This is a genomic window from Sporosarcina sp. P26b (assembly GCF_002743245.1).
GTDB classification, from domain to species: Bacteria; Bacillota; Bacilli; order Bacillales_A; family Planococcaceae; genus Sporosarcina; species Sporosarcina ureae_C.
This window is the reverse complement of the sequence record NZ_PDYW01000001.1, coordinates 1-115,343: the sequence shown is the minus strand read 5'-3', so window position 1 is coordinate 115,343 and position 115,343 is coordinate 1. Positions and strand designations below refer to the sequence as shown.

At 40.7% G+C, this 115,343-nt stretch carries 122 protein-coding genes, 7 tRNA genes and 4 riboswitches (1 of these 133 running past the window's edge); of the genes, 41 read left to right on the top strand and 88 right to left on the bottom strand.

Translation table 11 applies throughout. The annotated features are described in order from the left end of the window. Positions 1 to 393 carry the 5' portion of a hypothetical protein gene (locus CSV69_RS00620; protein WP_099692502.1) on the bottom strand. Its footprint begins 27 nt before the window's first position, so only the first 393 of its 420 coding nucleotides appear in the window; its start codon is at positions 391 to 393; its stop codon lies beyond the left edge, outside the window. Positions 394 to 647: 254 nt separating this feature from the next. Between CSV69_RS00620 and CSV69_RS00615 the strand changes: the two genes are divergently transcribed. Both CSV69_RS00615 and yfkAB read left to right on the top strand, forming a co-directional pair. Continuing rightward, on the top strand, positions 648 to 1,622 hold the full coding sequence (locus tag CSV69_RS00615; protein WP_099692501.1) for a YecA family protein: 975 nt from the start codon (positions 648 to 650) through the stop codon (positions 1,620 to 1,622). 21 nt (positions 1,623 to 1,643) lie between these two features. Then, positions 1,644 to 2,747 carry a radical SAM/CxCxxxxC motif protein YfkAB gene (yfkAB, locus tag CSV69_RS00610; protein ID WP_099692500.1) on the top strand — a complete coding sequence of 368 codons (1,104 nt, stop codon included), beginning with the start codon at positions 1,644 to 1,646 and terminating at the stop codon, positions 2,745 to 2,747. A gap of 50 nt (positions 2,748 to 2,797) precedes the next feature. Here yfkAB and CSV69_RS00605 read toward each other — a convergent pair whose 3' ends face one another. The 4 genes from CSV69_RS00605 to CSV69_RS00590 form a co-directional block, all read right to left on the bottom strand. Beyond that, the gene (locus CSV69_RS00605; RefSeq protein ID WP_099692499.1) at positions 2,798 to 3,583 is read right to left on the bottom strand and encodes a MetQ/NlpA family ABC transporter substrate-binding protein; all 786 of its coding nucleotides are present in this window, start codon (positions 3,581 to 3,583) and stop codon (positions 2,798 to 2,800) included. Between the two features lie 125 nt (positions 3,584 to 3,708). Further along, positions 3,709 to 4,149 carry a DUF2269 family protein gene (locus tag CSV69_RS00600; protein WP_085426665.1) on the bottom strand — a complete coding sequence of 147 codons (441 nt, stop codon included), beginning with the start codon at positions 4,147 to 4,149 and terminating at the stop codon, positions 3,709 to 3,711. A gap of 8 nt (positions 4,150 to 4,157) precedes the next feature. Further along, entirely contained in the window at positions 4,158 to 4,490 is a 333-nt protein-coding gene (locus CSV69_RS00595) for an ASCH domain-containing protein (protein ID WP_085426666.1), read from the bottom strand. A gap of 122 nt (positions 4,491 to 4,612) precedes the next feature. Further along, the gene (locus tag CSV69_RS00590; protein ID WP_099692498.1) at positions 4,613 to 5,362 is read right to left on the bottom strand and encodes a FixH family protein; all 750 of its coding nucleotides are present in this window, start codon (positions 5,360 to 5,362) and stop codon (positions 4,613 to 4,615) included. A 142-nt stretch (positions 5,363 to 5,504) separates the two neighbouring features. Between CSV69_RS00590 and CSV69_RS00585 the strand changes: the two genes are divergently transcribed. From CSV69_RS00585 to CSV69_RS00570, 4 genes are all read left to right on the top strand, one after another. Continuing rightward, the gene (locus CSV69_RS00585; RefSeq protein WP_085426668.1) at positions 5,505 to 6,197 is read left to right on the top strand and encodes a response regulator transcription factor; all 693 of its coding nucleotides are present in this window, start codon (positions 5,505 to 5,507) and stop codon (positions 6,195 to 6,197) included. After that, the gene (locus CSV69_RS00580) at positions 6,194 to 7,597 is read left to right on the top strand and encodes a sensor histidine kinase (RefSeq protein ID WP_099692497.1); all 1,404 of its coding nucleotides are present in this window, start codon (positions 6,194 to 6,196) and stop codon (positions 7,595 to 7,597) included. The genes CSV69_RS00585 and CSV69_RS00580 overlap by 4 nt, the downstream gene beginning before the upstream one ends. Then, a complete protein-coding gene (locus tag CSV69_RS00575) occupies positions 7,594 to 8,154 on the top strand; it encodes an SCO family protein (RefSeq protein WP_233192303.1) in 561 nt (186 codons plus the stop codon). The genes CSV69_RS00580 and CSV69_RS00575 overlap by 4 nt, the downstream gene beginning before the upstream one ends. Positions 8,155 to 8,219: 65 nt before the next feature. Beyond that, positions 8,220 to 8,585, top strand: coding sequence for a hypothetical protein (locus tag CSV69_RS00570; RefSeq protein WP_099692496.1), 366 nt, complete (start codon positions 8,220 to 8,222; stop codon positions 8,583 to 8,585). A gap of 15 nt (positions 8,586 to 8,600) precedes the next feature. On the opposite strand, the gene rlmN is transcribed toward CSV69_RS00570, so the two are convergent. From rlmN to hisZ, 11 genes are all read right to left on the bottom strand, one after another. Then, entirely contained in the window at positions 8,601 to 9,677 is a 1,077-nt protein-coding gene (gene rlmN / locus CSV69_RS00565) for a dual-specificity RNA methyltransferase RlmN (protein ID WP_085426671.1), read from the bottom strand. An 80-nt stretch (positions 9,678 to 9,757) separates the two neighbouring features. Beyond that, a complete protein-coding gene (locus tag CSV69_RS00560; protein WP_085426672.1) occupies positions 9,758 to 9,940 on the bottom strand; it encodes a hypothetical protein in 183 nt (60 codons plus the stop codon). Positions 9,941 to 10,036: 96 nt separating this feature from the next. Further along, entirely contained in the window at positions 10,037 to 11,389 is a 1,353-nt protein-coding gene (locus tag CSV69_RS00555; RefSeq protein ID WP_099624737.1) for a cyclic 2,3-diphosphoglycerate synthase, read from the bottom strand. 219 nt (positions 11,390 to 11,608) lie between these two features. Beyond that, the gene (gene hisC, locus CSV69_RS00550; protein ID WP_099692495.1) at positions 11,609 to 12,670 is read right to left on the bottom strand and encodes a histidinol-phosphate transaminase; all 1,062 of its coding nucleotides are present in this window, start codon (positions 12,668 to 12,670) and stop codon (positions 11,609 to 11,611) included. Then, positions 12,663 to 13,313 (bottom strand): bifunctional phosphoribosyl-AMP cyclohydrolase/phosphoribosyl-ATP diphosphatase HisIE, encoded by a 651-nt coding sequence (gene hisIE, locus CSV69_RS00545; RefSeq protein ID WP_099692494.1) that lies wholly within the window; start codon positions 13,311 to 13,313, stop codon positions 12,663 to 12,665. The genes hisC and hisIE overlap by 8 nt, the downstream gene beginning before the upstream one ends. Continuing rightward, positions 13,306 to 14,070: an imidazole glycerol phosphate synthase subunit HisF gene (hisF, locus tag CSV69_RS00540; protein ID WP_085426676.1), complete on the bottom strand. Its 765-nt coding sequence runs from the start codon at positions 14,068 to 14,070 to the stop codon at positions 13,306 to 13,308. Before hisF ends, hisIE begins: the two co-directional genes overlap by 8 nt. Then, positions 14,057 to 14,782 (bottom strand): 1-(5-phosphoribosyl)-5-[(5-phosphoribosylamino)methylideneamino]imidazole-4-carboxamide isomerase, encoded by a 726-nt coding sequence (hisA, locus tag CSV69_RS00535; protein ID WP_099624740.1) that lies wholly within the window; start codon positions 14,780 to 14,782, stop codon positions 14,057 to 14,059. Before hisA ends, hisF begins: the two co-directional genes overlap by 14 nt. Positions 14,783 to 14,997: 215 nt before the next feature. After that, positions 14,998 to 15,582 (bottom strand): imidazoleglycerol-phosphate dehydratase HisB, encoded by a 585-nt coding sequence (hisB, locus tag CSV69_RS00530; RefSeq protein ID WP_099692493.1) that lies wholly within the window; start codon positions 15,580 to 15,582, stop codon positions 14,998 to 15,000. Next, a complete protein-coding gene (gene hisD / locus CSV69_RS00525; protein ID WP_099692492.1) occupies positions 15,582 to 16,862 on the bottom strand; it encodes a histidinol dehydrogenase in 1,281 nt (426 codons plus the stop codon). Before hisD ends, hisB begins: the two co-directional genes overlap by 1 nt. Continuing rightward, positions 16,859 to 17,494 (bottom strand): ATP phosphoribosyltransferase, encoded by a 636-nt coding sequence (gene hisG / locus CSV69_RS00520; RefSeq protein ID WP_099624743.1) that lies wholly within the window; start codon positions 17,492 to 17,494, stop codon positions 16,859 to 16,861. The genes hisD and hisG overlap by 4 nt, the downstream gene beginning before the upstream one ends. Continuing rightward, the gene (gene hisZ, locus CSV69_RS00515) at positions 17,482 to 18,753 is read right to left on the bottom strand and encodes an ATP phosphoribosyltransferase regulatory subunit (RefSeq protein WP_099692491.1); all 1,272 of its coding nucleotides are present in this window, start codon (positions 18,751 to 18,753) and stop codon (positions 17,482 to 17,484) included. The genes hisG and hisZ overlap by 13 nt, the downstream gene beginning before the upstream one ends. Positions 18,754 to 18,868: 115 nt before the next feature. Between hisZ and CSV69_RS00510 the strand changes: the two genes are divergently transcribed. After that, entirely contained in the window at positions 18,869 to 19,663 is a 795-nt protein-coding gene (locus CSV69_RS00510; protein ID WP_085426682.1) for a histidinol-phosphatase HisJ family protein, read from the top strand. A gap of 62 nt (positions 19,664 to 19,725) precedes the next feature. Here CSV69_RS00510 and CSV69_RS00505 read toward each other — a convergent pair whose 3' ends face one another. From CSV69_RS00505 to gdhA, 3 genes are all read right to left on the bottom strand, one after another. After that, a complete protein-coding gene (locus CSV69_RS00505; protein WP_232319578.1) occupies positions 19,726 to 20,301 on the bottom strand; it encodes a YdcF family protein in 576 nt (191 codons plus the stop codon). A 99-nt stretch (positions 20,302 to 20,400) separates the two neighbouring features. Next, entirely contained in the window at positions 20,401 to 21,612 is a 1,212-nt protein-coding gene (locus tag CSV69_RS00500; RefSeq protein WP_085426683.1) for an argininosuccinate synthase, read from the bottom strand. 142 nt (positions 21,613 to 21,754) lie between these two features. Then, positions 21,755 to 23,137, bottom strand: a complete 1,383-nt coding sequence (gene gdhA / locus CSV69_RS00495; protein ID WP_085426684.1) for an NADP-specific glutamate dehydrogenase — start codon at positions 23,135 to 23,137, stop codon at positions 21,755 to 21,757. A 378-nt stretch (positions 23,138 to 23,515) separates the two neighbouring features. Between gdhA and CSV69_RS16985 the strand changes: the two genes are divergently transcribed. Beyond that, a complete protein-coding gene (locus CSV69_RS16985; protein ID WP_199170377.1) occupies positions 23,516 to 23,659 on the top strand; it encodes a hypothetical protein in 144 nt (47 codons plus the stop codon). Between the two features lie 237 nt (positions 23,660 to 23,896). On the opposite strand, the gene CSV69_RS00490 is transcribed toward CSV69_RS16985, so the two are convergent. Further along, positions 23,897 to 25,180, bottom strand: coding sequence for a LysM peptidoglycan-binding domain-containing protein (locus tag CSV69_RS00490; RefSeq protein WP_099624748.1), 1,284 nt, complete (start codon positions 25,178 to 25,180; stop codon positions 23,897 to 23,899). A gap of 147 nt (positions 25,181 to 25,327) precedes the next feature. On the opposite strand from CSV69_RS00490, the gene CSV69_RS00485 reads away from it, so the two are divergent. Then, on the top strand, positions 25,328 to 25,963 hold the full coding sequence (locus CSV69_RS00485) for a spore coat protein (RefSeq protein WP_369823281.1): 636 nt from the start codon (positions 25,328 to 25,330) through the stop codon (positions 25,961 to 25,963). Positions 25,964 to 26,067: 104 nt separating this feature from the next. Continuing rightward, on the top strand, positions 26,068 to 26,727 hold the full coding sequence (locus tag CSV69_RS00480) for an HAD family hydrolase (protein ID WP_099624750.1): 660 nt from the start codon (positions 26,068 to 26,070) through the stop codon (positions 26,725 to 26,727). 46 nt (positions 26,728 to 26,773) lie between these two features. On the opposite strand, the gene CSV69_RS00475 is transcribed toward CSV69_RS00480, so the two are convergent. After that, on the bottom strand, positions 26,774 to 27,478 hold the full coding sequence (locus CSV69_RS00475) for a YetF domain-containing protein (RefSeq protein ID WP_369823924.1): 705 nt from the start codon (positions 27,476 to 27,478) through the stop codon (positions 26,774 to 26,776). Positions 27,479 to 27,544: 66 nt separating this feature from the next. Continuing rightward, a complete protein-coding gene (gene metA / locus CSV69_RS00470) occupies positions 27,545 to 28,453 on the bottom strand; it encodes a homoserine O-acetyltransferase MetA (protein WP_085426688.1) in 909 nt (302 codons plus the stop codon). A gap of 92 nt (positions 28,454 to 28,545) precedes the next feature. Further along, positions 28,546 to 28,652: riboswitch (SAM riboswitch) on the bottom strand. 150 nt (positions 28,653 to 28,802) lie between these two features. Here metA and CSV69_RS00465 point away from each other — a divergent pair. Next, the gene (locus tag CSV69_RS00465) at positions 28,803 to 29,075 is read left to right on the top strand and encodes an AbrB/MazE/SpoVT family DNA-binding domain-containing protein (protein ID WP_085426689.1); all 273 of its coding nucleotides are present in this window, start codon (positions 28,803 to 28,805) and stop codon (positions 29,073 to 29,075) included. A 118-nt stretch (positions 29,076 to 29,193) separates the two neighbouring features. On the opposite strand, the gene CSV69_RS00460 is transcribed toward CSV69_RS00465, so the two are convergent. Then, positions 29,194 to 29,508, bottom strand: a complete 315-nt coding sequence (locus CSV69_RS00460; RefSeq protein WP_085426690.1) for a thioredoxin family protein — start codon at positions 29,506 to 29,508, stop codon at positions 29,194 to 29,196. A gap of 616 nt (positions 29,509 to 30,124) precedes the next feature. Between CSV69_RS00460 and serA the strand changes: the two genes are divergently transcribed. After that, positions 30,125 to 31,711 carry a phosphoglycerate dehydrogenase gene (gene serA / locus CSV69_RS00455; RefSeq protein ID WP_085426691.1) on the top strand — a complete coding sequence of 529 codons (1,587 nt, stop codon included), beginning with the start codon at positions 30,125 to 30,127 and terminating at the stop codon, positions 31,709 to 31,711. Between the two features lie 42 nt (positions 31,712 to 31,753). Here the strand turns inward: serA and CSV69_RS00450 are convergent, their stop codons facing one another. After that, a complete protein-coding gene (locus tag CSV69_RS00450) occupies positions 31,754 to 32,200 on the bottom strand; it encodes a small multi-drug export protein (protein ID WP_099692490.1) in 447 nt (148 codons plus the stop codon). A 67-nt stretch (positions 32,201 to 32,267) separates the two neighbouring features. Next, entirely contained in the window at positions 32,268 to 33,062 is a 795-nt protein-coding gene (locus CSV69_RS00445; RefSeq protein WP_099692489.1) for an HAD family hydrolase, read from the bottom strand. A gap of 176 nt (positions 33,063 to 33,238) precedes the next feature. Here CSV69_RS00445 and thpR point away from each other — a divergent pair, with 176 nt between their 5' ends. Beyond that, positions 33,239 to 33,787, top strand: a complete 549-nt coding sequence (thpR, locus tag CSV69_RS00440; protein WP_158232578.1) for an RNA 2',3'-cyclic phosphodiesterase — start codon at positions 33,239 to 33,241, stop codon at positions 33,785 to 33,787. A gap of 33 nt (positions 33,788 to 33,820) precedes the next feature. On the opposite strand, the gene CSV69_RS00435 is transcribed toward thpR, so the two are convergent. Further along, positions 33,821 to 35,509 carry a methyl-accepting chemotaxis protein gene (locus CSV69_RS00435; RefSeq protein WP_158232577.1) on the bottom strand — a complete coding sequence of 563 codons (1,689 nt, stop codon included), beginning with the start codon at positions 35,507 to 35,509 and terminating at the stop codon, positions 33,821 to 33,823. 491 nt (positions 35,510 to 36,000) lie between these two features. Between CSV69_RS00435 and CSV69_RS00430 the strand changes: the two genes are divergently transcribed. Further along, positions 36,001 to 37,158: an acyl-CoA dehydrogenase family protein gene (locus CSV69_RS00430; RefSeq protein WP_099692486.1), complete on the top strand. Its 1,158-nt coding sequence runs from the start codon at positions 36,001 to 36,003 to the stop codon at positions 37,156 to 37,158. Next, on the top strand, positions 37,155 to 37,712 hold the full coding sequence (locus CSV69_RS00425; protein ID WP_085426697.1) for an SLOG family protein: 558 nt from the start codon (positions 37,155 to 37,157) through the stop codon (positions 37,710 to 37,712). Before CSV69_RS00430 ends, CSV69_RS00425 begins: the two co-directional genes overlap by 4 nt. Before the next feature lie 48 nt (positions 37,713 to 37,760). On the opposite strand, the gene CSV69_RS00420 is transcribed toward CSV69_RS00425, so the two are convergent. Beyond that, positions 37,761 to 38,300, bottom strand: a complete 540-nt coding sequence (locus CSV69_RS00420) for a hydrolase (RefSeq protein WP_085426698.1) — start codon at positions 38,298 to 38,300, stop codon at positions 37,761 to 37,763. A gap of 137 nt (positions 38,301 to 38,437) precedes the next feature. Then, the gene (locus CSV69_RS00415) at positions 38,438 to 40,627 is read right to left on the bottom strand and encodes a malate synthase G (RefSeq protein ID WP_085426699.1); all 2,190 of its coding nucleotides are present in this window, start codon (positions 40,625 to 40,627) and stop codon (positions 38,438 to 38,440) included. A gap of 404 nt (positions 40,628 to 41,031) precedes the next feature. Beyond that, a riboswitch (cobalamin riboswitch) is annotated at positions 41,032 to 41,162 on the top strand. 145 nt (positions 41,163 to 41,307) lie between these two features. Between CSV69_RS00415 and metE the strand changes: the two genes are divergently transcribed. Then, positions 41,308 to 43,602 carry a 5-methyltetrahydropteroyltriglutamate--homocysteine S-methyltransferase gene (gene metE, locus CSV69_RS00410; protein ID WP_085426700.1) on the top strand — a complete coding sequence of 765 codons (2,295 nt, stop codon included), beginning with the start codon at positions 41,308 to 41,310 and terminating at the stop codon, positions 43,600 to 43,602. Between the two features lie 612 nt (positions 43,603 to 44,214). Here metE and ribH read toward each other — a convergent pair. The 8 genes from ribH to cyoE all read right to left on the bottom strand — a co-directional run bounded on the left by ribH (position 44,215) and on the right by cyoE (position 52,116). Continuing rightward, positions 44,215 to 44,682, bottom strand: a complete 468-nt coding sequence (ribH, locus tag CSV69_RS00405; RefSeq protein WP_085426701.1) for a 6,7-dimethyl-8-ribityllumazine synthase — start codon at positions 44,680 to 44,682, stop codon at positions 44,215 to 44,217. A gap of 12 nt (positions 44,683 to 44,694) precedes the next feature. Beyond that, on the bottom strand, positions 44,695 to 45,888 hold the full coding sequence (locus CSV69_RS00400) for a bifunctional 3,4-dihydroxy-2-butanone-4-phosphate synthase/GTP cyclohydrolase II (RefSeq protein ID WP_099692485.1): 1,194 nt from the start codon (positions 45,886 to 45,888) through the stop codon (positions 44,695 to 44,697). A 14-nt stretch (positions 45,889 to 45,902) separates the two neighbouring features. After that, the gene (gene ribE / locus CSV69_RS00395; protein ID WP_099692484.1) at positions 45,903 to 46,547 is read right to left on the bottom strand and encodes a riboflavin synthase; all 645 of its coding nucleotides are present in this window, start codon (positions 46,545 to 46,547) and stop codon (positions 45,903 to 45,905) included. A gap of 3 nt (positions 46,548 to 46,550) precedes the next feature. After that, a complete protein-coding gene (gene ribD, locus CSV69_RS00390; protein ID WP_233192302.1) occupies positions 46,551 to 47,618 on the bottom strand; it encodes a bifunctional diaminohydroxyphosphoribosylaminopyrimidine deaminase/5-amino-6-(5-phosphoribosylamino)uracil reductase RibD in 1,068 nt (355 codons plus the stop codon). Positions 47,619 to 47,784: 166 nt separating this feature from the next. Then, positions 47,785 to 47,934, bottom strand: a riboswitch (FMN riboswitch). 56 nt (positions 47,935 to 47,990) lie between these two features. Continuing rightward, positions 47,991 to 49,103 carry an o-succinylbenzoate synthase gene (menC, locus tag CSV69_RS00385; RefSeq protein ID WP_099692482.1) on the bottom strand — a complete coding sequence of 371 codons (1,113 nt, stop codon included), beginning with the start codon at positions 49,101 to 49,103 and terminating at the stop codon, positions 47,991 to 47,993. After that, complete coding sequence (locus CSV69_RS00380; RefSeq protein ID WP_099692481.1) at positions 49,093 to 49,935, bottom strand: GNAT family N-acetyltransferase; 843 nt, start codon at positions 49,933 to 49,935, stop codon at positions 49,093 to 49,095. Before CSV69_RS00380 ends, menC begins: the two co-directional genes overlap by 11 nt. Before the next feature lie 11 nt (positions 49,936 to 49,946). Continuing rightward, positions 49,947 to 51,074, bottom strand: a complete 1,128-nt coding sequence (locus CSV69_RS00375; protein WP_099692480.1) for a M20 peptidase aminoacylase family protein — start codon at positions 51,072 to 51,074, stop codon at positions 49,947 to 49,949. A gap of 130 nt (positions 51,075 to 51,204) precedes the next feature. Further along, positions 51,205 to 52,116, bottom strand: a complete 912-nt coding sequence (cyoE, locus tag CSV69_RS00370; protein WP_085426707.1) for a heme o synthase — start codon at positions 52,114 to 52,116, stop codon at positions 51,205 to 51,207. A gap of 547 nt (positions 52,117 to 52,663) precedes the next feature. On the opposite strand from cyoE, the gene CSV69_RS00365 reads away from it, so the two are divergent. The 3 genes from CSV69_RS00365 to CSV69_RS00355 all read left to right on the top strand — a co-directional run bounded on the left by CSV69_RS00365 (position 52,664) and on the right by CSV69_RS00355 (position 55,869). Next, positions 52,664 to 53,656 (top strand): ABC transporter substrate-binding protein, encoded by a 993-nt coding sequence (locus tag CSV69_RS00365; RefSeq protein ID WP_099692479.1) that lies wholly within the window; start codon positions 52,664 to 52,666, stop codon positions 53,654 to 53,656. 111 nt (positions 53,657 to 53,767) lie between these two features. Continuing rightward, positions 53,768 to 54,631, top strand: coding sequence for an ABC transporter permease (locus tag CSV69_RS00360; RefSeq protein ID WP_335696121.1), 864 nt, complete (start codon positions 53,768 to 53,770; stop codon positions 54,629 to 54,631). Then, entirely contained in the window at positions 54,628 to 55,869 is a 1,242-nt protein-coding gene (locus CSV69_RS00355) for a quaternary amine ABC transporter ATP-binding protein (RefSeq protein WP_085426709.1), read from the top strand. The genes CSV69_RS00360 and CSV69_RS00355 overlap by 4 nt, the downstream gene beginning before the upstream one ends. A 43-nt stretch (positions 55,870 to 55,912) precedes the next feature. On the opposite strand, the gene cobT is transcribed toward CSV69_RS00355, so the two are convergent. Further along, positions 55,913 to 56,974, bottom strand: a complete 1,062-nt coding sequence (gene cobT / locus CSV69_RS00350) for a nicotinate-nucleotide--dimethylbenzimidazole phosphoribosyltransferase (RefSeq protein WP_199170376.1) — start codon at positions 56,972 to 56,974, stop codon at positions 55,913 to 55,915. Positions 56,975 to 57,135: 161 nt separating this feature from the next. Between cobT and CSV69_RS00345 the strand changes: the two genes are divergently transcribed. Continuing rightward, complete coding sequence (locus CSV69_RS00345) at positions 57,136 to 57,636, top strand: ferritin (protein ID WP_085426711.1); 501 nt, start codon at positions 57,136 to 57,138, stop codon at positions 57,634 to 57,636. Positions 57,637 to 57,649: 13 nt separating this feature from the next. Here CSV69_RS00345 and CSV69_RS00340 read toward each other — a convergent pair whose 3' ends face one another. The 5 genes from CSV69_RS00340 to CSV69_RS00325 all read right to left on the bottom strand — a co-directional run bounded on the left by CSV69_RS00340 (position 57,650) and on the right by CSV69_RS00325 (position 60,666). Further along, positions 57,650 to 57,862 carry a cysteine-rich CWC family protein gene (locus tag CSV69_RS00340; RefSeq protein ID WP_099692478.1) on the bottom strand — a complete coding sequence of 71 codons (213 nt, stop codon included), beginning with the start codon at positions 57,860 to 57,862 and terminating at the stop codon, positions 57,650 to 57,652. A gap of 13 nt (positions 57,863 to 57,875) precedes the next feature. Beyond that, on the bottom strand, positions 57,876 to 58,025 hold the full coding sequence (locus tag CSV69_RS16745; protein ID WP_157129920.1) for a hypothetical protein: 150 nt from the start codon (positions 58,023 to 58,025) through the stop codon (positions 57,876 to 57,878). A 15-nt stretch (positions 58,026 to 58,040) separates the two neighbouring features. Continuing rightward, positions 58,041 to 59,039: an Era-like GTP-binding protein gene (locus CSV69_RS00335; protein WP_232319580.1), complete on the bottom strand. Its 999-nt coding sequence runs from the start codon at positions 59,037 to 59,039 to the stop codon at positions 58,041 to 58,043. Positions 59,040 to 59,149: 110 nt separating this feature from the next. Then, positions 59,150 to 59,707, bottom strand: coding sequence for a DUF420 domain-containing protein (locus CSV69_RS00330; protein WP_099692477.1), 558 nt, complete (start codon positions 59,705 to 59,707; stop codon positions 59,150 to 59,152). Positions 59,708 to 59,775: 68 nt separating this feature from the next. Then, positions 59,776 to 60,666 (bottom strand): LysR family transcriptional regulator, encoded by an 891-nt coding sequence (locus CSV69_RS00325; protein ID WP_085426715.1) that lies wholly within the window; start codon positions 60,664 to 60,666, stop codon positions 59,776 to 59,778. Positions 60,667 to 60,795: 129 nt separating this feature from the next. On the opposite strand from CSV69_RS00325, the gene CSV69_RS00320 reads away from it, so the two are divergent. Further along, positions 60,796 to 61,770, top strand: a complete 975-nt coding sequence (locus CSV69_RS00320) for a DMT family transporter (RefSeq protein ID WP_198166218.1) — start codon at positions 60,796 to 60,798, stop codon at positions 61,768 to 61,770. A 71-nt stretch (positions 61,771 to 61,841) separates the two neighbouring features. Here the strand turns inward: CSV69_RS00320 and CSV69_RS00315 are convergent, their stop codons facing one another. Both CSV69_RS00315 and CSV69_RS00310 read right to left on the bottom strand, forming a co-directional pair. Beyond that, positions 61,842 to 63,458 (bottom strand): methyl-accepting chemotaxis protein, encoded by a 1,617-nt coding sequence (locus tag CSV69_RS00315; RefSeq protein ID WP_199170375.1) that lies wholly within the window; start codon positions 63,456 to 63,458, stop codon positions 61,842 to 61,844. An 89-nt stretch (positions 63,459 to 63,547) separates the two neighbouring features. Next, on the bottom strand, positions 63,548 to 63,916 hold the full coding sequence (locus CSV69_RS00310) for a universal stress protein (RefSeq protein WP_085426718.1): 369 nt from the start codon (positions 63,914 to 63,916) through the stop codon (positions 63,548 to 63,550). Between the two features lie 185 nt (positions 63,917 to 64,101). Here CSV69_RS00310 and CSV69_RS00305 point away from each other — a divergent pair, with 185 nt between their 5' ends. Further along, positions 64,102 to 64,557: a hypothetical protein gene (locus CSV69_RS00305; protein WP_099692476.1), complete on the top strand. Its 456-nt coding sequence runs from the start codon at positions 64,102 to 64,104 to the stop codon at positions 64,555 to 64,557. Between the two features lie 41 nt (positions 64,558 to 64,598). On the opposite strand, the gene CSV69_RS00300 is transcribed toward CSV69_RS00305, so the two are convergent. The 5 genes from CSV69_RS00300 to argC form a co-directional block, all read right to left on the bottom strand. Further along, positions 64,599 to 66,140 (bottom strand): S-layer homology domain-containing protein, encoded by a 1,542-nt coding sequence (locus CSV69_RS00300; RefSeq protein ID WP_099692475.1) that lies wholly within the window; start codon positions 66,138 to 66,140, stop codon positions 64,599 to 64,601. A gap of 597 nt (positions 66,141 to 66,737) precedes the next feature. After that, on the bottom strand, positions 66,738 to 67,868 hold the full coding sequence (locus tag CSV69_RS00295) for an acetylornithine transaminase (RefSeq protein ID WP_099692474.1): 1,131 nt from the start codon (positions 67,866 to 67,868) through the stop codon (positions 66,738 to 66,740). Beyond that, complete coding sequence (gene argB, locus CSV69_RS00290) at positions 67,865 to 68,644, bottom strand: acetylglutamate kinase (protein ID WP_099692473.1); 780 nt, start codon at positions 68,642 to 68,644, stop codon at positions 67,865 to 67,867. Before argB ends, CSV69_RS00295 begins: the two co-directional genes overlap by 4 nt. Continuing rightward, positions 68,607 to 69,830, bottom strand: a complete 1,224-nt coding sequence (argJ, locus tag CSV69_RS00285; protein WP_099692472.1) for a bifunctional glutamate N-acetyltransferase/amino-acid acetyltransferase ArgJ — start codon at positions 69,828 to 69,830, stop codon at positions 68,607 to 68,609. Before argJ ends, argB begins: the two co-directional genes overlap by 38 nt. 40 nt (positions 69,831 to 69,870) lie before the next feature. Next, positions 69,871 to 70,905 carry an N-acetyl-gamma-glutamyl-phosphate reductase gene (argC, locus tag CSV69_RS00280; RefSeq protein ID WP_099692471.1) on the bottom strand — a complete coding sequence of 345 codons (1,035 nt, stop codon included), beginning with the start codon at positions 70,903 to 70,905 and terminating at the stop codon, positions 69,871 to 69,873. Positions 70,906 to 71,105: 200 nt separating this feature from the next. On the opposite strand from argC, the gene CSV69_RS00275 reads away from it, so the two are divergent. Together CSV69_RS00275 and brnQ are read left to right on the top strand one after the other, a co-directional pair. Beyond that, positions 71,106 to 71,885, top strand: coding sequence for an enoyl-ACP reductase FabI (locus CSV69_RS00275; RefSeq protein ID WP_085426726.1), 780 nt, complete (start codon positions 71,106 to 71,108; stop codon positions 71,883 to 71,885). Positions 71,886 to 71,995: 110 nt separating this feature from the next. Further along, positions 71,996 to 73,315, top strand: a complete 1,320-nt coding sequence (gene brnQ / locus CSV69_RS00270; RefSeq protein ID WP_099692470.1) for a branched-chain amino acid transport system II carrier protein — start codon at positions 71,996 to 71,998, stop codon at positions 73,313 to 73,315. 41 nt (positions 73,316 to 73,356) lie between these two features. On the opposite strand, the gene argH is transcribed toward brnQ, so the two are convergent. Beyond that, positions 73,357 to 74,679 carry an argininosuccinate lyase gene (gene argH / locus CSV69_RS00265; protein WP_099692469.1) on the bottom strand — a complete coding sequence of 441 codons (1,323 nt, stop codon included), beginning with the start codon at positions 74,677 to 74,679 and terminating at the stop codon, positions 73,357 to 73,359. 309 nt (positions 74,680 to 74,988) lie between these two features. Here argH and CSV69_RS00260 point away from each other — a divergent pair, with 309 nt between their 5' ends. From CSV69_RS00260 to CSV69_RS00240, 5 genes are all read left to right on the top strand, one after another. Further along, positions 74,989 to 75,921 (top strand): cation diffusion facilitator family transporter, encoded by a 933-nt coding sequence (locus CSV69_RS00260; protein WP_099692468.1) that lies wholly within the window; start codon positions 74,989 to 74,991, stop codon positions 75,919 to 75,921. 5 nt (positions 75,922 to 75,926) lie between these two features. Next, positions 75,927 to 76,379 carry a protoporphyrinogen oxidase gene (locus CSV69_RS00255; RefSeq protein WP_099634996.1) on the top strand — a complete coding sequence of 151 codons (453 nt, stop codon included), beginning with the start codon at positions 75,927 to 75,929 and terminating at the stop codon, positions 76,377 to 76,379. Further along, entirely contained in the window at positions 76,379 to 77,314 is a 936-nt protein-coding gene (locus tag CSV69_RS00250) for a TRM11 family SAM-dependent methyltransferase (RefSeq protein ID WP_099624772.1), read from the top strand. The genes CSV69_RS00255 and CSV69_RS00250 overlap by 1 nt, the downstream gene beginning before the upstream one ends. Positions 77,315 to 77,405: 91 nt before the next feature. Further along, positions 77,406 to 77,828 carry a hypothetical protein gene (locus CSV69_RS00245; protein ID WP_099692467.1) on the top strand — a complete coding sequence of 141 codons (423 nt, stop codon included), beginning with the start codon at positions 77,406 to 77,408 and terminating at the stop codon, positions 77,826 to 77,828. A gap of 194 nt (positions 77,829 to 78,022) precedes the next feature. Beyond that, positions 78,023 to 78,226, top strand: coding sequence for a hypothetical protein (locus CSV69_RS00240; protein ID WP_085426733.1), 204 nt, complete (start codon positions 78,023 to 78,025; stop codon positions 78,224 to 78,226). A gap of 190 nt (positions 78,227 to 78,416) precedes the next feature. On the opposite strand, the gene CSV69_RS00235 is transcribed toward CSV69_RS00240, so the two are convergent. The 3 genes from CSV69_RS00235 to CSV69_RS00230 all read right to left on the bottom strand — a co-directional run bounded on the left by CSV69_RS00235 (position 78,417) and on the right by CSV69_RS00230 (position 80,347). After that, positions 78,417 to 79,784: a leucyl aminopeptidase family protein gene (locus CSV69_RS00235; protein WP_099692466.1), complete on the bottom strand. Its 1,368-nt coding sequence runs from the start codon at positions 79,782 to 79,784 to the stop codon at positions 78,417 to 78,419. A 45-nt stretch (positions 79,785 to 79,829) separates the two neighbouring features. Beyond that, positions 79,830 to 79,985: a hypothetical protein gene (locus CSV69_RS16980; RefSeq protein WP_169535198.1), complete on the bottom strand. Its 156-nt coding sequence runs from the start codon at positions 79,983 to 79,985 to the stop codon at positions 79,830 to 79,832. A gap of 125 nt (positions 79,986 to 80,110) precedes the next feature. Beyond that, positions 80,111 to 80,347 carry a hypothetical protein gene (locus CSV69_RS00230; protein WP_085426734.1) on the bottom strand — a complete coding sequence of 79 codons (237 nt, stop codon included), beginning with the start codon at positions 80,345 to 80,347 and terminating at the stop codon, positions 80,111 to 80,113. Between the two features lie 88 nt (positions 80,348 to 80,435). Here CSV69_RS00230 and CSV69_RS00225 point away from each other — a divergent pair, with 88 nt between their 5' ends. Further along, positions 80,436 to 80,879, top strand: a complete 444-nt coding sequence (locus tag CSV69_RS00225) for a YaiI/YqxD family protein (RefSeq protein ID WP_085426735.1) — start codon at positions 80,436 to 80,438, stop codon at positions 80,877 to 80,879. Between the two features lie 63 nt (positions 80,880 to 80,942). On the opposite strand, the gene CSV69_RS00220 is transcribed toward CSV69_RS00225, so the two are convergent. After that, the gene (locus CSV69_RS00220) at positions 80,943 to 81,242 is read right to left on the bottom strand and encodes a cupin domain-containing protein (RefSeq protein WP_099692465.1); all 300 of its coding nucleotides are present in this window, start codon (positions 81,240 to 81,242) and stop codon (positions 80,943 to 80,945) included. Beyond that, positions 81,229 to 82,257 (bottom strand): LLM class flavin-dependent oxidoreductase, encoded by a 1,029-nt coding sequence (locus CSV69_RS00215; protein WP_099692464.1) that lies wholly within the window; start codon positions 82,255 to 82,257, stop codon positions 81,229 to 81,231. The genes CSV69_RS00220 and CSV69_RS00215 overlap by 14 nt, the downstream gene beginning before the upstream one ends. 94 nt (positions 82,258 to 82,351) lie before the next feature. Here CSV69_RS00215 and CSV69_RS00210 point away from each other — a divergent pair, with 94 nt between their 5' ends. Together CSV69_RS00210 and CSV69_RS00205 are read left to right on the top strand one after the other, a co-directional pair. Next, the gene (locus tag CSV69_RS00210; RefSeq protein ID WP_099692463.1) at positions 82,352 to 83,431 is read left to right on the top strand and encodes a type III polyketide synthase; all 1,080 of its coding nucleotides are present in this window, start codon (positions 82,352 to 82,354) and stop codon (positions 83,429 to 83,431) included. A gap of 1 nt (position 83,432) precedes the next feature. After that, positions 83,433 to 83,960, top strand: a complete 528-nt coding sequence (locus CSV69_RS00205; protein ID WP_099692462.1) for an isoprenylcysteine carboxyl methyltransferase family protein — start codon at positions 83,433 to 83,435, stop codon at positions 83,958 to 83,960. A gap of 152 nt (positions 83,961 to 84,112) precedes the next feature. Here the strand turns inward: CSV69_RS00205 and CSV69_RS00200 are convergent, their stop codons facing one another. The 4 genes from CSV69_RS00200 to CSV69_RS00185 are packed head-to-tail and all read right to left on the bottom strand — an operon-like array spanning position 84,113 to position 86,385. Further along, entirely contained in the window at positions 84,113 to 84,856 is a 744-nt protein-coding gene (locus CSV69_RS00200; RefSeq protein WP_099624779.1) for a thermonuclease family protein, read from the bottom strand. Between the two features lie 13 nt (positions 84,857 to 84,869). Further along, positions 84,870 to 85,196, bottom strand: coding sequence for a fluoride efflux transporter FluC (locus tag CSV69_RS00195; protein WP_255396838.1), 327 nt, complete (start codon positions 85,194 to 85,196; stop codon positions 84,870 to 84,872). Positions 85,197 to 85,207: 11 nt separating this feature from the next. Beyond that, a complete protein-coding gene (locus tag CSV69_RS00190; RefSeq protein WP_099692460.1) occupies positions 85,208 to 85,591 on the bottom strand; it encodes a fluoride efflux transporter FluC in 384 nt (127 codons plus the stop codon). After that, a complete protein-coding gene (locus tag CSV69_RS00185; RefSeq protein WP_232319581.1) occupies positions 85,588 to 86,385 on the bottom strand; it encodes an alpha/beta hydrolase in 798 nt (265 codons plus the stop codon). Before CSV69_RS00185 ends, CSV69_RS00190 begins: the two co-directional genes overlap by 4 nt. Positions 86,386 to 86,492: 107 nt before the next feature. Between CSV69_RS00185 and CSV69_RS00180 the strand changes: the two genes are divergently transcribed. Continuing rightward, positions 86,493 to 87,011, top strand: a complete 519-nt coding sequence (locus CSV69_RS00180) for a gamma carbonic anhydrase (protein ID WP_085426744.1) — start codon at positions 86,493 to 86,495, stop codon at positions 87,009 to 87,011. A gap of 271 nt (positions 87,012 to 87,282) precedes the next feature. On the opposite strand, the gene CSV69_RS00175 is transcribed toward CSV69_RS00180, so the two are convergent. The 4 genes from CSV69_RS00175 to CSV69_RS00160 all read right to left on the bottom strand — a co-directional run bounded on the left by CSV69_RS00175 (position 87,283) and on the right by CSV69_RS00160 (position 92,044). Further along, on the bottom strand, positions 87,283 to 88,422 hold the full coding sequence (locus tag CSV69_RS00175; RefSeq protein ID WP_369823913.1) for a Fe(3+) ABC transporter substrate-binding protein: 1,140 nt from the start codon (positions 88,420 to 88,422) through the stop codon (positions 87,283 to 87,285). Positions 88,423 to 88,572: 150 nt separating this feature from the next. Further along, positions 88,573 to 89,250 carry an ABC transporter ATP-binding protein gene (locus CSV69_RS00170; RefSeq protein ID WP_085426745.1) on the bottom strand — a complete coding sequence of 226 codons (678 nt, stop codon included), beginning with the start codon at positions 89,248 to 89,250 and terminating at the stop codon, positions 88,573 to 88,575. A gap of 5 nt (positions 89,251 to 89,255) precedes the next feature. Continuing rightward, entirely contained in the window at positions 89,256 to 90,902 is a 1,647-nt protein-coding gene (locus CSV69_RS00165) for an ABC transporter permease (RefSeq protein ID WP_099692459.1), read from the bottom strand. A gap of 284 nt (positions 90,903 to 91,186) precedes the next feature. Then, positions 91,187 to 92,044, bottom strand: a complete 858-nt coding sequence (locus tag CSV69_RS00160) for a YitT family protein (RefSeq protein ID WP_085426747.1) — start codon at positions 92,042 to 92,044, stop codon at positions 91,187 to 91,189. Between the two features lie 492 nt (positions 92,045 to 92,536). On the opposite strand from CSV69_RS00160, the gene CSV69_RS00155 reads away from it, so the two are divergent. Then, positions 92,537 to 92,701, top strand: a complete 165-nt coding sequence (locus tag CSV69_RS00155) for a Fur-regulated basic protein FbpA (protein WP_085426748.1) — start codon at positions 92,537 to 92,539, stop codon at positions 92,699 to 92,701. A gap of 42 nt (positions 92,702 to 92,743) precedes the next feature. Here CSV69_RS00155 and CSV69_RS00150 read toward each other — a convergent pair whose 3' ends face one another. The 3 genes from CSV69_RS00150 to CSV69_RS00140 form a co-directional block, all read right to left on the bottom strand. Then, positions 92,744 to 93,907 (bottom strand): MFS transporter, encoded by a 1,164-nt coding sequence (locus CSV69_RS00150; protein ID WP_233192300.1) that lies wholly within the window; start codon positions 93,905 to 93,907, stop codon positions 92,744 to 92,746. A gap of 11 nt (positions 93,908 to 93,918) precedes the next feature. After that, complete coding sequence (locus tag CSV69_RS00145; protein WP_099692458.1) at positions 93,919 to 94,524, bottom strand: TetR/AcrR family transcriptional regulator; 606 nt, start codon at positions 94,522 to 94,524, stop codon at positions 93,919 to 93,921. Positions 94,525 to 94,887: 363 nt separating this feature from the next. Next, entirely contained in the window at positions 94,888 to 95,121 is a 234-nt protein-coding gene (locus tag CSV69_RS00140; RefSeq protein WP_085426750.1) for a YkuS family protein, read from the bottom strand. A 197-nt stretch (positions 95,122 to 95,318) separates the two neighbouring features. Here CSV69_RS00140 and CSV69_RS00135 point away from each other — a divergent pair, with 197 nt between their 5' ends. After that, positions 95,319 to 95,936 carry a hypothetical protein gene (locus CSV69_RS00135; protein ID WP_099692457.1) on the top strand — a complete coding sequence of 206 codons (618 nt, stop codon included), beginning with the start codon at positions 95,319 to 95,321 and terminating at the stop codon, positions 95,934 to 95,936. Then, positions 95,905 to 96,714: a DUF3891 family protein gene (locus CSV69_RS00130; protein WP_085426752.1), complete on the top strand. Its 810-nt coding sequence runs from the start codon at positions 95,905 to 95,907 to the stop codon at positions 96,712 to 96,714. The genes CSV69_RS00135 and CSV69_RS00130 overlap by 32 nt, the downstream gene beginning before the upstream one ends. A gap of 42 nt (positions 96,715 to 96,756) precedes the next feature. Here CSV69_RS00130 and metK read toward each other — a convergent pair whose 3' ends face one another. Beyond that, positions 96,757 to 97,968 carry a methionine adenosyltransferase gene (metK, locus tag CSV69_RS00125; RefSeq protein WP_085426753.1) on the bottom strand — a complete coding sequence of 404 codons (1,212 nt, stop codon included), beginning with the start codon at positions 97,966 to 97,968 and terminating at the stop codon, positions 96,757 to 96,759. A gap of 176 nt (positions 97,969 to 98,144) precedes the next feature. After that, positions 98,145 to 98,264: riboswitch (SAM riboswitch) on the bottom strand. Between the two features lie 175 nt (positions 98,265 to 98,439). Between metK and pckA the strand changes: the two genes are divergently transcribed. Further along, positions 98,440 to 100,032, top strand: coding sequence for a phosphoenolpyruvate carboxykinase (ATP) (pckA, locus tag CSV69_RS00120; protein WP_085426754.1), 1,593 nt, complete (start codon positions 98,440 to 98,442; stop codon positions 100,030 to 100,032). 184 nt (positions 100,033 to 100,216) lie between these two features. Here the strand turns inward: pckA and CSV69_RS16740 are convergent, their stop codons facing one another. From CSV69_RS16740 to CSV69_RS00085, 9 genes are all read right to left on the bottom strand, one after another. Next, positions 100,217 to 100,387, bottom strand: a complete 171-nt coding sequence (locus CSV69_RS16740) for a hypothetical protein (protein ID WP_158232575.1) — start codon at positions 100,385 to 100,387, stop codon at positions 100,217 to 100,219. Then, entirely contained in the window at positions 100,381 to 100,551 is a 171-nt protein-coding gene (locus CSV69_RS16735) for a hypothetical protein (RefSeq protein WP_158232574.1), read from the bottom strand. Before CSV69_RS16735 ends, CSV69_RS16740 begins: the two co-directional genes overlap by 7 nt. A gap of 83 nt (positions 100,552 to 100,634) precedes the next feature. Next, positions 100,635 to 100,895, bottom strand: a complete 261-nt coding sequence (locus CSV69_RS00115; RefSeq protein WP_085426756.1) for a hypothetical protein — start codon at positions 100,893 to 100,895, stop codon at positions 100,635 to 100,637. A gap of 14 nt (positions 100,896 to 100,909) precedes the next feature. Continuing rightward, positions 100,910 to 101,710, bottom strand: a complete 801-nt coding sequence (locus CSV69_RS00110) for an alpha/beta hydrolase family protein (RefSeq protein ID WP_099692456.1) — start codon at positions 101,708 to 101,710, stop codon at positions 100,910 to 100,912. Beyond that, entirely contained in the window at positions 101,694 to 102,161 is a 468-nt protein-coding gene (locus CSV69_RS00105; protein WP_085426758.1) for an NUDIX domain-containing protein, read from the bottom strand. The genes CSV69_RS00110 and CSV69_RS00105 overlap by 17 nt, the downstream gene beginning before the upstream one ends. Positions 102,162 to 102,209: 48 nt before the next feature. Further along, complete coding sequence (locus tag CSV69_RS00100; protein ID WP_232319584.1) at positions 102,210 to 102,524, bottom strand: transposase; 315 nt, start codon at positions 102,522 to 102,524, stop codon at positions 102,210 to 102,212. A 101-nt stretch (positions 102,525 to 102,625) separates the two neighbouring features. After that, positions 102,626 to 103,954: an NAD-dependent malic enzyme gene (locus tag CSV69_RS00095; protein ID WP_099692455.1), complete on the bottom strand. Its 1,329-nt coding sequence runs from the start codon at positions 103,952 to 103,954 to the stop codon at positions 102,626 to 102,628. Between the two features lie 111 nt (positions 103,955 to 104,065). After that, on the bottom strand, positions 104,066 to 104,245 hold the full coding sequence (locus tag CSV69_RS00090; protein ID WP_029055127.1) for a putative motility protein: 180 nt from the start codon (positions 104,243 to 104,245) through the stop codon (positions 104,066 to 104,068). A gap of 65 nt (positions 104,246 to 104,310) precedes the next feature. Next, positions 104,311 to 104,760 carry a Dps family protein gene (locus CSV69_RS00085; RefSeq protein ID WP_085426760.1) on the bottom strand — a complete coding sequence of 150 codons (450 nt, stop codon included), beginning with the start codon at positions 104,758 to 104,760 and terminating at the stop codon, positions 104,311 to 104,313. A 98-nt stretch (positions 104,761 to 104,858) separates the two neighbouring features. On the opposite strand from CSV69_RS00085, the gene yidD reads away from it, so the two are divergent. Together yidD and CSV69_RS00075 are read left to right on the top strand one after the other, a co-directional pair. After that, positions 104,859 to 105,101, top strand: coding sequence for a membrane protein insertion efficiency factor YidD (gene yidD, locus CSV69_RS00080; RefSeq protein WP_085426761.1), 243 nt, complete (start codon positions 104,859 to 104,861; stop codon positions 105,099 to 105,101). A gap of 83 nt (positions 105,102 to 105,184) precedes the next feature. After that, positions 105,185 to 106,141 (top strand): metal ABC transporter solute-binding protein, Zn/Mn family, encoded by a 957-nt coding sequence (locus tag CSV69_RS00075; RefSeq protein WP_099692454.1) that lies wholly within the window; start codon positions 105,185 to 105,187, stop codon positions 106,139 to 106,141. A gap of 26 nt (positions 106,142 to 106,167) precedes the next feature. On the opposite strand, the gene CSV69_RS00070 is transcribed toward CSV69_RS00075, so the two are convergent. The 5 genes from CSV69_RS00070 to CSV69_RS00050 form a co-directional block, all read right to left on the bottom strand. Beyond that, the gene (locus tag CSV69_RS00070) at positions 106,168 to 107,601 is read right to left on the bottom strand and encodes an o-succinylbenzoate--CoA ligase (protein WP_099692453.1); all 1,434 of its coding nucleotides are present in this window, start codon (positions 107,599 to 107,601) and stop codon (positions 106,168 to 106,170) included. Positions 107,602 to 107,670: 69 nt separating this feature from the next. Next, complete coding sequence (gene menB / locus CSV69_RS00065) at positions 107,671 to 108,489, bottom strand: 1,4-dihydroxy-2-naphthoyl-CoA synthase (RefSeq protein ID WP_085426764.1); 819 nt, start codon at positions 108,487 to 108,489, stop codon at positions 107,671 to 107,673. A 20-nt stretch (positions 108,490 to 108,509) separates the two neighbouring features. Beyond that, positions 108,510 to 109,334: a 2-succinyl-6-hydroxy-2,4-cyclohexadiene-1-carboxylate synthase gene (menH, locus tag CSV69_RS00060; RefSeq protein ID WP_233192299.1), complete on the bottom strand. Its 825-nt coding sequence runs from the start codon at positions 109,332 to 109,334 to the stop codon at positions 108,510 to 108,512. Next, positions 109,324 to 111,045, bottom strand: a complete 1,722-nt coding sequence (gene menD / locus CSV69_RS00055) for a 2-succinyl-5-enolpyruvyl-6-hydroxy-3-cyclohexene-1-carboxylic-acid synthase (RefSeq protein WP_099692452.1) — start codon at positions 111,043 to 111,045, stop codon at positions 109,324 to 109,326. Before menD ends, menH begins: the two co-directional genes overlap by 11 nt. Beyond that, positions 111,038 to 112,414, bottom strand: coding sequence for an isochorismate synthase (locus CSV69_RS00050; RefSeq protein WP_099692451.1), 1,377 nt, complete (start codon positions 112,412 to 112,414; stop codon positions 111,038 to 111,040). Before CSV69_RS00050 ends, menD begins: the two co-directional genes overlap by 8 nt. A 237-nt stretch (positions 112,415 to 112,651) precedes the next feature. Here CSV69_RS00050 and CSV69_RS00045 point away from each other — a divergent pair, with 237 nt between their 5' ends. Next, positions 112,652 to 113,563: a 1,4-dihydroxy-2-naphthoate polyprenyltransferase gene (locus CSV69_RS00045; protein WP_085426767.1), complete on the top strand. Its 912-nt coding sequence runs from the start codon at positions 112,652 to 112,654 to the stop codon at positions 113,561 to 113,563. A 148-nt stretch (positions 113,564 to 113,711) separates the two neighbouring features. Continuing rightward, positions 113,712 to 114,461: a TraR/DksA C4-type zinc finger protein gene (locus CSV69_RS00040; protein ID WP_233192298.1), complete on the top strand. Its 750-nt coding sequence runs from the start codon at positions 113,712 to 113,714 to the stop codon at positions 114,459 to 114,461. Positions 114,462 to 114,716: 255 nt separating this feature from the next. Here the strand turns inward: CSV69_RS00040 and CSV69_RS00035 are convergent. The 7 genes from CSV69_RS00035 to CSV69_RS00005 form a co-directional block, all read right to left on the bottom strand. Beyond that, a tRNA-Glu gene (locus CSV69_RS00035) sits at positions 114,717 to 114,788 on the bottom strand. Between the two features lie 8 nt (positions 114,789 to 114,796). Then, positions 114,797 to 114,887 (bottom strand) — tRNA-Ser (locus CSV69_RS00030). A gap of 7 nt (positions 114,888 to 114,894) precedes the next feature. After that, a tRNA-Asn gene (locus CSV69_RS00025) sits at positions 114,895 to 114,969 on the bottom strand. A 1-nt stretch (position 114,970) separates the two neighbouring features. Then, positions 114,971 to 115,047, bottom strand: a tRNA-Ile gene (locus tag CSV69_RS00020). Between the two features lie 4 nt (positions 115,048 to 115,051). After that, positions 115,052 to 115,125 (bottom strand) — tRNA-Gly (locus CSV69_RS00015). A 5-nt stretch (positions 115,126 to 115,130) separates the two neighbouring features. Further along, a tRNA-Phe gene (locus CSV69_RS00010) sits at positions 115,131 to 115,206 on the bottom strand. Positions 115,207 to 115,230: 24 nt separating this feature from the next. Further along, positions 115,231 to 115,306 (bottom strand) — tRNA-Asp (locus CSV69_RS00005). Between the last annotated feature and the right edge of the window lie 37 nt (positions 115,307 to 115,343).

Below are 115,343 nucleotides of genomic sequence, written 5' to 3'. Positions count from 1 at the left end.
AGTAACTAAACTACCAATGAAGAATGCATGTAGAAACCAAATAAACAACATTTGCATTTCTATAACCGTGCCAATCATTGGTGCCATTAGCCCGACAATCAGACCATTCGTCAAACCAGTCACAAATGTCTGATAATCAATTAGCATGCCAAAGCAAGCCCCTACTGCCCCTCCGATACTCGCTGAGAATAATGTAATATACGTAAAATGAAACGGCATATGAGTAATGAGTATGATTCCAAACAACAATGCAACCATCCCGCCCATTACCATGCTCATATTCATACCTAAATGGAAACCTATTAATTTCCTCATTTTTCGGATGTACATATAAAAGCCAATGATTAAACAGATGTCTACATACAATAAATACAGCAAGTTAGACTGCTCCATAGGTCACCTCGAAATAGCATATGGATAAACAAACAAAATGGTAACCTGTTTACCTAATTTTTTCCGGGAACATATGAGAGGATCTAACTGCATACTTTGCTTTCTTCCATTTTCTTGATTACTACTACCACTATTATTTAGTACAAATAAGCGAATACTTCACTGCAGTTTATTCATCACACATATATCATGCGAACTCGCCTCTCGTTTGGTACACTTAGAGATGTAGTAATTTTAAAAAGGGAAGTGTTTTAATGGTTGGACGTAATGATCCGTGCCCTTGTGGCAGTGGAAAGAAATATAAAAAGTGCTGTGAACGAAAAGAAGCTGTGACAGTTGAAGATTTACTGACAGATGAAATGGAGAATATACTACAGACGTTTTATGACATTCATCCAGAGCGACCAGATGTACCGGCGTTCGTGGAATTTGCAAATACATGGAAATCTTCATTGAATAGTTATTTACCACAAGAAATGATTGAAACGATTGCGCTTGATGAATTCTTCTTCCATCAACGGAGAGATATTTGGGACGACTATTTGGCCAAGCAGAAGAAAAAACATATTCGCCCATCGATTCTAGAATTACTTGATAGATGGTCAGAGCCGAGGGTATTTGTCGGTGAAGTAACTGCTGTCGGAGATACATATTTAACGGCTACAAGTATTCTAGGTGATGAAACGATTGAATTGTGGAAAGAAAGCGATAAGCCTGTTCCCGTAGGTGTCCACTTCTATTGCTTCATTCTTTCCGATGGTACGTCTGAAAGTAACTATCTAGCAGTCTCAAGTTTAATCTTCTTCCCGACTGATCATTCGGAAGCGATCAAACAATTTGCTGAAACTCTTGCGGACACGCAAAATCCTTCACTCAAAGACTCCATCATGAAATTCTGGATTGCGCTCGGTGAAAGTGGCTATACAGGAGATGAGTTTACCGAATTTGAAGCAGGAGTTATAGAGGCGGCTGCTGAATTTTTAAAGCAACATAACCGAGAATCCCAAGCTTTGTTAGAAGTGCTTGAAGATTTCTTAGTAGATAAGCAACCAAAAGCGCGAAAGAAACTAGCAATTGCTGCGGGTGCAATCCGTTATGGTTTAGACAATAAACATTTCGAACCGCTTGATATGACATTAAAAGAGATCGCAGAAGCATTCGATGTTTCTACCTCTTCGATGAGTAAATATGCGAAAGACCTAGCAGAATATGCTAGTGATAAAAATTAATTGATATAAGGAGTTACGAACATGGTACTATCACATTCCCGTTTATCAGATGCATGGGAAGCATATCAAGATGTAGATTTGCATGGGAAGCAAGTTCTATCCAGCGTAGAATTCACGACGACCTATTTATGCAATATGCGTTGTGAACATTGCGCGGTTGGATATATGCTACAACCAAAAGACCCACAAGCATTACCAATCGAGTTGCTATTACAGCGGTTGGATGAAATCCCCCACTTGCGAACGATTAGCTTAACAGGTGGCGAGCCGATGTTTTCGAAGAAATCTGTCGAGCAGTATGTCGTACCGTTATTGCAGTATGCACATGCGCGCGGAGTTCAGACGCAGATGAATTCGAATCTAACTATGCCTATTGAACGTTATGAATTAATTGCACCGTATTTGAATGTCCTGCATATTTCACATAACTGGGGTACAGTGGATGATTTCATCGATGGTGGATTCGCCCGGATGGAACGCAAGCCACCACGTGAGCGTCGTGCCGCACAATTCGAACGAATGATTGAAAACAGCCGAGCGTTGTCTGAAATGGGTGTTATGGTGTCAGCGGAAACGATGTTAAATCGCCGAACATTACCTCATCTACAGACCATTCATGAACAAATTATCCATGAAATGAAATGTGGTCGCCATGAAATTCACCCTATGTATCCTAGCGATTTCGCTTCTTCATTGGATGTACTAACTTTGGATGAAACACGTACAGCAATGTTCGATCTGCTGTCATACCGTGATCCACAAACATGGATGCTATTTGGGACTTTACCGTTTTATAATTGTAGTAACGATGCAAGAGATCAAGAATTATTTGAGAAACTTGCAGCAAGTGAAAATGTCACTGTGCGAAATGATCCAGACGGTCGTTCTCGGTTGAATGTCAATATGTTTACCGGAGACGTGATCGTGACAGATTTCGGAGATGTTCCTCCACTAGGGAATATTCAAACCGACCAGTTGACGAATTTATATACTAAATGGCAACAACATCCCTTAGCAAAAAGCGTAAGCTGTCATTGTCCTGCAGTGCGTTGTCTTGGACCGAATTTACTCGTAAAAGATGCCTATTATCCAAATGTAGACTTTTTGAAGCGACAGCAAAGATAAGGTAGATGAAAAAACCACGTATGGCTCATAGTTGAGTCCATACGTGGTTTTTATTTTCCGAAGCCTTGGAAATGTTCATCAATAGCTTCTTGGAACGTCTCTGATGCTACTGCTTCTTTAATCGCTAAAGCAAAATCCTTCTCACGATCTTCTTCTCTGACCGCAATGATATATTGCAACTCTTCACCAAGCTCTTCATGTGCTAGTGCGTCTTCCAATTCCATTTCATTGACCATAATATAATTGTCTGGAATGATGGCTAAATCACCACTTGCCATAGATGGTATCAGCTGTGCAATCAAGATAGGCTGGATGTTCAAGTTTTTCGGATTACTATCAATATGTTTTTCTGTAACTGCATAAGTGGCTGCACTTGGATCCAATGAAATTAATCCCTGTTGTTCAAGGAAACGTAGGGCTCTCGCTGTGCCTAGTTCATCATTCGGAATAGTAATCCATGAACCGTTAGGAATATCATCCATCGACGTCAACGAGTTAGAATATAAGCCTAGTCCCACACTTGGAACTTCCGTCAAAGCAACTATAGGCAAGTCATATTCTTCGTTAAACTGTTGAAGATTAATTTGTTGTTGGTTGATGTTGGCATCTATTTCACCATCTGCCAACTCTTTATTCGGTTCAATTAAATCTACGTATGATTCCACTTCGACTTTGTACCCTTGTTCTTCAAGTGCCGGTTTTAATGCCTGATCGATGACTTTCGCATAAATCCCTGCCGTTGTACCAATTTTTATCGTTTCATTACTGCCTGTAGGATTGCATGCGGTTAACAGCATTCCAAGGATCGTCAGCAGACCGACTAGTTTCATTTTCATCTTAAATCGTTCCTTTCAAAAAACACTATCTTCATCATATTCGCTGTAATTTTGACTGTCAAACCAAATCCTGCAATTAAAAAGATGTGCAACTATGTACACATCTTTTTACTCGCTATGTAATTTTACCAGACTGCCGGTTTTTGTACCATAAGCCAAAGCATCACCATAAGCAATCCAATATAAATCCAGGCAGTACGTTGTAACTTGTTGAGTACCGCTTCCCTGTCTTTGCTTGGATCATGGAATCTTTTCAATACAGAAGAGAAACCAGTTGCCAGGAAGAACCCGGACAGCAACATGACGCCTATTGTGAGAATAATCCACGACGTGTTCCATGGCCACGGACCAAATAAAATTAATAATATACCAGTCACAACAAGCACATGGCCTGAATGCATAACAAGTCGTATAATGACTCGGATAATCGCCAGATAGATGTCTTCTGCTTCTGCTTTAGCAGAACGTAGCCGGCGTATTAATGGCAGCAAGAGGAATAAAGGTCCTACTGAAATTATAGCCGACACTACGTGTGCAAAGACAATCGCTCCGTAATAAAAGTTCATTTAAGAGATTATTTCTGAATTGGGCTATATTCGTGCACCCAAACCTTCATTTTAGGAAGCCAAGGCATTTTGTCGTGGATCGACAGCATCGCCTGTTTATATTCTTCAACTGTTTCATGACCTTCTGATTTGGCGTCTTCATCTGTCAGTTCTCCGAGTGTTTGTTCATATAATTTTTCAACTTTGAACTCTTTGCCTTCTAACGTCATCGTTTCGCCTGGGTATGCATAGACACCATTACGTCTAGTAGCCCACTTTTCACCGTTGAGTACTTTTTGTACATCTTCCGGAATAGTTACAAGTCTTTCTATTGAACATGTTTTTTCTGGATAATTTGTCATGCTAACACTCCTCTTGATTCATTAATCTTTCACGTATACTAGTGTAACCCTTTTCATCAATGAATTACAGCTTTTACTTCCCAATAAAATACCCTCACCACCGGAGCGACGAGGGATGGTACTTATTTCACTTCTACTGTATGTTCTTCATGCTCGTGAATGTCTTCATTTTCGATATGAATAATCACTTGATAGCTGCCTACTTTAGGGAATTGATAGTTTGCTGTATACTCACCCGGCTTGGATTCTTCCGTATCTACCCATGTGGTTTCTTTATCTGCCGAGATGATTTCATAGCGAACCTGCGCCTTTATTGCTTCACCGTCGAGCTGCGCATGCGTCATCAACTCTGTGTCTGTTGCTGCTTTTGCTCCTTCAGGTTGCACAAAGTGAAGAGCAAGACCTTCTACTCCTTCGCCGTGTTCATGATGTTCATCTTCTTTGGCATTTTCGTGTTCATCCGATTGATGGGTAGCATCCCCGATTTGGATTTGCTTTTCTGGCATAACATGCATATCACGTGCAGTTACATGTACTTGAACGTGATACATACCGTCCGTATCGAATGTTGTTTCTGCTGAATAAATACCTTCTTTTTCATTTGTTGTTTCAACTAGAATACTGTCTTCCTTCTTACCTTCTTCCCAGATCTCATATTCCACTTCGGATGCATCATCTACTTTTTCTTCCCCTTGTGTTACAAGTGTTGTTAGAGTTACCGGTTCATTAGCAATTCCTTGTTCTGGTACTGTAAGTTCTACATCAATTACTTCAGGTAAAACAGCTTCCGTAGGTACATCATCGTCTTGCCCACATCCAGCAAGTATACCTATCATAGCTGTACTCATGACTAACATTGATAATCGTTTCATCTTTTCATTCTCCTATCTATTCGTTTAGCTGTTATGATTATAAAATATGTTTACGAAATTTCAATGAAGTTTTAACAACTTCTCGAAACTTCATGTAGATTTCACATCTTTTACGGAAAATTAAACTATAAGCTTTTATGAAATGAGGCGTAGTAAATTGAGTTACCAATTATTAGTCATTGACGACGAACAGCAAATGCGTGATTTGATTCGTGTGATACTCGAAGATGCGGGCTATAGCGTATTCGAAGCCAGCGACGGTTTGCAGGCTCTGTCGATCGTCAAACAACATACGATAGATTTATGCATTGTCGATGTGATGATGCCCTATATGGACGGCTTCACATTTGCAGAGGAGATGAAACGCACTTCATCGATCCCATTGATTTTCCTATCTGCGCGAGGCGAGGAATGGGATAAAGTTCAAGGCCTAAAACTTGGCGGAGACGACTACATCGTCAAACCTTTCTTACCAGGAGAACTGGTCGCGCGGATCGAAGCCGTCTTGCGCAGAACATACCGTCATAATCCTGAACCAATTATATTACAAGCCGGTCCACTTACCATTAATGAAGACTCGTATACAGCACAGCTTAACGGAAACCCTTTAAATCTGACTTTGAAGGAATTTGGCTTGCTGTTGTTGCTAGTCAAACATAAAGGGCGCGCCTATTCCCGAGAACAATTACTTGAATTGGTCTGGGGCGATGATCATCAAAGCAGTGAGCGTACAATTGATACACATGTTAAAACACTTCGTTTAAAACTAGGTGACGCAGGTAAAATGATTGAAACGGTATGGGGGATCGGCTACAAGTTAGAGGACTCTGAATGAATAATTTAAATCTTAGCAAAAAGATGTTGTTTGTATTTTTAGGAAGCATCACGTGTACCATATTATTTTCATTCTTCTTCATTCATTACTTATATACCGAATTATATAAAGAACAAATTAAAGAGTCGATCATATATCAAGGAAATCGAACAGCTTCCCATTATCATTACGGTGAGCTCAGTGATTCGATCATCGAAAAGATTCAATGGTATAACATCGTCTCAGAGTACGAAATTATCGTCGTAGATCGCTTAGATGATTTAACGTCCTATTTCCCCTACAAGATTGATTATCAATCACTCATCAATGATAGCGACGAGAAGATATTAGAGACGGGTAAGCCCGTTATGAAAGAAGGCTATGTAGATGAACTAAATCGGGAAATCTTCGGTGGGATTTTCCCTATTAAAGGAGAAAACGGACTGATTGGTTTCATATATATATATGTTCCGCTCGCTGCGATCCAAGATGTTTTTCACGACAGTTTACCCATTATGATACTCGTCGGGAGCCTATTCTTCCTCGTTCTATTTCTAATTTTGCGGCGTGTGTGGCGTTCGCTATTCGAACCGTTGCAAACATTGCAGACCTATTCAGAAGAAGTGTCTAATGGTGATTATTCGAATCGACTCAATACAGGACGGACAGATGAGATAGGTAAACTGGCGACTGCATTCGATTCAATGAGTCGTTCCCTTGAAGAGCAAGATCAGCGCAAGAAAGATTTTACGTCAAATATTGTACATGAGCTCAGGACACCATTGACGTATATTAGCGGCTACGCGCAACTTTCACGCAATAAAATTGATTCGTCTCCCGATGATGTAAAACACTACTTATCAACCATCGAGAAAGAAACCGAACGCTTAAAGAAGCTTATACATGATTTAGTCGAGCTAAACCATTTGGAACAGGATGTATATACACTGGAAACTGAACCGATTGCAATTGCGCAATTACTATTAGATACGTTGGAATTATTTGTGATTCGATTACAGGACAAAAATATTCAGTTGAGCACATCGATTGATGAGGAATTGATTTTGGAAGGTGATCCTAAACGATTGCAACAAGTCTTTTATAACACGATCGATAATGCAGTAAAATATGCTGAGCAATCCATTACTATTCATCTGACCGCCAGTAAGCAAGGTGCACAATATCGCATCGCCAATGACGGCGTTACCATAGAAGAAGAGGACGTAGAGCGAATCGGAGAACGCTTTTTCCGTACCGATAAAGCACGAACTCGCACAACAGGTGGTACTGGACTTGGTCTATCGATCGTCAAAGAAATTGTTCGGTTACACGGAGGTACATTCACGATTTCCAATGAAATAACAGAAACCATTGTGATCATTGAATTACCTGAGCAAATACAAAGGAGTGAAAACAGTTGAAACGTCTGATTCCTTTTCTGTTGATGCTCGTACTATTCATCAATGGGTGCAGTCAACCTCTTGAACGTGGGAAACAAGTCCGTGAATTCACCTTCACGGATCAGCAAGATCAACCATTCAGTTCCAAGGAGCTTTCTGGTTCGCCATGGATTGCAGACTTCATTTTCACAAATTGCACAACAGTTTGTCCAACGTTGACGAGTGAGATGGCAGACCTACAAGCAGAATTGAAAGATCAGGACATCGAAATGAACTTCGTCTCTTTTACTGTAGATCCTGATACCGATACACCTGCAGTTTTGAAAGACTATATTTCAAACTTTACTGATGATGAATCAAACTGGCATTTCCTGACGGGCTACTCACAACAACAATTCGAAGCGTTTGCTCGGGAAGAGTTCCAGACTTTTGTGCTGAAACATAAATCTTCTACGCAAGTTGTCCATGGTACAAATTTCTATCTACTGGATTCGGAAGGCTATATTCTTAAGGAGTATAACTTCTCAAATGAATCCTATAAAGAAGAGTTATTGGCCGATCTAAAACGCATGAAATAACAGTCGGGTTGCGTGACGAATTTCGTCGATTCCGCTATACTAGGTAAGGAAAGCAGGTGTACGTGTTGGATTCTCGTTATTGGAAAGCCGGTTTTTTTACTGCGCTGACTTCATTTGTTCTACTCATTTTAGGCGTACGGACAGTTCTTGGACATGACTTGATCGTTAATAACTATTTGACGTTCGCCGTATTCGGTCTGATGGTCGGGATTGTCACTTCTCTTTTATTGTTCTATCAGCTATCGATTGCATTTAAAATGTTCATGGTCGTCCTTGTTCTAGCATTTGCTGAGATGTTCCGCAGCTTTATCATGATGGATAATGAATTTTCGGAAGCCATCGGAATTTTATCGCTGTTCATTATTTCATCATTCGGACTAGCAATCTCTGTGATCGTTCAATTCATCGTAAAATTAGCGCGTAAAAAGTAAAAACCGGTTGGAGAATTATTCTCCGACCGGTTGTTTTTTTGTTTTTTTGATTTGTTTACTTCGTAGTTGACCGCATGCCGCATCAATATCTGTACCGTTTTCAAGACGTACTCCACCGTTGATCCCTTTGCGTCTAAGCGCTTCGTAGAACGATTTAATCGCCTCGGGTTCACTCCGCTGATACTGGCCATGTTCATCTACTGGATTGTACGGAATTAGGTTGACGTATGAAAGGTGACGCTTATCCGCAAGCAATCGACCCAACTCTTCTGCTTCTTTGACGTGGTCATTCACGTCACGCAATAAAATATACTCAAATGTGATACGACGATTCGTTTTTTCTAAATAATAGTTGATTGAATCCATCAATTTTTCAATCGGGAATGCTTTGTTAATCTTCATGATGGATGAACGTAACTCATTATTCGGCGCATGTAATGAAACCGCCAAGTTTACTTGTAGTTTTTCATCTGCAAAGTCTTTGATCTTCTCTGTCAGACCACTTGTTGAAACCGTAATATGACGCGCACCGATTGATAGACCTTTTTGGTGATTTACGACATGAAGGAAGTCCATCAGGTTCGAATAGTTGTCGAACGGCTCGCCTATACCCATAACTACAATATGGCTTACGCGTTCATCTTCGCCTTTGCCATCAAGATACTCTTGCACCTTCATAATTTGACCCACAATTTCCCCTGCATCTAGATCACGATTTTTGCGCAAAAGTCCGCTTGCACAGAAACTGCAACCGATATTACATCCGACTTGTGTTGTGACACAAACAGAATGACCATAAGGGAATTTCATCAAAACCGTTTCGATCAAGTTGCCATCATGCATTTTGAACAGGAATTTCACAGTGCCGTCCTGTGAAACTTGCTTAACGTTTTGCTCAAGTGTTTGAACCGAGAAGTTTTCATTCAATACATCAATGGTTTCTTGATTAATATTATTCATTTCATCAAAAGATAAGACACGCTTTTTATAGAGCCAGTCCCAAACTTGTGCTGCACGGTACTTTTTTTGTCCGTTTTCTATAAGAAAGTCTGTCAATTGTTCAATTGTCAAACCGTATATCGATTTTTTCATTTGATTTCTAGCCTCATTTCAAAAATTACAATCTTTTTATTATACTACAAGATTGTGGAGAAAGGAACAACTGATTCGTTTTATAGTTGTTTTTGCTGAACATTTTTGTCAGTTCTAAGTTTTAGGAAAAATGCCAAAAGGTTCAATGCTGCAAGCACGGCGAAAAAAATACCCATTCCTGTATGTCCTGTCGCGATTCGATCATATGCAAAATAACCCATGACAACTCCAATGACTAAGTCAATGATTTTTGAATTAAACAAGATGCTTCCCCCTTACTGTACTACTCGTAGTATAGCAGAAAAATACACCTGCAACCGAATTTTCATCCGTTACAGGTGCTTGATTAGTCATTTTTCTTACACATTTGTTGTGGAAAGATTATGTTTCTTGATGAACTCTGTTAGTACAGTTTCAAGATTTGGAGTACCGATTTCATCTAAGTCATAATAAACACGTGTACATGGCTTATTGATATTGATGACACGTGAAAGATCCATTGGTGTTCCAATAATCACTGCATCTACATCTGCCGCATTGATAGTAGCTTCAAGGTCTTTTAACTGCTCATCACCGTAGCCCATAGCCGGTAAGATGTTTTCGATATGCTGATACTTTTCGAACGTTGTGATTAGGCTTCCTACCGCAAATGGACGCGGATCAACAATTTCAGCTGCTCCAAGACGTTGCGCTGCGATGACTCCAGCACCTAGCTTCATTTCACCGTGAGTTAATGTCGGACCGTCTTCAACAATCAGTACACGCTTGCCTTTGATGATTTCAGGATTGTCTACAGAGATTTTTGATTCTGCTTTAATGATGGTACTATTTGGTGCTGCAAATTTAATGTTATTTTCCACCGTTTGAATCGCTTCTTCCGATGCACTGTCGATTTTATTGATAATTGATACGTCTGTTGTGCGCAAGCAAACTTCACCTGGGTAGTATTTCAACTCATGGCCTGGACGGTGTGGATCAAGAACTGTGATCGCCAAGTCCGGCTCGTAGAATGAAAAGTCGTTGTTTCCACCATCCCAAAGGATTACGTCACAGCCGTCAGGATCATTTTCAGCTGCGTCAAGAATGTCTTGGTAATCTACCCCTGCATAGATGATATTACCACGGTCAACGTGCGGCTCGTATTCTTCCATTTCTTCAATCGTACATTTATGTTTTTTGAAGTCTTCTACTGTTGCATAACGCTGTACACGTTGTTCAGCCAAATCGCCATAAGGCATTGGGTGACGGATCGCTACTACTTTCAAGTCATGCTCAAGCAATGTTTCGATAATTTTACGTGACGTCTGACTCTTCCCTGTTCCTGTTCTAACTGCACAAACAGAAATAACGGGTTTATTACTTTTGATCATCGTTGCTTTTGATCCAAGTAATGTAAAGTTAGCTCCAGCCGAGTTCACAATTGCGCCAATTCCCATCACTTTATCGTAGCTTAGGTCACTATAAGAGAATACACATTCATCTACTTCTAGTTCTTTGATTAATTCAGGTAGCTGATCTTGTGAGTAGATCGGAATTCCTTCTGGATATAATTCGCCAGCCAATTCAGTCGGATATTTACGTCCATCGATATCTGGAATTTGTGTCGCTGTAAATGCCACGACATTGTATTCTTCTTTACCGCGGTAATATGTATTGAAATTGTGGAAGTCTCTTCCTGCTGCACCAATAATAATTATATTTTTTGTTTTCATAAGTTTATCTCTCCAATCAAGCTTCTTTTTATTATTATAAGGCAATATGTATAAAAATACAATAGATAAAGTTTAAAATACATAAATTCGTATACATATACATTCAAAAGTTATGTCACATATTGTCACAATCGTTCATATAACAACGTTTTGAGTATCCTTTTATATATTGACGACAAGAAAAAGCCATTCAGAATCGAATGGCCTTTTTCAGTTTATTCATTTAGTAAGTTGTTTAAGCACTTCAAACAGTGTATTCATCTGGTTGTCAGTACCAATGGAAATACGTATATAATCACGAATACCTTCTTGATCGAAGTGACGAACTAATATTCCACGGTCTTTTAACAGTTGGTATAATACTTTTGCTTCCTTGTGTAAAGGCTTTGCAAAGACGAAATTCGCGTCTGAAGGTAGTACTTCGAAACCTAACTCTTTCAACATATGGACTGCAGATTCACGAGTGCGAATGATTTTATTCGTACTTTCTGTAAAGTATGCATGATCTACAAATGCCGCAGTAGCACCAGCCATTGCCAAACGATCAATCGTGTACGAATTGAACGAATCTTTAATACGCGTTAAACCAGCAATCAATTCAGGTTGTCCTAATGCAAATCCGACACGTAGTCCTGCTAGCGCACGAGATTTAGACGTCGTTTGAATGACTAATAAATTCGCATAACGATCGATCAATTTCATGGCGGATGGACCTGCAAAATCAATATATGCTTCATCAATGATGACAATCTGATCAGGATTATTTTTCAAGATATCCTCGATTACATCTAATTCTGCATAAATACTCGTAGGTGCATTGGGATTCGGTATAATGACCCCGCCTGGTGAATTATAAAATTGCTTTTTAGGAAGTGTGAAATCATTATTCAGCGGCACTTTTTCGAATGAAATATTGAATAGCTTGGAATAGACCGGATAAAAGCTATAGCTGATTTCCGGAAATTTAATAGTTTTTCCTGGTTCGAAAAATGCCATGAAAGAAAATGCCAGCACTTCATCAGATCCATTACCTACGAAGACATTTTCTTTTGTCAGACCATATGTTTCCGCAATCGCGTGACGCAATGGGTCCACTGTAGGTGATGGATAACGCTGTAATGTATTTCCATTCAGTTCCGATTGGATCGCTTCTAAGACTTTCGGACTTGGCGGATAAGGATTTTCATTCGTATTCAATTTAATGATATCTGGCTGATTCAACTGCTCACCCGGAACATAAGGTTCTGTACGGCGTGCAACTGTGCTCAGAAATCTACTCATTTCGCGGCACTTCCTTTTTCGGTCGTCTCTCACGCAACACTTGCTGAACGTCCGTCAGATCCACATCAAGAATATTCATCAAAACGAGTGTATGGTAGACGAGATCCGCAATTTCATTGGAGACTTCTTCTTTGTCTGCATTTTTTGCGCCGATTACGACTTCTGTAGATTCCTCTCCAACTTTTTTCAACACTTTGTCGATACCTTCATTGAATAAATAAGTCGTATACGAACCATCTATCGGATTCGCTTTACGGTCTGCAATTTCATCTATTACTTCATAGACTACTTCACGCAATGATTCTTCTTTTTCCATTACCGTTGTGAAGAAGCAAGTCTTTTCGCCTGTGTGACAAGCAGGGCCTTGTGGTGTTACTTGTAAAAGAATTGTATCTTGATCGCAATCTACAGAAATACGTTTTACTTGTTGTGTGTTCCCCGACGTAGCGCCTTTATTCCATAGTTCTTGTCTTGAACGGCTATAAAACCATGTTTGATTTGTTTCGATTGTTTTTTCAATGGACTCTTTATTCATGTAAGCAAGCATTAGGACTTCCCCTGTGCGATCATCTTGTACAACTGCTGGGATTAGACCTTTGTCGTCGAATTTTAATGCATGGATGTCTAGTGTCATTTTAGTCATTCCTAACTGCGATATTTTCTTCTACTAAGTAATTTTTCAAATCGCGAATATTAATTTCATTAAAGTGGAATACAGATGCTGCAAGTGCTGCGGTTGCTTTTCCTTCTGTCAGTACGTCTTTAAAGTGTTCAGGTTTTCCGGCACCACCACTAGCGATGATCGGGATATTGACTGCATCAGCCATTGCACGATTGAGTTCAAGATTATAACCATCTTTCACACCGTCTTCATCAATGCTGTTAACAACAAGTTCTCCAGCGCCAAGTCCTTCCATCTTTTTGGCCCATTCGATTGCGTCAATTCCGGTCTCTTCCATACCGCCTTTTGCGAATACAGACCACTTTCCTTCGCCAACTTGTCGAACGTCCATAGACAGCATTACACGATCAGAGCCGTATTTATCTGCAACTTCTTTAATCAAACCTGGATTCGTCAAAGCTGCACTATTGATCGAAATTTTATTACCGCCCAGTTCAAATACTTTATCTACATCTTCGAGCGTACGAATGCCGCCACCTACGATGAATGGGATCGGTACTTCCTTGGCAATTTCCTCAATTAAATCGAGGAACATACCACGATTTTTCGTCGATGCCGAAATGTCATAGAAGACGAGTTCATCTGCACCATCTGCAACATACTTTTTTGCTAATGTTAGGGGATCTGCTACTTCCTGAACGTCTAGAAATTTCTTTCCTTTTACAACTTTACGATTATCTACGTCTAAACACGGAATGATCTTTTTAGTTGTTGACATGACTGTCGTCCCCCAATAATTTTTTTAAGGATAGTTTACCTTCGTATAATGCTTTCCCGATAATAGCGCCGTACATGTCTGAAGCAGCAAGTTTTTTGATATCTTCTTCTGTAGATACACCACCTGAAGCGATAATGTCGATGGCAGATGCGTCATCCATGATTTTCAGTTCTTCAAAGTTTGGTCCTTGGAGCATGCCGTCTTTCATGATATCCGTGTAGACCACTGTTTTGACGCCGATTTTCGCAAGGTCTTGTAGTAGATCGACTGCTTTGACGTCACTTGTTTCTGTCCAGCCGTCTGTTGCGACGAAGCCATTACGTGCGTCGATCGATACAGCAATTTTGTCGCCGTGTTTTTCAACAGCTCTTTTAAGAAATTCCGGGTCTTGAATCGCTGCAGTACCGATAATAACACGTGCAACACCATTTGCGATGTGTGAGTCGACGATTTCCATGTTGCGGATTCCGCCGCCTACTTGAACGGGTACGTTGACTGCTTTGGCGATGGCTTCGATCGCTTGTTTATTGGCGGAATTGCCTGTTTTTGCACCGTCTAGATCTACGACGTGGATGTATTCGGCCCCTTGGCTTTGCCATTCTTGCGCCATGTTGGTTGGTGAATCATTGTAGATTATTTCTTGTGCGTAGTCGCCTTGAATGAGGCGGACGCATTTGCCGTCTCTAATGTCGATTGCTGGGAATAAAATCATCAACTAGTCCTCCTAATAAATGAAATAAGCGTTAAGCGCCGTTGATCTGCACTCCGGGTGGACTCTTTCCTGCGGGCATGGCTTGAGCCTCCTCGCTTCGCTTTGGGGTCTCAAGACTCATGCTATTCCCGCGGGAGTCGCCACCCTCCGTTCCGATCAACTAGAATGCTCTAAAAACAAAGAAAGTTTATACTCTAAACCGATAAACACATTAATTACAAAGACCCTTTAGTAGAAGGAACACCTTTTATTTCTGGGTTCATTGCGCTAGCGTCGCGTAGGGCACGGCCGAAGCTTTTGAATACGGATTCGATGATGTGATGTGTGTTTTTTCCGTAGTTCAAGTTAATGTGTAATGTGATTTTAGCGTTGTTTGTGAATGCTAAGAAGAATTCTTCAACTAGTTCTGTGTCGAATTCGCCTACTTTGTCTTTCATTCCTTCTACGTTAAAGACGAGGAATGAGCGACCGCTTATATCGATCGATGCAGTGGATAGAGCTTCGTCCATTGGTGTGGATACAAGGCCGAAGCGTTCTATTCCTTCTTTTGTACCGATGCATTGGTTGAATAATTGTCCGAGTACGATACCTACGTCTTCTACTGAATGGTGTTGGTCTACTTCAATGTCGCCGTCGCATGTCACGGATAGATCGAAGCGCCCGTGTTTTGCGAATGCCGTCAGCATGTGGTCAAAGAATCCGACGCCGGTATTGATATTCGTCTCTCCTGTGCCGTCTAGTGAAAATTCCATTTCAATTGATGTTTCGCCTGTCTTACGTGTGAGTTGTTGTTTTCGCATTAGAATCCTGCCTTTCGTACTTTGATCGAATTGGCGTGTCCTGTTAATTGTTCAGCATTTGCCAATACTATGATGTCATCTGCCACTTCTGCCAAAGCATTCTCAGAATAATAGATAATACTCGACTTTTTCATGAAATCATACACACCTAACGGAGAAGAGAACGCTGCGGTTCCGCTTGTTGGCAATGTGTGATTAGGTCCTGCCATATAATCCCCTAACGCTTCAGGTGAGTGTTGTCCTAGGAAAATGGCGCCTGCATTTCGTATAGCAGCCAAATGTTCCATTGGATTGTCAATCATGAGTTCCAAGTGTTCAGGTGCCAATCGGTTAACGATATCAAATGCTTCTTGCAATGAATCGACAACAATGATGCGTCCGAATTGCTCAATAGACTGTGACGCAATTTCCTTACGATCAAGTTCAGCAAGCTGACGCTCCACTTCTTTTGAAAGCTTGTCCGCAAACGATTGGCAAGTAGTGATGCAAACTGCTGCTGCCCGTTCATCGTGTTCTGCTTGAGATAGTAAATCTGCTGCCGCATAAACTGGATTCGTATTCGTATCGGCCACGACACAAATTTCACTTGGTCCTGCAATCATATCAATGGCTACATCACCGAATACCCATTTTTTCGCACGAGCAACATATGCATTACCAGGTCCAGTAATTTTAACAACCTTTTCAATCGTCTCTGTACCGTACGCTAACGCTGCTATCGCTTGTGCACCACCTACTTTATAGATACGATGAACGCCCGCTTCTTTCGCTGCGACCAATACGTGTGGATTGATTTTGCCATCACGTTGTGGCGGTGTCACCATGGTAATCTGACCTACTCCTGCAATCTTCGCTGGTAGTACATTCATTAAAACGGTCGATGGGTAAGCCGCTTTTCCCCCTGGAACGTAAAGTCCCACGCTGTCGATCGGAGTAACTTTCTGACCGAGCATGATTCCTTCGCTTGGATTTAAGAACCAAGATTGTTCTTTTTGTGCTTCGTGATATGTCGTAATTCGCTTTTTTGCCGAGCGCAGTGCACGATAGAAATCCTCTGTAACGGCTTGTTCCGCTTCATGGATTTCTGCTTCTGTGACCAATAAGCTTTCTAGCTTTACTCCATCAAAACGTTCAGTGAAATCTAGAACGGCTGTATCACCTTCGGAACGAACTTTATCGATAATTTTTAGGACATTACGGTCAAATTCCAAATCAGGTTGACTAGAATCATCGCGTTTTAGCAGTTCCTCAGTGAATTCAGCTCCACGAATAATCTTCATGAACGCACCTCCAAGCCTTCCTTCATATCTTTGATAAATTGTTGTATATCTTCAGTTTTCGTTGCATAACTCGCCTTATTCACAATCAAACGAGCACTGACATCAGCCATCTCCTGCAACACGACTAGACCATTTTCTTTTAATGTTGTACCTGTCTCAACAATATCGACAATGACATCTGACATGCCGATTAAGGGTGCAAGTTCTATTGATCCATTCAACTTGATCATTTCTGTACGGATTCCTTTTTTATCAAAATATTCTTTCGCAACTAATGGATATTTTGAAGCAACCGTCAAGAAAGGTACATTTTCAACTGGCGTATTGGGATATCCCGCTACTGCAAGCTTACAACGTCCGATTCCCAAGTCCAGTAATTCATAGACATCACGGGGGTCTTCCATCATGACGTCTTTACCAACTATCCCTACATCCGCCGCGCCTTTCTCAACGTATACAGGAACATCTACTGCTTTGACAAATATTAGTTTAATCTTTTGTTTATCATCATAAATGACAAGCTTTCGGCTCTCATCAGTGAATTCAGAGAAATGTACATCCGATTTCTCGAGGAACTTCATTGCGCGTTCCGCTGTCCGTCCTTTTGCCATTGCTACTGTTAAATAATCCATTCAGGTACTCCTTTCTTGCTAGCGATAAAATCAAGCAACTGCTTGAAGTCGATGAACTCTTTTGCTTCTTGTTGATCTACTAGTTTATTTTGTTGTTCTGTTAATTGAATAGTATAAAGACTGTCTGTCATATATTCCGCTTCGCCCATAGGCTTTGAAATGACACGATAATCACGTTCTCTCAACTCGTTTGTAATATCAATTGCGTATTTGATACGACTCTCTTCATACAGTACTGTTACATCGATGCTATATCGTTCTTTCTGGCCCTTGTTAGATGAAGCTTTCACTAATGATTCGATTTCACATGCAAAACCAATTGCAGGCAATTTCACGCCAAATTCTTCACTTAATGCATCATAGCGACCACCCATCAGTACCGGCTTTCCAAAGTTCTCTACATAACCCTGGAAAATGATCCCTGAGTAATACCCCATATGATTGATTAGGCCTAGATCAATCACGATATGTTTTTTTAAGCCGTATAGTTCAACGATATTGCATGTTTGTTGAAGATAATCGATTGCTCTCTGTGCAGATTCACTAACCTGTAAGTTTTGTAGTCTTTCAAACACTACTTCGGGCGCGCCGTATAATAAAGGCAATTGCTCGAGTACCTCTTTAATAGATGAATCAATCGATAACCTTTGCAAGAAAGGGCCTATCTCCACAACGTTTTTCGCTTGAATCAACGTTTTGAGTTCAGCTGTTTGTTCTACTGTAATGTCGGAGTCCGCGATCAATTCATTGAAAAACCCTGCATAACCGATCTCGATTTTCACATCTGAGAAGCCAACATCACGTAATGCGTGACAAGCCAGCATAATCGTTTCTGCATCTGAAGCGGGTGAACTTTTGCAATAGAATTCGACTCCGGCTTGTGTCTTACCGATGCGCTCGCTTTCCTGGAAAGTCTGTCTGAAGACTTCTTGGACGTAATAATAACGCATTTCTTCCGGCAAGTTATCATGCAATTGGACGAGTTGCTGAGTCAATGGAATCGTGACATCAGGCCGTAATACAAGTACTTCGCCCGTATAATCAATCACTTTGATCATTTCATTTTGATTGATTGAGGTACGTACATTAGAATACAAATCATATTGTTCAAACGCGGATGTTTTAATGCGTTTATAGCCATAAGTAGTAAATCTTTTTCCTAATGTGTTGATGATCTTTTCATGCTTTTCATGTTCGTTTCCAAGAATTTCAGAATACAAAATATCTTCAACCGCCTTCCAAGTAATGATGCACTTCACTGCTTTACCACGCTAAAGTTAATTATTACTATAATGGGTGTGTAGAGTATTGTCAACTGTTAGTAGCATCATTCATCTGCTACAATATGTACTATAGAAAAGGAGACTTGAGACTATGTTTGATTATCATATGCACAGCGCATTTTCAGCTGATTGTGAAATACCTATGGAAGAAATGGCAAAAGCATCTATTGCCAAAGGGCTTACTGAAATCTGCTTTACTGATCACATCGATTATGAATACCCTGATGAAACGATTCATTTCGATTTTGATAAACTAGAATATGCACAAAAAATTATTCAGTTGAATGAACAATTCGATGGACAGCTAACGATAAAAAAAGGTGTAGAAATAGGATTGCAACCGGATTTACTACACCTCTATGAAGAATTAATGGACGAGCATGAATTTGACTTTGTGATTTGTTCACTGCATACAGTCGAAAATAAGTCCCTACATTATCGTGAGTTATTTGAAGACCGTTCAACAGAGGCAGCCTTTGAGACGTATTATAAGGAATTACTATATTGCGTTCAGCATTATAAGCGCTACAGTGTGCTAGGGCATGTAGATCTGATCAAACGTTATACTGATCAGCCGCCAGCCAATCTATTTCATGACTATTTAGAAAAGATCTTCAATACCATTATACCAGAAGGCAAAGGGATTGAACTGAATACTTCCGGAACTCGTTACGGACTATCGCATAATATGCCGAGTGAAGATATTTTACGTTTATATAAGCAATGCGGCGGCGAAATTATTACTTTAGGTTCTGACGCGCACAAAACAAAAGATATTGCACATGAATTCAAAGAATCCCTAGAGTTATATCAGTCGATCGGCTTTAACTATTTAGCAACCTTCACAGAAGGCAAGCCTGAATTCCATAAAATTTCATCATTATGAGTCAAATAGAAAAGTGACGAAACTTCAACAGGTTTTCGTCACTTTTTTATTTCAAGCAAGATTTACTTCCTGAAAACCCAAGTTTTCAATAATGCTAAACGTTCACGAATCAATACTTTCGCTTTTACGGATTCAGGTGTCTTTGCCGCCACAATATCAGACTTCCATCCAAGCTGTTTTGCCAGAAACCTTGCCCTAGCCAAGTGATAATCACTGCTAATAATAGTGACACCGGACACTTCCGGAATGATCTTCTGGCTGAATTGTAGATTTTCATATGTAGAAGTGGATTGATCCTCAATAACGAGACGATCTTCCGCAATCCCATGCTCTTTTAGATAATGATACATCGCTTCAGCTTCGCTAATCCCCTCATCTTTTCCTTGTCCGCCTGAAAGCACAAGCTTTACATGTGGATATTGAATTGCATAGTCTACAGCACTTTCTAATCGATAGCGTAAGGATAGTGAAGGAATTTCTCCGTTCACTTTGGCACCCAGAATTATTACATAGTCATAGGATCCATCCGCTTTCATTTGCTGCGCTTGTTTTATTCGCTCCCCTGGTAACATCCAAAACATCCCCAGTCCCGAAATGATCAATACCGCCACTATTGTCATACCCCAAAACTTCTTCATTCAGTCGCCCCTCTTCTATATTCATAAGACGGCATTAAATGAAAAGTAGTTCCAAAAAGAGCAACGAAGCTTTGGGCCTCGCTGCTCTTCACATACAACTTAGGGTGTTTTAACGATTTGCTTTTTATTGACCATACTGTGCACTTCTGTAGGTAGTCCCCAAAGTTTAATGAATCCTACTGCCGCCGCTTGATCAAATTCATCATCAGATGTATACGTTGCTAGTTTCTCATCATATAAGGAATTCGGAGACTTACGACCTTCTACTATGGCATGACCTTTAAAGAGCTTCACACGGACTGTACCGTTAACATATTGTTGTGTGTCCTTAATGAACGCTTCAAGCGACTCACGTAAAGGAGAGAACCAAAGACCGTTGTAAATTAATTCACCAAGTTTTTGTGAAATAATAGGTTTAAAATGCGCTAATTCTTTTACAAGTGTTAAATCTTCTAATTCTTTATGCGCTTTTAATAAAGTAATAGCCCCTGGTGCTTCATAGACTTCACGAGACTTGATACCGACCAACCGATTTTCTACGTGATCGATACGACCGACACCATGTTTGCCAGCCACTTCATTCAACTTTGTGATCAGATCACTTAACAAATATTTTTCTCCATCGATCGTAACAGGAACACCTTGCTCAAAGCCGATTTCGATGATATCCGCTGTATCAGGTGCGTTTTCAATGGATACCGTCAAACCAAAAGCATCTTCTGGCGGTGTTGCCCAAGGATCTTCTAGAATTCCGCATTCATTGGCACGCCCCCATAAGTTTTGGTCCACTGAGTACGGATTATCTAAGTCTATGGGAATTGGAATATTATGTTCTTGTGCATAATGAATCTCTTCTTCACGTGACCAGCTCCATGAACGAACTGGCGCTACAACTTCAAGTGAAGGATCTAGTGACTTGATAGCGACTTCAAATCGTACTTGGTCATTTCCTTTTCCTGTACATCCATGAGCTACAGCAGTTGCTTGTTCCTGATGTGCAATTTCCACCAACTTCTTGGAAATAAGCGGACGGGATAAGGCAGAGACCAAAGGATATTTATTTTCATAATATGTTTGAGCTTGCAATGAAAGAAGGACGAAATCCTGTGCGAATTCTTCACGTGCATCAATAACATAGCTGCTAATTGCGCCAACTGTAAGAGCTTTTTCCTTAATGAAGTCGAGATCTTTACCTTCGCCAACATCTAAGCAAACCGCTATTACGCTATATCCTTGATCTGTTAACCATTGAATTGCAACTGATGTGTCTAAACCGCCTGAATAGGCTAAAACGACTTTCTTCTTTTCCATGGGTAAATCCCCCTTCATGCAAGTGCATGTATGTTTATTCAACTTAATGTATTTTTATAATAACATATTTCATTTAAAACACAATAGAAAAACATAAAAAAACAGACACATTATGTAAAAAAATGTGTCTGTTTTATATCATTTATCGAATTCCGTGCGCGACCATTGCATCTGCTACTCGTAGGAAGCCTGCTACGTTAGCGCCCATTACAAGATTGCCCGGTTTACCGTAATCCACTGCTGCCGTACTACAGTCTTTATAGATATTTTGCATAACTTCTTTCAAATGCATATCCACTTGTTCTTCTGACCAAGATAGACGTTGGCTGTTCTGGGACATCTCCATAGCGGAAACAGCTACACCACCCGCATTGGCAGCTTTTGCTGGTGCGAATAATACATTGTGCTCTTGGAAAATAATAATCGCCTCAATTGTACAAGGCATATTCGCGCCTTCACCAACTGCTTTAACGCCATTTGCGATCAGCATATGAGCTGCAATCTCATCGATTTCATTTTGTGTGGCACATGGAAGTGCAATATCACATGGAATAGACCAAATTTCTGAACAGTCTGCATGATACTCTGCATCAAGATGTTCTTTCGTATATTCCCAAATTCGTTTATTGCCGTATTCTTTAAGTTCTTTGACTAAGTCTAGATCAATACCATTCTTGTCGTAAATATAACCATCAGAGTCACTACATGCTACAACTTTCGCTCCAAGTTGCATAGCTTTTTCCATCGCATATGTGGATACGTTACCTGACCCTGACACTACGACTGTCTGGCCTTCTAACGAAAGATTGTTTTCCTTCAGCATTTCATCTACAAAGTATACTGTACCGTAACCCGTTGCTTCTTTACGACCAAGGCTACCACCATGGTCAGGGTTTTTCCCTGTTAGGATACCTGCTTCATATCCACCTTTAATGCGATTATATTGACCAAAAAGATAACCGATTTCACGTTTACCAACACCGATATCCCCTGCTGGTACGTCAATATCTGGTCCAATATGTCTGCTGAGCTCTGTCATGAAGCTTTGTGTGAAACGCATGACTTCACGATCAGACTTACCTTTAGGATCAAAATCAGATCCACCTTTACCCGCACCAATCGGCTGCCCTGTTAAAGCATTTTTGAAGATTTGCTCGAACGCAAGGAATTTCATAATACTATTATTAACAGATGGGTGGAAACGGAGTCCACCTTTGTAAGGGCCAAGATCACTATTAAACTGAACGCGGTAACCTCTATTTACCTGTACCCTGCCTTTGTCATCTTCCCAAGCGACCCGGAATGAAATAATTCGCTCCGGCTCTGTAATGCGCTCTAGAATTCCATTTTCCATAAACTCGGGATGCTTAGCAAAGACCGGACGAAGGGAATCAAAGATTTCTCTTGTCGCTTGTAGGAATTCCTTTTCATCTGGATTCCTCTTTTTCACCAACTCATATACATTATGAACGTAATCATTTGCTCGTTTACGATTGTTGTATTCTACTTCATCGACCTTTGTCATTTGCGACCATCCCTTTCCTTAGTTGTTAATTAAAAATTGTCGACTGACCAGTCGCTCACTTATTCACTAGTTATAAATCAAAATAGTGGTCTAAAAAAGATCCAACTCTACTGAATAAATTGAATTTTAATTGTTCAAAATATTTCTTTGTATTCCAATATTATCACTGAAAAGATAGCAAGTTACAAGATTTTTTTGGAAAATCTCTGTTTTCTCTTAACTTTTGTGTCAATTTTATGTATTATATCAAACTTTATTATTTACATTTGACTGAATACGGAGTATTATTAATCTATTCAAACGAACTATGTGAGATCATAAATGAAAGCGCATACACATACTAGTGAGAACAATACGAAAAGAAAGAGGCGAAGCGCCATGACAAAGAAAACAAGTACATTTCGATCATTCCTAGGAGCTAACTTACTCCTCATCATGACTTTTGCTTTCCTACCTGCTTTACTCGTAAATCCGGATATGGATATGTTCCAAAGCGCTATGAAACTGTTAAATAACGAATAAGCTCCCATATGACAGAGCCTTTCCTATACTAGGTAGGAAGGCTTTTATTTATTGAAATTGAAATTCAAGTTCAGTTACTACATTAAAATTTCAACATCCACTCTATAAATCAAAATAACGAAACTAGTTATTCGTAAGTAGAAGGCGGCTCAAGGAAGATAAGCTCGGCAGGTGAAACAACTAATAGGAACGAAGTGACTAGTTATTTTCCCGCGAGCCCTTCCGAACGCTATAACTTTATCGCTTTCTAATAGTAAATCGATCTTCTAACAACAGCCAATTTTGCGGGAATGCAAGGCCAAGTTTCCAGTACATAATGCCCCGTAACTTAAACTTTTTAAGCAAATCAAACTTCGCATTGATGCTTCGTGCATCTTCAAACCACACTTCATGTTCGATTCCTTGTTCATCGTAATACGTATAATGTGGCGCCTGAGCCAGTGCGTCGTATTCAATTGCAACATTCTGTTCGATCGCTAGATTAGTCGCCATTCTCGGACTCAGTGCCGTTGCTGCTTTGCTATCTGGTTGACCAAACGGAGCCATCCAGTCATAGCCATACAGATTTTGGCCTAGAAATACTTTTTCTTTCGGAATTTGACTAACGGCATATTCTACTACTTTCGTGACAGGACCAATTGGGCTAACAGCTTGCGGTGCACTATAAGTATATCCCCACTCATACGTCATTAACACTACGAAATCTACAATCTCACCATGAACTTTATAATCATGAGCACCATAAATTCCAGTTGTTACTTCACCAGCCTTTGGTGCAAGTGCAGTGGAAATCGTTAGACCGGCATCATGAATTTGCTTGGTAGCATTGCGTAATAATTCATTATATAATTCTCGATCTTCAGGGAATAATAACTCAAAGTCGAAATGAATATCTTTATAACCAACTTCATTCGCTATTGAAATGGCACTTTGAATCATTCGATTTTGGGCTTCTTTATCGGTGAAAATTACATGCCCTAGCTCTGCACTGAATGTATAGTTTTCTAAGTTGGTCAGCACCAGCATATTTAGAACGCCTGCATTTTTGGCGGTCGTTGGAATATCTGCTATAGCAGGCATTTTGAGGGAACCATCGCGTTGCACTTCATAACTGAACATAGCAAGATACGTCAAACCATCCACACGTTCACGAACTTCGGCTAACATAGCCTGACTGACTGGATTACGCGTTTCTACATATAACAAAGAATCAATCGGTGTTTTCACTTCTTGTGGTATGTAGAGACGCTGTCCAACCATTAGTCTTGCGGCAGGATTAATTGCATTAATTCTTGCCAAGCGAGCGACCGAAAGACCATATCTCTGTGCAATTGTATATAAACTATCTCCAGGTCGTACCCAATAATACGATCCTATAATTGGTATAACAAGCGCTTGTCCCACTGCCAGTCGCGTATCACTTTCCAATTCATTTGCACTTGCTATTTGTTCGTACGGAACACCATATATTTTACCGATTTCATATAAACTCTCACCTTGCGAAACCACATGAATCTGCATGCATTCCCACTACCCTTCTTGAGTTCTATCCTTATGTTATGTTCGCGCGTTACGAACTATGCATAAAGCTTTACAGCATTTTCCTATACATAAGTTTTCGAACACATCACATACTATTCTTGATGTATTAGATGAATGAAGGAGGAAATATATTTGACAAATCAATTCGAAACATCTCAACACATGCAAGGCGGAGCAGTCCCCCCATCAATGAATCACGGCGGACACGAGTTATTTGATGTCAAAGAGGTGTTAAGCGCGACTCTCGGAGCATTGAACCAAGCGATGATTTTACGTCCACATGTCCAAGATCCAGAACTTCTCGATATTCTTGATCGACAATACCGATTCACGCTGGATGAATACAATATCCTTGTGGAAAGTTTTAAGACTGGCAAAGACCCTTCACATCCTACACAAAGCTATCAAATGAAAGCAGGCAGCGATTTCATTTACGGTATGAAAGAAAAAGCACCATCTAAACCGATTCAATCTACAGGTGAAATCACTGATGAAATCATCTCTGGTTTTTTGCTAGGCGCTACAAAAGAAGGCGCTACAGGCAAAACAGCTGCTTCATTAGAAGTATGCAATCCAGTGGTCCGCCGTGTACTTGCAGATTCTGTGCCCAATTGTATAGAAATGGCATACGAATTATCCATTTATCAAAATAAACACCAATATTACCAAGTACCACAATTAAATGATCAGGATATGAATATGTTGCTTAATTCTTTTGCGCCTACACAAGGTCAACCTGCATTACCTAAAAACGTTCAATAAGTCATGGATACAAGCAGATGGTGTTCTTGCCCATCTGCTTTTTTGCTTTTATGCTCGTTATATTTGTATACTATATAGAAGAATACAAATGAAGGAGTGTCTACATGAAAGTTGCGATCTTTGATTTTGACGGTACATTGTACACAAAAGAAACCTTTAAACTACTTATGGAGCAATTAAAGAAGCATCCTAAATACAAGCAGTATTACGGAAAATTCTATCGCTCAATATTACCGTTATATATTCGCTATAAACTCAAAATCCTACCTGAATCCGTAATGAAAGAACGTTCCATGCGTCTTTATCTCCAAGCTTTGGATTCATTGTCGATGACAGAACTACACGAGTATTTTAATGGCATGCATAACGTAATGTTGCCTGACTTCAATGAACAAGTCGTTAAACGGCTCGTCGAACATAAAAAAGATGGATACCACGTCTTGCTCGTCTCTGGTGCTTATACGCCTTTTTTGAAAGCTGTTACAAGTCATCTGACATTCGATCAGATTATTGGCACAGACATCCCTTCAAATGGAGATCAACTAGCGATGGATCGGCCTTTTCTACATATTCAAGGCACACGAAAAAACGAACAAATCGAACATGTTCTACAAGGGGTAACTGTGAATTGGGATAATAGCTTTGCTTATGGTGACAGCATTTCAGATCTTCCAGTCTTAGAACAAGTCGGACATCCTGTAGCAGTTCGTCCAGATGAAAAACTTACGGCCATAGCCAAACAAAGAAACTGGGAAATATTATAAAATAAAACAAACGCGAAGAGCCCTGATTATTTCAGGACTTTTCACGTTAAGTTGATTTTAATGTATTAATATATAAACTGCCATCTGTCTGAATTTCCGCATAGAGCACATGCTCAGGCTTGGAAATCCCCTGTTTTTTTAATTGTTCGGTTAGCCAAGTATCGGTCAATTGAAGTTCTCGCATATTTTTCTCTTCTACTTTCCCGTTAGTAATAATCTCAGTCGGAATATACTTTGGCGGTGGTGATGGGGCCTTGACATCTTTTTTTGTCGCATACTTCTCACCGGTATTCAGCATGACGCTCAAGTTACCATTCGTTTCAAATATCGCGTAATTGACATCCTTTACCGAAAATACCGACTGCTCGCGTAGCATCATATTTAGATCATTGAAACTTAACCGTAATTTACGCATGGAACCTTCTAGAATTTTTCCATTCTGTATGACAATCATCGGTTTATCATCGAGTAATACGCGAAGCTTGATGGATTTGAATGATAAAAAGTTAGCAAGAATTGTTAATACTGCCCATAAAACCATTCCATATAAACCATTTAAGAATGGCGTTTCAGACTCTCCTGCCAAATTGGCTGCAATCGAACCGATTGTTATGCCTGTCACATAATGAAAGAACGTCAATTGAGACACTTGTTTCTTCCCCATGAAACGCGCTAAAATCAACAGCACAATAAATGAAATCACCGTTCGTAAAGTCATTTCCCAAAAAGCTAATTCCCAAAATTCATCTATGTTCACTGCATACACCTCCAGTAGTCGGAGTATGTGCAAACTATAGGAATTTATACAACAATTCTTTTAACTCCAGTTGTAAGGAGTTTTTTGGTAGACATAGTAATTGAGCCAATTGGAGAATAATAAATGGGTATGAGAGCGCCAAGTATTTAAAGGCTCATTTGTCGGGTCATCATTCGGATAATAGTTTTCTGGAACATCAATATCTGCTCCTTTTTCTATATCACGCGTGTATTCATCCCCTAATGTGTGTGCATCGTACTCTAAATGTCCCGTGACCATAATATGCTTTGCATCATTCGAGATTACAATGAATGCACCTGCCTCTTCAGAAGCAGAAAGTAATGTCAATTCGGGATGATTCTTTATTTCTTCTAATGGCACCCCCGTATGACGTGAGTGTGGTGCTACAAATACATCATTGAATCCGCGTGCCAAGTTCACTGTCGGATCGGTAATGTCATGTGAAAATACTCCAAAACATTTCTTCGTCAACTCAAACTTGTCAATTCCGTAATGATGATAAAGTGCCGCTTGTGCACCCCAACAAATATGAAGTACAGACGTTACATTCGTTTTTGTCCACTCCATGATTTCCTCTAACTCTTTCCAATACACTACATCTTCGAATTGTAGAAGTTCGATTGGGGCACCTGTAATGATCATGCCGTCAAAACGACGGTTTTTGACATGTTCAAACGTAGTATAGAAGGTTTCTAGATGATTCTGACTGACGTTTTTTGAAACGTAGGTAGCCGTATTAAGAAATGTAACATTTACTTGTAATGGTGTATTTCCAAGCAATCTAAGCAATTGTAATTCTGTCTTCTCTTTTTCAGGCATCAAGTTTAAAATCAATATGTTAATCGGACGGATATCCTGTGCGGTCGCACGTTCTTCATCCATAATAAAGATTTTCTCTTCTTTCAGTAATTCCCCTGCTGGTAGATGTTTTGGTATGTTAATCGGCATGCTATTTCCCCCTTGAAGATCTATTATTACTATTTCTATACAAAAAGCCCTCATTTCTCTTGGATAAGAAAATGAGGGTTGACCGTTCACCGTTCTTATCTCTCAAGACAACAATCTTGTTGGAGGTAGCACCTTCCTGTTTGCACAGAGGTTGCTGAAGCTTCATCAGGCCAATTCCCTCAGCTTCTCTTGATAAGAAATATTTAATTACTGACTATTATAGCATTAATAATTTAATTGTATAGCAGAATTATCAAATTGTTCTGCGCGTTCAAGTTTTGTAAATTGTAGATAGCATATTTTTGTGTATAATAGAAATTACCAACTACATTTCTTCGAGGAGGAGCTTATGAAGTCTTTAGGTATTGTTCGTAAAGTAGATCATCTCGGTAGGATTGTGATTCCAAAAGAACTTCGAAATTCTTTGTCGATTGATAAGGGTGATCCTATCGAAATTTTCGCAGAGGATGATAGGATTATTTTGAGAAAATATCAAGTCAACAGAGCATGTTTCATCACGGGTGAAGTGATGGAAGAAAATAAACAATTGTCAAACGGTCTATTCATTAGTCCACAGGGCGCAAAAATCCTTATGGAGCAATTGAAAGATTTCACAAAATAAAGCACATAACAACTAATGGAGCATGTGGCTCAATAGAAAAGGACTGAAAACAACTTTTATAGTTGTCTTCAGTCCTTTGTTTAGTTATATCCATAATCTCAACTGTGAAAACAGTAAATTATGCCAGGCTATTAATAAACTCTTCGATCTCTTCTTTAGTTTTACGGTTTTTACTAACGAACCGGCCTGTTTCTGTACCTTCGCTAAACGCTATGAAGCTCGGAATACCGAATATATCTAACTGACTGCATAGATCAATGAAATCGTCACGATCAACAGAAACAAATTCATATTCCTCAAATTCCGTTTCCAATGTCGGTAAGAATGGTTCAATCACTCTACAATCCGGACACCAATCTGCAGTGAATAAGAAAATGACTCGTTCTTGTTGTTTAAGTTGCTCAAACTGCTCTAGAGATTCTAAATTCTTCAATTCCAAACACTCCTTTTTACGAATAGTATAAGATCACTATAGCACGCTTACTAGTACATCTTCTCTCCAGACGACTTATGCCATTTCCATTTACTAAATCGAAATTATGATATATCTTTATGATTAACGCCCAAAACACGAACGTTCACAAATAATTCATTATTTACGTTCGTATTTGGTAGTTTTCTGTTTTTTGCAGGAAAGCAATTGACAATAGTTTTTGACGTGTTATGATAAATCTAAATTAATAGTTGATTAACAATTTCGACGAAGAGATACCTTCCTTTAACGAATTTCCCAGAGAGCTGATGCAGTGGTGAAAATCAGCATATTCCAAGGTTGGAGGCACTTCCGAATTGATTGGCTGAAATTCTTTAGTAGGCTGATCCGTCACATGTACGTTACACATGCTGAATGAAGGCTGCTTTTGCAGCAAAACAAGGGTGGTACCGCGTTAGTTTATCGAGCTTTTCGCCCCTTACTTATACGTAAGGGATGGAAGGCTTTTTTATTTTAGCTAAAAGGAGGTAACCCGCAACATACATATACGGTCAATCACACATAGTTTTCACACTAAAAAATCCACTACAAACAATTGAAGGAGAGAATGAATACCATGGCTTTTAAAATACTTATTAGTGACCCACTTAGCGAGGATGGAATTTTCCCACTGCGACAAGCAGAAGGTTTTGAAGTTGTAATGGAGACAAATTTAACACCTGATCAGTTGAAAGAGCGAATCAAAGGCTTTGACGCACTATTGGTTCGTAGTCAGACAACAGTTACTAAAGAATTGTTGGAATCAGCAGATCAACTAAAAATCATCGGTCGCGCAGGTGTAGGTGTCGATAATATCGATTTGGACGCAGCAACTGAAAAAGGTATTATTGTTGTCAACGCTCCAGACGGTAACACGAACTCCGCTGCAGAGCACACAATTGCAATGATGATGTCTATGGCACGTAAAATCCCTCAAGCTTTCAACTCATTAAAAAACAATAAATGGGATAGAAAATCATTCCTAGGTGTGGAATTGAAAAATAAAACTTTAGGGATCATCGGACTTGGCCGTATCGGTGCTGAAGTAGCAAGACGTGCAAGAGGACAGCGTATGAATGTAGTAGCATATGATCCTTTCCTAACTGAAGATATTGCGAAGAAATTAGGTATTGAAATCGGAACAGTAGATGAAGTACTCGAAGTTGCAGACTTCATTACAGTTCATACCCCACTACTTAAAGAGACGCGCAGAATGATCAACAAGGATGCTTTTGCGAAAATGAAAGACGGCGTACAAATCATCAACTGTGCACGCGGTGGAATCATTGACGAAGATGCTCTATATGACGCTATTGTCGCTGGCAAAGTAGCGGGCGCTGCATTGGACGTATTCGAGGAAGAGCCGTTCGTAGGTCACAAATTATTAACTTTAGATGAAGTGATCGCAACTCCTCACTTGGGAGCAAGTACATTCGAAGCACAGGAATCAGTCGCAGTTGACGTAAGCCGCGATGTAGTGAATTTCCTAACAATAGGATCTGTTCGTAACCCAGTGAACTTGCCATCTGTTTCCCGTGATGTGTTGGCGAAAATCGAACCATTCTTCGATCTTACGGAGAAATTGGGTATGTTCTTATCACAAATCCAAAACTCGGTTATCCATGAAATCAACATTCAGTATGCTGGAGAATTGGCAAACTACGATGTACGGGCATTAACTCGTAATACGGTTAAAGGTATTTTGAAGCGTAATCTTGGCGAAACAGTCAATGACGTAAACGCGAAGCTATTAGCTGATCGTTACGGCATTAAAGTAAATGAACAAAAAACAACTACAGGTAAAGGTTTCTCGAACCTAATTACAGTAGAAATCGTTACAGAAAAAGGTGTCCGCAAAGTAGCAGGTACACTTCTGAACGGTCTAGGAGCACGTATTGTAAAAGTCGATGATTATGTAGTGGATGCGATTCCTAGCGGTCACTTATTATTCATCCGCCACATGGATCAGCCAGGAGCAATTGGTCGTGTAGGTACACTTCTAGCAAATGAAAACATCAACATAGCAGCGATGCAGGTTGGACGTTCTACTGAAGGTGGATATGCAATTATGATGTTAGCTGTTGACCACCACGTTGAAGCCGATTCGATCAAGCGTATTAAAGAAGTTCAAAATATCAATGATGCTAAAGCAATTGATCTATAAGAGTAAAGAAATCCAGCTGATCATTTTATCAGCTGGATTTCTTTATGTATGAAGAACAAAAAAGTCGAATCCCATAGCGGTCAGAATACCAAACACTAAACACCAAAGTGCAATACTGACTGCAGACCAAATCGCCGTATTCAATTTCTTCGCACCGAATACCAGACCAATAAAGGCTGCGATATGTGTCCCAATTAATATAGGCCCTGCAAGTGCTAAAACAGGTAATCCATATGTATTCATAATTTGTTTTGCGCGTTGTTGGCGTTTCGATTCACCTTTGCCCTTCTTTTGCTTTCTGCGGTCCATCCATTCTTTAATAGGTTGGAATCCAATGATCAAAAGAAGAATAGTTGCCATATTACCAGCAAATGAAAGTATCATTACCCACATAGGCGATAACCCTCTAATAATACCTAAAGGAATGACAATCATGATTTCAATCCACGGTACAGCCGCTCCTAAAAACACTAAAAGATATTCTAGCATGATGCACCTCCTTGCTATTTAAACCAGTAGCTATGAGTAGAAAAGAATCAAAACCGATGAGATGATCTCATCGGTTTTTAAGTGTTGTAAGTATAGGAAATAGCCCATGTAAATTGTCTATCTCATAAGTAGGTTTCACTTCATCATTCGGCGGCTTGTTTTCACGATTGATCCACACATTATTCATATTAACACGGCTTGAACCTAAAATGTCCGTCATCAGATTATCACCAATCATCAATGCTTCATCCGCTTGAATACCGCATAAATCAAGAACATATTTAAATATAGAAGCATCAGGCTTTCCTTTTCCGAATGCGCCAGAAACAATTATATGATCAAAGTAACCAGGTATCTCGGGCGATATCGTTAATTTAATTTGCTGTAGACTTGGTGATCCATTTGTCAGTAGGACCAGCTGATAATCCTCCTTTAACTTATCTAACACTTCGAACGTTTCTTCATATATATAAGGGCTATTTTTACGCTCTTTAGGAAACACTTCTGCTAGTTCTCTTCCGAATGCTTCATCATCAACCCCTAATTTCTTTAATCCTCTGATCCAAGCTTCTTTTTGATAGCCTGGAACAATCTCTTTCATTTTTTGAAATTCTTCCCCTTCATCGTCAAAGACACCCCAAAGTCCTTCAAAAGGATTAATTCCGATGTTTTGAGTATGTGGAAATGTTTCATATGTAGCATACAAATCTCTTGCTTCCTGACGTACCGCATGCTCAAGTTCAACTGGATTGACTCCTGTTTTCTTTGTCGCATACTCACATGTTTTTTGAAATGCCATTGAAATACTCTTGGCATCCCAAATCAGTGTATCATCTAGATCAAAAATCAGTGTTTTAATCATTTTGACATCCCCTTTCCCATTGCAATGATTGTGTTATATCCCATTCTTATTATACACATTACTCAAGTAATTTGTTAGTACGTTACAGAGGACGATGGACTATACGAAGAATATCATCAAAATATGCATATTTTTCTGAGAGTAAGGGAACCTACTATATAGGAGGTGAGCTGGAATTGGCACAACATTATTTTATAGGCATCTCTACTGCTCATCCAGTCGAAGAAATAGCCCAGCAATTTCGTGCTGAATATCAATTGATAGAGAAATACAAAGTGATTCCACACGCAAAAGATCTGCATCTAACTATGCGCTATATCGGTGAGCTCGATGAAACCAAACTCCCATGGCTGAAATCTTGTCTACAGAAAATCGCTCAATCGAATAAAGGATTCACAGTGTACGTAAAAGGCATGTCTTTCTTCGGTTCTGCAAGTGGACCACGTGTCGTTTTTCTTGCAGTTCAGCCTTTGAGTATATTAAGCGAATTACAAAGACAAATCGCCAGACGGGTTGAAAATATTCTGGAGTTGGAAAAAGATATACGCTTTGTTCCGCATATCACAATAGCTAAAAAAAGAAAAACGACGGATAAGCTGCAATTAGAAAAAAAGATGATTGAACCTGTGCCTATTACAATAGAAGGTTTTTCTTTATTCAAGATTCATCCGAATGAAAGTCCCTCATATGAAACAATTGCTTATTTTCCATTTAAAAAGAGTTGATTGCATAATTTGCAATCAACTCTTTTCTGTTTATTAAACTTTAAACCGTGACATATCATGTTGAAGTTGTTCTGCAAGTTGAGCCAACGATTGTGAGCTCGAAGTGATTTCCTCATTAGCAGCCAACTGTTCTTCTGTTGCAGCACTAGTAGACTGAGCTTCTGCAGCTGCTTGAACAGCCAATTCTTCCACTTGTTTGGCTCCTTCTGTCACTTCATCGGTCATCGCACGAATTTCTTCAATTGCTGCAGATACCGTTGATACCTTTTCACTGACGTCTGAAGTAGCATGCTCGATATCCATGAAGATAGAATTTGTTTTTTCTGTGGATATTAGGCCTTCGGCAACACGCTTTCTGCCTTCCTCCGTGCTCGTTACTACCGTTTCTACATCGTGAATGATTGTATCAATCATTCGGCCAATTTCTTGAGTAGATTGCTTGGACTGCTCCGCCAAATTCCGTACTTCCTCGGCTACCACAGCAAAACCTTTACCATGTTCTCCAGCACGCGCAGCTTCAATCGCCGCGTTCAGTGCAAGTAAATTAGTTTGTTCAGCAATCGCTGCGATCATCGAAGTGACACCTCGAATACTTTCGGTGTGCTTAGACATTTTATTAATAGTCGTCATAGAGTCCCCAATGTTTTGACTAATATTCGTCATCTGATTGGTTGTTTCCCCCATAAGTGCAGAACCTTCCTTAACCAATCGCGCCACATCTTCAGAAGAATTCAGCATTTCTTCGTTATCTTGTGTAATGACATCAATTGCAGTTACCATTTCACCCATTGAAACGGTAGATTGATTGACAATGTTTGCCTGCGTCTCACTTGTTTGCAAATTCTTTTCTGAAATTTCCGCTACCATTTCAGACGCTGCCAAACTTTCTTCAGCACTAGCGGATAATTCTTCTGACTGTGCTGCTAATTGCAAAGCTGAACTTTTCGCACGATCGATGATCCCACGTAAATCAGTAACCATTACATTCAGCGCAATAGACATATCACCGATTTCATCATTGTTTTTTATCTTCACTTCATCTATCGCAAAGTTTCCAGCCGATACTTCAGTAAGCGCTAATGTCATTCGCCCAACAGGAACGCTAATCAAACGACTGATCACAATCGTGATGACTATACTACCAATGATACCGAATATAATTAAGAATCCCGACAATAAAGATGCACTTTTTGTATAGCTTGCTACATCTTTTTCTAAGTCTAGTTGCATTTGTCTTTGATATTCAGTTATTAGATTGATATTATCCGAAATCGTCTCTTGATAACCAGCCCCGTTTGTTCCTACTGCAAGTGCTTGTTCATCATTCCCCGCACGTTTCTCTTCTATAATAGATAGAAGGACTTTATCGTATTCAGTACTCGCTTCTTTAATAGATGATAAAGCTTCCTGCATAGAGTTGTTTGTTATAATTCTCCCCAGTTCAGTTAAGCGTTCTTCTATACGTAATTGAGTTTCTTCCAATTCTTTTATGTAAGATTCAGAACCGTATAACATGTATCCTCTTATATTCTTAGCTAAATTATTTTGATCACTTTGCTGCTGCTCTAATAAAATCACTTTATGCATCCGATCATTAATTAAAAACGAATACTTTTCATTAACGCTTTTTAGCGACAAGAATCCGATAACTCCTATAATAATCATGATGATAACCACACTCATAAAACCAAACCACAGCTTTTTCCCCACTGTAAACTTCATGTTTTCCATTCTCCTCTATTAAATTGTCAGTACAAATCCAAACTTTATATCCAGTTATAATTATAACTCAATATAGTTATTTTCGTATAGACTTTACCAAAATATACTTAAAAACATAACCTTTGACATGTTATTTAATTATATCTGATAATACCTCACCATTATTAGGCATTAAGTTTTCTGAGACTGATAAACGAACATACATATCGTGACTTTATGCTATTAATATACTGAAACAAAAAATGGGAAAACGTAGAATTCTTCAGCAATAGATGTCGCTAAACGGAACGTAAATACTCTAACGTTTCTCCATCATACGACACGAACTTTTTTCTTTCGTCAGAATGGTAATTATTTTGTTTTTCTAGTATACTAGAATTTCATGACTCTTGAGAGAAGTACTCAAGGTAATCTATCATTTCTACATACATTTACAAAAAAACACAAAATTAAAAGCAGTATTAGACTGAAGTAGTTAGGACGTGTTACTCGTGTCGACAGAACTTTTTATCACAACGGACTTTCAACGCCGATGGGTCAATGAATTGACTGAGGCAGGTCCGTTTTTCAGTAGCTTTTCAGAACGATCTGATCAGCTCTCAAAATTTCCAAAAGAGAATATAGAAAAACTTGTGGAAATGGGCTATACGACGCTTACCCTACCTAGAGAATTCGGAGGCGCGGGTAGCACAGTGACGGACATGGTTCTTTTCCAAGAGACCATAGCTCGCTTCGATAGTGCTACCGCTCTCGCAATTGGCTGGCATCAAGGAGTTGTTGGTGAGCTGTACGAGAGCCGTAAATGGACGGAAGAACAACTGGCACAGTTTAGTGAAGCGATTCAACAAGGTGCGCTTGTTAATCGCTCCGTTACAGAAGCACAAACTGGTAGTCCAACTCGTGGCGGCCGTCCACAAACAACCGCAGTACGCACTGTAAATGGCTGGGTGATTTCAGGAGAAAAGACGTTTACAACTATGGCGCCTGCCCTTACTCATATCCTTGTATCTGTTTGGATTGAAGAAAAACAGAAAACAGGCTTCTTTTTGTTGCCAAGTGAAACGGCTGGTCTTTCCATTAAAGATACTTGGCATATGATTTCAATGCGCGGTACAGAAAGCCAGACGCTTGTGCTAGATCATGTCCAAGCAACAAACGAACAGTTAGTAGAAGTGAATGAAGCGCCACGCGCTAATAACCAGAATGGCTGGCTTTTACATATTCCTGCATGTTATATGGGAATTGCCCAGGCGGCTCGTGATTATGCAGTGCACTTTGCGGCTACTTATCAGCCAAACAGCCTCAATGAACCTATCGCTTCCCTTTTCAATATTCAAACGCAAATCGGAAAGATGGATTTAGAGCTAATTAAGGCACGCCACTTACTTTACGATATAGCAGGTATTTACGACGATTCTGCGCGTCGGGTTCACTTACAAAATGAGCTTGGAGTAGCGAAATCGATTGTGACAAACAGTGCAATTGAAATTGTTAATTTAGCAATGCGTATTGTAGGTGCAAAGAGTTTGGAATTATCGAACCCTCTTCAGAGACATTATCGCGATGTACGGGCTGGTCTTCACAATCCACCGATGGATGATATGACGATTACAAAACTTGCACAAGCAGCAATAAGTGGACAACAATGATTAAACGTCTACTCGTGAGCGGTTACAAAGCCCATGAACTAGGAATTTTCAATGAAGACCATCAAGGTATACCTATCATCAAAAAAGCATTGACGGATCAATTATTGGCACTTCTAGATCAAGGGCTTGAATGGGTTATAGTCAGTGGACAGCTCGGTGTTGAAACGTGGATTATTGAATGTGTGTGGGAATTGCAGGAAGACTATCCTCAATTACAATACGCGGTTATTACCCCATTTCTTGATCAGCAATCGAAATGGAATGAACTTAAACAAGAAACATACGAGCAGATCATAGCACTAGCCGATTATTCTGTAAGTCTGACGAATAAACCTTATGAAGCACCTTGGCAATTTGTCGAGAAGAATAAGTTTTTACTTCGAAATTCAGATGCTTTGTTACTTCTATATGATGAAGAAAACGAAGGTTCACCAAAGTTCCTGAAAAAAATGGCGGTACAGCTAGCCGAGACAACCAACTATGAGTTATTATCTATAACCGCTGATGATCTACAACTTATCGCGGAAGATTTACAACGAGAACAATGGGAATAAGAAAAAGCGAAATGCCGAAAACAGGCATTCCGCTTTTTTTATTTGGATTTACTTAATTACTTTTAAAACTTGCTTAAATTCATCTGTCCCTGCCTCACCAAGTAACTCATATAAAGCGGTTTCTACAGAAGTTCCAGACACTCCTAGATGCTTCATCTTTTGCAAACCAATCATTTTATTTGCTTCCGTTCTGGAGGTCACAGCATCTACTACTACTTCCACTTCATAGCCCTGCTTCACAAGATCAGCTGCTGTCATATAGACGCATATATGCGTTTCTATTCCCGCAATTAATACTTGCTTTCTTCCCAGCTTCCGCAGTTGGTTGACAAATTCTTCATTGCCCATTGCGCTGAATGTCATTTTGGCAATCGGTCGCTGACCTTCAAGCAAGTTCGATAACGATTCAGTAGTCGGCCCTAAACCATCAGGGTATTGTTCTAGCCATAGAATGGGAACATCGAGTACTTGTAATCCTTTAATCAATTTTTCCAGGTTATCATGCAATTCCTTACTTTCATTGACGATTTGTGCGAGCTTTCCTTGAACATCTACTAGTACGAAAACTGTTTGATTTGTTTGCAACATGTTTTATTCATCCCCTTTTCAACATTCCTGCTAGTATAGCATGTTTACAGATTTATTAGAAAACATCCATCTCTGTTTAGTTACGTAAAAAACCGACTCTCTTTCGTTAGTGAAAGAGAGTCGGTTTGGAATGGTTATTAGTTTTGTACTGTCGCTTTTTGTTTTGCTTTTGCTTTAGCTTCAATACGTCGAGCATGCAAGATTGGCTCCGTATATCCACTCGGCTGTTCTGCCCCTTTAAAGATCAGGTCAGATGCCGCCTGGAACGCGATGGAATCATCGTAGTTCGGTGCCATCGGTTGATACAATTCATCATCCGAGTTTTGCTGATCTACTACTTTTGCCATCCGCTCCAAAGTTTCCTTTACTTGTTCTTTCGTACAAACGCCATGACGTAACCAGTTTGCAATGTGCTGACTCGAAATACGTAATGTTGCACGGTCTTCCATTAATCCGACATCATTGATATCAGGAACTGTTGAACACCCTACTCCTTGGTCGATCCAGCGAACTACATAACCTAGGATTCCTTGTGCGTTGTTATCTAGTTCCGATTGTACTTCTTCAATAGACCAGTCCGCATTAGGTGCCAATGGAATATCAAGGATACCATCGCGGTAATCGATTGAACTGTCGATTCCAGCTTGCACTTCTTTAACATTTACTTCATGGTAATGCAATGCATGCAAAATGGCTGCTGTTGGTGACGGAACCCATGCAGTGCTCGCTCCCGCTTTTGGATGAGCAATTTTCTGTTCAAGCATTGCGGCCATTAAGTCCGGCATAGCCCACATTCCTTTACCAATTTGCGCGTGTCCAGGTAGACCCGCTCCAATTCCGACTGCAACGTTTGCAGATTCATAAGAAGATAGCCATTTAGATGTCTTCATATCCGCTTTACGAATGACTGGACCTGCTTCCATAGATGTATGAATTTCGTCACCTGTACGGTCAAGGAATCCAGTATTGATAAATGCAATACGCTCTTTCACTTCATTAATTGCAGATTTCAGATTCAATGACATTCTGCGCTCTTCATCCATAACCCCAATTTTAATCGTATTGCGCTCAACACCTAGTAGATCTTCAATACGATCAAATAGTTTGTTTGCAAATGCCGCCTCAGCCGGACTATGCATTTTCGGTTTTACGATGTAAATAGAATTGTGAAGCGAGTTTTTAAACTCTGCGTTTTCTTTAAAGTTATGCGTAGCAATCAAAGACGTAAGAACACCGTCCAAGATGCCTTCAGGTACTTCATTGCCATTTTCGTCGAGGATCGCATTGTTAGTCATTAAGTGACCTACGTTACGTACGAACATCAATGAACGACCACGCAGTGTCAACTGCTTGCCATCACCACCAGTATACGTACGATCGGCATTTAGTTTTCTTGTAACTGTTTTACTACCACGCTTGAATGTAGATTCCAAGTCACCCTTCATTAGACCAAGCCAGTTACGGTATACGCCAACTTTATCTTCGGCATCCACTGCAGCAATCGAGTCTTCACAATCCATCAATGTAGAAAGTGCCGCTTCAAGTACTAGATCTTTCACACCCGCTTTATCACTTTTCCCGATTGGATTATTCTTGTCGATTACGATTTCGATATGCAATCCATTATTCACTAACAATACAGCAGTCGGCGCGTCTTCTTTGCCATTATATCCAACAAACTTGGACTCATCTTGCAATAGAACCGTGTTACCGCTTTCAAGCGTCACTTGAAGTTTACCTTCTACAATTTTATAAGCCGTTACCTCTGCATGAGAACCCTCAGCTAAAGGTGCTGCTTGGTCTAATAATTTTTTCGCAAAATCAATAACCTTTTGTCCACGAATCGGATTGTATTGAACGCCAGCTTCAGCACCCGCATCATCACTAATTACATCCGATCCGTAAAGTGCATCGTATAGACTTCCCCACCTAGCATTCGCTGCATTTAATGCATACCGGGCGTTATCAATTGGAACTACCAATTGTGAGCCTGCTTGGTTTGCGACTTCATTGTCAACGTTAGCTGTTGTCACTTTAAAGTCTTCAGGAACTGGCTCTAAATAGCCAATCTCTTGTAAAAACTCTTTATATTTAGCGAAATCAATTTCGCCTTTATTATTTTGGTGCCATTCGCTAATAGTCTTTTGCAATTCATCACGTTTTTCTAATAGCGCTTTGTTTTCAGGAGCAAGTTCATGAATGAGCGAATCAAAGTTTGCCCAAAATTGATCTTTTTGGATTTCTAAGCCCGGTAGAACATCTTCGTTTACGAAGTTATACAGTTCTGTTGCGACTTGCAGTTTACCTACTTTTTCATAATTTGTCATGGAAAAAAGCCACCCCTTAATATTTTTTGCGCTACTCTGTTGTATAACATGTAGCGATGAACACTATTTATCATCGATTATTCAGCAATACCCCATAGCCTGCTAATTACAAAACAGCACATAAAAGATGATTATTTTCTTCATTTGAAGACGTGTTAGTACATATCATACCTAAAGTCTAGTTAACTTTCAACTGAATTGTGAAAATTTTCACATCTCGATTAAGTAGATGTGATTGTAATCATCTACAACAGTTATATAACAGTTTATGTAGAGAAGTCTTCACTCCTCTCGCACCTATCTTTCTACTTTAATAATTGTTCTATAGGTAGTAATCATTAAATATAGATAGCAAGTTGACACCTGTTTTTCCATATGATAGCTTTAGAGACAATCATCTGAATTGAATAGTTTGAAAAATAGGTGAAATGAAAAATTTTTCATTTCCTAATAGGGAATCCTTTCTTGGAGCGGTCCCGCCACTGTGAAGACGCCCAGCGTCCAGCCAGATACCTGCCTATTTTTCACAACGCTTAATCCTACGGTGAATAGGGAAGTGTTAGACACACGCAGTCTATAAATACGTGCTTTTTTATGCATGTGTTTTATACATACGCGACCTTCTAACATTTCCCCGAGAAATGTTTTTTTATTACAAAAATTTCAAGGGGGAATAATCAATGGTTAAAAGTAGTATCGCAGGCTATCCTGTTATAGGTGAAAATCGTGAATGGAAACGTGCACTCGAGGCATTTTGGTCGAACAAGATCTCACAAGACGAGCTTCTTCAAACAACGAAAGAAATTCGATTGGCCAACTTAAAAAAGCAGCAAGAGGCAGGCGTGGACTTAATTGCCGTGGGTGATTTCACATTGTATGATCGCGTACTAGATACATCTGCAATGTTCGGCATCATACCTTCACGCTATAACTGGAAAGGCGGACAAGTTTCCACTTCCACATACTTCTCAATGGCTCGCGGCAATGACGAGGCAGTTGCCTCTGAAATGACCAAGTGGTTCAATACGAACTATCACTATATCGTACCCGAATACGAGGGTCAGCGTTTTGAGTTGACGGAGAACAAGCCACTTGCTGCCTATCGTGAAGCAAAGAACGAACTAGGCATTGAAGGGAAACCCGTTCTTTTAGGGCCTTATACATTATTAAAATTATCTAAAGGATACGCAGAAAAAGACGTACCATCCATCATCTTGCAATTGATTCCACTTTATCAAAAAGTTTTACAGGAACTACAGGATGAAGGTGTGCAGTGGGTCCAAATCGATGAGCCTATTCTATCTACCTCCATTTGCTCAGATGAAATGAAAGCTGTCACTGAAATATATTCACAGTTGACGAAAAATCTCGATGGACTGAATATTCTTTTGCAGACTTACTTTGATTCAGTAGAACATTATGTAGAGACTATCGCATTGCCAGTTGCAGGAATTGGACTTGATTTCGTCCACGGAGGCGAGAAAAACTTAAAGAACTTGGCGCAATACGGTTTCCCTAAAAACAAAGTGCTTGCAGCCGGAATTGTAGACGGACGCAACGTATGGCGATCAGATTTGGAGGAAAAACTAGTATTATCTGAAACAATCCAGAAGCACGTTTCAGCTGACAACTTGTGGATTCAACCATCTTGCAGTCTGCTTCACTCACCTGTTACGACTCGTTCTGAACAGAAGCTTGATGCAACGATCTTGAATGCTTTAGCATTTGCTGATGAGAAAATTGAAGAAATCAAAACGATTCAAACGTCTTTACTACACGGAAGGGAAAAAGTCGCTACGGAATTCAAAAAAAGCGAAGAAGCATTGAACGCATTTAATGCGCTCCCTGCTCGTAACAATAAAGAAGTGCGTGAAGCAACGTCCGGAAGTTTACTTTCCGAAAGTAAACGAAGTTCACTATTTGCGGAACGTAAAGTGAAGCAGCAGGAAAAATTCCAATTGCCACTGCTTCCTACTACTACAATAGGTAGTTTCCCACAAACTCCGGAAGTACGCGCTACACGTAATAAATGGAGAAAAGATGAAATTACAGATCAGCAGTACAAAGACTTCGTACATGCCGAAATTAAAGAATGGATTGATATTCAAGAAGACTTAGGGCTAGATGTATTAGTTCATGGTGAGTTCGAACGGACGGACATGGTTGAATACTTCGGAGAAAAGCTAGACGGCTTTGTCTTCACTGAAAAAGCTTGGGTTCAGTCCTACGGTTCACGTTGTGTGAAGCCACCAATCATCTTCGGAGACGTTGCATTCATTAAACCGATGACAGTCGAAGAATCCGTTTATGCAAAATCACTCACAGATCACGAAGTAAAAGGAATGCTTACAGGTCCTGTAACCATTTTAAATTGGTCATTCGTTCGTGATGATTTGTCAAGAGAAGAAGTGACAAACCAAATTGCACTTGCTTTACGCAAGGAAGTCGAAGCGCTTGAAGCGGCAGGTATTCATATGATTCAAGTAGATGAGCCAGCACTTCGTGAAGGTCTTCCGTTGAAAAAAGCTGAATGGAAACACTATTTAGATTGGGCAGTCAATGCATTCCGCGTGTCTACTGCATCCGTAAAAGATACGACGCAAATCCACACGCATATGTGCTATTGTGATTTCAACGATTTTATTGAGGCAATCAGCGCACTTGATGCAGATGTCATCTCAATTGAAACTTCACGTAGTCACGGTGACTTGGTTGAAGCTTTCAATGAGTATCACTACGACAAAGGAATCGGCTTAGGCGTCTACGACATCCATAGTCCACGCGTCCCAGCCGTTGAAGAGATGACGGAGATTATCAACAAAGGCCTTGAAGTTCTCGAGCCCAACCAGTTCTGGATTAATCCCGATTGTGGTTTGAAGACAAGAAAGCGCGAAGAAACGATTGCTGCATTAAAGAACATGGTCGTCGCTACTGTACAGGCACGTGAAAAGTTAGGCGTAGTTGCGGTTAAATAATGAATTTAGAACTGTCTAAGAAACTATATTCGTTTCTTAGACAGTTTTTTTCTTTGAAAGTTTTTATTAGAGTAGCTGACGCTGGTGTTCGTGAGGGGATTTGCGCTTCGGAAGGACGTATTTCCGGAGGGTGGGCGGTGAACCACCTCTAGTGCAAAGATGTGCTCCTAACGCTTCACTTTTACTCGCAAAAGCCGTAGTTCGCTATGGCTCTCGCACCAATCTCTTGCAATGCGAGTAAGCGATACTCTTTGTAGTGCATTAAGGTTATGGTTATGGTTATGGTTATGGTTATGGTTATGGTTATGGTTGTGATTAATGTTGAGCTTTCAAGGCTATGAGCGGTTATCAAGGTTCTATGATCACTTAGATGAATCTATGAGCACTCGTGGCGTCTGATAGAGCGGATTCTGCGTGCTATAGAGCGCAAAATGTGTTCTATGAGCGCTCAAACGGATTCTATGAGCGAAAGCTGGATGCCGAAGCTTCCATCCCCTTGCGCTCACTAAGTAACTAACTATCCATAAACTCTTGCTCTTAAACATAACAACACAAAAAGGATGCCCCATGAAGTAAGTAACTTCAGGAACATCCTTTTTTTCTACTCACTAATCAGTCAAACTGCTTCGTGAGGTTCGCCATCTCAATAGCAGACACCGCTGCGTCCCAACCTTTGTTGCCTGCCTTAGTCCCCGCACGCTCGATCGATTGCTCAATCGTATCCGTCGTTAGCACACCAAAGATCACCGGGATTCCAGATTGCATACCCGCTTGAGATACACCCTTTGCCACTTCATTACAAACAAAGTCAAAGTGAGGTGTCGCGCCGCGGATTACTGTACCGAGCGTAATGACTGCATCATACTTTTTAGAATCCGCCATCTTCTTCGCAATCAGCGAAATTTCAAATGCTCCTGGTACCCACGCTACGTCTACGTCCGCTTCATCTACACCATGTCGTTTGAATGCGTCTTGTGCACCGGATAGTAACTTCCCAGTGATGAACTCATTGAATCGACCTACAACAATTCCTACTTTTAAGCCTGTACCTACTAAATGCCCTTCGAATATATTACCCAATTTTATCTCTCCTTATAAAGTTAATAAATGACCTAGTTTTTCCGCTTTTGTGTGTAAGTATTTTTCGTTCGCTTCATTAAATGGTAGCTGAATTGGAACACGTTCGACCACTTCCAACTCATATCCTTTTAAACCGGCAATTTTCTTCGGATTATTCGTCAACAGACGCATTTCTCGAATGCCTAGTTCCCGCAGTATTTGCGCACCGATTCCGTAGTCGCGCAAATCCGCCGCAAATCCAAGCTTTTCATTCGCTTCCACTGTGTCAAAACCTTGTTCTTGCAGTTCATAGGCTTTCAGTTTATTGATCAAACCTATACCTCTGCCTTCTTGGCGCATATAAAGCAATACACCCCGTCCTTCTTCTTCAATCTGAGTAAGCGCCGCGTGAAGTTGCGGACCGCAGTCACAGCGACAAGAACCAAAAACGTCGCCTGTTAAACATTCCGAATGGACTCTTACCAAAAACGGTTCTTCTGTCGTGACGTCCCCTTTTACCAACGCCACATGTTCTTTACCTGTCATAGTTTCAGTATAGCCAACCATGCGGAACTCTCCGTAATCTGTAGGCAACTTAATTTCCGCTTCACGAATCACTAATTGCTCTCGTTGTAGACGGTAATGAATTAGATCTTGAATCGTAATTAATTTCAAATTCAGTTCTTCGGCCATCTGACGTAATTCAGGCACACGCGCCATTGTTCCGTCTTCACTCATGATTTCGCAAATCACACCTGCTGAAGCACTCCCTGCTAATCTTGCCAAATCCACAGCAGCTTCAGTATGTCCAGTCCGTTCAAGCACGCCTCCCGACTTCGCTATAAGGGGGAATACATGCCCTGGGCGTTTGAATTCACTTGAAGTTGCAGTGGACTCCATCATTTTAACGATTGTATCAGCTCGTTCAAATGCGCTAATACCCGTATGTGTAGATTGATGGTCGACACTGATTGTAAATGCCGTGCCATGGGAATCTGTATTATGATCGGTCATCATGGATAAATCCAGTTGCGTAGCTTTCTGTTCCGTAATCGGCACACAAATCAAGCCGCGACCTTTCGTTGCCATGAAATTGATAATTTCCGGTGTGACTTGATCAGCCAGCGCAACGAAGTCCCCTTCATTTTCTCGGTCTTCATCATCCACTACGATGACAACTTTTCCTTGACGTAAGTCTTCTAATGCTTCTTCGATTGTATGAAACATCCTCATTCACTCCTTCACATAAATCCGTGTTGTTGTAAAAAGTCTTTCGATAACGTTTGACCATTGTCTTGTCTTTTCTGCAGCATGTTCTCGACATATTTAGCGAGCATATCGCATTCAAAATTGACCATCTCACCTATATTCTTTTTTGCAATGACTGTCATTTCTTGTGAATGCGGGATTAAAGAAATTGTAATATCTGTATCTTTCACTTCAAAGATTGTCAACGATGTCCCATCCAATGCAATAGAGCCTTTATGTACTAAATATTGGCCATATCCTTCTGGTAGTGATAAGCGGATATATAATGCATTATCAACTGTTCGCTTGTCACGAATAGTCGCTACACCATCTACATGTCCCGTAACAAAATGTCCGCCAAGCCTGCCGTTCGCAGCAAGGGCACGTTCTAGATTCACCGTGCTTCCTGATGTCAATTGTCGTAAAGAAGTTGAGGTTATGGTTTCAGGCATAACGTCTGCTGCGAATTGATTTTTCGTAAAGCTTTTGACTGTCAAGCAAACACCGTTCACCGCAATGCTGTCGCCGATACTTACATCGGTCAATACAACAGATGCAGCTATCGTCAATGTCATGGACTGAGCACCTGGTTGTATATGTTTAACCGAGCCGATCTCTTCGATTATTCCTGTAAACATCGCTTAATCACTCTCTTTCGGTACCGCAATGATTTTTATGTCAGGTCCAATCATTTCTACACTTTCAAATGCAAATGGAAACGCATCATCCATCAATTGTGGGTCAAGTCCACCAATCGGTGTCAGAGAACCTGTTCCACCCAGTAATTTTGGGGCTACATAACAAATGACTTTCTGCACCACACGCGCTTTGACGAATGACGCATTAATGGCCGCGCCACCTTCTACTAGTAACGTCATAACTCCACGTTTTCCTAATTCTAGTAGAATGTCTTCTACAATCAACTGGGGTTTCTGCATGCGAATGATCTGAACATGCGGCTTCCTAAGTAACTTTTCATGCGATAGTTCTGCATATTTTCCACAAAAGATCCATGTCGGTGCTTCTGTGTTTTGAATCACTTGACTAAACTCTGGTGTTCGTAAAGATGTATCTAAAATGACTCGAATAGGATGTTTTCCACCTAGGGGCAGTCTGGTGGTGAGAAGAGGATTATCATGAAGAAGCGTTTGAACGCCTACTAAAATTGCATCTTGCGTATGGCGAAGTTGATGGACATCGAGTCGCGCTTGCTCACTCGTCACCCATTTACTATCTCCTGTTGAAGTTGCAATTTTACCGTCTATCGTCATAGCTGTTTTCATTGTCACATGAGGTGTTTTATTTTTAATAAAATGAAAAAATGATTCATATAGTTTTTTAGCGCGTTCATTGTAGAGACCTTCAGTTACTTCTACTCCCGCTTCAAGTAGTTTCGCTATACCATTACCTGCTACAAGCGGATTGGGATCCGTTGTGGCGATATAGACATGCTTGATACCTGCTTGAATAACAGCATTTGCACAAGGAGAAGTTTTACCAGTGTGTGAACAAGGTTCAAGTGTTACATACAAATCGGCACCTGTTGCTCTTGCTCCTGCCATGTCTAGCGCTACACGTTCCGCATGGCGCTCCCCCGCTTCTAAATGCGCACCCATCCCTATGATTCTGCCGTCTTTTACTAAGACCGCACCTACTGGTGGATTGGGAGAGGTTTGACCTGCTACGTTCTCTGCGAGTTGTAAGGCCATTTCCATATACTCCTGATTCACTCTGCAACACTCCAACTTACGGTATTCCTCTAGTGACAATTCTACATACAAAAAGCCCCGCAATATTTTATGCGGGGCTTGTAACCATAACAAAATAAACGTTATACGCAGCAATGAAAAAATCATTACATGTAGTATATACGTACTGTTCCTTCTCTCATCCAGACTTTAACTGTCGGCTTTGGAGTTTCACCAAATCCACCTTCTGCTTTATATAAAGCATCCGGGTCACGGACTAAGAGCTTGTTAGCTCATCACCGTCGGTAGGGAATTACGCCCTGCCCCGAAGGAAACATATTCGATTAATTAAGAGTCTAGCATACATATTCCGAAATTGACAATACTGAATATTTATTCAGCCGTAAATACCCACTTATCTACCGTGAATCTTTCAATCGCATCCATATTAGGCGAATAGCCGATTCCATCGTCAGTCGGAACCGTGATGTAGCCATTCTCGGCAACTACTTCAGGCGAAATAATATCTTGTTCCCAGTAACGTGAAGATCCTGCTGTATCGCCAGGTAAAGTGAAGTTCGGTAGGGTGGTCAATGCTACATTTTGTGCACGTCCAATACCCGATTCCAACATGCCGCCACACCAAACATCAATTCCTTTTTCTGCACAATAATCATGGATTTTCTTCGCTTCCGTCAGTCCACCCACTCTACCGACTTTCACATTAATAATTTTGCAACTACCGATCTCGATCGCTTTCCGAGTATCTTCAAGTGAATGAATACTTTCGTCAAGACAGATCGGAGTCTTAATTTGTTTTTGCAGCGTTGCGTGATCAATAATATCATCTGATGCGAGCGGTTGCTCTATCATCATTAAATTGAACTGATCCAATTCCTTTAACAACTCTACATCATCTAACGTATAAGCGGAGTTTGCATCTGCCATCAAAGGGACATCCGGATACACTTCACGGATAGCTTTGAGGACTTCTATGTCTTTTCCAGGTTTGATCTTTACTTTAATACGCTTATATCCTTCATCGATGAAGTTTTTGATAGTCGCTAATAAATCCTCTACATTATCTTCAATGCCAACACTGATTCCTACTTCGATACGCTCGCGCTTTCCACCGAGCGCAGCGGCTAACGTCATATGATGACGCTTGGCATACGCATCCCAAATAGCTCCTTCAATTGTTGCTTTAGCCATATTATTTTTACGTATATGTCCGAATAAACCCGTTACTTCATCGGGATGTTCAATAGACTTACCTAGAACGGCAGGTATTAAGAAGTCACGGAGCATATGAATCGTTGTTTCCGTCGTCTCTTCACTATACCAAGGGGCTGTGAATGCGACAGACTCCCCCCATCCTTCGTTTCCGTCATCGTCCGTTACAGTTGCTAGTAGGAAATCTTTCTGCTGCATCGTTCCAAAACTCGTTGTAAATGGATGTTTCATCATCATATTTATTCTGCGTAATGTAACCGAATTAATTCTCATTAGATAAGCTCCTTTGATTAGGCAACGGTATGATAGAACGCTTGCAGAATCGATAATATGCCACCGTGTCTTCGGTTATACATACATCAATCAAAGCAAACCCTCCCTCACACAGTTGTCGAAATATGGTTCTCGTCTTCATTCGCCATTCATAGGCTAGTTCTGGTTTTTTCTGCTTTATCAATTGTATATTCTTTGGCACAGGCACTTCCATTGCTTCTGCCAGTAGCCATTTATTTGTATCAGGCATGCGTAAGATAGGAAATGAATCGCTGTCTACACTAGTCTCAAAAGGGCGACTGTATTGTAGATTGGGCTGCCATTTATTCATGACACGCGCACTATCAATCCACCAAGCTACTTGGAAGCGGTCAGTTGGTAAACCTTTGTTCAGCCCATCATCCATTTTGCCATAACAATCCACTATATAGTCATAGCACACTCCAAATAGCTTGGAAGTATTCAGGTAGGCGTTGCGGCTTTCGAGAGGATCAAATGTCCAAACTATTAGCCTGTATCCCATTTCTCGTGCAAGTCGAAGTTGTTCGTCTTTCAACAGCTTTCCAATTCCCAGCATCTGAAATTCTTTGTCTACTGCCAGCATATGAGAGCATAGGTATACCTGTCCTTCTGTATAACCTGTAAAACTGTAGGAATAACCGACCATTTGCTCTTTTAGAAATGCCCCGACAATTAACCCGCCATTTTTGACAGCAGTCATTGTTTGATGGACAGGGATAGGCTCCATTCCCCAGATTTTCTTCTCGAGTTTTTGCATCGCATACAGGTCTTTAAGTTCGGTCACTTTTCTAACTTTAATATCCAGGGTCATGACATCACCTTCTACTTTTTTGATTGAAACGTTAATTCTAAAGCAGTCGTTAAGATTTCAACTCCTGTTGCTAACGCGTCTTGATTGAATGTCATATGCGGATGGTGAAGTCCTGGTGTTAAGCCACATCCTAAACCGAGCATAGTGCTTTTGACAGTAGGACGCTGTACAGAATAAAAGTGGAAGTCTTCTCCGCCTGGTGTGACAACAGTACGAGTAGCTTTGTCTTCTCCCACTACACTGACAATTGCTTGGTACATCAATTCTTCCGCTTCAGCATCCACTTCCGCAGCTACCATTTCCGCCATTACATCATAATCAATAACTACATCATATTGCGCAGCAACTGCTGAAATGACACGTTCAACATGCTGATATAACTCATCCATTACTTTATTCTCTTGTGCACGCAAGTCTAAACTGAACTTCGCATTGCCTGGAATAATGTTCGCGGATTCTCCTCCAGCCTGGAACATCGTCATTTTCGCCGTGTGAGAAATAATCGGATTACAATGAATGGACTGCAATCCACTGACTAGTGAAGCACCTACTTCAATCGCATTTTTCCCTTGGTGAGGACGCGCGCCATGCGCTTCAGTTCCTTTTATTATACCACTTACCATCTTTGCCGCCCCATGACGTAAAGAGGCCGTGGAGCAACCGTCATCCATTTCATCCGCAGCACGCACATGAACGCCAAACAAGTACTCAATGTCATCAATAATCCCCTGATCAATTACAGCTAATGCACCTTTCCCTTTTTCCTCTGCAGGTTGAAAAAACACTTTCAATGTGCCTTTTTCAGGAATTCCACGTTCTTTGGCCATTAGCAGTGCACCGATCCCCATCGTCATATGTCCGTCATGACCGCATGAGTGATTTGCTTGATATACGCCGTCTACTTCCTGCCATAGCGCATCTATATCCACACGTAATCCGACTACCGGCTTGCCTTCACCAATTGTGACAGACAAACCTGTCATCCCGTCAAACAAATTGACATTAAATCCTTCACGCTCAAGAAATTCTTTCAAATAACGTGTTGTTTCTGTTTCTTTCCAACTGACTTCCGGATGCTTATGTAAATGCGCAAACACTTCGTCTAATTTCGGTTTTAGCAACCGTACCTGCTCTTTCATTAAAGCGCCCCCTATAGCAAACTTCATCAAATTATTTAATAGTTAATGCTGACTTTTCAAACTTCTTAATAAGTCTAACATAAAAAAGACTCCCGCTTCACACTGTGAAGGGAAGTCTGTTCTGTATTTATTAAAACGTCCAAAGAATCATCATACCGAACAATAACGTCATGTAATTGACTGAGTATAAGAACATAAAGTTGGCCCATTTATAATCATCTTTTGCATAGAAACCGTAAATGCTAGCTGCAATATATCCAATGTTCATCAATGTAGCGATAACAAGGAAGGTAGTACCGAACATCGTTAAGAGGAACGGTAATGGCAGGAGACATAATACATAATAAAGCATTTGACGTTTTGTAAAAGCAAAGCCGTAAACAACAGGGAGCATCGCAACATTCGCTGCGCTATAGTCATTGTATTTCTTCATGGCGATCGCAAATGTATGTGGCATTTGCCAAATGAATAGTATCGCCACCAATACAATGGGTACAACATGATCCGCTGACATAATCGCTGCCCATCCAATAATAGGAGTAACAGCACCCGATACACTACCAATCACTGTATTCAATGTATATTTGCGTTTAGACCACATCGTATAGGGTATTACATAAGTAAACCATCCAATAAATGCATAAATTGCTGCTTCTAACGTAGTGAATATTAATAACAACATTCCAATTCCCGATAATATCAAACCGATATTCAACACAGTCTTCAAAGCGAAATTACCTGTCACAGTAGGACGGTTTTTTGTTCTCTCCATCACTGTATCAATATCAGAATCAAACCAGTTGTTCATTACCAGTGCACCCGCAACGAGCAAAGTGCTACCTATCATGGTGAGTAGGAATACACCCCAGTTTTGCGCGAGTGACATGCCTGAAAAATACAACGCCAACCAAAACCCCACAAAAACCGGAAAGATATTCGCAATAAGGACAGGTCCTTTAACTAATGATTTAATATCCGAGAAGAAGGTAGACGCCGAGCGGCTTTGACTAGTACTCGAAACAATATGGGCTTCTTTCGTCATATGGATCCGTTCTCCTTTTACGTTACATTTCAATGATTTTTCCATTCGTACATATAACTATATCATTTTCTTAAAAGCAAAATCAAAAAAACAAGACAATTCCTCATAAACTGTTACAAAAATTTGTCCGCCGCTACTTAATAAGAGAAATGTCGATAAAAATCAACATTTTTTCACATTATTTTATAACGAATTATCTAATAGCAAATTCCCCTATTTTTCGACAGAACGCGAACCTATACCCCCTATAGGTTCTAACACTTGTTTACCTACCTGAATCAACCCTGTTTAATTTACCATTTTCATTATAAAATACGATTTAAATACACATATAAATTGTATGGCATCAACTGTTTTCTCAATATTTAAATTGATATTAATTTTATTATCCTGTAAACTTGCTTAATAGTATTGCGAAAAAACAATGATGATTTTTCCTTGATCTCTTTAACTGCCCATTTCTGTATCCTATGGCTGATTTTAAGAGATCCAAGTAAAAAACAGCATTTCGTAATGAAAAAATTATAAAGAGAAGGGATTTGATTTTTTGAGAAAGTTTATGTTGTTTTTCTCCATCTCCACATTATTGCTTTTAGCAGCCTGCGGTAATAGTGCGAGCAAAGATTCTATCAGTAAAATTCAACTGGCTGATGCTGGTTGGGATAGTATCCGCATCCATAATAGTATTGCACAAATTATTTTAGAGGACGGCTACGGATATGAGACAGAAGTAGTAAACGGCACGTCTAGTGCAACATTGCAAGCGCTACAACAAGGCGATTTGCAGGTTTATATGGAAGTTTGGTCTGATAACCTAGGTGAAGCATATACAAAGGCAGTCGACAGCGGTGATATTGAATCCGTTTCAACAAACTTCGACGATAATGACCAAGGTCTTTATGTACCGACTTATGTAATTAAAGGTGACAAGGAAAAAGGTATTGAAGCAGTAGCTCCAGATTTAAAAACTGTGAAAGATTTAGAAAAGTACCCTGAACTATTCCAAGATCCTGAAAACAAAGACAAAGGACGCATTATCGGTGCACCTTCAAGCTGGTTGGTAAGTAAACACTTGGATGAAAAGATCACTACGTATGGTTTGGATGAAAAATATACCTATCTATCTCCTGGTTCAGATTCTTCTATCGTAGCCGACTTGGCAAGCGCATATAAAAAAGGCGAGCCATGGGTTGGATATTACTGGTCCCCTACATGGGTGACTGCAACATACGACTTAACTCTTTTGGAAGACGAGCCATTTGACCAAGAAGCATGGGATAAAGATAAGTCTGGCGCATTCCCTCCGAATGATGTTTTCGTCAGCGTTCACAAAGACTTAAAAACACAAGCTCCTGAAGTAGTAGAGTTCTTAAGTCACTACGAAACAAGCAGTGCATTAACAGAAGAAGCATTGAAGTATATGGGTGACAATGAAGCAAGCCCAGAAGATACTGCAAAGTGGTTCATGAACGAACATGAAGATCTTTGGACTTCATGGGTACCTGAAGATGTAGCCGAGAAAGTAAAGGCTGCACTGTAAGTAATTATAGATTTAGGGGTGGACGCATTCCGCTCCACCTCTTTTTCGATTGTGTCCATATTAAAATTAGAGAAAGAGAGGGACAAGCTAGTACGTCCTAGCTTATTGCCTATGATGAATGAATTCCCAAACGTCAGAATACCTATAGGAGATTATGTAGAAAAGTTTATTGATTTTCTAGCGATGAACTTTGGATGGTTATTTGATTTCATTTTCACAATCGCCTCTACTACAATCCGAACTATTGAATCCGCTTTACTTGCCACGCCTTGGTGGGTCATCATGATTATAGTTTTCCTACTTGGCTGGTATTTAAACAACATATTAAACGGGCTAATGTTTGCCGCCTTTATCTTTTTAATTGGATCCTTCAACTTATGGGAGGATACGATGACAACAGTTGCGATTATACTTATATCTGTTGTATTGTCCCTCGCGATTGGTATTCCGGTCGGTATATTGATGGCGTTTAGTAAGACATTCTCCGTCATCATGCGTCCTATTTTGGATGCTATGCAGACCATGCCAACATTTGTGTACTTAATACCAGTAATATTCTTCTTCCCACTTGGGAATGTTCCCGCAATTATTGCGACAATCATTTATGCGTTACCACCTGTGATCCGTTTAACAGAACTCGGTATTCGAAACGTTGACTCTGAAGTGATTGAATCAGCAGAATCATTCGGATCTTCTCGAAATCAAATGTTAGTGAAAGTACAACTACCACAAGCTTTACCTACTATGATGGCAGGAATTAACCAAACTACGATGATGGCTTTGTCCATGGCTGTAGTAGGTTCGATGGTCGGTGCTCACGGATTGGGTGAACGCGTACTATTCTCGATTAACCAAATCAATATTTCATTAGGTTTTGAAGCCGGAATCAGTATCGTTTTCTTAGCAATTATTATTGACCGTTTAACAAACGGTGTGGCAGACCGCCTACAAAGTACAGGGAGGAGATCAGCATGACCGTTAAACTCAAAGTAGAGAATGTCACCAAGATCTTTGGTCCTCGCCCTAAGAAAGTCATTCCCATGATTGAAAAAGGAGCGTCCAAACGGGAGATCCTTGAAAAGACTGGACATACAGTAGGTGTCTATAACGCCAACATGGAAATCATGGAAGGTGAAACTTTCGTCATCATGGGCTTATCGGGAAGTGGTAAATCGACACTCATCCGTTGCTTCAATTTATTGAACAAGCCTACTTCAGGTGCAATCTATGTAGATGGTGAAAATATCGTCAAATACAATAAAGAGCAATTGAAGTTTTTCCGCCAGAAGAAAATCGCGATGGTCTTCCAGCACTTTGGTTTGTTTAGCCATAGAACGGTTATGGAAAACATTGAGTACGGTTTGGAGATTCGGGGTTTGTCGAAAAGCGAGCGTCGCGCTATTGCGCAAAAGCATATCGATACAGTCGGTCTAAAAGGGTACGAAAATCAATATCCTGATGAGTTATCAGGCGGTATGCGTCAGCGTGTAGGGATCGCCCGAGCTTTAACGAATGATCCAGACATTTTATTAATGGACGAACCGTTCAGTGCACTTGACCCACTTATTCGCAGAGAAATGCAACTGGAACTTTTGGATATTCAGACTCGTCTTCAAAAAACAATTATCTTCATCACGCATGATGTTAACGAAGCTTTCCGTATCGGTGACCGCGTGGCAGTTATGAAAGATGGAAATGTCGAACAAGTAGGTACACCAGAAGAGTTATTGGAGACACCGGCAAACGATTATATTATTGACTTCACTCGTGAAATTGACCGTTCCAAAGTGTTGCAAGCTGAGAATATCATGTCAAAACCATTAAGCGTCATGAACGGCAAAGATGGTTTACATGTTGCAATCAAAAACATGGAAGAGCACGGCATTTCAAGTGTCTTTATTACGAATCGTGAACGACAATTGCTTGGGTTAGTTACAATTGATGGCGCAATCGATGGTGTAAAGAACAAAAAGACCTTGGAAGAAGTTATGATAACGGATGTATTGACAGCTACTCCTGAGGAATATGTGCAAGATATTATTCCTCGTGTATTAGATTCTAAGTATCCACTCGTTGTTGTAGATGAAACGAACCGAATTGAAGGGATTATTTTACGGGTTCACGTACTTTCAAGCATTATCAGTAATACGATTCATGTTGATGACGAAGAAGTAGTGAATACACCTGTCGAAACAGTTGAGGTATTGAAATAACAAAAAGGAAGAATGGGCATCGTTGCTCACTCTTCCTTTTTTATTAATTTTTTCCGGAAACGCCTGCACTTTCAAAGGTCGCCATTTCATTGACCATCCGAACAGCCGATTGAATGATACTATATGCCACAGCAGCACCAGTACCTTCACCAAGCCGCATGGAGAGAGAAAGAATGGGTTCTTTTTCTAAATATTGAAATGCTCTTTGATGTCCCGGTTCCATCGACTGATGACCTAGCAACATATATCCTGACGCCCCTTCACCTAAAGTTTCAGCTACACACGCTGCAGCTGTTGATATAAAGCCGTCCAGAATGACAGGAACACGTCTAGATGCTGCCGCAAGCATGGCACCAGTCATCGCTGCCAACTCTAAGCCACCAACCTTACGTAGTACATCATAGCCGTCTGTAGGGTTTGGATTATGAAGCATCAATGCGTCTTGAACTACTTTAATTTTATGTACGTGCTGTTCAGAGGAAATCCCTGTGCCATATCCAACAAGTTCTGCAGGGTCAATTTCTGTTATTGCCGCCACAACCGCACTACTTGAAGTAGTATTGCCGATTCCGACTTCTCCTACAACGAGACAATCTACACCTTTTTCAAACAGGTTAAGTGCTTCTCGATAACCAATATCGATAGCTTTTTCCACTTCATCTTGAGTCATCGCTTCAGCACGTAAAAAATTCTTTGTACCTTGACGAATCTTGCAATCTTTTACAGGTGAAGAAAATGATTCACCTATGACCCCTACATCTACTAATGCAAATTCGGCTTGTTGTTGCCTGCCGAACACATTGATTGCCGCTCCACCTGCAGACATATTGTGAACCATTTGGCGTGTAACAAGTTGGGGGAAAGCAGAGATCCCTTCCTCTACTATTCCATGATCTGCAGCAAATACCACTATTCCTAATCGCTTGATGGAAGGCTGTTTCCGACCTTGTATTTCAGCTAAAGTGATGACAATTTCTTCTAACTTACCTAAACTGCCGACCGGCTTTGTCAGGATATCCAAATGCATTTTCGCTTCTGCTCCAGCTTGACTATCTAAAGCAGGGATCGTAAACATTTTCAATTGATGACCTTCTTTCTTATCCATTCAATATATAATTGTACTAGCCCTACTAGTATATCAGGAGATATGGACTGCTATCTAACGAAAGAACTATTATGCAATTATTGTCGATTACAGGTATACTGTAGATAGCGTAAATACTACATGTTGCGCTGACCAGTCACTACTAAAAAGGGGCGATACAGATGATTAGTGAAAAATTAGCACAGGCATTAAATGAACAAATGAACAACGAGTTCGCTGCAGCACAAACGTATTTGTCTATGGCTTCTTATTGTGAATACCGTAATTACAACGGCTTCGCACACTTTTACCTTCAACAAGTTGAAGAAGAGCGCCATCATGCCATGAAGATTTATTCTTACTTGAACGATCGTGGCATCCGTGCAATTATTACCGCGACGCCTGCACCTACTACTTCATTTGATAATCTAGTTCATACGTTCGAAGTAGCACTATTACAAGAAAAAGAAGTCACAAAATCATTCTATCAAATCATGGATATGGCTTGGGAAGAAAAAGAGCATGCTACGATTTCTTTCCTAAACTGGTTCCTTGACGAGCAAGTTGAAGAAGAAGCAACATTTGATAGACATATTGAGTATTTGAAGCGTATCCGTGAAGATAAGAACGCTTTATTTATTTACGAGAAAGAGCTTTCTACTCGTTCATTCGAAACTGAATAAAAAAACAGGCAAGCTAGCGGTCCCCCAACCCCTTGCTTGCCTTTTCTATTTCAGTAATGCGATGTAAACACTTTTCGCAAATGCACTGTTTATACAGTTGTTCTTCAGGGATTTTCCGAAATACTTCATCTGTAAATACTTTCTTTGTACACCAGCAAATCTCTGGTTCCGCGGATAGATTCGAACACTTATTATTTTCTTGGCAAATCGGACATTGAGTAATCAAGTAATCCCCTTCTCTACAAACGATGTTTATCCAACTCAGCTGTATTTTTCTTCTCTAATTCCACTACTCGGTCTTCCAATTCTTTATTGCGTTTCATACTCTCCATCGAATACAAACCAGCCAGTAAAGCGACCACAAACGTTGCGTAGTTAAACCACTCCATACAACCGTCCCCTTTTTACTTTTGTTTTTTCAAAAATGTTTTATATACTTTTTTCAATGTTTCAGGTGTGAGTTCCATATTATTTTCATACATGTACTTCACTGCATAACCTAACGCAATCGTCATTGATCCTGCAACACTTGCGGCCACGACCATTCCCGCACCCGGAATTACTTTCACGATTTGACGGAAAGCGGTTTTACCGATATTTCCTACAATCGTTGCGATGATCAATTCCTTAGCGTGATCTTTCGTGATAGGCTTTCCATATAATGTCGATAACTTCAACATAAGGCCCACTTGCAATGTTGTCAAAGGGATAAAATCAGCACCTGGAATGGGAGCTGCGCCGATTGCAGCTGCTGATGCACCGCTAGCCAGAATCCACCTCTTGGCAATAGATGACTTGTCTGCCATATTCGCAGCCAGTAATAGATCTTTATTTGCATCTTTTAAGTGTTGGAGGATCTCTTTTTGTAAGAACTCCATCTGCTCTCCTGTCTTTGATGATATGGGTATAACCGGATAGGCAAACCCAGTATGCTCCAAAACATAGTTCACTAAACTCGGAACGTCATCTGCTGCATCAATTTTATTGAGTACTAGAATAATTTTCTTATTCAGCGTAGCAATCTTATTCAATGATTTTAGTTCGGTATCTGACAAAACGGTACCCGCTGCATTTAGAAAGAAAAGAATGACGTCTGCTTGATTATAAAACTTCAATGTCTCATTGGAATGTTCCTGATAGATATCATCAAGACCAGGTGTATCAACAAATAATATTTTGTCACTGTAATAAAACTTCTTAACTTCCTTCGTTTCACCCGGTTGCGCTCCTACTTCAGCTACATCTTTTTGCATGAGGCGGTTCAGTGTAGAAGACTTCCCTGCATTGACGTCTCCAACCATCGCAATCAATATTTCCTTTTTTAGTTGTTCATTAATTAGTTCCGACTCAGACTTAAAAATCTCATCAAATGATTCATCCGACATAAATTTAGATGTTTTCATTGTAGCACTTCCATTCATTAAGTTTGACTATTCTGATTATCCTATTGTGAAAAAGAGCATCAGTCATTCACTCTCATTTGACTGATGCTCTACGCTATTTATCTGGTCACTTAATAATAAGGTGAAATCAAAATATACACAAGTACTCCGGTAAAACTAACATATAACCAGATGGGCATTGTCCAACGTGCGATTTTACGATGGCGCGGAATTTCCATATTCCATGCTCTTGCAACACTTGTCAATGCGAGCGGCACGATGGCAGCAGCAAGCAAAATATGTGTGATCAAGATGAAATAATAAAATCCTGCCATGAAGCCACTACCACCAAACGGCGTGGATTCTGATAAGAAATGGTACGAGACATATGTCACAAGAAATAAAGCAGTTGTGCCAAATGCGGCGTAAATAAAGCGCTGATGCACTTTGACATTCTTATTCATGATAGCGACTAGCGCACCGACAAGAAAGACAAATGTGAAGCTGTTAAATATAGCATTCAATAAAGGTAAAATTGTAATATCAAATGCAGTGAAATTCTCTACACCTGGCATTCCAGCTAAGACACCGATTGCACCGATGAGAATGATCGAGATCGCGATGATCGCCGGACGATAATTACGTTTCTTAAAGTTTGCAGGTGGTGTTGTCTGATTCGAATAATTCATCTAGTGACACTCCTAATTCTATAATCATAACTACCCTACATCGTACCATACGTAACACGTTGTGCAGGTTAAATTTGTGTCGATTTTTGAAATTGCGTTGCTGCTTCTTCCCTAAACTCATCAATCACTTTAATAAACTTCGTGATAGTCGGTGTTAAATATGAATCAGCACGACGGACAAAGACCGTTTTAATGTGACTATATTTTGGCGGTAGATGATAACAATAGACGACCCCTTGATCCAGTAGGTGCGAAACTGTCGATCTCGGAACGAATGTTACCCCTAGCCCCGCTGCCACACTACCAAGAATTGTCTCCAATGTTCCGAACTCCATCATTTTCGTTGGCTTAAATTGCTCATCGTCAAGCCAAGATTCCAACCGCGCCCGGTAACCGCATCCCTTACTGAAACAAAGAATTGGTTCATCTTTAATATCTGCAATGGATTGGAATGGTTTACTTGAAAGTAATACTAGTTCTTCTTCCAGTACATCATGTACAGCCAAGTCTGGATGCGTCGTCCCTTCCGAAATGAAAGCCCCGTCAAGTTGATGATTTAAAACTTTTGCTTGTAATCGCTCTGTTACTCCTGATAAAAGTGATATATCGACTTGGCTATACCTTTTATTATATCTCGATAGAATGATCGGTAGTTTGATGACAGTTTCTACTGAACCTAGCTCAAGCTTTCCGGAAGGCTCTTTGTCGTTCTGCACAACTTTTCTCATCTCATTCGTTAGAGATAAAATTTTCTCACTATATACAAGAAGTCTTTTTCCTTCAGGTGTTAGGATCATTCCACGGTTATGGCGGTTGAATAATGGCGTCTTTAGTTCCGATTCTAGTTTTTGTATTCGGGACGTAATATTGGACTGCACATAGCTTAATTCTTTTGCAGCTGCCGTAATAGTTCCTTTTTCCGCTACCATCTGAAATATTTCCAAGTCTTTGAATTCCATAGTCATCCTCCTAGTAATATTCTCTTATTTCTATGATATCAATAAAATTGATAGTAGTCATCATTATTATTCGTTTTACGTGATGTCTGAAATAGTGTTTACTAGAAGTAGTACTTCAAGGGGGTTTCGTTGTTGAAAAACAAAATTATCTGGGGAGCGCTTCTTTGCTTTATAGCGAGTGCATCATGGGGTGCAATGTTCCCGGTTGCTAATAGCGCGTTCAAAAACATTGATCCATTTTACTTCACATTAATTCGTTATGTATCCGTAACCGTTCTACTAGTTGTTATACTATTATTCAAAGAAGGAACAAAGGCTTTTCGGTTTGAGAAAAGAGGTTTATCTCTTTGGTTCTTCGGAACGATGGCGTTCGTTGTCTATAATCTCTTTATTTTCTGGGGGCAAGACTTGATGGGACAACCAGGCACTATGGTAGCTTCCGTTTCAGAAGCCATGATGCCCATGATTTCCATCGTAATTGTCTGGATCATCAGTCGACATAAGCCACATGGTTTTACACTCACATGTGTGTTCACTGCATTTGTCGGTGTCATGCTTGTAATTACAAAAGGTGATTTACGCACGTTCTTGACAGCGACCGATGATATTGTACCTTCATTATTAATTTTCCTAGCGGTAATCGGCTGGGTGATTTATACGATGGGTGGGAATCACTTTAGTGAATGGTCTGCATTGCGTTATTCTACATTGAGCTGTTTGCTCGGTACACTAACTGCCTGTATCGTGGTATTCTTCGTAACATTGACAGGTTATATTTCCGTGCCGACTGTGGAGACGTTGCAAATAGTGACACCACACATGCTGTTTATGATTGTATTTCCAGGTATTATCGCATTAGTAGGTTGGAACGTTGGCGTGCGAATTCTATCTCCATTGAACGGTTTATTGTTCATTAATTTTGTCCCAGTTACTACGCTAGTCATTTCATATATGCAAGGATATCAATTAACGATTTTCGATTATGTTGGTACAGCGTTTATTATTGCAGCCCTTTTAGGTAACAATATATTCTTACGCCTACAGCAGAAGCGCAAAGACGAGTCACGTCAATATAAGAAACATAATGTGCAACCTAGCGTTTAATTTAAATGTAGAAAACAGAAAGACACATTCCACGTATTAGGAATGTGTCTTTCTGTTTGAAATGTTTCTTTTTAAAATTTGAAGCGATGAACGATACGGCTCAGTGCAGCGGCCTCATCTGTTAGTTTGCTAGCATCACTTGCTAACTGCTGAATCCCCTCGACTTGTTCATCCATGCCCGCTACAGTTTGTACCACATCTTCTGTGAATAGTTCAGAGATTGTAGTGATTTGCTCAATAATTTTTTCTATTTGTTCACCATCTCGAATTAATTCTTCCGCGTGGCGGCTATTGCTCGTAACAGCGGATTTTGTATCGATCACGGCATCATTCATAAAGTGGATGGATTGACCTGCCACTTTTACGATTTGTACGCCTTCTTCTATAGTGTCTGTATTCGATTCTACATGTTGCACCGCAATTTTTACCTCATTATTGGTCTGTTCGAGTGTTCGCACTACATCATTGGCGAAGGCATTCGTTTCTTCTGCCAATTTACGGACTTCATTAGCGACGACTGAAAATCCGCTACCCGCCTCTCCAGCACGCGCTGCTTCGATAGAGGCATTTAGTGCTAACAGATTCGTTTGTTCAGCGATTTTTGTTATGAGTGACACTTTTTGAATGACTTGATTAATATCATCCGCCACTTGCATGATCTTTTGTGAGGACATATGAACCGCATCATTGATTTGTTGCATCTTTTCTTCCGTTTCCTCAATAGCTTGGCTACCTTCTGTTGCAGCAGTCGATGCGTTTTCAGATTTGGATAGCGTTTGCTGTATACGTGTTTCCATTTCTCGAATTCCTGCCATCATCGTCTGGATCATTGCGTTGGCAGATTGCAGTGAAGATAATTGTTGCTCTGTCCCACCCTGGAAACTTTGCATTGTTTCACCATAGGAAGTGAAAACATCCGATAATCGATTCGCTTCAGATGCTTGTACCTCACTAATTCTGTCCACAATTTCAGACGAACGGTCTAGTTCTGTAACGATATTTTTTGTACCGATGACAATCTTATTAATTTCAAAACCAATTTGATTAAATTCTGATCTAGATCGTTCCGTTACTTCAGCTGTCAGATCCCCCGATGAAATTTTTCTCGTGACTTTTCTCCAAGATCTTACACCTTTCATGACAATCTTATAAAGCGCAGTAGTGAAAAAGCCTGAAAGAATTAAAGACGTAATAACAAATGCGGCACCCTGTTGAATAGTTAAATCAAAAGTATATGCAAGTGCTGCCATAGCCACAGCTGGTAACAGAACAGCTGCTGTCGCTCCATATAGAATATACTTCTGATGATTGATGCGTCCTAATCGAAGTGTAAATTGTCTACCCGCTACTCGGATAATTGGCATCGAGGCATCAATAAGTCGCTCACCCGATTTCCGATCATATACCTGTAATAACGGCTTAGTTGTATTAGCAGCACGCAAGCCGACCGTATCGGAAAATACTGTACCTTCCCATAATCGATTCGTATGGATATAACTGCGGCCGGTTTCATCGACAATCACAAAGTATTCGTCATCTTGTAACTGTTCGTCCAATAGTTGATGAAGTCGTTGATAATTTAAAGTAAATGATTGTTCATTTTCAATTAATGGCTGTATACGTTTCGTCACTTGTTCCACTTTAGTCAATGCTTTTCTTGCAGAAGATGTGCTTAATATTTTTTCCACTAACAACACCTCTTTAGGTTCTTTTATACTATATACTGAATATAGCATAAGTTATGATAAAGGTCACACCCTATTTTAATGATACCCCATCACTCCGCATGTTCAGGAATTAAAAGCACAGGGCATTTGGCTAACTGCAATACTTGTTTGCTGACACTGCCGATTGCTTCCGCTTTTCCTTTTCCTATTGCCATCGCAATATAACGAACTTCTTTATCATTTGACTCCGCGATAATTTCCATAGCAGGTATACCTGTACGGACTTTTGCAGAATATATGACGTCTTGTCCATGCAACATATACCCACCTTTTTTAATGGTTGCCAAGCCCAGTTCTTGTAGTGTTGGTTGAATATTTAATAAAACTACTTCGTCATCGTATAATTTTGCCAATTCTATTGCGTGGTGTACGACCTTAAATCCAGCATTTGATCCATCCAATGGCACAACAATCTTCATAACGATTCCCCCTGAATTAATAATTAAAGGCTATATTCTAACGCATAAACATCCTACTTTACTCATTCTATTTTTACAGGAGCATTTCCTCTTTATCATGGGCATTACAATCGTCTCATTTGATTTAAGCTGGGGTTACTTTTACACTGTGTACACTTAATAAAGTTAAATAGGAGTGAATGCATTTGAAGAAGTGGTGGCTTTTACCTACACTCGCTATATTTTTAGCTGCATGTGGTAACAATGGGGAAACAAAACCTGTAGAAGATGAGGATATCTCGGTGGATGTGATCGAGCCTGAAGAAGAACCGGCAGAACCTGAAGTAGCTGAACCTGCTGAGACTGAAACTACTACAGAAGAAGCACCTGCTAAAGAAATACCAGCCGAAGAACCAAATGTTCCATACGAGCCTGCTAACTCTAACTTATTGGGACATGAAGAGGCTGCGATATTGGCAGAATATATTCCGATGGATGAGTTAACTGCTCAAGTGGAAGTGGACAATCAAAACAAGCGTGTTACTTTATTTGAAAATGAAAGCGGACAGAAGGTTTATAAAAGCATTTTCATAAAACACGAAAGCCATTTGAAGATTATTGATTTAAAAGCCGATGATTTATTATTTGAAGGTCAGCTGTAAAATAGTAAAGCGCACAGACATCAATTTGTCTGTGCGCTTTTTCATTTCAAATATCTTCTTGCTGAAACATACTCCGATTTATATGGCTCTACTGTCATCGGGATGATCTCTACTGTACGTTTTGGGTTAGGTGCATGAATCATTTGACCGTTTCCTGCGTACATTCCCACGTGATGGATGATTCCTTTCCCCTTATTGTAAGCAAAGAACATTAAGTCACCCGGTTGAAGATCTTTCTTCTGCACTAGCTTTCCATTTAGTGCTTGTACAGAGGCATCGCGTGGTATATCGATACCATGATGGCGATAGACAGAATACGTGAATCCAGAACAGTCCAAGCCAAATCCTGAAGTACCTGCCCATAAATACGTTAATCCGTCAAAAAGCTTGGCTGTATCCATTATTTGCTGTGTCGTCGGTTGTGGCATAATACCATCCGCCGCAACTATCTTCACCGCATTTTTATCAATATATTTAATTCCGTCCGCAGGCGTTTGGACAGCGAGCTTGTGATCCATTACATGAACGATAGGCAATGTGGTATTAAAGCTAATTGAACGGAAGAATTGTTTTCCATTCTCATCCATTGTCAGTGCCGCTGATTTCTTCGTCACCATAGCTGTATCGCATGTCGCATAATTAGGATATAACGTTGTCAAATGGTTTTTCAACATCCAACCTGGGTAACCTTCTGCGTTTTTAGGTGAGCTTTGATCGATTACTGCTACTTGGACCCAGTCTCCTTTTGTTTGTAAGACCTTTACTGTTTGACCGTAAAGTGCTTGAGTCTCCAGTTTACCTACTAACCACTGCTTTTCGCGCAAATTCATCGCTGCAACCCATTTCGTAATATCAGGTGTTTTGGCTGTAGAGAAAGCATCTACTTTCCGAGTCTTTCCTGGTTCTTTCCAAAGTGTTGTAACGGGTACATTTACTGTTTGCACAGGGGTATTGTTCGGTTTATAACAGGCCGACTGCTCTCTGAAACTAGGCTCCAGAATTCGCGCGAGAAATACCGCAAAGTGTCCACGAGTTAATGTTTGATTCGGTTTGAACGTGTTATCTAGATACCCTGTCGTAATAGCATTTACAGACAACTTTTGTATGTCTGATAAACCCCAGTATGTTGCGGGCACATCTCGGAATCGATACGTAGACGTACCTGCCAGATCGAATGCGCGAACGAACACCGCCGCCATTTGGCCACGCTTCAAATTTCCATGGGGTTGAAATTCTTTTTTCTCGTTCCCCATAAAGATTCCTTCATCCACCATTGCAGCAATAAGTGCATAGTGCGGATGCGACGTTTGAACGTCGGATAATTTGGCATCTGGTCTATTGCCTATGGGTATGTTTAATGCACGCTGGATCATTCCTGAAGCTTCGAGCCGTGTGATTGGTTCGTTCACACGATATGTAGTGCTAGGTTTTTCTATGATGATTCCTTTTTCAACTAGGTATTGTATTTCAGCAGCTGCAGAGTGTTGTGGACGTACGTCTTGGAATATGGCGGCAAAAGAAGCGACTGGGAATGCAGAGACGACCAGTATCATCGCCAGCACTATTCCACAAATTTTTTTCAAGTCTAGGACACTTCCATTCTCTTAAATTGTATTGCCTTAACTATACCTGAGCGATAATTCTTTGTATAGAAATAATTCAAAAGAGTGTCTTAGGGTAAGGTAGCTGGCAAGGGTTTAGGGGTTGGGGATTTGCGCTACGGAGGGGACGCTTTCCGGAGGGCGGTGAACCACACTACTAGTGCAAAGATGTGCTCCTAATGCTACGCTTTTGCACAATCCCTTGCATTACGAGTGGGCGATACTCTTTGTTGTGCATTAAGGTTATGGTTGTGATTAATGTTGAGCTTTCAAGGCTATGAGCGGTTATCAAGGTTCTATGATCACTTAGATGAATCTATGAGCACTCGTGGCGTCTGATAGAGCGGATTGCGCGTGCTATAGAGCGCAAAACGTGTTCTATGAGCCCTCAAACGGATTCTATGAGCGGAAGCTGGACGCTGGAGCTTCCATCCCGAACCACTCACAATCCCACTCACTGCTACTAAGCTCTTGCATTTAAACCCACGAAAAAAGGATCCCCCTTGAAGTACTGTGACTTCTGGGACATCCCTAATTAACTGAATAGCAGCTCGCTGACTACCTTAATTCAAATATTCATCACGACAAGACATTCTTCAAAATTGCTACTGCTTCGTCGATCTCTTCTTTCGAAACCGTCAATGGCGGCAACAAACGGATCACGTTTGTTCCAGCAGGTACAAGCAACAACCCTTGCTTCTCCGCCTCTTGTATAAATGGACCAATCTCCTGATCCGAATGAATTCCAACTAACAAGCCATTACCTCGAATAGAATACTTTCCTACAGGTAATTCTGCTTGAAGCTGTTGCTTCAGATAAGCTGACTTTTCTTGAATGTTCTTTAAGAATGCAGGATCAAATACATGATCGATTACTGTCTGTGCAACCGCAACGGCTAATGGATTACCACCGAATGTAGTACCGTGTGTGCCAGGGCCGAATGTGTCGAATAGCTTTTCTCCTGCTAACAACGCACCGATTGGGAAACCGCCACCAAGACCTTTAGCTAGTGAAACAATGTCAGGCTTTAGAGCGGTCTGCTCGTAAGCATAACGAGTTCCTGTGCGTCCAATCCCCGTCTGAACTTCGTCAATGAGTAGAAGAATATTAAATTCTTTACATACTGCCATAACTGCTTCAGCGAATGCTGGTTCAATAGAGTTGACACCACCTTCTGCTTGAATCACTTCCAGCATGATGGCTGCTACACTACCGTTAGCTGCTTGTTTCAGAGCTTCGACATCATTAAAAGGTAATGCTTCAAAGCTTTCAAGCATTGGGCCGAAGCCTTGTTGGATTTTATCTTGTCCCGTTGCCGCCATTGCACCGAATGTCCGACCGTGAAATGATTGTTTAAAAGTTAAGATATGATGCTTGCCTGTATGTTTACGTGCAAGTTTAATCGCCGCTTCATTCGCTTCGGCTCCACTATTACAAAATAAAGCATACGACAAATCCGTGTCTTTCGTTAACGATTCTGCGAGCTTTTCTTGCTCTGGACTTTCGAATAGATTCGAAATATGCCAAAGTTTCTCACTCTGTTCTTGCAATGCCTTGACGATTGCAGGATGAGCGTGTCCTAGACTAACGACTGCGATGCCGCTTGTAAAGTCCAAATACTCCTTCCCCTTATCATCTGTTACTACGGTACCTTGCCCTTTGACTAGATGCACCGCACGTCTTGCATAGTTGTTGAATAAAGAAGTCACGCGATTGCCCCCTCATTGGTAATGACCGTGCCGTTTAGTTTTTGACACACAATCTTTACAGATGGAATTCCCGCCTCTAGGCAATCAATCGCTGCCATTACTTTAGGAATCATTCCTCCATAAATATCTTCTGTTTTAATCCACCCATAGATAGCTTGTGGTTCCACTTCTGTTTGAGGTTGATCTTGAATTCGGATACCTGATGTATCTGTCACCAGTAATAAACTTTCCGCTTCTACAGCCAATGCAATTCGACTCGCCACTGTATCCGCATTCACGTTCAATGGTTCTCCTGATTCTGTCTTACCGACACAAGAGATGACGGGAGTAATTCCTGCATCCAATAACGTATCCAGTATTTCTGTTTCAACGGATTTAATTTTCCCCACGTAGCCATACGTATCAAAATCAAGCAAATCACACGTAAATAAGTTTGCATCATATCCACTTAGTCCAACCGCCTTGACTCCTTCTTGATTGAAACGTTGAACGAGCGAAGGATTCACTTGACCAATCATAATCGATTGAACAATACCGATTGCTTCAGCGGATGTCACACGAAATCCATTCACCACGGACGAAGTGACTCCACGATCTGCAAGCTCTTGATTGATACTTGGTCCCCCACCATGAACAATAATTACTTGAATTCCGTCTTGTTGTAACTTTTTCACACACTGGAAAAAGGTATCGCTTAATTCATCTAACATACTGCCACCTAGTTTTATTACCTGTCGCTTACGTACGATATGTTGCGTTGATTTGGACGTAGTCATATGTTAAATCGCACCCCCATGCCATTCCCTGACCAGTTCCCTGGTTTAATTCTATTGCAAATTTAACTTCATGCTGCTTTAGATAAATTAATAACTTTTCTTCTGAAAACGGAATTGGTTCGCCACCTTCTACTACTACCGTGTCACCAATAGAGATCTTGATGTCTTCCGGATCTATTGTGGCTCCACTATATCCAACTGCCGCAATAATTCTACCCCAGTTTGCGTCACAGCCAAATACTGCCGTCTTAACAAGCGGTGATCCTACAACGGATTTTGCAATTTGACGGGCTTGTTCATCGGAAACTGCACCTGTTACTTTCGCTTCAATCAGCTTTGTAGCACCTTCTCCGTCTTTTGCGATCATTTTCGCCAAATCACGCGATACAGCATGCAATGCATCAACAAATGACTGCCACTCAGGATGATCTGGCGTTAATGTGCGATTGCCTGCAAGACCATTCGCCATGACAAGTACCATATCATTCGTCGATGTATCACCGTCTACTGTAATCGAGTTAAACGTAACATCAGTTATTTCTTTTAATGCTGTCTGTAAATGTTCAGATTCGATAGTAGCATCGGTTGTGATGAAGCCTAGCATCGTCGCCATATTTGGTTCGATCATACCTGAACCTTTGGCTACACCTGCTACTACTACTTCACGCTCATCGATTACTGTCGCATATGCTGTATTTTTTGTTACAGTATCCGTTGTCAAAATCGCTTGCGAAAATTGAATGGAACCTTCAAGTGTATCCATTGGTTGAAGCTTTTCTATGCCTGAAAGTAAAGGCACCATATTCATTTGTTCACCGATTACACCTGTTGAAGCAATTCCTACGAGATTGGATTCAATCCCCAAATGCTCAGCAGTTTTTTGTTGCATAGTCATAGCATCTAGCATGCCTTGCTTACCTGTACATGCATTCGCATTACCTGAATTAATAACAATCGCCTGCATCTTTTGCGTTTCATAGACGACTTTCTTTGTGACTTGAAGTGGAGCTGCCTGGATTACATTCGTTGTAAAGACACCTGCAACACTCGCTGGCACTTCGCTGACCAATAGAGCCAAATCATTTTTCTTATGTTTTAGCCCACAGTGAATCCCGACTGCCTTAAATCCTTTTGGTGAGATAATATTTTTACGCGAGATGCGCTTCATGCTTTCGATAGTTTCCATAGTAGTGCTCCCCCTCAATTCTTGTGTACAAATTAATAGTTCAAATCCACAATGGAATGATATCGATTCCTGTTTTTTCATCAAGTCCATATTGGATATTCATGTTTTGAATTGCTTGTCCAGCAGCACCTTTTACGACATTATCAATAACTGCTATAATCGTTGCCTGATTTGTTCGTGGATCTACTTTGACATGTATATCGCAATAGTTGGAGCCATATACCTGTTTCGTGCTAATTCTTTGTACATCTGTCAAAACACGAACGAACGGACTATCTTTATATGATTCTTGCAAACAGTTTACGAGTTGTTCTTCAGTTACTTGTCCATTCACTTTTGCATAACTTGTAGTCATGATCCCTCTTGTCATAGGTACGAGGTGCGTAGTAAACATAATTGGTTCCGGCTGATCAGCGAATATATTCATTGCCTGTTCAATTTCCGGAATATGTTGATGCTGATGAATCTTATAGATAGAGAAGTTTTCATTTGTTTCACTGAAATGTGTTGCCTGACTTGGTTTATTGCCCGCACCAGATACTCCACTTTTCGCATCAATAATTAATTGACTTCCTTCGATTAGTTTATTTTTCAGCAATGGCAGTAAAGATAGAAGAACCGCCGTTGGGTAACAACCCGGATTCGCAATCACTTCTGCATCAGCAATTTCATTCTTATTCCATTCAGGAAGCCCATATACACTCTTCTGCAAATAATCAAGCGGAGGTGCATCTTTTTGATACCATTGCTCAAATGTTCCTTGATCTTTCAAGCGAAAATCTCCTGACAAATCAATTAATTTCGCGCCTGCCCCTACTAGCGGAGGAAGTAATGTGGTCGTAACGCCAGCTGGTGTACTGAAAAACACAGTGTCAAGTTTACTAATATGTTCCGGTTCAATAGCTTTCATCTTCTGATCGTGAATTTTCACGAGATGCGGATATTTTTGAGAAAAGATAGTCCCCACTTCTGAGGAAGTGAATAAATCAATTTGTTCAATTTCCGGATGGTTTTGCAGTAACCGAATCAATTCTAGGCCACCATATCCGGACGCTCCTACGATTCCAACCTTCAACGCCATCACCTCATTATTCATTAAAGACAAGTATACGGATGTATAATTATAAAGTCAACTGTATTTTTATTTATTAACAGTCAATTCGAAAATTCTCTTTTCATTCTTAATAGAAATTCTATAACTTCCCCTTCACTATATGTTATTATTATGAAGAGTATAATATGATCAAATGAATAAGAAACTTTCAGGAGGCTATTATGGTAGATTTATTAAAATTATCCGGTAAAAACATTGTGATTATGGGTGTGGCAAATGAACGTAGTATTGGTTGGGGAGTAGCAAAAGCATTATTCTCAGTTGGTGCGAATGTCATTTTCACATACCGTAAAGATCGCTCTCGTGATAAATTAGAAAAAGCTTTAGCTAAAAGTGAATTTACAGCTACACAAATCGTGCAGTGTGATGTGAATAGTGATGAAAGCATCGAGCAAGCATTCAAATCGATTGGCGAACAAGTTGGTGTTATTCATGGCGTAGTCCACTCTATCGCATTTGCACATCAACAAGACTTGCATAATCCATTTGTGGAAACGACTCGTGAAGGATATGCATTCGCACAAGATTCCAGTGCTTATTCATTAGTTGCGGCAGCACGTGAAGCCCGCCATTATATGACTGAAGGCGGAGCGATCATTACGATGAGTTATTTAGGAGCGGAACGAGTTCTTGAAGGCTATAACGTAATGGGTGTTGCAAAAGCAGCTCTTGAAGCTTCTGTACGCTACTTAGCATCTGAGCTAGGTGAACAAAATATTCGTGTCAATGCAATCTCTGCTGGAGCAGTTCGCACATTGTCCGCAAAAGGTGTTCCTTCTTTTAATACCATCCTTAGTCAAATTGAGGAACGCGCGCCACTAAAACGTAACGTCAAACCTGAAGAAGTTTCAGATATGACGGTAGCAATGCTAAGTAATTTGTCGAGCGGTGTGACAGGCGAAGTCATCTATGTCGATGCTGGCTACCACATTATGGGGTAATCTTATGAAGGATTCTCTTAGGAGAATCCTTTTTTATGGCCACTTTTATTATTGTAGAATTAATTATCTAAATACATACGCTTTTCTAAGTACTTCAGGAGGAATACCAAATGAATAGATTTACAAAATTCGATACGTTCAAATTGGGGCTGACGATGTTTGCTCTATTTTTCGGTGCAGGAAATATGATCTTCCCACCGCTGCTAGGTCAACTAGCAGGAACACAAACTTGGATCACACTGGCTGGTTTTTTAATAACAGGAGTGGGTCTTCCCTATCTTGGCATAATTGCAGTCACTATGAGTGGCAATCAATTAAGTGATTTAGCTGGAAGAGCATCACCTGTATTCGCCATGATTTTTCCATTGGTTGTATATTTAGCACTCGGACCGTTCTTCGGTGTTCCGCGTACAGCGACTGTTTCGTTCGAAATTGCCGTTTCTTCATTTGTACCGGATTCGTATTCTAGGTTAGCATTGGCACTCTTCTCCATTGTATTTTTTGCAGTAACAATTTGGCTATCACTTAAGCCGAATAAAATAGTCGATCGATTCGGAAGTATATTAACTCCGATATTGCTAGCTATCGTAATGTTTATTGTCATGATTGGTATGATCAATCCAGTAGGCAAAGCGGGCGCGCCGCAAGGATCTTATGCAGAAGATTACTTTTATAAAGGATTTATTGAAGGGTATGGAACAATGGACGCAATGGCAGCGCTAGTCTTTGCCATTATCGTCATTAATGCCGTGAAGGCGAAAGGGATTACAGATAGAAAGGCGATAACTTCTATTACGATGAAAGCTGGATCCATAGCAGTTATCGGGCTGAGTTTTGTCTATGCTGGATTGGCCTATTTAGGGATGACGAGCCGCTCTGTAGCAGAAGGCGCCACGAACGGCGGAGATATTTTAGCAAAACTTGCATATGCCTTGATGGGGAATAACGGTTTATACTTACTTGGACTTGCAGTAACACTAGCTTGCTTAACGACTTCGGTTGGATTGACGACTGCTAGTGCGACCTATCTTTCTAAAGTCGCGCCTAAGATTTCCTATACAACGTTCGTCTTTATTATTTGTTCGTTTTCTGTGTTAGTTGCGAATGTAGGCCTCACGCAATTGCTTGCAGTAATGATTCCAGTATTAGGTGGAGTTTATCCTCTAGCCATAGTCTTAATTACTTTTAGATTGTTACATCCGTTATTCAAAGGCTATCATGAAGTATATAATTATGGTTTACTAGCAGCAGGTCTTATTGGATTCTTTGATGTGTTACGAGCATTTAATATCGATCTGGTACCGGTTACATATATATTGGAATTCTTACCTTTATATGAGCAAGGCGTCGGATGGATGTTGCCTGCAGTTATGTTTGGTGCAATAGGTTTTATTGTCGCTTCCATTCAAGGTAAGCCTCGCGTTGAATAGTAAAAAGCCTGCGGACATTCCGCAGGCTTTTTATATGCTTATTAGATTTCTTTCATCAATCCCTTATTCCCTTTTGTAATAATGGATTCATAATCGATGTATTCGTAGATGTCTTCTTCCATGTGGTCGCTGAAGTTTTTGAGTTCGCCTACTGTCAGGTCCTCGATCGCTTTATTTTCCTGTTCACAATAAATGATGATTTTACCGACGATTTCATGCGCGTCGCGGAATGGCGTACCTTTTGCAACTAAGTAGTCCGCCACTTCTGTCGCATTCAAGAATCCACCTTTAATTGCAGCTTTCATATGCTCTGCATTTACTTGTAGAGTGTCGATCATTTTAGACATGATTTCTAAGCAGTCAAGAACAGTATCTAATGCATCGAAGAATTGTTCTTTGTCTTCCTGCATGTCTTTATTATATGTTAATGGCAAACCCTTTAACGTCGTCAGTAAAGCGAATAAAGAACCATAAACTCGGCCAGTTTTACCACGGATCAGTTCTGCCGCATCTGGATTTTTCTTCTGAGGCATTATACTACTTCCTGTTGAGTAAGCATCTGAAATCGTGATAAAGCGGAACTCTTGGCTACTCCAAAGAATAAGCTCTTCACTCAATCTACTCATGTGCATCATAATTAACGAGAAGTCGGACATCAATTCTATTAAATAGTCACGATCGCTGACACCGTCTAGAAAGTTATCTACCGGCTTATCGAACCCTAGTAATGAGGTCGTCACTTGGCGATCAATATCATGCGTCGTACCGGCAAGTGCACCACAGCCAAGTGGATTTTCATTCAAAATCTCGGCCGCATTTTGCACACGTTTTTTATCGCGTTTGAACATTTGTGCATAAGCACCTAGATGATGTCCGAAAGTGACGACCTGCGCGCGTTGCAAATGTGTGTAGCCCGGCATAATAACGTTGTTTGCTCTTCCCTTTGCTTCAAGTGAATCAATTAAGACTTGCAGCGCATCCATGACGACAGAAGTTTGATTTCTAGCATACTGTCTCATATCGACTGCTACTTGATCGTTTCGGCTGCGGGCTGTATGCAATTTCTTACCCGTCTCCCCTACTCGCTCTGTGAGATTCATTTCAATAAACGAATGAATATCTTCATAATTGCCTTCGATTTGCAATTCACCCGATTCGATATCCGCCAAAATCGACTGCAAACCATCCACTAGTAATTCACCTTCTTCAGGTGACAATAAATCTGAATGAACTTGCATCGTTACGTGTGCGATACTACCTGCGATATCCTCTCTATATAAACGATAATCAACGGGTAAAGAGCTATTAAATTTCTCCATGATTTCATCTGCTTTACTACTAAAACGACCGCCCCAAAGCTTCATTATTCATCAAACCTTTCAATTCGTATTTTTATACGTATCATTGTATAGAAATTATGTTCATCATGATCTTGTATCTTTTCTATTCTTTTATTTTGACACAGTAGACGACATTTTTCTACTCTGAGTGATGTAGTACATTCTTGCATAAACCGTATAGCTATGGGATAATGATTGAACTACAAATGAATGAGTGATGACAATGAGAAACTTTGTCCCAATCCAACAATTAAAATCATGTATGACCTCGCCCAAATTAAGCGAGGTTTTTTTGTTGCTTCGAGGAAACACTGTTAGAGGAGGGAAACATTTATGACCATTCAAGTACGTGAGCATTCCACTTCTGCGATTATGGCTATCTGGATCAGTTTATTGAGTAATGTGATCTTGACTATATTAAAACTGGTCGTCGGATTTGTTTTCAGAAGTCCGGTTTTACTTGCGGATGGCTTTCACAACGCAGGTGATGTGGTAGCTTCTGCAGCCGCACTGACTTCCATGCAAATTTCAAAACGTCCTGCAGATGAAGATCATCCATATGGACACGGCAAAGCGGAAGTCATTGGTTCAAGCATAGTCGCTATTATTTTAGGGTTAGCTGCAATCTATATTGCTTTCGAAGCGATCATGGCCTTATTTGAAGATCCCGCTACAGCAAGTAGAATCGCTTTGCTCACTGCCGTCGTGTCGTTAATTTGGAAATATATACTCTATATTTATACAATACGTATAGGTAAAGCAGAAAACAGTAAAGGGCTAATTGCGACAGCATATGACCACTTAGCTGATGTCTATGCTTCACTTGCTGCAGTAGTAGGTATTGGACTTGCCTTAATCGGAGATGCTTACGAATGGCCGCTACTCACGTATGGAGATCCCATCGCGGGTATTATTGTCTCTATTCTGGTCTTTAAAATCGCTATGGAGATCGGTAAAGAAAGTATTGATATATTGATGGAAAAAAGCGTCTGTGATGAGCGTTTAATCGCATTTGAAGAATTGATTCATTCTATTCCGGAAGTAAAACGAATTGATCGCTTGCGTGCAAGAGAACATGGACATTATGTATTGGTTGATATTCGAATCGGGATTAATGGTGATTTGACGATACAAGAAGGCCATATTATCTCGAGTAGATTACGTAATTTAATCATGGCGAAAAATGAAGACGTGGATGAAGTATTAATTCACTTAAATCCGTGGTATCCCGAAAAACAATCCGGTATACTTACTAACGAGGAGTGAATAAAATGAGTACAGTAACAATCAAAACAATAGAAGTATGTGTAAAGGAAACAGAGGAAACCGTACGCTTTGCAGATGAGCGTTTTTTACAAGAACCCATCTCTTATTTGAAATCGAATATAGCTGAATTTCTTTTTGTCGAGTCCCCTGACTTCGATGAGATCAAAGTGGATTCGCTGGCACTTGAAGTAGATGACATGTTCAAAACGTATATGGCATTATTTGGTTTGCAAGGTAAGAAAAAAGAAGGCGAAACTATTCGTACATTTATTGAGGAAAAACTTCAGCATAATCTACATGGCTTTAGTATTTCTTTTTCCGACAATGAAGGCTTCTGGGAATTAAATATTCCGCTTGATTCTCTCAAAGGGTTTGATGAGACGATGCCTATTCAAGATGCACTACAACTTCTGTTTGAAGTACTTGGCGATTTGCATAAAATGAGAGCAAATAACTAATGGCTTCGCAATTTATATATACGTATATTCGGCACCGCGATGAAAAGGAATTATGTCGAATGGAAATGCGAGCGTTTTTCGGTTATGACGTAGAAGACAACGTGATTATAAGTGATATTGGCGTTGATCCGTCACGAAGCCCGTTCATACAAACGCGACTCGAAATCTTACTGGATGCAGACAGTTTAGAAATGCTGGCAGACAAAGCTTCTAAGCTGGAGACCGATCAATTATTTAAGACCGTCTGCTTGAATGATATGACGCTATCAACGACAGCTAAAATTGGTCATGACACGCGTCGTGAAATTGAGCGTACAATTGGATTGCAGATCAAAGGCGAGCCTGAACTTGACCATCCTGAAGTATTCATCGGGATTATGCAATTAGACGGTCGTTGGTACGCAGGAAATGTGCTTTACAGTTCTTCTGACTGGCATGTTCACCAGCAGAAGCCCCACATGTATTCCACTGCGCTTGGTACACGTCTCGCTAGAGCTGCCGTCAATATTGCAGTACCGCACCCTGAAGGGAAACGCGTCATCGATCCTTGCTGTGGAATCGGCACTGTCCTTGTTGAAGCATTATCTATGGGAATCCCTATTGAAGGTCGCGATATTAATCCGCTTGTCGTCTATGGCTCAAGGAAAAACATCGACTACTTCAATTTAGAAGGCAATGTCACAATAGGTCCAATTGCTGAAGTTGACGAAGAATACGATGTGGCCATTATCGATATGCCGTATAATTTATTTACGCATATTACAGCAGAAGGCCAACTCGAAATTTTGAAAGAAGCTCGACGTTTTGCCAAAAGCTGTTTAATTATTACGATTGAAAATATGGATGAAATGCTCGAAATTGCTGGATTTGAGATAGCGGATCGTTGCCTTGCACATAAAGGTACGTTTTCGCGTGAAGTTGTCCTATGTAAATAATGAAAGACGAGTGAGTTTTTCTCTCACTCGTCTTTTTCATTGTGTATAACTATTTTCTGAAATATGATAAAGACAGATTGGAGGTACGATTATGAAACGTTTTATAACAGCAATTATAGCCGCTATCTTTTTCGCAATTATTTATTCAGCCATTTCCTATGTACCTGAATCACAGCGCGAACCGAATACCTATTATTTTGGGTACGCTGAAACAATGGTATTTGTCATGTTATACGCAGGGCCTATCTTTTTACTGATTGGAATTCCGCTATCTATCATGATTGATAAATTAATGAAAAATAAAAAGTCGCAGTATGTAAAGAAGCTAGTTTTCTATTCAGTGGCTGGTCTTCTAATTGGCGCATTATTCCCTCTGATTCTACTGCCCGGACTGAATTCCATGTCGCTGATTGTCTTATATGCCGGTATTGGTCTCATGGCAGCAAATATTTATTTTCACACATTACTCTTATTGCCTCCACGTAATAACATTTCAATAAATAAGGAGACATAATACGATTCGTTTACGTATACAAAAACAGTAAAGAAAATGTAATAGTTTCTACTGACTTGGATATCCTACTTATATTTTCAACTGGAAGAGTGTGAATTTTGTAAAATAGGGGAAACAAAAGTATCAGAGCATTTATCTATCACGTCATTCTTTTTTTACAGTGAGCTCTTATTACTATCAAAGGAGTGAAGTCTATGTTTATTAGTATTATGAAGCTTTTGAGTGTCCTCTATCTATGGACATGGTTCGTCTGGCCGTTCGTTTTTGTTATTTCTATAATTTATGCGATCAAGGAGCTCGTGCAAGAAGAACCTGCATTTATGAAGCCAGCCATTATTGCGTCGGTATCTTTGCTAATCATTCTCTCTGGAATCGCCTCCCCTGCTTTGTTTTTATGAGTATTTGAAAAGAAGTGATCGAAGTCGTGGTTTTATGACTTCGATCACTTTTTTGTTATTATTTTTTGATATGGAAACTGTGCGTCAAAAGGAGCTTCCATTCCCTCGCAGACACTATTTAGCTTTCCTCTTCCAATACTCCCAACCAACACAAAAAAGGATGCCTAGTAGACATCCTTTTAAATAGTACTTATTTAGTCAATGACACCGTATAATCCGCGAGCAAACGTGCTCCGTAGCCCGTTGCTGACTTCGTATAATACCCCTTTGACTTCTGTTTATCCATAACGCCAGCCATGTCGACATGCAACCAGTTGTTCTTCGGTGCAAACTTACGCAAGAAGAGACCAGCTGTGATCGAACCTGCCACAGTTAGAGAACTCATATTGTTGCAATCTGCATAGGCGCTATCAAGTGTTTCTTCATACTCATCAATTAAAGGAAGTGGCCAAACGAAGTCACCGTTTTGATCGCCAATTTTTTTCATTTTATTAGACAACTCTTCGTCACCAAACACTCCGCCTACTTCCGTACCAAGCGCTGCCACAACTGCGCCAGTCAATGTAGCGATATCCACAGTGTAGTCTGCGTTTAATTCACCTGCGCGAATCAATCCGTCAGCTAAAATCAAACGGCCTTCTGCATCGGTATTACCGACTTGTACGCTAATACCATTCTTGTATTGAATCACTTCGCCCGGCATAACAGCATCAGGTCCAGGTGTATTCTCAACCATTGGAATCAGCACGACAACATTCACTTTTGCATCTGAATGAGCTAGAAGTGATAAGGCACCGCTCACAGCAGCTGATCCGCCCATATCCATACGCATATCACTGTCGTCACGTCCGCCTTTCAAGCTAATACCACCCGAATCATACGTTACGCCTTTTCCGACAAGAGCAACAAGTGGTTTTGATGCATCCGTCTGCAAAGTCAGTTCTACGAATGAAGGCTCATATTTACTACCGCGGCATACCGTTAATACACCATTCATTTCGCGTTCTTCAATTTCTTTTTTACCAAGAACATCGATTTTCACTTTTGTCCCTTTGAAATGATCTTTTAATACTTCTGGGTATGTCTCTGGATTGAGCACATTGGAAAGTTCATTCATTAAGTCACGAGAAAATGCCATAGCTGCTGCACGCACTTCTCCTGATTTGACTGCGGCTTTGTCTGCGCCTTTAACATCTAACGTAGTGACAGGATCCGCTTTTTTAGATTGATAGCGGTCAAAGTTATAGGCACCAAGATGCCATCCTTCGACGAAAGCTGTGACTGCTTCATCTTGAGACGACCACTTATGTCCTAGCTGATCTGCTTGAATCGAAGCAGAATCTACTTTTTGTGCCGCAAGACTGCGAGAGATTTCACCTGCAATACTGCGAATTGCATCTGCTGTTTTCCATTCTTTATCTTTTATAACGACTAACTGTTTTCCATCATGTACAAACGTGGAAAATCCTCCAGCTTGATTGTCGACAAATTGTTTCACCAACAGGTTCTTCGTTATTTGTGCATCAGTTGCGAATAAAATTTCTACATTAATTTTCATAGTTATAATAGCTCCCTTCACTATTTCGGTTTCCTAAATAGTTTATCACTTTTTACCTGATAGCGCTAAGAAGAGAGTTGCCAGCGGTCCTAAAAACAAAGAAAGTATAAACCAGTTCAATCCACTTCTATTTTTCCCTTGCGCTAATACTGCATTAATTAAAGCTAACGTGCCCCATCCTACAAAATATCCTTCATTCATTTTTCATCACTCCGTTATCTAGTTGTATAGTATGTATACGATATACCTAACAGGTTGGTTTCATTTGTAGCTTTTAACGCAAAAAAGGAACATCCATGATGTCCCTAGTGTTTCTCATAGCTTTATTAGCTCCCTATTGATGTAGGGGCACTATCATCAGTCGCATTTTTGAAATTCTGATTACCGACTTTTGCTCGTACTTCTTCTTCTGTTAACGGCGGTGGAATTTCGTGTTCTGCCAACTCTCTGCTTTCAAGTGGAATTTCAATGTTCTCCATGGCAGCATTCTTCGCATCCATTTCGCGCCCATATTGCTCACGTTGCTCTGCAGTCGTTTGTTGTTCTTTTGATAAATCAGCCATTTCATCACCTCAATCGTACATTTTTACTTATCTTTCCCGTTATTTGTTATACTAAACCTATTAAGTGTAGAGGAAGGAGAGGTACTACGTGACAACGATTTTAGTAGATGCGGATGGCTGTCCAGTAATCAACGAAACGATTGCGATTGCTAAAGAGTACGACCTACCTTGTGTGTTAATATGTGACACTGCACATGAAATGCACCGGGAAGGCGCAGAAACAATTACTGTTTCCAAAGGTGCCGACGCAGTCGATTTTGTATTGGTGAACCGTATAAAAAAAGGGGATATCGTCGTCACTCAAGACTACGGATTGGCCGCTATGGCATTGGCCAAACAAGGATTACCACTTGACCAGAACGGTAGATGGTATACAAATGACAATATTGATCAATTACTCGCGGCACGTCATAAAGCTCAGAAAATCCGCCGGGCAGGAGGTCGTTTACGAGGTCCCAAAAAACGAACTGCTGAGCAGAATGAAGGATTCATTACTAGTTTGCGTGAATTATGTAAAACCATTCAACCTTAAATTAGACCATATTATACAACAAGAGATCGCAAAGAGTACTTGCGATCTCTTGTTGTATAATCTTTACGGCTTTATGAGAATAACTAAAACATCAGAGTCTTCTACTGCGTGTAAACTATGTCTTTCTAACGGTACCATATGCAAGACATTATCTGGTGTGACATCCACCGGCTCGCCTTCCACTATGAACCGTACCTTTCCTTTACGCACGATGATGAATACTTCTTTATTCGCATCATGCTCAGCTACTTCCTCTCCTGTACGCAATTGAATATTCATAAAAGTTGCATTGTCGACATTCGCTACTTTCTCCACATGCTTTTTCTTTTCAGACAGCTGATTTTTTGTATCAATCAATTTCATCAGTCTTCTCCCCTTTCAGAATTTCTTGCATAATCAGTTCATACGACTTTAGTTTATCATGAAAGTTATATGTAATAGAAACGAGCATGATTTCTTCTGCTCCAAAATCTTGCGCTATTTGTTCCAACTGCCTACGAGCTGATTCTGGTGTCCCTACAATCATACGCTCACGGTTTAATTGAACCAACTCCCGTTCCAGTTGACTATATGGATATGCTGCTGCTTGTTCTGGTGAAGGTGTACCTTCTACTTTCATTCCTTGCTGTTGCATAATCATTAACAGATCCAATGAAGACGCAATCCACTCTGCCTTTTCTTCTGTCTCTGCACAAAACAAAAATACTGCTACCGCTTGTTTAGGTGAAGACGTAAACGCAGAAGGTTTAAAATGCTCTCGATAAAACTTCGCTGCTGCCCTTCCCCCTTCACTATTGATAAATTGTGCAAACATGTAAGGTAAACCTTTTTGAGCCGCTAAACTCGCTGACTCTTTGCTTGTGCCCAACATCCAGACGGGTGGTGCATTATTTGTCAGTGGGGTTGCTTTCAATCCTTCATATGGATGATCCTTAGGCAACGTGTCGTGAAGGTACATGTGCAAGTCATCAATTTGTTGAGGATATTGATCGCGATTCAGATATTCACCGTTATTGAGAGCATAAGTAGCTCGAGGCATTCCCGCTGGTGCTCGCCCTATACCCGCATCAATTCTCCCAGGAAACAAAGCTTCTAACACTTTGAAGTTTTCCGCCACCTTATAAGGGGAATAGTGAGGTAGCATGACACCGCCTGACCCGATTCGGATAGTCGAAGTGACTGTAGCCAAATGCGCCATCAGAATTTCAGGGGATGAACCTGCTAGAGTTGGAGCATCGTGATGTTCAGACACCCAAAAGCGGCTATAGCCTAGTTCTTCGGCTTTCTTCACCAAGAAGGTAGTTTGCTGAAAAGCTTCATGGGCATCACTGCCGGATGTAATGGGAGATTGATCTAATATACTTAATTGTATCTTCAAGACAAGTCCTCCTCTTCTATTGCATATAGTTTACAAGAAGCCACGGCATAATTCACTGCTCAAGCTCGCCATCAATTTAAACGGAGGTAACCCTATGCCAATCATCCAATCTGTTAGTACAGTTAGCCCACCTGTTGATTTGCCACAGGAAGAGGCTATGACATTTGCTCGTTCTTTATTTTCGGAGTCATTTAAAGATATCGACCGCTTATTACAAGTGTTTCAAAACGGTGAAATTGACTCACGACAAGTATGTATGCCGTTAGAATGGTACGCGGAGCCACATAATTTCGAAACAAAAAACAACTTATATATTCAACATGCTATTTCACTTGGTAAGCAGGCGGTCGAACAATGCCTCAACAATACGACAACACTGGAGCGCCCAGTGAATGCAGCTGAAATTGACGCGATATTCTTTGTTTCAAGTAGTGGAATCGCCACACCAAGTATCGATGCACGTCTTATTAATCAATTACCATTTAGACATGATATTAAACGTATCCCTATTTGGGGCCTCGGTTGCGCAGGTGGAGCTTCGGGTATGAGCCGTGCTTTTGATTACTGTAAAGCTTATCCTGAATCGAATGTTCTCGTTCTCGCTATAGAGCTTTGCAGCTTAACGTTTCAACGAGACGATGTATCAAAAAGCAACTTGGTCGGTGTATCGTTATTCTCTGATGGTGTAGCTTGCGCACTTGTTTCTGGAGAACAGTCGACCGTCAAAAGCACACGTCCAATGCCTCATATCCGTGCAACTTCTTCACGATTTATGCCTGACTCAGAGGACGTGATGGGCTGGGACATTAAAAATGATGGTTTGCATGTCGTATTTTCAAAGAGTATTCCAAACGTTATTAAAAGTTGGTTAGGACCATTTGTCCATCAATTCGTGGAAGATCATAATCTTTCAATCGAAGATGTACAGCATTTTGTTGCGCATCCTGGCGGTAAAAAAGTATTAGATGCCTATCAAAAAGCACTGGATATGGATCAAGAGCAAACTGCTACGTCGAAAAAGATACTGCAATATCACGGAAATATGTCGTCTCCTACTGTGCTCTATGTACTCAAGGATTTTATCGAGCAACAGCCTGTTAAAGGGGAATACGGTTTAATGGCAGCACTTGGACCAGGTTTCTGCGGAGAATTATTATTGTTGGAGTGGCAATAAGATGAGCAGGCTTTTCCTGTTTGTTTTTATTATCGTCGTCATTCAACGGTTAGTCGAACTGGTCGTCGCTAATCGCAACGAGAAGTGGATCCGCAATCAAGGTGCAATAGAAATCGGCGCGTCTCACTATAAATGGATGGTTTTAATGCATACTGCATTTTTCATTTCCTTGCTAGTCGAAGTTCTAGTATTCGACCGTCCACTCTCACCATTCTGGAGCATCTTACTCGTAGTCTTCCTATTGATGCAAGTGCTGCGTGCCTGGTGTTTGGCATCTTTAGGAAAGTTCTGGAACACTAAAATTCTTATTTTACCTGGAGCGAATGTACAGAAAAAAGGACCTTATCGCTGGATCCGCCACCCGAACTATGTCATTGTAACAACCGAACTAATTGTATTGCCTTTACTATTCAGTGCGTACTTCACGGCGGCACTATTTCTATTGCTGAATGTCTGGATGCTGTCCGTCCGGATTCCTACTGAAGAACGCGCACTACGAGAACTGACAAATTATAATGAAGTGTTTTAATGAAAAAAGAATGAAAACAAATCCTTGATAACGAGGACTTGTTTTCATTCTTTTCATTTTCTTCATTAATGTTTGCCCATAAAAACACGTAGGTAGTTGACCATAAGTGTCACATAATATCATGATGTCATGTGACTTAATCAGTCTTTATTTTATTCACAAGCTCGTCCATCTTTATTGCCATCCATCTGTTCTTTATATGCCGGGTGACCTTTTTTAACGCCCTTCGGATATACTTGACGGAGCTCTGTACAGTTCTTGAAGTCCTGCGTTTCACCGTATACAGGGATCTTCACAGAATCTGCAGGATATTTTTCACTGTCAAAACCTCGGTCTGTGGCGTAGTCTTCCAACGTCCAAATTCCGATACCTGACTTTTTCGCTTGTTGCTCGGCTTTTTCAAACGCATCCAAATGCCGTGTATTCGGTGGATACACATAAGCGACTCTTGCCAATCCTTCTTTCAATAACTGTTCTTGTACACTCTTGCCGTCTACGTAAATATACGCCAATAATCTGTCGTATTTATCATATTTCCCACCTACATCAAACTCGATTTCGAGCTGACCTTTTTGCAATAGTTCCTGATTCCGAACCTTTGATTGTTGTCCATACGGCTGCTTGCCAAGACGTGGATGATTTGTTTCGGGTGTATCAATTAATAAATACCGCACATTTTGTTCTTTACCCTCGTACATGATTTTGATCGTATCGCCATCAATTGTTTTAACTAGTTCGACAGGAATTAAACCTTGACGACTCGGTTCTTTTTCTTCATCGTCAAATAGCTCTGGGAAATATATAGCTACAATCGCAATTCCTACTGCGATTAAGAATGAAGTAATCATTTTCTTACGTTTATTTTGTGCCGTTTTTTGCGTTGTTTTGTTATTCATCAGAACCTCTTTTCTATAAGCTAAAACCTAAAAAGGCCAAGCCTATTCCTACTGTGAACGTTACTAGTGTATAACCGACCGCTCGAATCTTCTGACCTTCAGTCCAGTACGTCCAGATTTCTTTCATTAAGGTAGAATAGGTCGTTAAAGCACCTGCTACACCAGTAGCCCAAAATAACGTCCAACCGTATGAAAGGTTTGAACCGATGATCCAACCGATGAAGAAACTGCCAACAAAATTAACAAGTAGTGTTCCATACGGTAAACGGTCACGATTGAGCTTGGAGGATATCTCGAAACGTAAAAGCGCTCCTATAAATCCGCCACAACTTACTGCGATAAGATGCCAGATTATGACGATCGCCTCCTAGCCAATAAAAATCCAAGCGCCGCCATAGCTAATCCACCTACAACACTACTACTTACGTAGACACCTGCAAGTACATGAAATCCATCACGTAGCAATTCAACGGTTTCTACACTGACTGCGGAAAACGTCGTGAATGCGCCGAGGAATCCTGTAGTTATAACTGTCACTGCTAGAGGGCTAAGACTTCCTACAAGACGTGCACGTTCCACAATATAGCAAAGGATAATCGTCCCTATCATGTTGATCGTGAAGGTCGCCACAGGAAAAGAACCGCTGATGATCAATAGCTGACCAATCAGCAGTCTTGTGCTTGCTCCAATAGCTCCAGCCACGCCTATGTACAGTCTTTCACGACCGGCATTCATTCGATAATATATCCAAGAGAATGCAGCACATTATTGATGAATGATTGTGTATATAAATAGACCCCTTCTTGTTCAGGTGCCTGGATGACGTCGTGTTGAACGTCTTTCCATCGCTTCCATTGAAGTTCGGATAAATTTTGTGCGAATGCCCATTTACGTGTGTAATCGGTATTGGTGATTTGATCTGCTTCTCCTGTATGAAGTAACATAGGTACATCTTGAATGATTAAATCTGGTTGCAAGACGGATTTCATCAGTGTTTGCAACTCGCGATACCAACCACCCGTAACGATCGGTACATACATCGGATCTTCCGCATATTGCTCCAAGAATTCGGGATTACGCGATAAAAGTTCGGGTGTAATTTCATGATCCAACGTCATCGATTGAGACCATTTCGTAAACATTTTCGCACGAATGGGCGGATGATGTTCTAGATGTAGCCAAGGTGATGTACAGATCACTCCAGCGCATTCAATTCGTTCCATTTGCAATAAACGAAGTAAAAATGTTGCGCCTAATCCATGTCCAAATAAAAACACAGGTAGATTATCATCTAAACCACTACGAATCATTTTCTTGATAAATCTGCGATAATCCTTAAATGCTTCAGCATGTACTTCCACGCTTTCTTTACCATGACCCGGTAAGTCTCCTGCTACAACATGGAAACCATCGCTTTGAAATTTCTGTATGAGCCACGCATATCTTCTATGATGTTCATAAGCGTTATGTACAAGTACAATAACACCTTTCGCCTTACCTTCTGCTTCCCATTTCCACAAAGATATCACTCCTAATCAGACTATCTTATTCTATCTATTTCATTCTTATGTTTCGCAATAACTAAATGTTTGTTAGGATAAATTATACATGATTATTTAGAAAAGAGGAGATTTGATTGATTTATCCATACGAAGGTAAATTACCAAAAATTGACCCATCCGTTTATATTGCTGACTACGTAACGATTTCCGGTGATGTAACGATTGGACCGGAGTCATCTATATGGTTCAACACGGTAATCCGTGGGGATGTATCCCCTACTATTATTGGCAAAAAAGTAAATGTGCAAGATTTCTGCTGTTTACATCAAAGCCCAAAATTCCCACTAATTCTTGAAGATGACGTGACAATTGGTCATAAAGCGATGTTGCATAGTTGTACGATCAAAACTGGAGCACTTGTCGGTATGGGCGCCACCGTACTCGATGGAGCTGAAGTAGGTGAAGGTGCTTTCATCGGTGCTGGTAGTTTAGTGACGCCTGGCAAGAAAATTCCACCGAACACTTTAGCCCTTGGTTCACCGGCACGTGTTGTCCGTGAATTGACTGATGAAGATCGCGCAGACATGACAAGAATCGTAAATGAGTATGCACGTAAAGGTCAATTATATAAAGCGTTACAAGAAAAGAATTAATCGTGGCGCCCGTGACAAGCGGACGCCTTGTCAAGTACATCCCTTTATATAATACATACTTCATTAACATATCATAGATTAACAGACGGTTCGCATGGCCCGCCTTTTAAACTCATAAGAAGTTTACTTGCTGTAATCTAATTAATTACAAGTTTTCACTATATATATGACTTAGGATTGACCCGAAATGTTTCTACTACTTAAAAAACCAGTAATTTACATGTATTTTTAGAAACAAAAAAGCAGCCAAAGAGCTGCTTTTTTGTTGTACTTATTTCCAGCCTACTTCATTCATCAATTCTACAGCTTTCGGATTGTACTTGCCATAGTCTGCGAAGTCCACTTTTTGTGGTGTGAATGTACCCCATTCAGCCATTACTTCTGGTAATTTAGCTTCTTCGTTCACAGGGAACTCAAAGTTTTCTTCTGAGACTTGTTCTTGTGCTTCGGCAGTCGTTAAATACTCAATCAACTTAATTGCATTGTCTTTGTTTTTACTGTGCTTAATTAAGCCAGCTCCACTAATATTAATATGTGTTCCTGTTGTTTCTTGGTTCGGGAAGAACACGCCGATCTGGTCGAACACTTTCACATCTTCTGCTTCGTCTGAAACCGACATACGACCTACATAGTAACTATTCATAATTGCTACGTCACCAACACCTGCAACGATTGCACGTGCTTGGTCGCGGTCTCCGCCTTCAGGCTCACGCGCTAAGTTATCCGCAATTCCTTGCGCCCACTCTTTAGCCTTTTCTTCGCCATCAATTGCGATCAATGACGCCATTAATGATTGGTTATACAAGCTGTCAGATGAACGAACAAGTAATTTGTCTTTCCATTTGTCTGTTGCAAGATCTTCGTAAGTAGATAATTCTTCAGGCTTCACGCGATCTTTTGAATAGACAATCACACGTGCACGAGTAGATAATCCAATCCATTGGTTGTCTGTGTCGCGAAGCTCGGCTGGTACTGTTTTTTCAATTTCTTCAGATTCAACCGGTTGCAATAGACCTTCTTCTTTTGCAGTGTTCAAGATCCCGCCATCAACCGTGATGAATAGGTCGGCAGGTGTATTTTGCCCTTCGCGTTTTAAACGCTCCATCAATTCCGGTGCTTTTGCTTCGATTACGTTTACTTTAATGCCAGTTTGCTTTGTAAAGTCTTCATAAAGAATGGCATCTACGTCATAATGTCTAGCTGTATAGACGTTTACTTCTCCATCTGTTTTCTCATCTTTTTTTGCATCTGTTGCATCTTCAGCAGGAGTTTCCTCTTTTGCTGGGTCTTCCTTTTGTTCCTCTTTATCTGAACTTGCGTTACATGCGCCCAAAATTGCTGCAAGCATTAGTAGAGCGAATGCCCATAAAAACTTTTTCAAATGTTTTTCTCCCCTTATCTTCTCACTCATCTCACCTATTATACACGGTAATGAGAATCATTTTCATCGTTAAAGTGATTGTAATACAATTCCGAGTATAAGTCGAGCTTTCATCTTTCTTTTATTTCTGTAAATATAAAAAGAGAGCCCGAAGTTTATCTGGCTCTCTCTAGTACAACGTTATAAGGTTACAGTCTCTTTATCAGAACCAACATATGATGCACAATCAATATAAATTGTCCGATCACAAATTGCGTCTACATCCGCTTGATCATGAGAGACGAATAGACACGTGATATTCGCTTTTTGCAAAATATCTCGTACTTCCATTCGAATCAACGATTTTAGATTCGTATCCAGATTACTGAATGGTTCATCCATCAACAGAATGGAGGGTGAAGGTGCCAATGCTCTGGCAAGTGCTACACGTTGCTGTTGTCCCCCGCTTAGTTCATGGGGATAACGCTTTGCGAAATCACGCAATTGGACTAGTTCTAACATTTCATCCAAGCGTTCCTTTCTTTCGGCCCGCTTTAATTTATGCAAGCCAAAGCAAATGTTTTCGCTTACTGTCAGATGAGGAAATAATGCATAGTTCTGAAACACCATTCCCACACCGCGCTTTTCTGCTTCTATATACGTGTTGTCTCCTACTATGAGTCTGCTGTCGAGTTCAATACTGCCCCCCGTAGGATCTTCCAAACCTGCAAGTAATCGCAGTAATGTGCTTTTCCCGCTACCGCTCGCACCTACAATCCCGATAATCTCCCCTTTTTCAATCGTAAATGAAAAGCGATCAATAACTGGCGGTTGTTTTTTTGAATACTGAAATGATAAGTTTTGAATGTCCACGAACATATTTCTCACTTCTCCTCAAATTTCAAAATAATAATCACCGACACGATGCTTAAACAAATTAATAACAAGGAGGATGGAGCCGCTTCATAAATTCGTTCATCAATCGCGTATTGATAGGTTCGTGTCGCAAGCGTATCAAAGTTAAATGGGCGTAATAATAAAGTCAGAGGCAATTCCTTCATAATTTCAAGGAAGGCTAGAGCAAATCCAATTAAAATCGAACCACGTAATAATGGAAACTCCACTTTCCAAAACGTGTATGTTAAACCGCGCCCTAATAAGAATGATGCTTCTCGGTAAGACGGGGGAACTTTCGTATAACCCGATTCAATTGCATTAAACCCTTGTGCCATAAAACGTATAACGTATCCTGTGATCAACATAGCAATCGACATACTTAAGACGAGTGTGCCCGATTCTACACCAAATAACTTCGGATAAATAAATGCTAGTTTCTCATCTAACGTAATAAATAGCGCAAGGACACCTATTGCGACGACCGCTCCCGGTACTGCATAACCGGACGTCATAATACGCGCAAGTAAATTAGACGAAGCCGATGGATACAAGTTAATCGTACGAGCAGCCAAGATTGCAAAGAAGCTAATAATTAATGCACCGATAAAAGCAGCCAATAAACTATTGGTTATTAAACTGATAAAGTCCGAGCGCCATACTTTTTCATATGTTTTTAGTGACCAATAGATCAGTTGAACAAAAGGAATTAAAAAGGCACTCAAGAAAATAATAGAACAAGAAAGGAATGCTAGCCAAGCAGTCCAGCTACGTAACTTTTTGCGTGCGAGTGGTCTGCTCTGTGTCACGTTCGTATCATACTTCCGACCTTTGCGTAAAAAACGCTCGAGCATGAAAATCCCCAATATAATGACAAGCAACCAGGCAGCCAATCGCATAGCTGCATTGATATCATACATCCCGAACCACGTCTGGAAAATCGCCGTCGATATCGTTCGTACACCAAAGAAACTGGCTACACCATAATCACTTAATACTTCAAAGATGACTAGCATCGATCCTCCAATAATCGCAGGTCGTGCAATGGGGAGTGCCAAACGGAAAAACATTTGTATACCATTCAAACCAAGAGTTTTAGCGCTCTCAATATAGGAAGCGCTTTGTTTTTCGAAATAATTGAGCGCAATCATATAGACATAAGGATAAAGAAATAATGTCAGAACAAAAATCGCTCCACGCAGTGACATAATCTCAATTGCGCCAGGTGTAAATTGATAATCAAAATGATTACGGAAAAACGATTGGATGACGCCAGTATAGCTTGTCATCGTGCTATATGTGTAAGCCGCTATATAAGGCGGTATAGCTAAAGGTATAATTAATAGCCATTTAAACTGCTGACGAAATGGAAATTCATATGCTGCAATGATCCAAGCCAGCACCAATCCGATAGTCGTCGAGAGGATTCCGACAGAACCAACTAAAATAACTGACCCTTTTATATAGTCAGCAAGTAAAAATTCTTTAATATGTTCCCAGTTCTCGCCAGTCGGCTGGAAGAAACTTAATACCACATAAGCGACGGGCATAATAATAACGAGTGCGCCAAGCATAGTAATGATGAACCAGCTATTTGCCCGACGACGAAGCTCTCTTAGCCATATAGATGTTTTCATATACGATAATACCAACTTTACTACGCACAGTGGCGGTTATGATGTTAATTAATTATAACTTGCATAATGATAGTCACTCTTAAGTATATACAATATCCGTATGCTTTCCAATGTTTTCACAAGAATTCAACAAATCTATGCTATTTATGTTCTACAAAATAAATATTCCTAAACTAATAGTTTTACAGTAAAATCCCGGTATAAAAAAATGAAGACAAACTCATTTTTTGGAGTTTGCCTTCATATAAAATACTATAGATAAAATTTACGTTAAATATTCTATACTAAGCTAGCTTCTCATTTTCTTTTCTAAAGAAACCGAAGATCCCTACTGTTTGTACGATATTCGTGAAGGCCTGCGGATCTGTTTCGTTGATAATCCGTTCCAAATCGTATAGTTCATATCTTGTGATAACAACATACAGCATATTCTTATCTTCTTTTGAGTAAGCACCTTTAGCAGGTAGTATGGTGATTCCTCGTACCATTTGACGATGGATTGCTTGTTGGAGATCGTCTGCTTTGCGTGTGATGATCATCGCGGTTACTTTTTCATGTCGCGTATGAATCATATCAATCACTGACGTCGTAACGTATAGCGCAACCATTGTGTAAAGTGCGTTTTCCGGTTCATATAAAATACCTGCGAATACGATAAGAATACCGTTTAGTAATAAAAAGTAGACACCGATTGGTTTATCCTGCATACGGGATAGAATCATCGCAACGATGTCCATTCCTCCAGTAGATGCACCTAGCTTTAAGGATATCCCTACACCGACACCCGCCAGTACTCCACCAAATACCGCATTCAGCATAATGTCATCTGATATAGATCGTAGTGGCAACAATTCAAGAAATAGTGTTGCAAACGCAACGGATAATATACTGTAAATCGTGAAACCTTTCCCTACTTTAAACCAACCGAGAATAAAGACTGGTATGTTGAAAAGTAACAATAAAACACCTGTACTGACGGTCATATCCAAGTGGTCCTTTAGAACACTGGATACTAACTGGGCTGCACCCGCAAACCCACTTGCATAGACATTTGCATTGATAAGAAAGAAATTTAATGATAGAGCCATAAGTAGCGATCCTATAATTACAACCGTCACCCGTTTTGCTTCAATGAAAAACATAGCGACCTCCTATGGTAAATAACAATTTAATGCACGAACTAGATTATATCTATTCTTCCCTCATAATGGTACCCCTAAGCAACATTTAACACAAAAACAGCCGTTTAACATGCAATTTCTTCTCCTCTCTGTCATTACTATGCCACCCATTCGTCATTTGCTCTACTACTATTACAGTTCACAAAAGTCACGTCTGTCAAAGTAAATAATGAAGCACTCGATGCTATTTCATCAGTTTATGGATTCATTTCGTAATTAGACAAAATATGCTTCCAACCGAATGTTTTTGTCAATTAGCGTCGTATATGATAGCATCCACCATTAATTCTATCGCTATTGTAAATCTACTATAAATCACAAGTCCCTATTACACTACCCCAATAACACAAATCAATTATTCGGACAGTCCGAAAGTTCCAACTATAGATTATACGGTTTAATTCAAAGAAATATCGGCTATATTTAGAGGGGGAATCAAGGAGGAAACGTACGATGAAAACAAACAAAAAGGTAAGTGAATCAAAACGAGACAAAATGATTGAGGAGCTCGTTTCAAATGGGGTATTTAAAATTGATGGGAAACAACTGTACGAATTACCGCTTCAATTATTAAAGCAGGAATATGAAGCTTTCGGACAAACTGACATTCAAATGTAAATAAAAATGAGACGCGTCCAATTGGGCACGTCTCATTTTTATTTACGCTTCTATCGTTGAAACTTTAGATTTTCTTAAAATCTTATACAGAATGATGAGTAAAACCGAAATCCCTAGCGCAATTCCTATCACGGAATATTGGAAACGAATTGGCGGGAAGCCTGCTAATTTAGCAATTCCGTCCAATATTAAAGGCGAACTGAACTGACCGATAAAAATGGAACTCGATACTATCGCAATCACACGGTCACTATGAAGTGGATTGACCAAACTTAATGCTTTAACGTTAATCATAGGGAACAAAATTCCTTGTCCAAAACCAATTACGCATGTACAAGCTAAAATGAGTGGGACAGAATGACTTAAAGCCAAACCAGTGAATGCAATCCCCATTAAGAATATACTGATTGGCATGATATAAGATTTCAAGATATCTTGTAGCTGAATCAACGTCAGGCTAGTAATCATCCCCCCTACAGTTGTAAAAGAAATCACTGTTCCTGCCAATGCTGAGCCACCTATATTGCTTTGCTCCAAGTAGAGTGCCATATTCGTGGCAACCGAATAGTAAACTAGCATAATACCTGCGGAAGCAGCTGCATAGCCAAAAACAGTTAGCGGCATTTTCCGTTTCTCTACACTCTTATCTTGTTTGAGCGGTGTGTCTTTCGGCAAGAATATAAAGACCAGAATTAAAATCACGACACCCATTAAATACACATTAAACGGAGCTCTCCAACTGATAGCCGCTAAGTAACCTGCTAGCATCATAGTGATGATCCCACCGAAGTTACTGAATGCAGAATTATAACCCATCATCTTCACTTGTTCACGGCCTCTAAAATGATCACTAATTAACGTAATCCCAAGCGGCATGACTAAGCCGACACCAGCTCCTAGCACAAATCGAAAGGCTAGTAGCATTTCAATCGTATTGGTAAACTGTGCGCCTACCCCTGCCAAGACATAAATGAATAAGCCGATTAAAGCAACTGTACGTTTCGGTATCCTTGACGTTAACCAACTAGAGATGTATGTAAATGGAATGATCAATAACGAAGGTGCCGTTAATATTAACTTGATAATTACGGGGCTGGCTTCTGGGAAGTTTGCGGCAATCAATCCAAGGGCAGGAGATATAGCGGCTCCTGCCATTACTGTTGCCATCGAGATAGAAATGATTGTTGGTTTCAACATGCGGTTCATTGGTCATCCCCCTACTCTGGATGACGTTTTAGTTGGCGTAATACTTTTTCGGCTGACACTTTAATAGGTGAAATCTTGCGAGCATTTGTTAATAATAAGCCATGTACTAATGATAAATGATACACAGCTAATTCTTCTGCATCTCCTTCAATAAACTCCTCAGAAATTTGTCCTTTAATAATAATATGTTTAATTCTTTCGACCATGAATCGATATTTTTCCACAATTTCTTCTTTCACTTCTTGTGTTAAATAATCAGAATACAAAGCTTGCATGATCAGGATATGGCGGTGTACTCCATCACGTAATGAGCCAGAGTGAGTTGCTTCAGTGAGCCATTCCAATTGTTTTAAAGGACTGTCATGTTTTTCCTCTGCTTTATCAACTATATGGACGAATTCAGTTAATAACTCGAGAATCACTGTGACGTACAGGTCTTCTTTTGATTTGAAGTAGTGGTAAAACAAGCCATGACTTTGTTCGGCCTTGTTTGTAATTTCACTAATTTTTGTTGCAGCGTATCCTTTCGTACCAAATAATTCAATCGCGGCTTCTTTTAGTTGTTGCTGTCGATTATCGCGTAGCTCTTTAAATTTTTCACTTGTTCGAGAAGACATAAGGTTTTTTCAACTCACTTCTTTTTATTGATTGACTGACGAGTCAACGCCGAACAGCTTACTGTTCCTATGGGGTCTTGTCAACTAATAATAATTAAAGTGATACCACGGTATCATGAATAAACAGCATAGGTATGCACTTATAGTGGGTTTTCTTTATTTACTTTGCAAAAAAATGAAGAACATGAGACTGGGACATAACTAGGAAATAGTCCGCTCCGGTACACTCCTATATCTTAAAAGTTACTTTTATAAATATGTAGTCAAAAAAATGCACGAAGGAAAAGAATAATCCTTCATGCATTTTTTGGGGTTTAGTCCCAGCCACTTGTTCTCAAGTCCTAAAATAGATGTATTCAATTATTAACGATGTAATCTTTTTTCAACATCTTCTACAATGTCTTGTACGGAGTTGCCTTCAACGCTTACCACGGGGAAGTCGAATTGGTCGATGTTGACATCGCTCAAGGCACGTACTACGCCCATATCATAGCCGCTTACATGTTCATCACTTGCGAACATCTTCACTTCATGTCCTTTTTCCTCTAATGCTTGTTTAATGTCTTCAAATGGTACTTCTACCGCTATTTTCGCCATATCCTATTCCTCCTCCGAATACTACATGTATTCGATTAATGTTTTATATTTTCCCGCTCTTACATAAATCAAACATGACTTATTATGGCATGTTTATAAAACAGTAATACCAAAACGATTGATTTCGCGGAAAATGGGTATTTTACTGTTAGAGCTATTGAATCATTAGAAGAACTTATAGAAGGAGTCGACACGATATGTTCGGTTTAGCGGATCTCCTTAGCTTGGTCATTTCAAGTTTTATCATTCTACCTGCCGTTACGTTTATAAGGGAAGCTGGTTATTTTATAATTAGTGGTCTATTCGGTGTGAAAAATGCCAGACTCACTATTGGATCTGGACCCAGGCTTTTTAAATTTGGTGTTTTAGATATACGAAAATATTATCATGTAAATAGCTGGTTTTCTTTTGATTCAGTAAAGAGAAAAAGTAATTTCGCGTATATATGTATATATGCTGGGCCGATTTTGATTAACGTGATCGTGGCAGTCATAATAAATGCGCTGATTGCAAATGGCTTTCTTGAAGAGTCTAAAACATTTTGGAGCCGTTTTATATTCTACGCCTTCTATTTCGTTTTATTTGACTCCATTCCAATGAAAACCGTAAATGGTAAACCGAATAACGGTATGATTATTTATGAACTTGTACGATATGGCAAACGCATCGATTTCAATGAAGAGCCCCTGATTGTCGGGACAACAGAAGCAGAAGAAATGTATCAGGAAGAAATGGAGAAAATTGAAAAAGTAAAGGAAGAAATTAAAGAAGAGATCATAAAAAATGATAGCGTCCCTCCTGACAAGAAAGGATGAGTTGATGATTGTACGTGAACACGAGAAAACATTTAGCTTTGTGCAACAACATCATCATGGACACCTAGCCGGTGAATTAATGAAACACTGGAAAAAGGATATGTTTCCTGAAGATCAATGGCGTCATTCCGTATTGACTGCCATTCGTAACCACGACATCGGCTGGGCTCCTTTTGATAAACAGCCTTTTTGGAATGATGCGAAGTCGGTACCTTTTCGATTCACTGACTTCCCACTTCTCCCTAAAACAGTACTTTATCGTCAAGGAATCGATGATGTAGAAAAGATTGACCACTATGCAGCTATGCTTTGTAGTCTTCATTATGAACAGTTTATACAGAGTAATAACGAAAAAGAAGCTAAGCTATTTATCGAGGGAGAACAGAATCGTCGTGAACGATTGTATAAAGAAATCGAGGATTTTGATAAGGAATTATTTGAAAAGCATTTTGCCTTGCTTCAGCTTGGAGATAACTTTTCTTTATATTGTTGTGTGAATGATCCAGGTGTCGCCAAAGCGAATGAACATATATTCTTTCGCGACGGCATTCCTTCAACAGGCATTTTCCCTGCATTACCGATAGGACGAATTGGGATCTATTTTGCAGATCAGCACACTATTAAGGTGGAAAATTATCCATTTAGCTATTCATTTGACGTTGAAGTAAAGCAAAAGACTGTTTTGAAAAAAGACATTGAGGATCAAGGATTGCTAGTAGCTTATGAAGAGGCAGATTATGAATTGATTCCTTTTCATATTACGCCGGCAAATAAATAAAAAATGCAGAAAGAGGAAATGTTTTCCCCTTTCTGCACTCCATTATTGCTTTACACGTACTTTACTAGCAAGTTCTTTCAACGCTTCCACTTTATCCGTCTGCTCCCATGGCAATTCGATATCCGTGCGGCCAAAGTGACCGTACGCTGCTGTTTGTTTGTAGATTGGACGACGTAGGTCGAGCATTTTAATAATGCCTGCCGGACGAAGGTCAAACAATTCACGTACGAACTCCACTAATTGTGTTTCGGATAGTTTACCTGTGTCGAATGTGTTGATCGAGATAGAAACTGGGCTTGCTACACCAATCGCATATGCCAACTGGACCTCACAGTGCTCAGCTAGTCCAGCTGCCACGATGTTCTTAGCTACGTAACGAGCTGCATAAGAAGCGGAACGATCCACTTTTGTAGCATCTTTACCTGAGAACGCTCCCCCACCATGTCGTGCATAACCACCGTACGTATCAACGATGATTTTACGTCCAGTTAGACCGGAGTCTCCTTGAGGACCACCAACGACGAAGCTGCCGGTAGGGTTAATGAAGTATTTCGTATGCTCGTCCAACAAGTTTTTGGGAACGACTGCATCGATGACTACTTCTTTAATATCTTTCTCGATTTGTTTGAGTGTAGCTTCAGGATGATGTTGTGTGGAAATAACAATCGTGTCAATTCGCACTGGATTATTATCCTGATCATACTCTACTGTTACTTGTGTTTTGCCATCAGGACGCAAATAAGGAATTAGTTCTTCCTTACGTGCTTCTGCTAAACGTCGTGCCAATTTATGAGAAAGACTAATTGGTAAAGGCATAAGTTCCGGTGTTTCATTACATGCATATCCGAACATTAAACCTTGGTCACCTGCTCCGATGTCATCTATGTCTTCATCTGTCATAGACCCTTCACGCGCTTCAAGTGCCACGTTGACACTAGCAGCAATTTCAGGTGATTGCTCATCAATAGATGTAAGTACAGCAGATGTTTCGTAATCAAAGCCGTATTTCGCACGAACATATCCAATTTCCTTTACAGTATCGCGAACTACTTTTGGAATATCCACGTACGTTGTCGTAGTGATTTCTCCCATTACTAATACGAGTCCAGTCGTGATACTCGTTTCACATGCCACACGCGCATTTGGATCCTCGGTTAGGATCGCATCTAAAATTGCGTCTGAAATTTGGTCGCACATCTTGTCTGGATGGCCTTCTGTAACTGATTCTGATGTAAACAGTCGACGGTTTGTCATTTTGTTTCCCCCTATATTAAGCATCATGATACGGTACTCTCATAAGTCCCTGGTAAAGTTCCACGCCTAGACGTCAAGCATATACCATAAGGATTCAGGGCTAGACAATATAAAAAGCCCTTCACTCACATTCAATCCATGAGTAAAAGGCAAAATTTCACGCGCAGCACCTTTCACTCTTATCGTCCAAGGAATTAAACCTTGCTTCAGGTTTGGCACCTTCGCGCTAGACTACTGTCTATTGCAGGTTGCCGGGTTTCACAGGGCCTGTACCCTCCACCAACTCGGGATAAGAGTATCCGTTCATGTCACATCTTATTAAAAAGTTTGGATTTTGTCAATTTTTTTATTCTAAATCACTTGAGTTTTCCATTAGTATAGATTAATATTCTTAATGTGTTATACTATTTACGAATTAGGATATTCTTATCAAGATAAATAAATCGACTACGCAAAGGACGGTATGTAAATATGATATCTGCAAAAATTGATGATAGTTTAAAAAGTCTTCTTAGTGGAAGCAACGTGACGATCCAAGCGTCTGTAGCAGAATTAACGGAAAAAGCAGCAGCAAGAGGCGAAGCTAAACTTTCAGCAGACGGCGCAATTACTGCACGTACAGGCAAGTACACAGGACGCTCACCTAAGGACAAATTCATCGTTGAAGATGCAGTGTCTAAGGATAAAGTAGATTGGGGTAGCACGAACAGCCCAATTTCAGAAGAGATCTTTGATTCATTATACACGAAAGTCATTGATCATTTGAAGGAAAAAGACGAGCTCTTCGTTTTTAAAGGATTTGCAGGCGCGGATAAAGACTCCCAGTTGTCTATCCAAGTAATCAATGAATTAGCTTGGCAGAACCTATTCGTTCACCAGCTATTCATCCGTCCAACAGAAGAAGAATTACAAGCACACGAATCGCAATTCACAATTTTGGCTGCCCCTTCATTCAAAGCGGATCCAAAAGTGGATGGCACTAATTCGGAAACTTTCATCATCGTATCACTCGAGAAACGAATTGTTTTGATTGGTGGAACAGAGTACGCAGGAGAAATGAAAAAATCTATTTTCTCTGTTATGAACTTCTTGCTACCTGAACAAGGTATTCTTTCTATGCACTGTTCAGCAAACGTAGGTGAAGAAGGCGACGTTGCTTTGTTCTTCGGACTTTCTGGAACAGGTAAAACTACTCTTTCAGCAGATGCTAACCGTAAACTAATCGGAGACGATGAGCATGGCTGGTCTGATAACGGCGTATTTAACATTGAAGGTGGATGTTACGCAAAATGTATCAATCTTTCTGCAGAAAAAGAACCTGAAATTTTCGGAGCAATCCGTTTCGGTGCAGTTTTAGAAAACGTTGTATTGGATGAAGTAACGCGCATTCCAGATTATGATGATAAATCATTGACAGAAAACACACGTGCCGCTTACCCTATCGAAAATATCGATAACATCGTGACACCGTCTGTTGCTGGTCATCCTAAGAATATTATCTTCCTAACTGCCGACGCTTCCGGAGTATTGCCTCCGATCTCGATCCTTACAAAAGAACAGGCAATGTACCACTTCTTGAGCGGTTTCACTTCCAAGCTTGCTGGAACTGAGCGTGGAATTACTGCTCCTGAACCAACATTCTCTACTTGCTTCGGCTCACCATTCTTACCACTTCCTGCTGCAACATACGCAGAGATGCTTGGCAAGAAGATCGATGAGCACGGCTCAAAAGTATTCCTTGTGAATACAGGTTGGACTGGCGGAATCTACGGTGTAGGTTCACGTATGAACTTAGGCTATACACGTTCAATGGTACGCGCTGCAATCGCTGGTAAATTAGATAATGTAGAAACAAAGAAGAACGAAATCTTCGGATTGAATATGCCGCTTGAAATCGAAGGTGTACCGAGTAATGTTCTACACCCTCGTTATGCTTGGGAAGATCCGAACGAATACGATAAAGAAGCAAATCGCTTAGCTGATGCTTTCCGTGAGAACTTCAAGAAGTTCAGCCACGTTTCAGAGGACATCGCAATTAAAGGTGGACCACCTGTTATTAAGTAATGATAGCTGAAAGAGGCTGACCCAGAATTCTGGGTCAGCCTCTTTTTTGGTTTTTAATTTGACGAGCATTGTAAGTGGGGCGATGGATGGCTTCCGCCTGCGTTAGATGATGTGTAGGGCAGTTCAGATAGTTGTTTTTCGAATGCGCGGATTATTTGTTCATACAAGTAAGTAGGATACGATGTTAGGTAGCTGTTTTGCGAACCCTTACTCTTCCTTGTTTTATGCAAAAGTAGTGATTTGACTGGCAAAGTAAGTGGGGGCGGTCATTGGCCCCACTTCGGCGGTGGTGGATGGCTTCCTCAATGAGCCAGACAGGAAGTGCACCTGGCTGTCTCATTACTCCGCCTACCACGTGCAGCCGCCTTCGTTAGATAATGTGTAGGGCGGTTCGGATTCTTCTTTTGCAAGAATAGGAATTAGTACTACCCAGTCACTGGTTTTATCTACTATAAACCACAACCTAACTTGGTTCTCACTTAGTAGCGCAGGCACAACTGCGGGGTCGGCCGTGGCCATGAGACAGCTAGCAGCCCCACCGCTAGTTGGCTCATGGCTGGAGGCAATCCCCCACGTGCCTATGCGGGTTCAAAGCATGACCCTCACCACTTTCCATGCATAAACCAATGTCGAGCAACGATCCTCTGATCTTCATCATTTATAAACCACAACCTGACTTGGTAAGTACTCAGTAGCGCAGGCACAACTGCGGGGTAGGCCGTGGCCATGAGACAGCTAGCAGCTCCACCGCTAGTTGGCTCATGGCTGGAGGCAATCCCCCACGTGCCTGTGCGGGTACAAAGCATGACCTTCGCTACTTTCCATGCACAAGCCAATGTCGAGCAACGACCATAAAAAACCATCTACCAAGTTTGACCTATCCCCTTCTCTGCCGCTTCATCCAATCCACTGCATCTTTCACAAGCCGCCGATTCATTTCAGGTGGAATATAATGCGTGTAGCCTTCCAAATACCAAGTTTCAAACTCTTTATTCGCCTCACTCAAAGCATTCTCGAGCAATAACGCCTGTTCAAATGAAACATTTGTATCCAGCGTCCCATGAATAATTAGCGTCGGTATATCGATGTCTTGTACACGGAATAAAGCTGTACGCTCACGATACGCATCGGGTTGATTATTTGGAGTACCACCGATGACACGCTTCATCATGCGGCGCATATCCTGTCGCTCTTTGTATGTGAAGACTACGTCTGAGACGCCTGCCCATGCTACCGCGGACGTTAGGTCTTCACGTATAATAGCAGTCCAGAGCGCCATAATACCGCCTCTTGAAAAGGAAAATAGATGAATTCGATCTGAGTTGACACTACTTTGTTGTTTCAGCACATCAACTCCCACCACTGCGTCATTGCGGTCTTCGCCTGCAAATTCATCCTTCCCTTCACCGCCACGATTGCCGCGGTAATAAGGAGCGAACACCACAAGACCATGGGACGCAAATTGTGCAATACGAGCCGGTCTAACCATCCCGACATGTTGAATGCCGCCACGTAAATAAAGCAAACCGTCATAGCGGCCTTCCGCTCTTGGTGTAGCTAACAGGCCTTTTACTAGCAAACCGTCAGAACTATAGGTAATTTCCTCCAATTTGACGTGTGGGTTTGGGGAAGGATAATCTCTTCTTCGAATGATTTTCCCATTAGTTTGTTCGACCATTCGCTTCCACCCACTTTCTCAGTTCACTCATTCCACGATCCTTCATATGAAAACTAAGTTCTGTACAAGCGTCCAACTCAGCGTCTGTCATCCAAACCGCGCCTTCCGTTTCCATTAACGTAAAGTTCTTTTCTATATGCGTAATATCCCCTGTGAAAACAGCTTTGCAAAAAGGTGGATCGGTAAAGACGACGTACTCAGCAAATGAATGCACATTTTCTATAGTGACTCCTGTTTCTTCCATTGTTTCCCGAATTGCCGCTTGTTCAATGGTCTCTCCCCATTCTGCTTTTCCACCTGGGAATTCAATGCCGCGTATTCTATGTTTAGTCAATAACCAACGCTCGTTGTGCTTAATGAGAACGAGCACATGGCGAGATTCAATTTGATGTGAGTTCGGTCCAAACGTCAATTCGACATTGGCTCCCTGTAAATCTTCAAATTTCAGCATTATGGATCACGTCCTTTCCTCTAGTGTAGCGGAAAGGTAAGTGAAGATTCAACGAAATAGAGGCAGTTGCTCGATAAAACGTTTGGACTCATCGTCTGTGTATTCATGGATCAATGCAAAGACCTTCTTTAAGCGCAAATCCACCCTATCATTGTCTTTGTCATAGTGATATGGAATATACGGTAAATGGGATCGGAGAAAGTTTTGGAATTCTAATTGTTCCATTTGAGAAAATAGTTTTTCAAATACAGGATATACTTCTTTTGTCACTTCTACTTTATATTCCCACGTTGAAGAGTGAGGATCCGCGTGAACTAATTTGTGATTCAGTGATATATACATTGGATATCTTTCTTCTGTCATAATCATCCTACTTTCTTTTTAACGTAGCATGGCTCGTTACGAAGAAAATATTCTTCATAAAAAAAAACCTATTAACGGCATCTCGTCAATAGGTCTTCGTATTATATTTCTTGATCTTGCTCTTCATATACTACTTTTTCAACCGCTAACGCCACGTTAATGTGTACGTTAGGATCTAAAGGATGTGGTACTAAATCGTCTCGTTTTGTGCTATCGACAATCGCCAGAGCTGCGGCAATAAGCATTGGATATGTAATGGACTTGGCATTCGCGTTTAATGCGCCACGGAAGATACCCGGGAAGCCAAGAACATTATTCACTAGACGACCATCGGCTGCATAAGCCGCGCCTGCTTCCAATGCGACATCCGGAGCAATTTCCGCGTTTGGATTGGATAAAGCCAAAATAATTTGACCTTTACGAACCATTTCAGGCTTGATCAAGTTAGCTACACCTGTTGTGGCAATGATCAGGTCACAAGTCTCCATAATTTCCTCCATCGAATCGACAACAGTACCGCCGTGCTCTGCTAACATTTCTTTAGCGTGAGGGTTTGGATCCGTTCCCTTCATTTCCTCTACACCATATGCCATAAACATACGACTGATGGCTAAACCTGCCGCGCCTAGTCCAATTTGTCCAACCGAAGAATTAGCTAAATCTGCACCGACATGTTTACAGGCAGTGAGTGCTGCTGCTAATGCTACGACTGCTGTGCCATGCTGGTCATCATGCATAACCGGAATCGGCAATTCTTTTTTCAGACGTTCTTCGATTTCAAAGCAATGTGGAGAACCTATGTCTTCTAATAAAATTGCACCGAAGCCTTGATGGATATGTTTGACCGTAGCTACTACTTCATCCGGATCACTCGTATCAAGTAATATCGGAATACCGCTAATGCCAACGAATTGATCAAATAATACGGCCTTTCCTTCCATGACAGGCATACCTGCTACTGGACCAATATCTCCGAGTCCCAAAATGGCTGTACCATCTGTCACGATTGCTACGGAATTTGAAATGCCTGTGAAATAATTGGCTTGTTCAGGATCTTCGTGAATCGTTTTACATACGCTAGCCACACCCGGTGTGTACACTCTGCGTAAATCAGCAAGAGAACGGATTTGATGTGTGGCTTTCATATGAATTTTACCGCCCTCATGCATTTGCAGTACATCATCTGTAATCGCCTGAACTTTAATGCCATGTTTCAAATTATCTATTGCTTCGACAATTTCCTCTAAATGTTCTTTATCATTACATAATAGTGCGATTTCTCTGATTGTAGAAATCGTACCAACTTTAATCGTTTGAATGTCACCGATATCTCCATTTAACTGTCCAATTGCCATCGTCACCTTACCCAAATTACCAGGTTTGGAAGGTGTTTCGATAATTAAATTACGTAGAAATTGGCCTTGAGCCATATTTAATCTACCTCCTACTATGTCTTGTTTTTTCATATAGTTTAACACTCTTTTTGATTGCATCCGTTAAAAAACACACATCTCTAATCATACGAGATGTGTGTTTTCCAATCAAGCCTTGATATCAATTGAAGCGCCCTTTGTGGGGTGCGCGACAGGCTGATTTTCGAGACCATTCAACATATCATTCATAGCAGAAGTTTCCATTGAAAGGGCCTTGTTCATGACGCTCATTTGAACGGTTGATTGCAAGCTTCTCAACTGGCTGGACATAATTGAATTGATATCCATAACGTTCAACTCCTTTCTGGTGTTCACTTCTTACTATCGGTTAATTTTTTGTTGAATAAAGAGTTTTATTCGTTTGTTTCGCCAAGGAACGCATTCAACATCCACTGATGCTTTTCTACGCTCTGATAAATTGCGTTCAACATATCTTCTGTCATATCATCAGAATCTTTGGCTGCCAAATCCATCCCTTTTTTCAATGATTTCATTGTTTTATCGAAATCATCTACTAGTGTCTGTACCATTTCATTCGCTTTTTCTGTGCCTTTTGCTTCGTCGATAACAGATTCAGTCAAATGTTGTGATAGTGTTGCAGTCGGTTCGCCACCCAAAGTTAGCACACGCTCTGCGATTTCATCCATATGCGCTGTTGCTTCGTTATATAATTCTTCAAACTTTGCGTGTAATGTGAAGAATTGATTTCCTTTTACATACCAGTGGTAGTTATGAAGTTTCGCATACAACACCGACCAAGTAGATACTTGTTTGTTTAGTTCTTGAATTAATTCTTTAGACATAAAAAAAAACACTCCTCTTAAATTGTATTATGCTTCTCTCTTTTAATTTACCACATCTATAGGTAAACTAAACCTTATTACGTCAGAAGGTGATGGATATGCTAAAGAAAGTATTTATACAATTGATCCGATTCTATCAAAAGTTCATTTCTCCCTTATCACCACCCTCTTGCCGATTTCATCCGACTTGTTCACATTACGGGGTAGAAGCAATTGAAACACACGGAGCACTGAAAGGTAGTTGGCTTGCAGTCATGCGGATTTTAAAATGTCATCCTTTTCATAAAGGTGGATTCGATCCGGTACCTCCCAAAAAAACGAATAAAAACAAGCAGTACTAGGTTGCAAACATATATCATATCTTGTATGATGAGAAAATAATCTAAATAGTAATCATTCCGATTACGTCACGGAGGCTTTTCTAATGAAAAATCGTTTGCTGTTGCTAGGCGCTGCTTTACTACTCGTTTTAAGTGGTTGTACCAATAAGGCATCGACCGAACCGGATGATTCGTCATCCGATCAATTACTCGTCTATACGACAGTCTACCCATTGCAATACTTCACTGAACGTATTGGTGGAGAGTATGTTGACGTGAAATCTATCTATCCGCCTGGGACAGATGAGCATGTGTTTGAACCTACACAGAAAGATATGATGGCGTTGGCAAAAGGAGATTTATTCTTCTATATCGGACTTGGACTCGAAGGTTTTGTGCAAAAGACGGAGAAGACGTTGCAGAATGAAGATGTGCAGTTCGTTCCAATCGCCGACTATATTGATCCCGAGGAATTAGAAGAGGGGCATTCTCACGAGCATGGAGAAGAAGATCATGACGAGCATGGGCATGAGGATACCGTTGATCCTCATGTTTGGATATCTCCTTATCTCAGCACGAAACTTGCAGAGAAAATCACGCAAGAGTTGTCCGATGAATTACCTGAACATGCAGAGGCATTCAAGAAAAATTTTGATGTGTTATATGATGAATTAGAAGAATTGGATCGTGGATTTAAGACTATGGCTGATGCGTCACCAAACAAAACATTCTTTGTGTCCCATGCGGCGTTTGGCTACTTGGCAGATGCTTACGGGTTACAGCAGCTTGCAGTATCTGGTCTTGATTCACAGAATGAACCTTCACAAAAAGAATTAGCTTCACTTGTAAAAGAAGCAAAAGAACAAGACATCCAGTATATTTTATTTGAACAAAACGTCAGCTCAAAATTGGCTGAAGTCATCAAAAAAGAACTGGATGCCGAAGCGTTAACTTTGCATAATTTGAGTGTACTTACTGAAGAAGACATACAAAAAGAAGAAACGTACTTCACTCTCATGGAACAAAATTTGGAAGTACTGAAAAAAGCATTAGGCAACTAACAGTGGATGAAAACTCCACTGTTTTTTTATAACCATTTTTTCAATTCGAAGCGCATTAATTTATTTGATGCGTTACGTGGCAGTTGCTCTACAAATCGAAATTCTTTTGGAAGTTTATAACGTGCTAAACGTTTCGAACAGAATTCTACTAGTTCTTCCTCAGTAACTGAACCGACGAGAAATGCGACGGGTACTTGCCCCCACTCCATATCTTCTTTACCACATACGCCCGCTTCCTTTATAGCAGGATGCGCTAGCAACACATTTTCAATTTCGGCAGGATAAATATTCTCTCCACCCGAAATAATGAGATCAGCACGTCGATCGACAATGAATAAATAGCCTTCCTCGTCAAGATAGCCAGCATCCCCTGTAACGAGCCAACCATCCTCGGTCAGCGCATTGCGTGTATGTTGGCTTCCAATGTAGCCTGGCGTCACGTGAGGACCTTTTATGAGCACTTCTCCTACTTCTCTCGGTTGAACGGTATCTTTAATGGCAACTTGATTGAAAAATAACGGTTTCCCCGCTGAACCTAGCTTTCGCGCCGCATCCGCTTTTCCAAGAGTCGTCGTTTGCGAACACGTTTCGGTCATGCCATACGTCTGAAGTATCGGTAATCCACACGCTGCCGCGCGATTCAAATAATCCAGTGGTACCGGTCCTCCTCCAACGAGCATAGTACGAAATAGCGGATGTGCTTTACTATCAGTCGCTTCCATGACACGAACAATTTGATCCAACGTCAGCGCAACGACGGACATCGCTGTTACACGTCCTGCCATGATTTGTGTAGCAGCTTCTTTCGCATCAAATTTTTCGTACAAGCGCATTTCCATTCCATAAATCACTGAGCGAATGACGATCGATAGTCCACTTATGTGGAATAGTGGCATCATGCAAAGCCATGAATCTTTATCGGTCAATCCGAGATTCAGCGCTGAAGCGAGCGCGCTTGACGTATGATTACCTGCTGTTTGTCGAACCCCTTTAGGAACCCCTGTAGTGCCTGAAGTATACATAATCGATAGCGTCTGATCTTCAGTCCACTGTTTCAGTAAAGTGAACTCTTTTCGTTCAGTCTTTCGAACCGCAGAATAGAATACGCTTTTGATGTCATCCAATTCCGGAAGTGAGGTTATTTTATCATCAACAAGCACAAGTGTTGCCTCGGAATCACGTACTTGCCAGCGTAATTCCTGTTCTGTCAGCCGATTATTCAGACAGACGACTTCCACACTTAATAACCAGCATGCATGGATAAAGAGGACTGTTTGTTCATTGGACTGGCTGAGTAGCGCCACCCTATTCTCAGGTTGTACTCCAAGATGATGAAGTTGTTGTGCGATTTCAAGAGATTGTTCATATAATTCACGGTATGACCAATTTCCTTCTTTAGTAACAAGAGCGGATGCGTCTGGTGTCAATTTAGCTCGTTGCATAAGCCAATTAGGAATCATCAAGTGAAACTCCTCCAATTAAAAATGACGTAATGAAAAAGCTGCCCAATTTAGGCAGCTTTCATTTGTTTAAGGGAAACGTGGGAATTGATCGAAGTCTGGCTTACGCTTTTCTTTAAATGCGTCGCGTCCTTCTTTCGCTTCATCCGTCGTATAATAAAGCAATGTTGCATCCCCAGCTAATTGCTGTAGACCAGCCAAGCCATCTGTATCTGCATTCATTGCTGCTTTCAAGAAGCGAAGTGCAGTAGGACTCTTGCCGAGCATTTCTTCACACCATTGAACAGTCTCGTCTTCAAGCTGCTCATACGGAACAACTGTGTTGACTAAGCCCATGTCGAGTGCTTCCTGTGCGTCGTATTGACGGCATAGGTACCAAATTTCACGTGCTTTTTTATGCCCAACAATACGTGCGAGGTATCCTGAACCATATCCTGCGTCGAACGAGCCTACAGTAGGTCCTGTTTGTCCAAAACGTGCATTGTCTGCAGCAATCGTTAAGTCACACACTACATGTAACACGTGACCGCCACCAATTGCATATCCGGCAACCATTGCGACAACAGGCTTTGGAATAACGCGAATCAAGCGTTGAAGATCTAAAACGTTTAAGCGTGGAATTTCGTCATCTCCAACATATCCACCGTGACCGCGAACAGATTGATCGCCTCCTGAACAGAAAGCTTTCTCCCCTTCACCAGTTAACACGATAACTCCAATTCGCTGATCATCTCTTGCGCGTGAAAATGCATCGATCATTTCCATAACTGTTTTCGGACGGAATGCGTTGCGCACTTCCGGACGATTGATCGTGATTTTTGCGATACCATTGTACATTTCGTACTTGATATCATCATATGTACGAAGCGTTTCCCATTGACGGGTCATAATAAATTCCTCCTCGATTTTTACACTGTTTTCAGATAGCTCTTTATCATTGTAGCAAATTGTTGAGGTTTTTCCACGTGAATTGCATGCCCCGCATCTTTTATCGTTTCATGCTGCGCATTTGGCAAGCTTTTCATCATGTCCTGCGCAATCATTTCAAATTTCTCGTCTTCACTGCCCGTAAGCAATAATACAGGAAGTGAAAGTTGCTCTAGCGCCTGCCAGTATGAAGGCTGACTCCCCGTTCCAATCCCTCGTAAACTGTTTGCTAAACCAATTGGCCGTTGATTGAGGCGTTCATTACGCACTGCTTGTTGCTGTGAGTCAGACAATTTCTTTTGTGAATGAAACAGCGGAATCTCCTGCCAAAAGTTGACGAATTCAATCATTCCTTGCTGTTCTATCCTCTCCGCAAGCTTAGCATCTGCTGTGCGTCGTGCAAGTTGTTGTTCAGACGTACGCAAGCCTGGTGAACTGCTCTCAAGTACTAAACTTTTCACTTTGTCAGGGTAGGTTGTCGTATAGCCTAGCGCGACACGCCCTCCCATCGAATAACCAAGTAGAATGGGATTGGTTATTTCAAGCTTCTGCAAGACTTCATTCAAATCTTCAATTTGCTCTTCCATCCTATAGCGGTTCATCTTTTCAGGCGCTTCCGTTTTACCATGACCGATTAAATCGACTGCGACTACATAATAATCCACCGCAAGCTCTTCAATCGTTTGCTGCCAAGTAGCGGTCGAACCTGTAAAACCATGCAATAAAACAATTGCTGGCAACTGTTCCTCCCCGAACTTTGCAATATGCGTATCAATACCTCTGATCGTCAACATTTTAGTTGTCAATGCGTTCCACCCTCTTCGCAATTTCCCGCCATACGGAGCGATGAGCTTCTACATTGTCTGCACGCACTGTTGCTACTTCAATAATTCGTAAATTAGCCGTTTTAGCTGCTTGCATCGCTTGTTCAAATGCTCGTGTCGTATCTACTGCATCGTATTGTGCTTCATACATCGCTGCGACATGATTAAACGTCATATTAGTTGGAGTTCCGAATAATTGTTCATAATGCTGTTCAATTGACGCTTGCGGCAAATAGGAGAAAATCCCGCCACCATTGTTATTAATTAAAACAATCGTCAAATCAGTTTGCTGTAACCGGGAAATAATCAATCCGTTCATGTCATGTAAAAACGCTAAATCACCAATCAATAAATAGGTTTTGCGTTGACGGCCTTCCTGAATTCCAAGAGCAGTCGAGACAACTCCGTCAATTCCATTTGCTCCTCTATTGCAGAACAACGAAAAATCACGGTTCGTCTTTTTGAAATGCGTATCCAAGTCCCGAATCGGCATGCTGCTACTGCAGACTACATCAGAGCCATCCGGTAAATTGGCAATAAATTGACGAACGAAGTGACCTTCATCTTGATTGAAATGTTGATCTTCATTCATTACGTCTGCGGAAATTTGATTGGCTCTAGTCCATTGTTTCGTATATTCTGTTCGCTCGCGTGGTACAGATACTTGCTGCCAAATACTCGCTGCACTCACTTGCAAGTGGTGAGTAGTCAGACCAATCGGATCACGATAATTTGGTGAATCATCCACTACGATATACGTTTTAGGACAAGTCTTCTTCAAAAACAAAAGTAATGGCTTAGAAATGGGCTGCGGACCAAATCGTATGACACAATCAGGTCGCACGTTTTCAGCAAACATTTCACTTTTTAGCAAGGCATCGTACTGATCGATACAAAGATCATCACAATCTGTCGGTACTTGTGAGCGTAGATTGGATAACGGATCACATAATACTGGCCATTGAAGTGCTCTAGCGAACTGCCAGAAACGTTCTTTATCTAGAGTCGTCGGTTGCTCACCCATTACAATTATGCCTTTTTTCGCTTGCACAATGGCCGATTCTAGTACAGTTTTCATTTCTTCCGTTACAGCGAGATCCCCTACTAACTGTTGCTGGAATCGGCTAACAGGCGCTGTGGCTTCCAAGTCAATGAGCAATGGCTCACGAAACGGCACATTCAAATGCACAGGCCCTTGAGGTGCAGTTTTGGCAATGGATAGAAGTCTAACTGCACGTTGTTCCATGTACCGTAAAATGTCTTCTCTGTTTTCAGGCACAGGGAAGTCGACACTATCTTTGACGTGCTCTCCAAACATGCGAATTTGATCAATCGCCTGTGGTGCACCGACTTCACGTAATTCATGCGGACGATCCGCCGTGATGACGATCAACGGCAGTCTTGCATAAAACGCTTCTGTCACAGCAGGATGATAGTTCGATGCTGCTGTTCCTGACGTACATAGCAAAACAACAGGTTGCCCAGTCGCTTTCACTAATCCAAGTGCATAAAAAGCTGCAGAACGCTCATCGGTATGCATATACGTCTGCATATTTGTAGAGTTCGTAAACGCATACGCAAGCGGTGTTGATCTGGAGCCTGGACTAATAACCGCCTTGGTTGCTCCTTGTCGTATAAGCGTATCCGTTAAGCGAAGCACATAACTCGTTAATCCTGTCTGGTGATCATTCATGTAAACGGCCTCCGAGCGCGCGTAACACAGGACGGAATTTCACCCATGTTTCCGCATATTCTTCAGTCGGTGTAGAATCGGCTACTATACCACCGCCAGCATACAAATATGCATCATTGCCAGTTAACAATCCAGAACGAATTGCCACCGCAAATTCTCCATTACCTGCGGAATCCGTCCAACCAATCGGTCCAGCATAAAAGCCACGGTCCATCTGCTCTTCTTCACGAATAATTTCAAGCGCTTTCTGACGTGGAACTCCCCCAAGCGCAGGTGTCGGATGAAGTGCTTCGACTAGACGGAATATATCCATGTCCTTTGCAAGTTCCCCTTCAACCGGTGTGAATAAATGTTGGATGTCCCGCACCTTTAGAAGTTTAGGCGTTTTACTAACTTGAAGGGATGTACAGAACTCCGAGAACACTTGCGTAATCATATCGACTACATATTGATGTTCTTCACGGTTTTTCTTATCACGTAATAATACTTCTCCGAGCTGCTGATCTTCTTGAGACGTTTTTCCACGTTCAATTGAGCCAGCTACACATGCAGAATACGCATGTCCATTTGATATTTCGACTAAACGCTCAGGTGTCGCACCAAAGAACATCTCATCACCAATTTGCAGTCCGAAATGATAACTAGCCGATTGTTCATTCGTAATGGTATGCAATGCAGCGGCCTTTTGAAATTCTTCTTCAAACGTTAATTTGATTTTACGTGCAATAACGACTTTTTCCGCTTCTTGTTCTTTAATATGCGATGTTACTTGTTCAACTGCATCCATATAGCGATCCGTTGCTAGCTCAGTCTGCTTGATCACATCAGGCTTTCCTTGGAACGTGAATTCATCTATTTGTGCAATATGGATCAGCCGATCACGTTCTTGACGCAATGCTTCAAAATCAGCCGCCGCTTGCGGTTCTTCCGTAATATAATTAATGGATACATACGTTTTCCCTTTTTCAATTTTCAGTTGGAATAGAGGGACAGTAAAATAAGCGGCTGGGAACGCACTCCACTCATCATCTTGACGCGTATGAGGATCAAAAGAAAATCCGCCAAATAACACGGGATCGATATCTTTCTCTTCTTTAATTAATCCCTCACACAGTGCTGCCCACTGTAAAGAAATCGATTGAAAACGATCTAGCTCCGCTGTTAATACCGTTGCTTGACCTAATCCGACAAGTTTTACTGTCTTGTCCGCATTCTGCCAGAAGAAACGATGCTCACCATAATGTGAAAGACCTGCTTCAAAAAAAGCAAGTGGACTTAGTGTTTCCACTTCTATTGTTTCCGTAAAAAAACGAGAATCAGCGCCTGTTGCCGGAACCGTCCTCATTCGATCGGTCAATTTCCGATTCATCCCACTCTCTCCTTATCATCGTACAAAATATTTTTCGTCAATTTACGTTCAGGCATACTTTCACCGAACGATAAGTACCTCTATTCTAGCACATTGGACGCTTTACTTAATATATAATGTCTCGCTGTATGGGAGACGATACGACAATTATCTTCAACTATTGTTTCATATAACCTAACTGCTGATTTTTGTTGTATACTATCAGATGATGACTACACATATAAGGAGAGATTACCCGTGCAACACACAATAGAAACCGATACCGGCTGGCGAGTTTGGTGGCAACTCACACGCCCCCACACATTGACTGCCGCTTTTGCGCCTGTCTTTTTAGGCACCATGATTGCGCTACAATACGGACCACTTCATTTTCCGTTATTTCTAGCGATGCTTGTAGCCAGTTTATTTTTGCAGATGGCTACGAATATGTTTAATGAATACTACGATTTCAAACGTGGACTTGATGATGAACATTCAATCGGGATTGGCGGCACGATTGTCAGAAACGGCGTACAGCCGAAGACCGTGTTAAATTTAGCGCTCATGCTCTACGGGCTATCCGTTGTTCTCGGCATTTACATTTGCATGGAAACTTCATGGTGGCTTGCCGCAGTAGGTTCCGTTGCTATGTTGATCGGCTACTTTTATACTGGCGGCCCCTATCCTATTGCTTATACTCCATTCGGTGAACTCGTTTCAGGATTCGTAATGGGTATGTTGTTGATCTTGATTGCGTTCTACATTCAAACAGGAACCGTTACAGGTAATGCTATATTACTTTCCGTACCAAGCATGCTACTAGTCGGTGCGATCATGCTGGCTAATAACATACGTGATATCGTACAAGATACCAAGGGTGGTAGAAAAACTATGGCCATCCTAACAGGTCGAAATAACGCAGTGACCATCTTGGCTATATTTTTCATCGTATCGTATGTATGGATCATTGCGCTTGTATTGACTGGCCACGTATCTGCTTGGGCATTACTTGTGCTATTAAGCATCCCGAAACCTTTGCACGCTGTGAAGACATTCCGCAAGTATGAACAACCCCTTCAAGTCATGCCAGCTATGAAAGATACAGGCGTGACCAATACGCTGTTTGGACTACTTCTTGGGATTGGCATTCTTATAGCTCACTTCATCTGAATAAACTGTATCAAAAACGTCTACACTTAAAAAGGTAGGCGTTTTTTTGTTGGAAAGGTTTACCCTTCCTTGTAAACAGGGAAAGACTGAAGTAAGAAAGCTTTCTCAGATTTCATTTTTCAATAAAGAAAGCAATATAGAAAGGGTCGTGACTACATTGTTAACTACTAAACAAATAGAAACACTAAAAAAGGAACTACGTGCTATGGAAGACCGTCTAACGGAAACAGAAAAAGAGACGGAGATTGTAAATAATGCGCAGGACGATGTAGGTGAACTATCCATGTATGATAATCACCCTGCTGACATGGGAACCGAATTATACGAACGTGAAAAAGATATGGCACTTAACACGCACGCAGAAGGCGAACTGGAGAAAGTCCAGAACGCACTACAGGCTATCGAGGACGGCACGTACGGTACATGTGAAGTATGTGGTAAGGAAATACAACATGAGCGCTTAGAAGCAATCCCGTACACTACTGTGTGCATTGAAGATGCACAAAAAGATATACCGACTGATCGACCCGTTGAAGATGATTTACTAATCATGGCGGAACCCAATACATTTGCTGCCCGTAGAGAAGGTGACGCAATAGATTACGAAGACAGCTTCCAGGAAATTGCCGAGTCCGGAACATCTGATACCCCTTCTGACTTTATTGGAAGTAAAAACCGTGATTATGACGATCTGTATGATGACGAAAATGAAGAAGGTGTAGAAGAATACGAAGAGTTTGCAGTCTCCGACATTACGGGTGAACCAGCCGGTATTGTTCGAAATGAAGAAGCAGTAGAATATGAAGAAGAATTAGATGAGGAAGGAATTGAATCACCATTGGGCGACATTCCTTACAAAAAAGGTGACAGCTACATCGATGCAGAGAAAGATAAGTAATATTTAAAAAGTATGTACTATGAGCGGTAATCATAGTACATACTTTTTTGCTACGTTCATTCATTGAGTTAACTCACTGGACTTGATACGTTGTAGATTGCGTAGCATACACTATACGGATGAAAGTCCAATTCTTTGTAGCAAGCAGCACATTCTACAATGTGATAAATCCCTATACATATACTTACTAATGTATTCTTTTAAAATGAATATAGAAAAAAGGTATTGCACGTTTGTGCAATACCTTTTTATGTATGACCCCTACGGGATTCGAACCCGTGATACCGCCGTGAAAGGGCGGTGTCTTAACCGCTTGACCAAGGGGCCAAAAATTATGGCGGAGAAGGAGGGATTCGAACCCTCGCACCGCTTTCGCGATCTACACCCTTAGCAGGGGCGCCTCTTGAGCCACTTGAGTACTTCCCCATAAAAATGGCTCCGCAGGTAAGACTCGAACTTACGACCGATCGGTTAACAGCCGATTGCTCTACCACTGAGCTACTGCGGAATGGTGGGCCTAAGTGGACTCGAACCACCGACCTCACGCTTATCAGGCGTGCGCTCTAACCAGCTGAGCTATAGGCCCCTATTGGAGCGGGTGGGGAGAATCGAACTCCCATCATCAGCTTGGAAGGCTGAGGTTTTACCACTAAACTACACCCGCATTCATGGTGGCTCAGGACGGAATCGAACCGCCGACACAAGGATTTTCAGTCCTTTGCTCTACCGACTGAGCTACTGAGCCACATTGCTTACTTTTAAATAAAAATGGCGGTCCCGACCGGGATCGAACCGGCGATCTCCTGCGTGACAGGCAGGCATGTTAACCGCTACACCACGGGACCATTGGTTGCGGGGACAGGATTTGAACCTGTGACCTTT

Excerpts from the sequence above, each read along its gene's own strand:
- CSV69_RS00595 (WP_085426666.1), bottom strand. The coding sequence starts at position 4,490 with ATGACAAATTATCCAGAAAAAACATGTTCAATAGAAAGACTTGTAACT.
- CSV69_RS00250 (WP_099624772.1), top strand. The coding sequence starts at position 76,379 with ATGGCTTCGCAATTTATATATACGTATATTCGGCACCGCGATGAAAAG.
- CSV69_RS00050 (WP_099692451.1), bottom strand. The coding sequence starts at position 112,414 with ATGAATCGGAAATTGACCGATCGAATGAGGACGGTTCCGGCAACAGGC.
- CSV69_RS00190 (WP_099692460.1), bottom strand. The coding sequence starts at position 85,591 with ATGAATGCCGGTCGTGAAAGACTGTACATAGGCGTGGCTGGAGCTATT.
- CSV69_RS00450 (WP_099692490.1), bottom strand. The coding sequence starts at position 32,200 with ATGCTAGAATATCTTTTAGTGTTTTTAGGAGCGGCTGTACCGTGGATT.
- argB (WP_099692473.1), bottom strand. The coding sequence starts at position 68,644 with ATGACTACGTCCAAATCAACGCAACATATCGTACGTAAGCGACAGGTA.
- CSV69_RS00220 (WP_099692465.1), bottom strand. The coding sequence starts at position 81,242 with ATGAAATTGATTGATACAAAAAATCAGCTGTCTGAAAAGAAAAAGCAT.
- argJ (WP_099692472.1), bottom strand. The coding sequence starts at position 69,830 with ATGGAAACTATCGAAAGCATGAAGCGCATCTCGCGTAAAAATATTATC.
- CSV69_RS00230 (WP_085426734.1), bottom strand. The coding sequence starts at position 80,347 with ATGGCTGATTTATCAAAAGAACAACAAACGACTGCAGAGCAACGTGAG.
- CSV69_RS00110 (WP_099692456.1), bottom strand. The coding sequence starts at position 101,710 with ATGGTCGAACAAACTAATGGGAAAATCATTCGAAGAAGAGATTATCCT.
- CSV69_RS00345 (WP_085426711.1), top strand. The coding sequence starts at position 57,136 with ATGATTAGTGAAAAATTAGCACAGGCATTAAATGAACAAATGAACAAC.
- CSV69_RS00260 (WP_099692468.1), top strand. The coding sequence starts at position 74,989 with ATGACCATTCAAGTACGTGAGCATTCCACTTCTGCGATTATGGCTATC.
- CSV69_RS00375 (WP_099692480.1), bottom strand. The coding sequence starts at position 51,074 with ATGAAAGAGCAGGTACGGTTGCTAAAACCGAAATTAGACGAAGTGTTT.
- CSV69_RS00615 (WP_099692501.1), top strand. The coding sequence starts at position 648 with ATGGTTGGACGTAATGATCCGTGCCCTTGTGGCAGTGGAAAGAAATAT.
- argH (WP_099692469.1), bottom strand. The coding sequence starts at position 74,679 with ATGAAGCTTTGGGGCGGTCGTTTTAGTAGTAAAGCAGATGAAATCATG.
- cobT (WP_199170376.1), bottom strand. The coding sequence starts at position 56,974 with ATGGATAAGAAAGAAGGTCATCAATTGAAAATGTTTACGATCCCTGCT.
- hisB (WP_099692493.1), bottom strand. The coding sequence starts at position 15,582 with ATGCGAAAACAACAACTCACACGTAAGACAGGCGAAACATCAATTGAA.
- CSV69_RS00415 (WP_085426699.1), bottom strand. The coding sequence starts at position 40,627 with ATGACAAATTATGAAAAAGTAGGTAAACTGCAAGTCGCAACAGAACTG.
- CSV69_RS00400 (WP_099692485.1), bottom strand. The coding sequence starts at position 45,888 with ATGTTTCATACAATCGAAGAAGCATTAGAAGACTTACGTCAAGGAAAA.
- hisIE (WP_099692494.1), bottom strand. The coding sequence starts at position 13,313 with ATGACTAAAATGACACTAGACATCCATGCATTAAAATTCGACGACAAA.
- CSV69_RS00310 (WP_085426718.1), bottom strand. The coding sequence starts at position 63,916 with ATGAAGATTGTTGTGCCATTGGATGGATCAAATGCTGGATTTAAGGTC.
- hisA (WP_099624740.1), bottom strand. The coding sequence starts at position 14,782 with ATGATTTTATTCCCAGCAATCGACATTAGAGACGGCAAATGCGTCCGC.
- rlmN (WP_085426671.1), bottom strand. The coding sequence starts at position 9,677 with ATGAAAAAATCGATATACGGTTTGACAATTGAACAATTGACAGACTTT.
- brnQ (WP_099692470.1), top strand. The coding sequence starts at position 71,996 with ATGAATAGATTTACAAAATTCGATACGTTCAAATTGGGGCTGACGATG.
- metA (WP_085426688.1), bottom strand. The coding sequence starts at position 28,453 with ATGCCGATTAACATACCAAAACATCTACCAGCAGGGGAATTACTGAAA.
- hisD (WP_099692492.1), bottom strand. The coding sequence starts at position 16,862 with ATGAAGATTATTCGTGGAGCTGAATTCACTGAGGAACTGCTAAAACGC.
- CSV69_RS16985 (WP_199170377.1), top strand. The coding sequence starts at position 23,516 with ATGACAAAGAAAACAAGTACATTTCGATCATTCCTAGGAGCTAACTTA.
- CSV69_RS00130 (WP_085426752.1), top strand. The coding sequence starts at position 95,905 with ATGATAGCGTCCCTCCTGACAAGAAAGGATGAGTTGATGATTGTACGT.
- CSV69_RS00155 (WP_085426748.1), top strand. The coding sequence starts at position 92,537 with ATGAAAACAAACAAAAAGGTAAGTGAATCAAAACGAGACAAAATGATT.
- CSV69_RS00095 (WP_099692455.1), bottom strand. The coding sequence starts at position 103,954 with ATGGCTCAAGGCCAATTTCTACGTAATTTAATTATCGAAACACCTTCC.
- serA (WP_085426691.1), top strand. The coding sequence starts at position 30,125 with ATGGCTTTTAAAATACTTATTAGTGACCCACTTAGCGAGGATGGAATT.
- CSV69_RS00100 (WP_232319584.1), bottom strand. The coding sequence starts at position 102,524 with ATGACAGAAGAAAGATATCCAATGTATATATCACTGAATCACAAATTA.
- menC (WP_099692482.1), bottom strand. The coding sequence starts at position 49,103 with ATGAGAATTAATTCGGTTACATTACGCAGAATAAATATGATGATGAAA.
- gdhA (WP_085426684.1), bottom strand. The coding sequence starts at position 23,137 with ATGACAAAGGTCGATGAAGTAGAATACAACAATCGTAAACGAGCAAAT.
- CSV69_RS00160 (WP_085426747.1), bottom strand. The coding sequence starts at position 92,044 with ATGTTTTTCATTGAAGCAAAACGGGTGACGGTTGTAATTATAGGATCG.
- CSV69_RS00070 (WP_099692453.1), bottom strand. The coding sequence starts at position 107,601 with ATGATTCCTAATTGGCTTATGCAACGAGCTAAATTGACACCAGACGCA.
- CSV69_RS00210 (WP_099692463.1), top strand. The coding sequence starts at position 82,352 with ATGCCAATCATCCAATCTGTTAGTACAGTTAGCCCACCTGTTGATTTG.
- pckA (WP_085426754.1), top strand. The coding sequence starts at position 98,440 with ATGATATCTGCAAAAATTGATGATAGTTTAAAAAGTCTTCTTAGTGGA.
- CSV69_RS00245 (WP_099692467.1), top strand. The coding sequence starts at position 77,406 with ATGAAACGTTTTATAACAGCAATTATAGCCGCTATCTTTTTCGCAATT.
- metE (WP_085426700.1), top strand. The coding sequence starts at position 41,308 with ATGGTTAAAAGTAGTATCGCAGGCTATCCTGTTATAGGTGAAAATCGT.
- CSV69_RS00175 (WP_369823913.1), bottom strand. The coding sequence starts at position 88,422 with ATGAGTGAGAAGATAAGGGGAGAAAAACATTTGAAAAAGTTTTTATGG.
- CSV69_RS00105 (WP_085426758.1), bottom strand. The coding sequence starts at position 102,161 with ATGCTGAAATTTGAAGATTTACAGGGAGCCAATGTCGAATTGACGTTT.
- CSV69_RS00435 (WP_158232577.1), bottom strand. The coding sequence starts at position 35,509 with ATGAAGTTTACAGTGGGGAAAAAGCTGTGGTTTGGTTTTATGAGTGTG.
- CSV69_RS00135 (WP_099692457.1), top strand. The coding sequence starts at position 95,319 with ATGTTCGGTTTAGCGGATCTCCTTAGCTTGGTCATTTCAAGTTTTATC.
- CSV69_RS00330 (WP_099692477.1), bottom strand. The coding sequence starts at position 59,707 with ATGAATTATTCGAATCAGACAACACCACCTGCAAACTTTAAGAAACGT.
- CSV69_RS00275 (WP_085426726.1), top strand. The coding sequence starts at position 71,106 with ATGGTAGATTTATTAAAATTATCCGGTAAAAACATTGTGATTATGGGT.
- CSV69_RS00235 (WP_099692466.1), bottom strand. The coding sequence starts at position 79,784 with ATGAAAATTAATGTAGAAATTTTATTCGCAACTGATGCACAAATAACG.
- CSV69_RS00480 (WP_099624750.1), top strand. The coding sequence starts at position 26,068 with ATGAAAGTTGCGATCTTTGATTTTGACGGTACATTGTACACAAAAGAA.
- CSV69_RS16745 (WP_157129920.1), bottom strand. The coding sequence starts at position 58,025 with ATGGAGTGGTTTAACTACGCAACGTTTGTGGTCGCTTTACTGGCTGGT.
- CSV69_RS00205 (WP_099692462.1), top strand. The coding sequence starts at position 83,433 with ATGAGCAGGCTTTTCCTGTTTGTTTTTATTATCGTCGTCATTCAACGG.
- CSV69_RS00600 (WP_085426665.1), bottom strand. The coding sequence starts at position 4,149 with ATGAACTTTTATTACGGAGCGATTGTCTTTGCACACGTAGTGTCGGCT.
- CSV69_RS00360 (WP_335696121.1), top strand. The coding sequence starts at position 53,768 with ATGATGAATGAATTCCCAAACGTCAGAATACCTATAGGAGATTATGTA.
- ribD (WP_233192302.1), bottom strand. The coding sequence starts at position 47,618 with ATGGCCTTACAACTCGCAGAGAACGTAGCAGGTCAAACCTCTCCCAAT.
- CSV69_RS00145 (WP_099692458.1), bottom strand. The coding sequence starts at position 94,524 with ATGTCTTCTCGAACAAGTGAAAAATTTAAAGAGCTACGCGATAATCGA.
- CSV69_RS00425 (WP_085426697.1), top strand. The coding sequence starts at position 37,155 with ATGATTAAACGTCTACTCGTGAGCGGTTACAAAGCCCATGAACTAGGA.
- CSV69_RS00580 (WP_099692497.1), top strand. The coding sequence starts at position 6,194 with ATGAATAATTTAAATCTTAGCAAAAAGATGTTGTTTGTATTTTTAGGA.
- CSV69_RS00500 (WP_085426683.1), bottom strand. The coding sequence starts at position 21,612 with ATGGAAAAGAAGAAAGTCGTTTTAGCCTATTCAGGCGGTTTAGACACA.
- CSV69_RS00255 (WP_099634996.1), top strand. The coding sequence starts at position 75,927 with ATGAGTACAGTAACAATCAAAACAATAGAAGTATGTGTAAAGGAAACA.
- CSV69_RS00445 (WP_099692489.1), bottom strand. The coding sequence starts at position 33,062 with ATGATTAAAACACTGATTTTTGATCTAGATGATACACTGATTTGGGAT.
- CSV69_RS16980 (WP_169535198.1), bottom strand. The coding sequence starts at position 79,985 with ATGAATGAAGGATATTTTGTAGGATGGGGCACGTTAGCTTTAATTAAT.
- CSV69_RS00075 (WP_099692454.1), top strand. The coding sequence starts at position 105,185 with ATGAAAAATCGTTTGCTGTTGCTAGGCGCTGCTTTACTACTCGTTTTA.
- CSV69_RS00420 (WP_085426698.1), bottom strand. The coding sequence starts at position 38,300 with ATGTTGCAAACAAATCAAACAGTTTTCGTACTAGTAGATGTTCAAGGA.
- CSV69_RS00085 (WP_085426760.1), bottom strand. The coding sequence starts at position 104,760 with ATGTCTAAAGAATTAATTCAAGAACTAAACAAACAAGTATCTACTTGG.
- CSV69_RS00170 (WP_085426745.1), bottom strand. The coding sequence starts at position 89,250 with ATGTTCGTGGACATTCAAAACTTATCATTTCAGTATTCAAAAAAACAA.
- yfkAB (WP_099692500.1), top strand. The coding sequence starts at position 1,644 with ATGGTACTATCACATTCCCGTTTATCAGATGCATGGGAAGCATATCAA.
- CSV69_RS00240 (WP_085426733.1), top strand. The coding sequence starts at position 78,023 with ATGTTTATTAGTATTATGAAGCTTTTGAGTGTCCTCTATCTATGGACA.
- menD (WP_099692452.1), bottom strand. The coding sequence starts at position 111,045 with ATGAATGATCACCAGACAGGATTAACGAGTTATGTGCTTCGCTTAACG.
- CSV69_RS00490 (WP_099624748.1), bottom strand. The coding sequence starts at position 25,180 with ATGCAGATTCATGTGGTTTCGCAAGGTGAGAGTTTATATGAAATCGGT.
- CSV69_RS00325 (WP_085426715.1), bottom strand. The coding sequence starts at position 60,666 with ATGGAATTCAAAGACTTGGAAATATTTCAGATGGTAGCGGAAAAAGGA.
- hisG (WP_099624743.1), bottom strand. The coding sequence starts at position 17,494 with ATGGATTATTTAACAGTAGCAATGGCAAAAGGACGGACAGCGGAACGC.
- CSV69_RS00115 (WP_085426756.1), bottom strand. The coding sequence starts at position 100,895 with ATGGTTTTTTATGGTCGTTGCTCGACATTGGCTTGTGCATGGAAAGTA.
- CSV69_RS00355 (WP_085426709.1), top strand. The coding sequence starts at position 54,628 with ATGACCGTTAAACTCAAAGTAGAGAATGTCACCAAGATCTTTGGTCCT.
- metK (WP_085426753.1), bottom strand. The coding sequence starts at position 97,968 with ATGACAAACCGTCGACTGTTTACATCAGAATCAGTTACAGAAGGCCAT.
- CSV69_RS00465 (WP_085426689.1), top strand. The coding sequence starts at position 28,803 with ATGAAGTCTTTAGGTATTGTTCGTAAAGTAGATCATCTCGGTAGGATT.
- CSV69_RS00505 (WP_232319578.1), bottom strand. The coding sequence starts at position 20,301 with ATGAAGAAGTTTTGGGGTATGACAATAGTGGCGGTATTGATCATTTCG.
- CSV69_RS00585 (WP_085426668.1), top strand. The coding sequence starts at position 5,505 with ATGAGGCGTAGTAAATTGAGTTACCAATTATTAGTCATTGACGACGAA.
- menB (WP_085426764.1), bottom strand. The coding sequence starts at position 108,489 with ATGACCCGTCAATGGGAAACGCTTCGTACATATGATGATATCAAGTAC.
- CSV69_RS00510 (WP_085426682.1), top strand. The coding sequence starts at position 18,869 with ATGTTTGATTATCATATGCACAGCGCATTTTCAGCTGATTGTGAAATA.
- CSV69_RS00555 (WP_099624737.1), bottom strand. The coding sequence starts at position 11,389 with ATGAAAACAAAAAATATAATTATTATTGGTGCAGCAGGAAGAGACTTC.
- CSV69_RS00335 (WP_232319580.1), bottom strand. The coding sequence starts at position 59,039 with ATGAAAACATCTAAATTTATGTCGGATGAATCATTTGATGAGATTTTT.
- CSV69_RS00380 (WP_099692481.1), bottom strand. The coding sequence starts at position 49,935 with ATGACCCTGGATATTAAAGTTAGAAAAGTGACCGAACTTAAAGACCTG.
- CSV69_RS16735 (WP_158232574.1), bottom strand. The coding sequence starts at position 100,551 with ATGGCCACGGCCGACCCCGCAGTTGTGCCTGCGCTACTAAGTGAGAAC.
- CSV69_RS00590 (WP_099692498.1), bottom strand. The coding sequence starts at position 5,362 with ATGAAACGATTATCAATGTTAGTCATGAGTACAGCTATGATAGGTATA.
- CSV69_RS00090 (WP_029055127.1), bottom strand. The coding sequence starts at position 104,245 with ATGGATATCAATTCAATTATGTCCAGCCAGTTGAGAAGCTTGCAATCA.
- cyoE (WP_085426707.1), bottom strand. The coding sequence starts at position 52,116 with ATGACGAAAGAAGCCCATATTGTTTCGAGTACTAGTCAAAGCCGCTCG.
- CSV69_RS00150 (WP_233192300.1), bottom strand. The coding sequence starts at position 93,907 with ATGAACCGCATGTTGAAACCAACAATCATTTCTATCTCGATGGCAACA.
- ribE (WP_099692484.1), bottom strand. The coding sequence starts at position 46,547 with ATGTTTACAGGAATAATCGAAGAGATCGGCTCGGTTAAACATATACAA.
- CSV69_RS00140 (WP_085426750.1), bottom strand. The coding sequence starts at position 95,121 with ATGGCGAAAATAGCGGTAGAAGTACCATTTGAAGACATTAAACAAGCA.
- hisF (WP_085426676.1), bottom strand. The coding sequence starts at position 14,070 with ATGTCAACAACTAAAAAGATCATTCCGTGTTTAGACGTAGATAATCGT.
- CSV69_RS00165 (WP_099692459.1), bottom strand. The coding sequence starts at position 90,902 with ATGAAAACATCTATATGGCTAAGAGAGCTTCGTCGTCGGGCAAATAGC.
- CSV69_RS00200 (WP_099624779.1), bottom strand. The coding sequence starts at position 84,856 with ATGAATAACAAAACAACGCAAAAAACGGCACAAAATAAACGTAAGAAA.
- CSV69_RS00605 (WP_099692499.1), bottom strand. The coding sequence starts at position 3,583 with ATGAAAATGAAACTAGTCGGTCTGCTGACGATCCTTGGAATGCTGTTA.
- hisC (WP_099692495.1), bottom strand. The coding sequence starts at position 12,670 with ATGAGTAGATTTCTGAGCACAGTTGCACGCCGTACAGAACCTTATGTT.
- yidD (WP_085426761.1), top strand. The coding sequence starts at position 104,859 with ATGCTAAAGAAAGTATTTATACAATTGATCCGATTCTATCAAAAGTTC.